General features: G+C 66.2%; 106 protein-coding genes (2 of these 106 running past the window's edge). 55 read left to right on the forward strand and 51 right to left on the reverse strand.

Features of this window, described 5'->3' with window-relative positions; all coding sequences use genetic code 11:
• Both TZ00_RS04825 and TZ00_RS04830 read left to right on the forward strand, forming a co-directional pair.
• On the forward strand, positions 1 to 66 hold the final stretch of the coding sequence (locus TZ00_RS04825) for an HSP90 family protein (RefSeq protein ID WP_044439711.1). The gene continues 1815 nt to the left of window position 1, outside the view; the window shows 66 of its 1881 coding nt (coding positions 1816–1881); its start codon lies off the left edge, out of view; it ends in the stop codon at positions 64 to 66.
• Complete coding sequence (locus TZ00_RS04830) at positions 67 to 2898, forward strand: hypothetical protein (protein WP_044439713.1); 2832 nt, start codon at positions 67 to 69, stop codon at positions 2896 to 2898.
• A gap of 2 nt (positions 2899 to 2900) precedes the next feature.
• On the opposite strand, the gene TZ00_RS04835 is transcribed toward TZ00_RS04830, so the two are convergent.
• Genes TZ00_RS04835 through TZ00_RS04845 form a run of 3 tightly spaced genes read right to left on the reverse strand, consistent with a single transcriptional unit; the run spans position 2901 to position 6366 of the window.
• Positions 2901 to 4907 (reverse strand): YhgE/Pip domain-containing protein, encoded by a 2007-nt coding sequence (locus tag TZ00_RS04835; protein ID WP_044439715.1) that lies wholly within the window; start codon positions 4905 to 4907, stop codon positions 2901 to 2903.
• Complete coding sequence (locus TZ00_RS04840) at positions 4904 to 5662, reverse strand: hypothetical protein (protein ID WP_052521292.1); 759 nt, start codon at positions 5660 to 5662, stop codon at positions 4904 to 4906. The genes TZ00_RS04835 and TZ00_RS04840 overlap by 4 nt, the downstream gene beginning before the upstream one ends.
• Positions 5659 to 6366 (reverse strand): TetR/AcrR family transcriptional regulator, encoded by a 708-nt coding sequence (locus TZ00_RS04845; RefSeq protein WP_044439717.1) that lies wholly within the window; start codon positions 6364 to 6366, stop codon positions 5659 to 5661. Before TZ00_RS04845 ends, TZ00_RS04840 begins: the two co-directional genes overlap by 4 nt.
• A gap of 192 nt (positions 6367 to 6558) precedes the next feature.
• On the opposite strand from TZ00_RS04845, the gene TZ00_RS04850 reads away from it, so the two are divergent.
• The gene (locus tag TZ00_RS04850) at positions 6559 to 6954 is read left to right on the forward strand and encodes a hypothetical protein (RefSeq protein WP_044439719.1); all 396 of its coding nucleotides are present in this window, start codon (positions 6559 to 6561) and stop codon (positions 6952 to 6954) included.
• Positions 6955 to 6983: 29 nt separating this feature from the next.
• A complete protein-coding gene (locus TZ00_RS04855) occupies positions 6984 to 7400 on the forward strand; it encodes a hypothetical protein (RefSeq protein ID WP_152631087.1) in 417 nt (138 codons plus the stop codon).
• Here the strand turns inward: TZ00_RS04855 and TZ00_RS04860 are convergent.
• The gene (locus TZ00_RS04860; protein WP_044439723.1) at positions 7397 to 7666 is read right to left on the reverse strand and encodes a thioredoxin domain-containing protein; all 270 of its coding nucleotides are present in this window, start codon (positions 7664 to 7666) and stop codon (positions 7397 to 7399) included. The genes TZ00_RS04855 and TZ00_RS04860 overlap by 4 nt on opposite strands.
• 60 nt (positions 7667 to 7726) lie before the next feature.
• Here TZ00_RS04860 and TZ00_RS04865 point away from each other — a divergent pair, with 60 nt between their 5' ends.
• Both TZ00_RS04865 and TZ00_RS04870 read left to right on the forward strand, forming a co-directional pair.
• Positions 7727 to 8212: a DUF3151 domain-containing protein gene (locus tag TZ00_RS04865; protein ID WP_044439725.1), complete on the forward strand. Its 486-nt coding sequence runs from the start codon at positions 7727 to 7729 to the stop codon at positions 8210 to 8212.
• A 1-nt stretch (position 8213) separates the two neighbouring features.
• Complete coding sequence (locus TZ00_RS04870) at positions 8214 to 8864, forward strand: hypothetical protein (protein WP_044439727.1); 651 nt, start codon at positions 8214 to 8216, stop codon at positions 8862 to 8864.
• Here TZ00_RS04870 and TZ00_RS04875 read toward each other — a convergent pair.
• Entirely contained in the window at positions 8861 to 9493 is a 633-nt protein-coding gene (locus TZ00_RS04875; protein WP_152631088.1) for a Pr6Pr family membrane protein, read from the reverse strand. The two genes, TZ00_RS04870 and TZ00_RS04875, sit on opposite strands and share 4 nt — an antisense overlap.
• A gap of 144 nt (positions 9494 to 9637) precedes the next feature.
• Here TZ00_RS04875 and TZ00_RS04880 point away from each other — a divergent pair, with 144 nt between their 5' ends.
• From TZ00_RS04880 to TZ00_RS04895, 4 genes are all read left to right on the forward strand, one after another.
• A complete protein-coding gene (locus TZ00_RS04880) occupies positions 9638 to 10924 on the forward strand; it encodes an adenylosuccinate synthase (protein WP_044439729.1) in 1287 nt (428 codons plus the stop codon).
• A 5-nt stretch (positions 10925 to 10929) separates the two neighbouring features.
• Complete coding sequence (locus TZ00_RS04885; RefSeq protein ID WP_044439731.1) at positions 10930 to 11577, forward strand: GNAT family N-acetyltransferase; 648 nt, start codon at positions 10930 to 10932, stop codon at positions 11575 to 11577.
• Positions 11578 to 11640: 63 nt separating this feature from the next.
• The gene (locus TZ00_RS04890) at positions 11641 to 12063 is read left to right on the forward strand and encodes an organic hydroperoxide resistance protein (RefSeq protein WP_044439733.1); all 423 of its coding nucleotides are present in this window, start codon (positions 11641 to 11643) and stop codon (positions 12061 to 12063) included.
• A gap of 87 nt (positions 12064 to 12150) precedes the next feature.
• A complete protein-coding gene (locus tag TZ00_RS04895; protein WP_044439734.1) occupies positions 12151 to 12465 on the forward strand; it encodes a chorismate mutase in 315 nt (104 codons plus the stop codon).
• 11 nt (positions 12466 to 12476) lie between these two features.
• Here TZ00_RS04895 and TZ00_RS19910 read toward each other — a convergent pair whose 3' ends face one another.
• The 7 genes from TZ00_RS19910 to TZ00_RS04925 form a co-directional block, all read right to left on the reverse strand.
• A complete protein-coding gene (locus TZ00_RS19910) occupies positions 12477 to 12614 on the reverse strand; it encodes a hypothetical protein (protein WP_161793730.1) in 138 nt (45 codons plus the stop codon).
• Positions 12615 to 12706: 92 nt separating this feature from the next.
• Positions 12707 to 13354 (reverse strand): hypothetical protein, encoded by a 648-nt coding sequence (locus TZ00_RS04900; protein ID WP_044439735.1) that lies wholly within the window; start codon positions 13352 to 13354, stop codon positions 12707 to 12709.
• Between the two features lie 29 nt (positions 13355 to 13383).
• Positions 13384 to 14400 carry a WXG100 family type VII secretion target gene (locus TZ00_RS04905; protein WP_044439737.1) on the reverse strand — a complete coding sequence of 339 codons (1017 nt, stop codon included), beginning with the start codon at positions 14398 to 14400 and terminating at the stop codon, positions 13384 to 13386.
• 108 nt (positions 14401 to 14508) lie between these two features.
• Positions 14509 to 16833 carry a phosphoribosylformylglycinamidine synthase subunit PurL gene (purL, locus tag TZ00_RS04910; RefSeq protein ID WP_044439738.1) on the reverse strand — a complete coding sequence of 775 codons (2325 nt, stop codon included), beginning with the start codon at positions 16831 to 16833 and terminating at the stop codon, positions 14509 to 14511.
• Between the two features lie 92 nt (positions 16834 to 16925).
• Positions 16926 to 18077, reverse strand: coding sequence for a hypothetical protein (locus TZ00_RS04915; RefSeq protein ID WP_044439740.1), 1152 nt, complete (start codon positions 18075 to 18077; stop codon positions 16926 to 16928).
• Positions 18074 to 18865 (reverse strand): IclR family transcriptional regulator, encoded by a 792-nt coding sequence (locus TZ00_RS04920; RefSeq protein WP_238579582.1) that lies wholly within the window; start codon positions 18863 to 18865, stop codon positions 18074 to 18076. The genes TZ00_RS04915 and TZ00_RS04920 overlap by 4 nt, the downstream gene beginning before the upstream one ends.
• Positions 18862 to 19653 (reverse strand): NAD-dependent epimerase/dehydratase family protein, encoded by a 792-nt coding sequence (locus tag TZ00_RS04925; RefSeq protein WP_152631089.1) that lies wholly within the window; start codon positions 19651 to 19653, stop codon positions 18862 to 18864. The genes TZ00_RS04920 and TZ00_RS04925 overlap by 4 nt, the downstream gene beginning before the upstream one ends.
• A 117-nt stretch (positions 19654 to 19770) precedes the next feature.
• On the opposite strand from TZ00_RS04925, the gene TZ00_RS04930 reads away from it, so the two are divergent.
• The 8 genes from TZ00_RS04930 (at position 19771) to sufU (ending at position 28588) form a co-directional block, all read left to right on the forward strand.
• The gene (locus tag TZ00_RS04930) at positions 19771 to 21108 is read left to right on the forward strand and encodes an ABC transporter substrate-binding protein (RefSeq protein ID WP_044439741.1); all 1338 of its coding nucleotides are present in this window, start codon (positions 19771 to 19773) and stop codon (positions 21106 to 21108) included.
• Entirely contained in the window at positions 21105 to 22067 is a 963-nt protein-coding gene (locus TZ00_RS04935) for a carbohydrate ABC transporter permease (RefSeq protein ID WP_238579583.1), read from the forward strand. The genes TZ00_RS04930 and TZ00_RS04935 overlap by 4 nt, the downstream gene beginning before the upstream one ends.
• Entirely contained in the window at positions 22064 to 22975 is a 912-nt protein-coding gene (locus TZ00_RS04940; protein ID WP_044439744.1) for a carbohydrate ABC transporter permease, read from the forward strand. The genes TZ00_RS04935 and TZ00_RS04940 overlap by 4 nt, the downstream gene beginning before the upstream one ends.
• Positions 22976 to 22982: 7 nt before the next feature.
• Positions 22983 to 24230 carry a glucarate dehydratase family protein gene (locus TZ00_RS04945; RefSeq protein WP_044439746.1) on the forward strand — a complete coding sequence of 416 codons (1248 nt, stop codon included), beginning with the start codon at positions 22983 to 22985 and terminating at the stop codon, positions 24228 to 24230.
• A gap of 2 nt (positions 24231 to 24232) precedes the next feature.
• A complete protein-coding gene (locus tag TZ00_RS04950) occupies positions 24233 to 25192 on the forward strand; it encodes a 5-dehydro-4-deoxyglucarate dehydratase (RefSeq protein WP_078713733.1) in 960 nt (319 codons plus the stop codon).
• Positions 25189 to 26652 carry an aldehyde dehydrogenase (NADP(+)) gene (locus TZ00_RS04955; protein ID WP_084605924.1) on the forward strand — a complete coding sequence of 488 codons (1464 nt, stop codon included), beginning with the start codon at positions 25189 to 25191 and terminating at the stop codon, positions 26650 to 26652. Before TZ00_RS04950 ends, TZ00_RS04955 begins: the two co-directional genes overlap by 4 nt.
• 149 nt (positions 26653 to 26801) lie before the next feature.
• Positions 26802 to 28148, forward strand: a complete 1347-nt coding sequence (locus TZ00_RS04960) for an aminotransferase class V-fold PLP-dependent enzyme (protein WP_044439747.1) — start codon at positions 26802 to 26804, stop codon at positions 28146 to 28148.
• Positions 28145 to 28588: a Fe-S cluster assembly sulfur transfer protein SufU gene (gene sufU / locus TZ00_RS04965; RefSeq protein ID WP_202965821.1), complete on the forward strand. Its 444-nt coding sequence runs from the start codon at positions 28145 to 28147 to the stop codon at positions 28586 to 28588. Before TZ00_RS04960 ends, sufU begins: the two co-directional genes overlap by 4 nt.
• Before the next feature lie 238 nt (positions 28589 to 28826).
• On the opposite strand, the gene purQ is transcribed toward sufU, so the two are convergent.
• On the reverse strand, positions 28827 to 29525 hold the full coding sequence (gene purQ, locus TZ00_RS04970) for a phosphoribosylformylglycinamidine synthase subunit PurQ (RefSeq protein ID WP_044439749.1): 699 nt from the start codon (positions 29523 to 29525) through the stop codon (positions 28827 to 28829).
• Positions 29525 to 29797 carry a phosphoribosylformylglycinamidine synthase subunit PurS gene (purS, locus tag TZ00_RS04975; protein ID WP_044439751.1) on the reverse strand — a complete coding sequence of 91 codons (273 nt, stop codon included), beginning with the start codon at positions 29795 to 29797 and terminating at the stop codon, positions 29525 to 29527. The genes purQ and purS overlap by 1 nt, the downstream gene beginning before the upstream one ends.
• 146 nt (positions 29798 to 29943) lie before the next feature.
• Here purS and TZ00_RS04980 point away from each other — a divergent pair, with 146 nt between their 5' ends.
• Positions 29944 to 31542: a long-chain-fatty-acid--CoA ligase gene (locus TZ00_RS04980; RefSeq protein WP_044439752.1), complete on the forward strand. Its 1599-nt coding sequence runs from the start codon at positions 29944 to 29946 to the stop codon at positions 31540 to 31542.
• Positions 31543 to 31606: 64 nt separating this feature from the next.
• On the opposite strand, the gene TZ00_RS04985 is transcribed toward TZ00_RS04980, so the two are convergent.
• Entirely contained in the window at positions 31607 to 32479 is an 873-nt protein-coding gene (locus TZ00_RS04985) for a VOC family protein (RefSeq protein WP_044439753.1), read from the reverse strand.
• A gap of 190 nt (positions 32480 to 32669) precedes the next feature.
• Here TZ00_RS04985 and TZ00_RS04990 point away from each other — a divergent pair, with 190 nt between their 5' ends.
• Positions 32670 to 34868: a bifunctional metallophosphatase/5'-nucleotidase gene (locus tag TZ00_RS04990; RefSeq protein ID WP_044439754.1), complete on the forward strand. Its 2199-nt coding sequence runs from the start codon at positions 32670 to 32672 to the stop codon at positions 34866 to 34868.
• Between the two features lie 211 nt (positions 34869 to 35079).
• Here the strand turns inward: TZ00_RS04990 and purF are convergent, their stop codons facing one another.
• From purF to TZ00_RS05010, 4 genes are read right to left on the reverse strand one after another with little or no spacing between them, the layout of a single operon-like run.
• Complete coding sequence (gene purF / locus TZ00_RS04995) at positions 35080 to 36552, reverse strand: amidophosphoribosyltransferase (protein WP_044440333.1); 1473 nt, start codon at positions 36550 to 36552, stop codon at positions 35080 to 35082.
• Between the two features lie 46 nt (positions 36553 to 36598).
• Positions 36599 to 37543: a sucrase ferredoxin gene (locus tag TZ00_RS05000; protein ID WP_202965822.1), complete on the reverse strand. Its 945-nt coding sequence runs from the start codon at positions 37541 to 37543 to the stop codon at positions 36599 to 36601.
• The gene (locus tag TZ00_RS05005) at positions 37540 to 38799 is read right to left on the reverse strand and encodes a cupin domain-containing protein (RefSeq protein ID WP_044439755.1); all 1260 of its coding nucleotides are present in this window, start codon (positions 38797 to 38799) and stop codon (positions 37540 to 37542) included. Before TZ00_RS05005 ends, TZ00_RS05000 begins: the two co-directional genes overlap by 4 nt.
• On the reverse strand, positions 38799 to 38984 hold the full coding sequence (locus TZ00_RS05010; RefSeq protein WP_044440337.1) for a hypothetical protein: 186 nt from the start codon (positions 38982 to 38984) through the stop codon (positions 38799 to 38801). Before TZ00_RS05010 ends, TZ00_RS05005 begins: the two co-directional genes overlap by 1 nt.
• Positions 38985 to 39117: 133 nt before the next feature.
• Between TZ00_RS05010 and purM the strand changes: the two genes are divergently transcribed.
• Together purM and TZ00_RS05020 are read left to right on the forward strand one after the other, a co-directional pair.
• A complete protein-coding gene (gene purM / locus TZ00_RS05015; protein ID WP_420796225.1) occupies positions 39118 to 40218 on the forward strand; it encodes a phosphoribosylformylglycinamidine cyclo-ligase in 1101 nt (366 codons plus the stop codon).
• Between the two features lie 272 nt (positions 40219 to 40490).
• Positions 40491 to 40862: a hypothetical protein gene (locus tag TZ00_RS05020; RefSeq protein WP_044439757.1), complete on the forward strand. Its 372-nt coding sequence runs from the start codon at positions 40491 to 40493 to the stop codon at positions 40860 to 40862.
• 72 nt (positions 40863 to 40934) lie between these two features.
• Here TZ00_RS05020 and TZ00_RS05025 read toward each other — a convergent pair whose 3' ends face one another.
• Positions 40935 to 41813, reverse strand: a complete 879-nt coding sequence (locus TZ00_RS05025; protein WP_044439758.1) for a phosphoribosylaminoimidazolesuccinocarboxamide synthase — start codon at positions 41811 to 41813, stop codon at positions 40935 to 40937.
• Complete coding sequence (gene purD, locus TZ00_RS05030) at positions 41810 to 43081, reverse strand: phosphoribosylamine--glycine ligase (protein WP_044440339.1); 1272 nt, start codon at positions 43079 to 43081, stop codon at positions 41810 to 41812. The genes TZ00_RS05025 and purD overlap by 4 nt, the downstream gene beginning before the upstream one ends.
• Positions 43082 to 43321: 240 nt before the next feature.
• Here purD and TZ00_RS05035 point away from each other — a divergent pair, with 240 nt between their 5' ends.
• On the forward strand, positions 43322 to 43687 hold the full coding sequence (locus TZ00_RS05035) for a sterol carrier family protein (RefSeq protein ID WP_044439760.1): 366 nt from the start codon (positions 43322 to 43324) through the stop codon (positions 43685 to 43687).
• A gap of 2 nt (positions 43688 to 43689) precedes the next feature.
• Here TZ00_RS05035 and TZ00_RS05040 read toward each other — a convergent pair whose 3' ends face one another.
• Both TZ00_RS05040 and TZ00_RS05045 read right to left on the reverse strand, forming a co-directional pair.
• Complete coding sequence (locus TZ00_RS05040; protein ID WP_044439762.1) at positions 43690 to 44094, reverse strand: RidA family protein; 405 nt, start codon at positions 44092 to 44094, stop codon at positions 43690 to 43692.
• A 34-nt stretch (positions 44095 to 44128) separates the two neighbouring features.
• Positions 44129 to 44758: a LysE/ArgO family amino acid transporter gene (locus TZ00_RS05045; protein ID WP_044439764.1), complete on the reverse strand. Its 630-nt coding sequence runs from the start codon at positions 44756 to 44758 to the stop codon at positions 44129 to 44131.
• Positions 44759 to 44826: 68 nt separating this feature from the next.
• On the opposite strand from TZ00_RS05045, the gene TZ00_RS05050 reads away from it, so the two are divergent.
• Positions 44827 to 45738, forward strand: coding sequence for a LysR family transcriptional regulator ArgP (locus tag TZ00_RS05050; RefSeq protein ID WP_044439766.1), 912 nt, complete (start codon positions 44827 to 44829; stop codon positions 45736 to 45738).
• Between the two features lie 22 nt (positions 45739 to 45760).
• Here TZ00_RS05050 and TZ00_RS05055 read toward each other — a convergent pair whose 3' ends face one another.
• Positions 45761 to 46579 (reverse strand): putative protein N(5)-glutamine methyltransferase, encoded by an 819-nt coding sequence (locus tag TZ00_RS05055; RefSeq protein ID WP_152631090.1) that lies wholly within the window; start codon positions 46577 to 46579, stop codon positions 45761 to 45763.
• Positions 46580 to 46637: 58 nt separating this feature from the next.
• Here TZ00_RS05055 and TZ00_RS05060 point away from each other — a divergent pair, with 58 nt between their 5' ends.
• Entirely contained in the window at positions 46638 to 47000 is a 363-nt protein-coding gene (locus TZ00_RS05060) for a hypothetical protein (RefSeq protein WP_044439768.1), read from the forward strand.
• Here TZ00_RS05060 and TZ00_RS05065 read toward each other — a convergent pair.
• From TZ00_RS05065 to TZ00_RS05075, 3 genes are all read right to left on the reverse strand, one after another.
• A complete protein-coding gene (locus TZ00_RS05065) occupies positions 46997 to 47230 on the reverse strand; it encodes a DUF3073 domain-containing protein (RefSeq protein ID WP_044439770.1) in 234 nt (77 codons plus the stop codon). The two genes, TZ00_RS05060 and TZ00_RS05065, sit on opposite strands and share 4 nt — an antisense overlap.
• Positions 47231 to 47318: 88 nt before the next feature.
• A complete protein-coding gene (locus TZ00_RS05070) occupies positions 47319 to 49346 on the reverse strand; it encodes an APC family permease (protein WP_238579584.1) in 2028 nt (675 codons plus the stop codon).
• 112 nt (positions 49347 to 49458) lie between these two features.
• A complete protein-coding gene (locus TZ00_RS05075; protein ID WP_044439773.1) occupies positions 49459 to 50535 on the reverse strand; it encodes a hypothetical protein in 1077 nt (358 codons plus the stop codon).
• Positions 50536 to 50606: 71 nt separating this feature from the next.
• Between TZ00_RS05075 and TZ00_RS05080 the strand changes: the two genes are divergently transcribed.
• Positions 50607 to 51989 (forward strand): glycine--tRNA ligase, encoded by a 1383-nt coding sequence (locus TZ00_RS05080; RefSeq protein WP_044439774.1) that lies wholly within the window; start codon positions 50607 to 50609, stop codon positions 51987 to 51989.
• A 129-nt stretch (positions 51990 to 52118) separates the two neighbouring features.
• On the forward strand, positions 52119 to 54191 hold the full coding sequence (gene glgX, locus TZ00_RS05085) for a glycogen debranching protein GlgX (RefSeq protein ID WP_044439775.1): 2073 nt from the start codon (positions 52119 to 52121) through the stop codon (positions 54189 to 54191).
• 25 nt (positions 54192 to 54216) lie between these two features.
• Here glgX and TZ00_RS05090 read toward each other — a convergent pair whose 3' ends face one another.
• Together TZ00_RS05090 and yczE are read right to left on the reverse strand one after the other, a co-directional pair.
• Positions 54217 to 55044: a peptidylprolyl isomerase gene (locus tag TZ00_RS05090; protein WP_174436061.1), complete on the reverse strand. Its 828-nt coding sequence runs from the start codon at positions 55042 to 55044 to the stop codon at positions 54217 to 54219.
• Positions 55019 to 55678 carry a membrane protein YczE gene (gene yczE / locus TZ00_RS05095; protein WP_044439776.1) on the reverse strand — a complete coding sequence of 220 codons (660 nt, stop codon included), beginning with the start codon at positions 55676 to 55678 and terminating at the stop codon, positions 55019 to 55021. Before yczE ends, TZ00_RS05090 begins: the two co-directional genes overlap by 26 nt.
• Positions 55679 to 55739: 61 nt before the next feature.
• Between yczE and yczR the strand changes: the two genes are divergently transcribed.
• Entirely contained in the window at positions 55740 to 57176 is a 1437-nt protein-coding gene (yczR, locus tag TZ00_RS05100) for a MocR-like transcription factor YczR (protein ID WP_044439778.1), read from the forward strand.
• A gap of 20 nt (positions 57177 to 57196) precedes the next feature.
• Here the strand turns inward: yczR and TZ00_RS05105 are convergent, their stop codons facing one another.
• Positions 57197 to 57553: a hypothetical protein gene (locus TZ00_RS05105; protein WP_078713753.1), complete on the reverse strand. Its 357-nt coding sequence runs from the start codon at positions 57551 to 57553 to the stop codon at positions 57197 to 57199.
• Between the two features lie 160 nt (positions 57554 to 57713).
• Between TZ00_RS05105 and TZ00_RS05110 the strand changes: the two genes are divergently transcribed.
• Entirely contained in the window at positions 57714 to 60941 is a 3228-nt protein-coding gene (locus tag TZ00_RS05110; protein WP_052521303.1) for an efflux RND transporter permease subunit, read from the forward strand.
• 256 nt (positions 60942 to 61197) lie between these two features.
• Positions 61198 to 63279, forward strand: coding sequence for a DEAD/DEAH box helicase (locus tag TZ00_RS05115; RefSeq protein WP_044439780.1), 2082 nt, complete (start codon positions 61198 to 61200; stop codon positions 63277 to 63279).
• A gap of 187 nt (positions 63280 to 63466) precedes the next feature.
• Here TZ00_RS05115 and TZ00_RS05120 read toward each other — a convergent pair whose 3' ends face one another.
• The 9 genes from TZ00_RS05120 to TZ00_RS05155 form a co-directional block, all read right to left on the reverse strand.
• Positions 63467 to 63871: a VOC family protein gene (locus tag TZ00_RS05120; RefSeq protein WP_044439781.1), complete on the reverse strand. Its 405-nt coding sequence runs from the start codon at positions 63869 to 63871 to the stop codon at positions 63467 to 63469.
• 9 nt (positions 63872 to 63880) lie between these two features.
• On the reverse strand, positions 63881 to 65944 hold the full coding sequence (locus tag TZ00_RS05125) for an ABC transporter ATP-binding protein (RefSeq protein WP_044439783.1): 2064 nt from the start codon (positions 65942 to 65944) through the stop codon (positions 63881 to 63883).
• Complete coding sequence (locus tag TZ00_RS05130) at positions 65944 to 67680, reverse strand: ABC transporter ATP-binding protein (protein ID WP_044439784.1); 1737 nt, start codon at positions 67678 to 67680, stop codon at positions 65944 to 65946. Before TZ00_RS05130 ends, TZ00_RS05125 begins: the two co-directional genes overlap by 1 nt.
• A 119-nt stretch (positions 67681 to 67799) precedes the next feature.
• Positions 67800 to 68225, reverse strand: a complete 426-nt coding sequence (locus tag TZ00_RS19605) for a hypothetical protein (protein ID WP_139368622.1) — start codon at positions 68223 to 68225, stop codon at positions 67800 to 67802.
• 181 nt (positions 68226 to 68406) lie between these two features.
• Positions 68407 to 70761, reverse strand: coding sequence for an Ig-like domain-containing protein (locus TZ00_RS05135; protein WP_044439785.1), 2355 nt, complete (start codon positions 70759 to 70761; stop codon positions 68407 to 68409).
• A gap of 251 nt (positions 70762 to 71012) precedes the next feature.
• The gene (locus tag TZ00_RS05140) at positions 71013 to 71855 is read right to left on the reverse strand and encodes an energy-coupling factor transporter transmembrane component T (protein ID WP_420796226.1); all 843 of its coding nucleotides are present in this window, start codon (positions 71853 to 71855) and stop codon (positions 71013 to 71015) included.
• A complete protein-coding gene (locus TZ00_RS05145; protein ID WP_052521305.1) occupies positions 71852 to 73630 on the reverse strand; it encodes an ABC transporter ATP-binding protein in 1779 nt (592 codons plus the stop codon). Before TZ00_RS05145 ends, TZ00_RS05140 begins: the two co-directional genes overlap by 4 nt.
• Positions 73627 to 74193 carry an ECF transporter S component gene (locus TZ00_RS05150; protein ID WP_078713758.1) on the reverse strand — a complete coding sequence of 189 codons (567 nt, stop codon included), beginning with the start codon at positions 74191 to 74193 and terminating at the stop codon, positions 73627 to 73629. The genes TZ00_RS05145 and TZ00_RS05150 overlap by 4 nt, the downstream gene beginning before the upstream one ends.
• Before the next feature lie 59 nt (positions 74194 to 74252).
• Positions 74253 to 75146, reverse strand: coding sequence for an EamA family transporter (locus TZ00_RS05155; protein WP_044439786.1), 894 nt, complete (start codon positions 75144 to 75146; stop codon positions 74253 to 74255).
• Between the two features lie 243 nt (positions 75147 to 75389).
• On the opposite strand from TZ00_RS05155, the gene TZ00_RS18695 reads away from it, so the two are divergent.
• The 12 genes from TZ00_RS18695 (at position 75390) to pip (ending at position 89960) form a co-directional block, all read left to right on the forward strand.
• A complete protein-coding gene (locus TZ00_RS18695; RefSeq protein ID WP_152631091.1) occupies positions 75390 to 76367 on the forward strand; it encodes a hypothetical protein in 978 nt (325 codons plus the stop codon).
• A gap of 233 nt (positions 76368 to 76600) precedes the next feature.
• Positions 76601 to 78484: a DNA helicase RecQ gene (recQ, locus tag TZ00_RS05165; protein WP_161793740.1), complete on the forward strand. Its 1884-nt coding sequence runs from the start codon at positions 76601 to 76603 to the stop codon at positions 78482 to 78484.
• Positions 78485 to 78555: 71 nt separating this feature from the next.
• Positions 78556 to 79266 (forward strand): lysophospholipid acyltransferase family protein, encoded by a 711-nt coding sequence (locus tag TZ00_RS05170; RefSeq protein WP_044439788.1) that lies wholly within the window; start codon positions 78556 to 78558, stop codon positions 79264 to 79266.
• Positions 79267 to 79307: 41 nt separating this feature from the next.
• On the forward strand, positions 79308 to 80435 hold the full coding sequence (locus TZ00_RS05175) for an AI-2E family transporter (RefSeq protein ID WP_084605926.1): 1128 nt from the start codon (positions 79308 to 79310) through the stop codon (positions 80433 to 80435).
• 293 nt (positions 80436 to 80728) lie between these two features.
• The gene (locus tag TZ00_RS05180; protein ID WP_044440355.1) at positions 80729 to 82768 is read left to right on the forward strand and encodes an acyl-CoA dehydrogenase family protein; all 2040 of its coding nucleotides are present in this window, start codon (positions 80729 to 80731) and stop codon (positions 82766 to 82768) included.
• A gap of 45 nt (positions 82769 to 82813) precedes the next feature.
• Positions 82814 to 83761 carry a GlxA family transcriptional regulator gene (locus TZ00_RS05185; RefSeq protein ID WP_044439790.1) on the forward strand — a complete coding sequence of 316 codons (948 nt, stop codon included), beginning with the start codon at positions 82814 to 82816 and terminating at the stop codon, positions 83759 to 83761.
• 107 nt (positions 83762 to 83868) lie between these two features.
• The gene (gap, locus tag TZ00_RS05190; RefSeq protein WP_044439792.1) at positions 83869 to 84870 is read left to right on the forward strand and encodes a type I glyceraldehyde-3-phosphate dehydrogenase; all 1002 of its coding nucleotides are present in this window, start codon (positions 83869 to 83871) and stop codon (positions 84868 to 84870) included.
• A gap of 177 nt (positions 84871 to 85047) precedes the next feature.
• Positions 85048 to 85974: an ABC transporter ATP-binding protein gene (locus tag TZ00_RS05195; RefSeq protein ID WP_044439794.1), complete on the forward strand. Its 927-nt coding sequence runs from the start codon at positions 85048 to 85050 to the stop codon at positions 85972 to 85974.
• Positions 85971 to 86795, forward strand: a complete 825-nt coding sequence (locus TZ00_RS05200) for an ABC transporter permease subunit (protein WP_044439796.1) — start codon at positions 85971 to 85973, stop codon at positions 86793 to 86795. The genes TZ00_RS05195 and TZ00_RS05200 overlap by 4 nt, the downstream gene beginning before the upstream one ends.
• Before the next feature lie 5 nt (positions 86796 to 86800).
• Complete coding sequence (locus TZ00_RS05205) at positions 86801 to 88168, forward strand: histidine kinase (protein WP_052521308.1); 1368 nt, start codon at positions 86801 to 86803, stop codon at positions 88166 to 88168.
• Positions 88165 to 88875: a response regulator gene (locus TZ00_RS05210; protein WP_044439797.1), complete on the forward strand. Its 711-nt coding sequence runs from the start codon at positions 88165 to 88167 to the stop codon at positions 88873 to 88875. The genes TZ00_RS05205 and TZ00_RS05210 overlap by 4 nt, the downstream gene beginning before the upstream one ends.
• A gap of 125 nt (positions 88876 to 89000) precedes the next feature.
• Complete coding sequence (gene pip / locus TZ00_RS05215) at positions 89001 to 89960, forward strand: prolyl aminopeptidase (RefSeq protein WP_044439799.1); 960 nt, start codon at positions 89001 to 89003, stop codon at positions 89958 to 89960.
• A gap of 43 nt (positions 89961 to 90003) precedes the next feature.
• Here pip and TZ00_RS05220 read toward each other — a convergent pair whose 3' ends face one another.
• Both TZ00_RS05220 and TZ00_RS05225 read right to left on the reverse strand, forming a co-directional pair.
• Entirely contained in the window at positions 90004 to 91281 is a 1278-nt protein-coding gene (locus TZ00_RS05220; RefSeq protein WP_044439800.1) for a hypothetical protein, read from the reverse strand.
• Between the two features lie 75 nt (positions 91282 to 91356).
• Entirely contained in the window at positions 91357 to 91683 is a 327-nt protein-coding gene (locus tag TZ00_RS05225; RefSeq protein ID WP_152631092.1) for a hypothetical protein, read from the reverse strand.
• A gap of 262 nt (positions 91684 to 91945) precedes the next feature.
• Between TZ00_RS05225 and TZ00_RS05230 the strand changes: the two genes are divergently transcribed.
• On the forward strand, positions 91946 to 92413 hold the full coding sequence (locus tag TZ00_RS05230) for a hypothetical protein (RefSeq protein WP_044439801.1): 468 nt from the start codon (positions 91946 to 91948) through the stop codon (positions 92411 to 92413).
• A 68-nt stretch (positions 92414 to 92481) separates the two neighbouring features.
• On the opposite strand, the gene TZ00_RS05235 is transcribed toward TZ00_RS05230, so the two are convergent.
• Positions 92482 to 93975, reverse strand: coding sequence for an HNH endonuclease signature motif containing protein (locus TZ00_RS05235; RefSeq protein WP_044439802.1), 1494 nt, complete (start codon positions 93973 to 93975; stop codon positions 92482 to 92484).
• A 247-nt stretch (positions 93976 to 94222) separates the two neighbouring features.
• Between TZ00_RS05235 and TZ00_RS05240 the strand changes: the two genes are divergently transcribed.
• Genes TZ00_RS05240 through mtnB form a run of 4 tightly spaced genes read left to right on the forward strand, consistent with a single transcriptional unit; the run spans position 94223 to position 97909 of the window.
• Complete coding sequence (locus TZ00_RS05240; protein WP_202965823.1) at positions 94223 to 95311, forward strand: translation initiation factor eIF-2B alpha/beta/delta subunit family protein; 1089 nt, start codon at positions 94223 to 94225, stop codon at positions 95309 to 95311.
• Entirely contained in the window at positions 95308 to 96534 is a 1227-nt protein-coding gene (locus tag TZ00_RS05245) for a phosphotransferase (RefSeq protein WP_052521310.1), read from the forward strand. Before TZ00_RS05240 ends, TZ00_RS05245 begins: the two co-directional genes overlap by 4 nt.
• Complete coding sequence (gene mtnC, locus TZ00_RS05250; protein ID WP_044439803.1) at positions 96531 to 97259, forward strand: acireductone synthase; 729 nt, start codon at positions 96531 to 96533, stop codon at positions 97257 to 97259. Before TZ00_RS05245 ends, mtnC begins: the two co-directional genes overlap by 4 nt.
• Positions 97256 to 97909, forward strand: a complete 654-nt coding sequence (gene mtnB, locus TZ00_RS05255) for a methylthioribulose 1-phosphate dehydratase (RefSeq protein ID WP_238579585.1) — start codon at positions 97256 to 97258, stop codon at positions 97907 to 97909. The genes mtnC and mtnB overlap by 4 nt, the downstream gene beginning before the upstream one ends.
• A gap of 19 nt (positions 97910 to 97928) precedes the next feature.
• On the opposite strand, the gene TZ00_RS05260 is transcribed toward mtnB, so the two are convergent.
• The 5 genes from TZ00_RS05260 to TZ00_RS05280 all read right to left on the reverse strand — a co-directional run bounded on the left by TZ00_RS05260 (position 97929) and on the right by TZ00_RS05280 (position 103848).
• Positions 97929 to 98657, reverse strand: a complete 729-nt coding sequence (locus TZ00_RS05260; protein WP_044439804.1) for a M50 family metallopeptidase — start codon at positions 98655 to 98657, stop codon at positions 97929 to 97931.
• Positions 98658 to 98883: 226 nt separating this feature from the next.
• The gene (mtnK, locus tag TZ00_RS05265; protein WP_052521311.1) at positions 98884 to 100113 is read right to left on the reverse strand and encodes an S-methyl-5-thioribose kinase; all 1230 of its coding nucleotides are present in this window, start codon (positions 100111 to 100113) and stop codon (positions 98884 to 98886) included.
• Between the two features lie 11 nt (positions 100114 to 100124).
• Positions 100125 to 101174: an ABC transporter permease gene (locus TZ00_RS05270; RefSeq protein ID WP_044439805.1), complete on the reverse strand. Its 1050-nt coding sequence runs from the start codon at positions 101172 to 101174 to the stop codon at positions 100125 to 100127.
• Complete coding sequence (locus TZ00_RS05275; protein WP_238579586.1) at positions 101171 to 102763, reverse strand: sugar ABC transporter ATP-binding protein; 1593 nt, start codon at positions 102761 to 102763, stop codon at positions 101171 to 101173. Before TZ00_RS05275 ends, TZ00_RS05270 begins: the two co-directional genes overlap by 4 nt.
• The gene (locus tag TZ00_RS05280) at positions 102760 to 103848 is read right to left on the reverse strand and encodes a substrate-binding domain-containing protein (RefSeq protein ID WP_202965824.1); all 1089 of its coding nucleotides are present in this window, start codon (positions 103846 to 103848) and stop codon (positions 102760 to 102762) included. The genes TZ00_RS05275 and TZ00_RS05280 overlap by 4 nt, the downstream gene beginning before the upstream one ends.
• A gap of 178 nt (positions 103849 to 104026) precedes the next feature.
• On the opposite strand from TZ00_RS05280, the gene TZ00_RS05285 reads away from it, so the two are divergent.
• Complete coding sequence (locus TZ00_RS05285; RefSeq protein ID WP_044439806.1) at positions 104027 to 104602, forward strand: 1,2-dihydroxy-3-keto-5-methylthiopentene dioxygenase; 576 nt, start codon at positions 104027 to 104029, stop codon at positions 104600 to 104602.
• 1 nt (position 104603) lies between these two features.
• On the opposite strand, the gene TZ00_RS05290 is transcribed toward TZ00_RS05285, so the two are convergent.
• Positions 104604 to 105785 (reverse strand): acyl-CoA dehydrogenase family protein, encoded by a 1182-nt coding sequence (locus TZ00_RS05290; protein ID WP_238579587.1) that lies wholly within the window; start codon positions 105783 to 105785, stop codon positions 104604 to 104606.
• A 130-nt stretch (positions 105786 to 105915) separates the two neighbouring features.
• Between TZ00_RS05290 and ypfJ the strand changes: the two genes are divergently transcribed.
• Positions 105916 to 106797 carry a KPN_02809 family neutral zinc metallopeptidase gene (gene ypfJ, locus TZ00_RS05295; protein ID WP_044439808.1) on the forward strand — a complete coding sequence of 294 codons (882 nt, stop codon included), beginning with the start codon at positions 105916 to 105918 and terminating at the stop codon, positions 106795 to 106797.
• A gap of 2 nt (positions 106798 to 106799) precedes the next feature.
• On the forward strand, positions 106800 to 107285 hold the full coding sequence (locus TZ00_RS05300) for a GNAT family N-acetyltransferase (RefSeq protein WP_044439809.1): 486 nt from the start codon (positions 106800 to 106802) through the stop codon (positions 107283 to 107285).
• Here the strand turns inward: TZ00_RS05300 and TZ00_RS05305 are convergent.
• Positions 107267 to 108088 carry a tryptophan-rich sensory protein gene (locus TZ00_RS05305; protein WP_044439811.1) on the reverse strand — a complete coding sequence of 274 codons (822 nt, stop codon included), beginning with the start codon at positions 108086 to 108088 and terminating at the stop codon, positions 107267 to 107269. The two genes, TZ00_RS05300 and TZ00_RS05305, sit on opposite strands and share 19 nt — an antisense overlap.
• A gap of 58 nt (positions 108089 to 108146) precedes the next feature.
• Between TZ00_RS05305 and TZ00_RS05310 the strand changes: the two genes are divergently transcribed.
• From TZ00_RS05310 to TZ00_RS19915, 4 genes are all read left to right on the forward strand, one after another.
• Positions 108147 to 108620 (forward strand): MarR family winged helix-turn-helix transcriptional regulator, encoded by a 474-nt coding sequence (locus TZ00_RS05310; RefSeq protein ID WP_238579588.1) that lies wholly within the window; start codon positions 108147 to 108149, stop codon positions 108618 to 108620.
• An 81-nt stretch (positions 108621 to 108701) separates the two neighbouring features.
• Entirely contained in the window at positions 108702 to 108986 is a 285-nt protein-coding gene (locus TZ00_RS05315; RefSeq protein ID WP_044439813.1) for a hypothetical protein, read from the forward strand.
• A complete protein-coding gene (locus TZ00_RS05320) occupies positions 108987 to 109175 on the forward strand; it encodes a hypothetical protein (protein ID WP_044439815.1) in 189 nt (62 codons plus the stop codon). It abuts the gene before it with no gap.
• A gap of 9 nt (positions 109176 to 109184) precedes the next feature.
• The gene (locus TZ00_RS19915; protein WP_161793731.1) at positions 109185 to 109346 is read left to right on the forward strand and encodes a hypothetical protein; all 162 of its coding nucleotides are present in this window, start codon (positions 109185 to 109187) and stop codon (positions 109344 to 109346) included.
• A 7-nt stretch (positions 109347 to 109353) separates the two neighbouring features.
• Here TZ00_RS19915 and TZ00_RS19225 read toward each other — a convergent pair whose 3' ends face one another.
• Together TZ00_RS19225 and TZ00_RS05330 are read right to left on the reverse strand one after the other, a co-directional pair.
• Positions 109354 to 110682, reverse strand: a complete 1329-nt coding sequence (locus TZ00_RS19225; protein ID WP_161793732.1) for a reverse transcriptase family protein — start codon at positions 110680 to 110682, stop codon at positions 109354 to 109356.
• 295 nt (positions 110683 to 110977) lie between these two features.
• Positions 110978 to 111883 carry a hypothetical protein gene (locus TZ00_RS05330; protein ID WP_044439819.1) on the reverse strand — a complete coding sequence of 302 codons (906 nt, stop codon included), beginning with the start codon at positions 111881 to 111883 and terminating at the stop codon, positions 110978 to 110980.
• Positions 111884 to 112080: 197 nt separating this feature from the next.
• Here TZ00_RS05330 and TZ00_RS05335 point away from each other — a divergent pair, with 197 nt between their 5' ends.
• Positions 112081 to 113786, forward strand: the 5' portion of a protein-coding gene (locus TZ00_RS05335) for an ATP-dependent Clp protease ATP-binding subunit (protein WP_044439821.1). 874 nt of this gene lie beyond the right edge of the window; 1706 of the gene's 2580 nt are visible here — the first part of the coding sequence; the start codon lies at positions 112081 to 112083; its stop codon lies off the right edge, out of view.

The raw sequence follows: 113786 nt of genomic DNA on the forward strand, positions 1-113786 counted from the left end.
TCAGACCTGGTGCACCTGAGCGTCGGCCTGCCCGATCACCCCTCCCGAGAAAGCGACGAGTCGTAGATGTCAAGCAGCACGATCCTGGAGTTGTTCACGCAGATAGACGCACTGCCGTTCGGTGCTGCCGAGCGGTCGCTCATCGACCAGGCGATCGCCTTGGCCGACGAGGCGGGCGAAGACACGCTCGCCTATGAGGCGCGACTCAGGCTCACCGCGTCGGCCAAGATGACGGGTGACACCGACGCGATGCTGGCCTCGTTCGGCTGGTGCCTCGGCAAGCACGACAGCGACCCGGCCCGCTTTCCCTTGAAGGTCGGCGAGCTCGATCTGCTGTGGCAGTTCAAGTGGATGGCGGGCACGCTCGGTGCGTCACCCCTGTTTCCGCGTGCCGAGATCGAGGCCGTGCTCGACGAGATGGAGACGCGATACCGCAGAGCCGGAGTCGGCATGAGCGGTGTGCTCCAGGCACGCTTCGACGACGCGGTCGACAACCTGAGCGACGTAGAGGCGGAGAACGCCCGGGCTGCGCTTCGCCGCGAACCGCGCGACGACTACAGCCACTGCGACGCCTGCGTGCGAAGCGAAGACGCCGCCTACCTCGCATCGGTCGGCCGCGACGCGGAGGCGATCGAGCGCTTCGACGAGATCGTCGAACAGAATCTGAGCTGCGGAGAAGAGCCGGAGACGGCCTTGAGCCGGGGGCTTCTCTCGTGGCTTCGGGCCGGAGAGCTCGAGACGGCGAAGGCGGCGCATCTGCGCAGCTACAGGCTGGCGCGGTCGAACTCGGACAACATCGGCATCATCGCAAACCATCTCGTCTTCTGTGCGGTGACCGGCAATGCTGCTCGCGGCCTCACCCTGCTCGAGCGCCACATCGGCTGGCTCGCCCACGACTCGCTCAATGCCCGCGCGCACTTCGCTGCGCTGCGCGCGTTCGGTGTTCTGCTCGATGCGGTCGTTCGAAGCGGCCACGGCGACGCCGCGGTGCGCGGTGCGGGGGCCGCGGCGCTCGAGCCGTTCTTCGGGCCTCACGAGGGAGAGTGGAGCGCTGCGGAGCTCGCCGAAGCCTCCTGGCGTGCCGCCGAAAGTCTGGCCCGCGCCTTCGACGAGCGCAACGGCAACGACCGGCACAGCAGTCTCGTCGAGCAGTCTCGTGCCCTCGCCGACGAGCACTTCGACCTGCCGATGCAGGGCGAGGGCTTCCTTCCCAGCATCCCGACGGCGACCGAGGCCGACCCGGTGGATGCCGCGGGCTGGCTCGTGCGCGCCCGGGAGCTGATGGGCACGGGCGCCTACGGCGACTCCTTGGCCGCCGCCAGGCGAGGTCTTGAGGCCGGCCGCCTCGAGGCCGAGCCCCTCGACCGGAGCCCGGCCGGACGCATCCGGTCGTTGCTCTACGCCGTGCTGATTCAGGCTCTCATTGCGGCGGGAGACCTCGACGAGGCAGCGGCTCGGCAGATCGATCGCATCGCAGTGCTGCGAGACATGGGCTGCGACGACCAGGCCGACATCGAGGTCGTGCTCGGGCTCATCATGCTCGGCACGGCCGTCGACGACGACGTGCACGTTCTCGAGATGACCCTGCAGGCGGCGGATGCGCGGGGTGCCGACAGCGAGACCCGCGCCGACCTCGCGCTCACGCTCGGCTCGGTGCACCTGCAGGAGGGGCGCGCCGAAGATGCTCTGGTGCTCTTTCGTCGGGCGGTGGAGCTGCTCGAGGAGACGCCCGACAGCCCGATGTGGATCTCGGCTCTGATGTTCCTGGCACACGCGCTCGCGCGAACCGACGAGCTCGCCGAAGCGGTGTCGACCCTGGATCGTCTTCTCGAGTTCGACCTCGATCGAGCGTTCCGCGCCACCGCGCATCATCTTCTGGCTCAGCTCGCCGGCGCGGAGGGCGAAGTCGAGCCAGGTCTGGCGGCTGCTGACGCGGCGCTGGCACTGTGGACCCGGCTCGGCCACCGCTCCGGCATGGTCGACTCGGCCGTGCTCAGCGCGTCGCTGCTGCGCGACGCGGGCCGCCTCGACGAGGCCGTGACCCGGTGGCGCCTTGCCGTTCGTGAGGCCGAGCTGGCCGAGAGGCCGGATGTCGACGGGCTGCGGTACGGCCTGGGTCGGCTGCTCGTTCAGGCCGGCCAGCCAGAGGCCGCGGCCGAGGTTCTCGACGACGTCTACGCCTCCGAAGTCTCGTCGGATGCGACGGCGGGCGCCCGAGCCGAGACACTGTTCTGGCTGGGTCAGGCGCACAGGCAGTCCGGCGACGGGTCGTCGGCCTACGGCGCCTGGAGCCGGGCGATCGAGCTCTACGCCGAAGCGGAGGACCCCAGTGGTGCGACGCACGCAGGTATCGCGCTCGGCGGACTCCTGCTGGCATACGAAGACGAGCAGTCCGTCTCGGTGCTCGAGGAGGCTCTGGCCTCGGCCCGCGGCGCCGACGAGCTGCAGCTGCTCGTCGAGGCCTTGCACACGCTGGGCCGCGCTCGCTGCAGCTTCGGAGACGCAGCCGGGCTCGCCGAACTCGATGAAGTACTGACCATCGCGCGAGCGGAGGAGGCGGAGTGGCTCATCGCCGATGTCACCGACTCCAAGGCTCGAGCGCTGCAGCAGCTCGACCGTCTCGCCGAGGCGGTGCCCGTGGCGCTCTCGGCGGCCGACGGCTACGCGGCATCCGGCGATGAGGTCGCTGCGGGGCTCGCCGAATTGCTCGCCGCCCGCATGCTCGTCGCGCAGCAGAACGCGGAGGCGGCAGTCACGATCTACCGAGGCGCCCTCGAGCGCCTCGGCGACGTTCCGCAGGCTCACGTCGCCGCAACGCTCGAGTTGGGAGACGCTCTCGAACAGCTGGGCCGGCACGCTGAAGCAGCGGAGGCTCGCGCCTCGATCGACGCGAGCTGACCTCAGCCGATCAGCGAGGGGCGCAGGTCTCGCAGCGTGCGCGTTCTCGTCATGCGACGTGCGCCCAGCCACGAGAGGGCGAGCGCACCGAGAAGGAACGCGAGCAGCACGGCCACATCGGCCCATGCCAGCGCGAGGTTGCCGCCGTACATGAGCTGCCGGATGCCGTCGACCGCGTATCCCATCGGCAGCGCGTGGTGCAGCGCGGCGAGCGGGCCGGGCAGCGTCTGCCAGGGGAACGTGCCGCCGGCGGTCACGAGCTGCAGCACCATCAGCACCAGTCCGAGGAACTGCCCGACGCTGCCCAACCAGACGTTGAGCGCCAAGATGATCGCGGCGTACGTCACCGAGGTCACGATCATGAATCCGAGCATGCCCAGTGGATTCGCCACGGAGTAGCCGAGGGCGAGGGTCACGATGCCGAACACGGCGATCATCTGCACGGCGCCGAGGATGCCCGGGGTCATCAGGCCCGCCGCCGTCACCCGCACGGGCTTGCGGAGAGCGGTGAGCGCCCGCTTCGACAGCGGCTTGATGATGAGGAACAGGGCGTAGATGCCGATCCACGCGGCGAGGCTGATGAAGAACGGCGCCATTCCTGCACCGTAGGCGCTGGCTTTGGTCACGGCGCTCGTGTCGATGGCCGCCGGGTCCGAGATGATCGACGCGCTCTTCTCGCGCTGCGCGGCCGTCTCGATGGGCAGCTTGCCGAGCCCGTCGCTGAGTCCGGTCGCCAGCTTGTGCGCTCCGTCGTCGAGCTTCAGGATGCCGGTCTGCAGATCGGCGGCGCCGGATGCGAGCGCAGGCGTGCCCGCGGCGAGCGTGGCGCTGCCGTCAGCCAGCTGCTGGGTGCCCGCGGCCAGGGCGGAGGCACCGGTTGACGCGTCGGAGATGCCTCCGGCCAGGGTCGGGGCCGAGGCGGCAAGGGCTGCTGTGCCGTCGGCGACCTGCTGGCTGCCGGAGGCGAGGGCCGCGAGCTTGCCGTTGAGATCTTGGATCTTGGTGTTGGCGTCGACGACCTGCTGACCCAGGGGGTTGAGGGCGGTGAGGATCTTGTCGGCCTGCTCCTGAGTGATGACCTTGTTCATCAGGAGTTCGTTCACCTGCGCGGTGATGTCCGTTTGAGCCTGTGGAACATCTGTCGCGATGGTGTTTGCCTTGGCCGCGAGTTCGGCCCCCGACGTTGCGAGCTCGGCGTTACCCGCCGCGACCTTCTGCGCTCCCGTGTTCAGCGCCGCCGTGTCCGAGGGCAGGGTCGACGTCGCATTGGCGAGCTGCTGCAGCCCCGAACTGAGGTCGTAGGCCCCTGTGTTCGCCTGCGACGCTCCAGTCGCCAGCTGTTGTGCTCCGTCGTTGGCGGAGGCGGCGCCTGCCGCGAGCTGGGCTGAGCCGTTCGCCGCGGTTGTTGTGCCGTCGGCCAGCTGGTTCGCTCCGTCGATGGCGGTCTCGAGGCTCGTGCCCACGTCGGCGAAGCCGTCGAGAAACTGCAGTGCCGCCTCTTTTCCGACCTTCTCGGCGATCGAGGAGCGCACCTTCTCGGCCACGTTCCCCGCGATCGTGGTGGCCAGGAAGCTATTCGTGTCGTTTGTGGTGAGCTCGACCGACGCCTGCTTCGGCGACGCGGTGGTCGGCGAAGTGAGGTCTGTCGAGAAGTCCTTCCCGAGGGTGAGCACGAAGTCGAAGGTGCCGTCGCTGACGCCCGTCTTCGCCTCGGCCGCGGTGGCCTCGATCCACTTGACGCTGTTGTCTTTCAGCAGCTCGTCGCGCACCTCGTCGCCGTAGTTCACGGTCGAGGTCGTGCCGTCGGAGTCGGTCTGCGTGGCTCCCGTGTCTTCGACGACGAGGCCCACGGGCACGTCTTTGAGGTTGCCGTAGGGGTCGTTGTTTCCCCACAGGTAGAGCCCCGCGTAGATGATGGGAACGCACATGAGCGCGACGAGCGCCAGGATCCCCATCCTCGATGAGGTGAGTCGGCGAAGTTCGGTGCGGACGAGCGTGACGATGGTCATTTCGTGTCTTCTTCTACGATCTCGGGTTCTTCTACGACGATGGGTTCTTCGCTGACTTCGGCTTCTTCTACGATGTTGGGCCGAACGGCATCGGGCTGGGTGTCTTCCTCAGCAGCCACTTCGGGCAGCACGTGCTTCGGCGCCACCGTGGGCACGGGCTCGGCGAGCGCCGCATCGAGCAGTGCGGCGGATGCTGCTCCCGCGATCACAAGAACGGCGTAGCCGCGCTCGGCCAGGCCCTCGGCGACGGGGTACCACTCGAGCGGGTCGCCGCCGTGCCGGTCGGGCGAAGTGAGCACGATCGCATCGACGTCTTCGCGCAGGGCCGCCAGCTCGGCGAGCACGTGCAGCCGCACGGTCGCCGGCACATGTTCGATGGGGGTGCGGGCGAACTCGCGTGCGCCCAGCGTGTCGAGCGTCTCGAGAACAGCCTTCGACGACGAGGGCAGCTCGGCGAACATCAGCTCCTCCTGCACGATGCCGTCGAGCCGCAGTCCGGCCGCCGGCTCCGAGATATCGGGTGCATCGACCACGGCCACGGATGCGCGCAGCTCGTCGCCGCTCACCTCGGGGTCGCGGGTCACCGAGCCATGCTCGGGGATCATGCGCCCGCTCGCGATCAGCGCGAGGAGCGTCGGCCGCTGGGCTGTTTCTGTCGCCACGAGGGTGACGGCGCCGCTTTCGAAGCCGACCGTCGTGGGGCGCAGCGCATCCGCGCCCTCGCCCGCGGTCACGTCGATGAGGTCGATTCTCATGCTTGGGCTCCCGATGAATGTGCCGAAAGGCTGGTGGATGCCTCGGGCTGGGCCTCGAGCGCAAGCTCGGGCGAGGCGTCGATGAGTTCTGCAGCCTCTCGCCACGACAGACCCGCCGTGCTGAGTGCAACGAGCATGACGAGTCGGTGGCCCTCCTCGTAGGAGATGTCGTCGCGAACGGCCTCGTCGAGCACCGAGACGGCGGCGCCCTCGATGAGTCGGGCCAGTGTGCGGGGTTCGATGTCAGTGCGCAGCTGGCCCGCGGCGACACCCTGTCGAACAATGGCGAGCAGGCCGCGGCGAACGGGTTCGAGACCCTCTGCCACGATCTCGCGGCGGGGGCCGCGGATCGCCAGTTGGGCGGTCACGCGCACGTCTTCGACCTCGCTCCAGAGTCGGGCGCCGACCAATGCGAGGGCGACACGGGCATCCGCATGCTGGATGGGCGCGAGCGCGGCGGTCACCCGAGCGATGCCGCGGTCGTTCAGCTCGGCGATGAGCTCGTCGCGTGTGCTGAAGTGGCCGTAGATCGAGCGGCGCGACAGACCGGCGGCCGATGCGATCGTCTCGAGCGACGCATCCGGGTTGTGGTTCAGCTCGGAGATCGCGGCGTCGAGGATGGCGAGCCTGTTCTCGGCGGCATCGCGCCGGCGCGCGCGTGGAGGCCGGGATGCTCGGCGTGGGGAGGTGCTGGTGTCGGTCACCGGTCGATTCTAATAACTTGCACACTCGTGTGCAAGTTATTCAGTGATTGCTCAGCTACTCATTCTGGGTAGCCGTCTGAACTGCAGTGAGTAGTTGCTGCTCAGTCGCCGCAGCGCACGTCAGACGAGAGTTGTCTCATCGCCGAATCCCGGCACCACACCACAGACACACCAACACGAATCGAGACGACAATGAACATCATCAAAGGCTTCCGCGACATGGGCGCGATGTTGAACGCAGCTCCCGGCCTGATCGAGTCGGCCAATGAAATGTCAGCTCAGGCGAAGGCCATGCAGGCGCCCGCAGCGGGGTTCTCCGCCGGTGCCTACGGGTTCGGCGCGCCCGTGCAGATCGAGCCGAACCCCGCCAACCTCGTGCCGATCGCCGGAGTCGACATCGAACTCTGGGCGCGCATCGCCAAGGGCATCGCTCCCTACGGGTACGACGTGTCGAAGCTGCCGGCAGTAGCCGCATCGTTCGGCGTCGCTCCGGCCGACTGGGCCGTCGCCGTCGAGGGCTGGAACACCCGTCTCTCCGCCGACCCCGGCGTCGCCCAGCGCTTCAACGCCATCTACCGGGCCGCCTGATCATGGGCCTGATATCGAACTATTTCAAGGTGATGAAACTCACCGAGGAGATGGAGAAGAAGAGCGATGTGAAGGGTGACCTCGCTCGCATGCAGGCCGGCATGAACGGCGCCAACCAGACCTTGGCCACCATGGCGGCCCAGCGTCAGTCCGCGGAGCAGTCGCTCGCTGCCGGTCCGATTGACGGCGAGGTTGGTCGCGTCGACGCGGCGGCCACCATCACCCAGTTCGCGCCCACCGGCGTGATGATCTCGGGCCGCACCGTGATCGAGCTGCAGCTGCTCGTGAGCCTTCCCGGCGGCATCCCGTTGCCGGTCGCGCACAGCGCGGCCCTCGACATGGGTCAGATTCCTCGCCTGGTGCCGGGCGCGCGCATCGCCGTCACGCTCAATCCGGCAGACCCCGCATCCCTGCGCATCGACTGGAGCAAGCCGGCACCTGTCTAGAGGTGACGGGCGAGCAGGGTCAACACCTGGTCGGCCGTCGGCACACCGGATGCGCGGGCGAGCTCCGCGCCCGATTCGTCGCGAACCACGACGGTCGGCGTCGCGATGATGTTCGCCCGCTCGGCGTCATCGGGGTTCGACGCAACGTTCGACTCACTGAAGGCGACTCGATCGCGCACGAATGGCCGCACCTGCTCGAGAACGCTACGGGTCTGGGTGCACGCCCCGCAGAAGCTCGAACTGTAGAGGTGCACGGAGAGGGGCATACAGAGTGCAACGCGATCGCGGCCCCGGGATTCCCGACGGCGCTGGCGTACCATCGAGATATGAGCGGCGACAACCTTCTCGGCCTGCCCGAGACACTCCTTCCCGAAGACACAGCTGTTATGGAGGCGCTCGCGGAGCGCTCCCCGGCAACGGCGGCCGATCTTGGCGAGCTGGTCAAGCAGTTCCCGACATCGTCGCTGCTGTGGGCGCTGCTGTCTGAAGAGCTGTGGGCGGTCGGAGCGGTGCTCCCGTCGTACGCCTATGCCCGGGTTGGCTACCACCGTGGCCTCGACGCCCTGCGCAAGGGCGGCTGGCGCGGGCAGGGGCCCGTTCCCTGGTCGCACGAGCCCAACCGCGGCGTGCTCCTGTCGCTCTACACGCTGCGCCGCGCCGCCGAGGCATTCGGTGAGGTCGACGAGGTCAAGCGACTCGGCGACTTCCTGCAGATGTCAGATCCCCGTGCGATCGACGCCATCGAGGCGACCATCCGTCCCGTCACCGACCAGCCGGTGACCGAGGCCATCATCATCAGGGGTCAAGACTGAGGTGAACATCGTCGCCGACGCCACGGCGTTCGCCACTGTCGCAGACATCGTTCGAGGGCGAACGCCCGTGTCGCCTCAGGATCGCGAGCTGATGGACTGGATCGCGAAGAGGTATGGCGTCTCCGTGGTGGCTGTTCTGGCCGACCGTGGGCGCTTGCCTCGTGAACCCAACCGTCTGCGTGTTGCGGTGTGGCTCGAGACGGATGCCGAGGCGGCGCGGTTTGACAGTAAGGGCGGCAACTACGACTCGAAAAAGCAGCGCGTCATCGGTACTCGTGTGCTCGCTGATCTGTCCGAAGACGAGCCGATGCCTTTCGTCGTCCCCCAATCCTTCGCGGGCGAGGCCCGCTCAGACATCTATCTCCACTTCACGCCGCAAGACATCGAACGGATCAAGGCGGAGTTGGCGCATCCGCTCATCAGGGCCGTGCGAATCTGGACCGGGGCTGTCGTGTTCCTCGAGACCGATGCTCAGGTGGCGCAATTCGCCGAGAGTGCGGAACGCGAGCGGTGGACGGATGTCATCTGGCGGGCGATACATAAGAAGGACGAGTTCGGTGCGATACCGCGTGAGACCTTCAACATTAGAGTCGACAGCGAACAGACCTTTCAAGAGAAGTTCGAGGGCAACAGGTACTACTACTTTCTCTAAGTTCCTGCTGCGGCCCGGACACGGCGTCGGCTGAACAGCACCGCCAGCGATCCCAGACCCACCAAGACGCAGCTCAACGCCACGATGTAGATGATCACGCTGCCCCATCCGGCGGTCGCCGGGTCGAGGAACGGGTAGGGGTAGATGCCGTTCGACACGGCGCCGCGCATCAGGGAGTATGCGAGCCAGGCGACGGGGTAGATCATCACGACCCTCAGCGCACGCCAGCTGAGCGCGGGGCGGCCGGGCGAGATGAGCCAGTCGAGAACGATGAGCAGCGGTATCCAGACGTGGATGACCTCGTTGGGCCAGCTGAGCCCCTGGAACCCGTCGTAGGGCACGTTTCGGAGCAGCAGGTTGTAGACGCCGGCGGTCACGATCGCGTAGCTGAGCGTCGCCATCCGAACGGTGGTGAAGAGGGTGGTGTCGCGAGGCAGGCGCAGAGCGAGAACGCCGCCCACCACGAACACGACGATGTTCATCATGCTCGTCTCGATGGTGAAGTAGCTGAAGTACTCCCACGGGTCGAAGGCGTTGTTCACGACCCTGTCGGCGATCTGGATGACGAGGGTCACCAATAGCCCGACGCCCGCCACGAGGCGCACCACGCCCACAACTCTTCTGCTCATGACGTTGATTCGTAGCGGACCGCGTTGCCGGTTGGCCCTCCGCGCGAGGTGCCGGGTAGCGTCCTCCGTTACTATGGGGTGGAATCTCTTAGCGGGTTCCGGCCACTCCTCGATACCGAGGCTTCTGACCGATAGGACACATTCATGCCAGCGATCGTTCTCATCGGCGCCCAGTGGGGCGACGAGGGCAAGGGCAAGGCCACCGACCTCCTGGGCGACCGGGTCGACTACGTCGTCAAGTTCAACGGCGGCAACAACGCCGGCCACACCGTGGTCGTCGGCGATAAGAAGTACGCTCTGCACCTGCTGCCGTCAGGCATCCTGAGCCCCGGCGTCACGCCGGTCATCTCCAACGGCGTCGTCGTTGACATCGAAGTGCTGTTCCACGAGCTCGAGGCGCTCGCGGCCCGCGGTGTCGACGTGTCGAAGCTGCTCGTCTCTGCCAACGCCCACGTCATTACGGCCTATCACCGCACCCTCGACAAGGTCACCGAGCGCTTTCTCGGCAAGAAGCAGATCGGCACCACCGGGCGTGGCATCGGCCCGAGCTACGCCGACAAGATCAACCGCGTCGGTATCCGCATCCAAGACCTGTTCGACGAGGGAATCCTGCGCCAGAAGGTCGAGGGCGCACTCGACCTCAAGAACCACATTCTGGTCAAGGTCTACAACCGCCGCGCCATCACGGCCGACGAGGTCATCGACGATCTGCTGAGCTACACCGAGCGGTTGCGCCCGATGGTCGCCGACACCTCGCTCGTGCTCAACCGAGCGCTCGATGAGGGCAAGACGGTGCTGTTCGAGGGCGGCCAGGCGACGATGCTGGATGTCGACCACGGCACGTACCCGTTCGTCACCTCGTCGAACGCCACGTCGGGCGGCGCGGCCACCGGTTCCGGCGTCGCACCCAACCGCATCGACCGCGTGATCGCTGTGGTCAAGGCCTACACGACGCGCGTCGGCGCGGGACCGTTCCCCACCGAGCTCTTCGATGAGTCGGGCGAGTTCCTGCGTTCGCAGGGCTTCGAGTTCGGCACCACCACCGGGCGGCCTCGCCGCTGTGGCTGGTACGACGCGCCGATCGCCCGCTACAGCGCCCGCATCAACGGCGTCACCGACTTCGTGCTCACCAAGCTCGACGTGCTCACCGGGCTCGAGAAGATCCCGGTCTGCGTGGCATACGACGTCGAGGGAGTGCGCGTCGACGAGGTTCCCGTGTCGCAGTCCGACTTTCACCACGCCGTGCCCATCTACGAAGAGTTCCCCGGCTGGAGCGAGGACATCACGGGTGCCCGCGAATTCTCTGATCTGCCGATCAACGCGCAGAACTACGTGCTCGCCATCGAGAAGATGAGCAAGGCGCGCATCTCCGCCATCGGCGTCGGCCCTGGTCGCGACGAGATCGTTGTGCGTCACGACCTGCTCGAGTAGCAGCGGTGCCGTGCACACGGCCGCCCTACGGTGACGTTATCGAAGGGCGCTTCATCTCGCTCGAGCCGTTGACCCGGCAACTCGTGCCGGAGCTGTTCGCGGTCATCGGGCATCCGGAGGTCTTCGCGGGCGGTTACGGCGGCGGGCCCGCCGCCTACCGCGACACGCTCGAGGGCTTCGCCGAATTCGCCGAGTCGTACTACGCGTGGGATGCCGCCAATGTGCACGCGGTGCGCCTCGTCGGCGGGCAGCACGACGGACTGTTGGTCGGCACCTCGACGCTCGGCGACTTCGACCTGTCGCTCGGCTACGCGCACCTCGGCTGGACCGCCTACGACCCGAGGGTCTGGGGCACAGCGGTCAACGCCGAAGCGAAGCTGCTCATTCTCGGTTCCGCCTTCGACAACGGATTCGAGCGGGTCAAGATTCAGGCCGACGTGCTCAACACGCGGTCACGATCAGCCATCGCCAAGCTCGGAGCGACGTTCGAGGGCGTGGCCCGCCACGACATGCGCCGTGCCGATGGAGAATGGCGCGACTCGGCGATCTTCTCGATTCTCAGCGACGAGTGGCCGACCGTCAGGCAGGGCCTCGAGCGGCGCATCGAGAGGCAGGGCGAGCAACCGGTCGAGCTGGTGTCGGCGACACAATAGTTCGTCAGAACGACACATTCTATGGCGCTGCATTCGACGCCGTTTCGTGGTGGACTTGTCTTTATGGACGCTCTCTACACTGCAATTGCCCACGCATCTGGCGGTGGCCGCGATGGCCACGTTCGAAGCGAAGACGACAGGCTCGACTTCGACACCAGGCCCCCCGTCGAGATGGGCGGAAGCGGCGAGGGTACGAACCCTGAGCAGCTCTTCGCCGCCGGATACTCGGCCTGCTTCCTCGGCGCTGTGCACGCCGTGGGTCGCGAGCTGAAGCTCGACACGAAGGATGCCGCGGTGTCGGCCAGCGTGTCGATCGGCCCGAGCGCAGACACCGGCTTCGAGATCGCCGCCGAACTCGACATCTACATCCCGAACGTGACCGCCGACGAGGCGCGCACGATCGCGGAGACCGCTCACCGTGACATCTGCCCCTACTCGAAGGCGATCAACGGCAACGTGCCTGTGGTCCTCAACATCGTCGAATAGCATCCCCTGCGTTCCCTGAGCCTGCTGGATGGCATCCCTTCCACAGGCTCAGGGAACGCACTTGCTTAAGTCGCTAGAGTTTTCGATATGTCTGACACCGCCGCCGCATCCGACGATGCACTCCGCAAACTCGAAGCCATTCGGCAGAGCATCGACAACATCGATGCAGCCCTGATCCATCTTCTGGCCGAGCGGTTCAAGTTCACCCAGGGTGTGGGCGAACTCAAGGCAGCCAATGGGTTGCCGCCCGCCGACCTTGAGCGCGAGGCCCGTCAGATCAAGCGCCTGCGCGCGTTGGCCGAGGAATCGCACCTCGACCCCGACCTGGCCGAGAAGTTTCTGAACTTCATCGTGGCCGAGGTCATTCACCATCACCGCCGCATCGCCGGCGAAGGCGAGTAGCGGCACGCAGCTTAGAGCTGGTTGTTCTTGTTGTGGCGGCGCAGAGCGCGGGCCACGATGAAGAGTGCTGCTCCGACGAGCAGCACCACGAGACCGAGCACGATGTAGGTCGAGACGGTCAATCCGGTCTGGGCAAGTTCAATGGGCATGGAGGCACCTTTCCTCTCGATACTCTCTCACGTTCAGGCGGCCGCGGAGAGACGCGCGTAATAGCACCGGCGCCTGCGTGGCTGTTCGCCGGTCACGGCAAGGAGGTCACAGTGGTGCGGAGCTCGGCGATCGCGTCACGCAGCTCGTGGTCGGTGAGGCCGGTGCGTTCGACCACATCTGGTTCGCCCTCGACGACCGTGCCGACGGCCCACTTCGTTCCATCCGGTCGCACCAGCAGAAGGGACTCGGCCCCATCCACGCGGGCACGCAGCATGGCCGTGCCGCCCGGATGCTGCCGAACGTGTTCCTGAACGATCTCGAGTTCGGCGTCCGGGCCGGATACGTCGGGATCTTGAGCAAAGACGAACCAGGTGAGCAGGGTTCTGGGCTGCATCAGCAGTGAGACCGGATCCGACTCGACGTGCACAACGGTGTCGGCGATCTCATCGTGGATGAGAGTGATCTCCGTCCACAGCGTGGCGCGTCCGAGGGCGTACGCGACGGGCAGCGCCGCCTCGCCAACCTCGATCTCTTCGTCGACGACCGTGGCGAAGCCCCGGCCCAGGAGGGAGGACGCGCCGGCAACGGGAAGGACGTCGGATTGCATCTCTTCTGTGAGGCGCAGCACTCGTGCGCTCATCTCGGCTTCGGGGGTCGACATGCGCTTGAGCAGGTAGGCGATCTCGGCGTAGCCGAAACCGATGGCGTCCGCGGTCGTCTCGGTGGTCTGGTCAGTCATCAGGTGGAGTCCTTTCGGGAGATTCGCGCTTACAAGCCGAGGAAGTTCTTCACGCCTTCCCCCGCATCCTTCAGATTGTTTCCGACATCGGTCGCGAATTTGCCGGGGTCTTTCACGGCATTCGAGATCGTGTCGGCCACTGCTTTGGCCCCGTTGTCGACGAACTCTTTCACACCCGGGAGCTCATAGACGGCAATTCCGAGGCTTACCACCCCGGCTACGGTGCCCGCGGGAGGAGGAAGGAATGACGCTACCCCTAGGGCAGCTTTGGTCGCAGACCAGGCGGCGTCGCCGTATTCGCCCTTGGCGGCGCTGGTGACGGCGTCATATGCATCGAGGCCGACGCCCAGCGCTCCGAGGCCCTTCCCCAGGCCGCCCTCGCCCACGAAGTTGAGGACGCCGTTCTTCACTCCCATCAGCCCCGTGCTGGAGTTCAAGACATCGTCCGAAATATTGAGGGCGGGGATGTACTTGTTGAGGTTGTCCAATTTGATGACGTCGGCCATCGAGTCCAGCAGCCGGTAGGGAGGAGCGGCGTTTCCGGCGATCAGCGGCAACCCGGGGAAGCCCCATTCGGTGGTTCCACGGGCGACTTTCCAGAGATCCGCGTAGGTCGTCAGGTTGCCGTACTTGCCCCAAGCGTCGCGGAACGATGATCCCGGTTCGAAGAATCCGGGATCGTCCGGCGACTTCGGTGTGCCGGTGCCTGGACCTGCTTTTGCGCCCGGCCCACCATTTCCGCCCGGACCTCCGTTGCCACCGGCCCCGCCGTCGACCTGGCTCGTGGCCGTCTGCTCGTCTGCGTTCTTGATGAGCGTCGTTGAACCGAGCTCGAGCGCGTGCACGACCGTGTTGCCCAGCTGCTTGACCTGCGAGTTCCAGCGCTGCTGAAAGGCGCTCGCGTCTGGTCCCTGCCAGCTCTGAGTCGAGTTGACGAGAGACGACACCGTCTCGAGCGACGAACGGATCTGGTTCGAGCCCGACGAGAACTGCTTCGCCAGGGCCCGGAGTTGTTCGGGATCGGCGCCGTAGAACCCTTGTGCCATCGTGATCCTCCGTGCTGGTGTCGAGCCTGTCGTTGTCAGTTCAGGCTAGCGGCGGGGCCCGTCGAGTTCGATGGGGAGAACTCCCCATGCCATCGACCGGCCCGCGCCTCAGTAGCCGACGACGTCGCCGAAGTGCTGCTGCAGCGTGGCCCGATGGGTGCCGCGCAGCTCGTCGAGCGACACGTCGAACTGGCCCTGGATGCTGATGCCCGGCTCGGTCGAGTCGGTCACGCCGACCCGGATCACGGGGTAACCGCGGCCTTCACACAGACCGATGAACTTCACGTCGTCTTCGCGCGGAACGCTGACGAGCACGCGCCCTGTGGTCTCGGAGAAGAGAGCGGTCGTGATGTCGACGCCGTCGCGAAGCATCAGCTCGTCGAGGAACACCCGGGCGCCCACGCCGAAGCGCATCACGCTCTCGACCAGCGCGGTGGCGAGGCCGCCGTCTGACAGGTCGTGAGCCGAGGCGATGATCGACTGCTGCGCGCCCGCAGCGAGAAGGCCTGCGAGGGTTGCCTCGTTCGCCAGCGACACGGCCGGCGGGCGACCGCCGAGGTGGTCGTGGATGACGCCGGCCCAGGCAGAGCCGTCGAACTCCTCCGTTGTGGTACCCAGCAGGTAGATGTTGTTGCCCTCGTCCTGCCATCCGCTCGGGATGCGCTTGGCCACGTCGTCGATCACGCCGAGAATGGCGACCACAGGGGTCGGGTGGATCGGCTTGGTGCCGGTCTGGTTGTAGAACGACACGTTGCCGCCGGTGACGGGGATCTCGAGCTCGAGGCAGCCGTCTGCGAGGCCCTCGACGGCCTTCGAGAACTGCCACATGACCTCGGGGTCTTCGGGCGAACCGAAGTTGAGGCAGTCGGAGACGGCCACCGGGGTTGCGCCTGTAGCGGCGACGTTGCGGTACGCCTCGGCGAGGGCCAGCTGCGCGCCCTGGTACGGGTCGAGCTGGCAGTACCGGCCATTGGCATCCGTCGCGATGGCGAAGCCGAGCCCTGACTCCTCGTCGACGCGGATCATGCCGCCGTCGTCGGGGAAGCTGAGCGCCGTATTGCCGAGCACGTAGCGGTCGTACTGGTTGGTGATCCAGCTGGAGTCTGCGAGGTTGGGCGAGCCCAGCAACTGCACGAGCTGCGAGCGCAGCTCATCCGGTGTCGTCGCGCGGGGGAGCGTCGCTGCGGTGTCGGCCTGAAGAGCATCGATCCAACTCGGGTAGGCGACCGGGCGCGTGTAGACCGGGCCATCGACGGCGACCGTGCGCGGCTCGACGTTGACGATCTCCTCGCCGTGCCAGTTGATGATGAGGCGGCCGGTGTCGGTGACCTCGCCGAGAACGCTGGTCTCGACATCCCATTTCTCGACGACCTTCAAGAAGCCCTCGAGCTTCTCGGGGGTCACGACGGCCATCATACGCTCCTGGCTCTCTGACGTCAGAATCTCTTCTGCGGTGAGAGAGGGGTCGCGCAGCAGTACCTTCTCGAGCTCGATGAACATGCCGCCGTCGCCGTTGGAGGCGAGCTCGCTGGTCGCACACGAGATTCCCGCGGCTCCGAGGTCTTGGATGCCCTCGACCAGCTTCTCGCGGAACAGCTCGAGGCAGCACTCGATGAGCACCTTCTCGGCGAAGGGGTCGCCGACCTGCACGGCCGGGCGCTTGGTGGGGCCACCGGCCGAGAACGTGTCAGAGGCGAGAATGGATGCTCCGCCGATGCCGTCGCCACCGGTGCGAGCACCGAAGAGCACAACCTTGTTGCCGACCCCGCGGGCGTTGGCCAGGTGCAGGTCTTCGTGGCGCAGCACACCCACGCTCAGCGCGTTGACGAGCGGGTTGCCCTGATATACCGGGTCGAACCAGGTCTCTCCGCCGATGTTCGGCAGGCCCAGGCAGTTGCCGTAGAACGAGATGCCCGAGACCACGCCGTGCACGACGCGGGCCGTGTCGGGGTCTGAGATGTCGCCGAAGCGCAACGCATCCATCACGGCCACCGGCCGCGCACCCATCGAGATGATGTCGCGCACGATGCCGCCGACGCCGGTCGCGGCGCCCTGGAACGGCTCGATGTAGCTGGGGTGGTTGTGGCTCTCGATCTTGAAGGTGACGGCCCAGCCCTCGCCCACGTCGACGACACCGGCGTTCTCGCCCATGCCGACCATGAGGTTCTGCTTCATCTTGGGCGACACCTTCTCGCCGAACTGCCGCAGGTAGATCTTGGAGCTTTTGTACGAGCAGTGCTCGCTCCACATGACGGAGTACATGGCGAGCTCGCCAGAGGTAGGGCGGCGGCCGAGGATCTCGCGCACTTTGGCGTATTCATCGGGCTTCATGCCGAGAGCCGCGTACGGCTGCTCCCGGTCTGGGGTGTCGATCGCGTTCTGCACGGTATCGGCGGCGGCGCGGGCGGAGGTGACGGCAGCGGATTCAGACACGCGGAAATGGCTCCTTAGTGGGGCAGGCGGTGAGCGCCTCCAATCTTACGGGGAACCACACTGATGAGATCCGGCCGGGCGCTCGTGCTCGCTCAGCCGACGCGCGCGGACCGCGTCGCCGAGCCGACGGCGGACAGGCGTTGGGCAGAGAGGAGACCCAGGTGGTAGAGGTAGGCCCGGTCGACGCTGGCGATCGCGGCGGGCCAGCGTTCGGAGATCGTCGCAGGGGTTTCCGGGGGCAGGGCGGCGAAGTAACCGGCCAGCGGGGTGCCGCCGGCTAGCGCGCGCAGCTCGGCGAGCCGCTCCGCGCTGGCGCCGAGCAGCTCATTGCCGGGGAGTACGAGCGCATCGACCGACCCAGCCTCGTCAAACAGCGCCGAAAAGGGGCCGGTCGCCCACGGGTCGGGTGACGCGTGCACCGTGATCTGCCGGATGCCCGCACGGCGGGCCGCCGCGACCGTCGCCCCGAGCAGCTCGTGACGCGCACTCGTGCGCACGGCGAGCACGGCCGCGGCGTCGCTCAATACGTCCTCCACGCGGGTCTTGCTCGCGTGCTGGACGCCTATGGCCGCACGGATCTGCGCTCGCAACCTGTCGACATCCGCACCGATTCGACCTAGCTCATCAACGCACGCCAGGCAGAAGCACACGGACAGTAGTGCGGAGTCGAGGGCGCTCCAGTCGGCGCCCTGAGTCTTCTCATGATGCCCAAGATGATCGACGCCGAGGCTGCCGCAGGCCTCGAGCATAACGCCGTCGAGCGGCGCGGCCGCGATGACCTCCTCGACGAGTCTCGTGGCGTACGCGCGAACCTCGGGTGAGCTCGGACACAACGCATACGGGTACGTCTCGTCGTATGCGCTCGTCACGCAGAGATCCGGCGCGCCGGAGCCAACGATGCTCGAATGGGTGAGCACGATCCATGCCTCGACACTGAGCCCGCCCTCGCGGGCGATCGAGGCCGCCCGCGCGAACGCATCGTCGCCGGCCCAGGCCGCCCCGCTCACCGGGCGCAGGCGCATCCCGGCCCACGCCGACTCGCGTACGGGGGCGTAGAGGGCGGCGTGGGCCGCGTCGACGATTCGATGAGTGGGATGCAGCGGCGTGGCCGCGCGCACGGAATGGTAAGCGGCGGCAATAGCCACCCCCGACGCGCCGGAATCTGTGACCCGCTCGACGACGGATGGATCGCCCAGCAGATCCCAGGGATACGCGCACCAGAGTGCGTCGATCTTCTCCCTCATCGCACACCCGCCGTTCGCAACTGCTCGGCGAGGTCTGAGGCGCACCGGCGAACGATCGCGGCGACCCGGGCCATCTCGGTGGGATCGGCGCGATCGAGAGGAATCGAGCAGCTGATCGCGTCGGTCGCCGGAATTCGATACGGAACGGCCGCCGCGACGCAGCTCACGCCAAGTGTGTTCTCTTCTCGCTCGATCGCGAAGCCGGCCGAGCGAGCGGTCTCGAGATCGAGGCCGAGCTTGATCGGGTCGGTGATCGTGTGCGCGGTGAGGAGGGGCATCGCCTCTCGGCCCATCACCGCCTCGCGTTCTGCGTCGCTGAGTTCGGCAAGCAGCGCTTTGCCCAGTGCCGTCGCGTTCGCGGGAAGCAGGCGCCCGACTCGCGATGCGGCTCGATGAGATTCCGAGGTCTCGCGAGTGGCCAGATAGAGCACATTGTCGCGGTCGCGTCGTGCGTAGTGAGCGGTGTAGCCGCTCTCGCTGCGCACCCGCTCGAGCATTGCTGCAGCCAGTGGCAGCGCCGCGTCGCGGTCGAGGTACGAGGTTCCGACGACGAGCGCCCGAGTGCCGATGGCGACCAGAGATTTATCGCTGCTGAACTGCACCCACTGCGCCGCTGCCATGGTGTGCAGGAGTTGATGCAGGCTCGAGCGCGGAAATCCGGTGCGGCTGTGCAGCTCCGTGACGGGCATCGGCTCCCCAGCCGAGGCGATCGTCTCGAGCAGCTGAAGCGTGCGTTCCGCCGATTTGACCGGCTTCGCTGTCGTTGTTTCCTCCGGTGTCAGTGTCACCAGGGCACCCCCAATTCGTGTTCTGGATCGGCGAATTCTGCGCCGATGAGCCCGTTGCCGGGTGCGCCCGGCTCGAAGATCTCGGCGGCTGCAAACTCCGCGTCGTCTTCAGGGTAGTAATCGATGCCCTGACCGTTCGAGATGTCGAACCATCGCCGGGTGTTGGCGGAGATCGCCCACACGGTGTGCGAGCCCGGCAAGTCGAGCGCGGTAGTGGCCTCGATGAGTCGCACGAGGTCGGAATACGACAGCCACGTAGACAGCGAACGCAGGTTCCGGGGGCGATCCTCGACCGTGCCGATGCGGGCGCTGACGACGGTCATGTCGTAGCGGTCGGCGTAGACGGCGCCGAGTGCCTCCATGGCCACTTTGGCGACCCCGTACAGGCTGTCGGGGCGAGGCGGGAGGTCGTGCACGGGTATCGACGGGATCGGATGGTAGCCGACCGCGTGGGTCGAGCTCGCGAGCAAAACGTGCCGCACACCAGCCCGGCGTGCGGCATCGAGCACCGCGTTCGTGCCGGAGATATTGATGTCGAGAAGGTTGCTCCAGAGGTGTTCGCGGCTGTAGCCACCGAAGTGGACGACGGCATCGACGCCATTCAGTGCATCGGAGAGCGTCGCCTCATCGGTAAACGATCCTGTGATCGCCCGCTCGCCAGGTTGAGCATCGATGGGGGTGAGGTCGAGCAGCACAAGCTCGTGGCCCCGTGCTCTGAGCAGTGGCCTGACGCCGGTGCCGGCCTTGCCTGCGGCCCCCGTGATCAGGATGCGGTGTGGAGCGTGCACGAAATTGGCCTCTCTGATCCGGTCATTCCGACCTTTGACATCGCGGTCGAATAGTGATTAGCATAGCGAAAGTATTCACATAAGAGCAATACATTCATATATGTAAATGGAGATTCAATGTTGAAGACCCGAACAATTCGATCCGGTTTGGCGCTGGCGATCACTGTCGCACTCGTCGGCACGCTTGCCGCCTGCTCCTCCGGAGACAGTTCTGGAGGTGATGACAAGAGCCTCGAAGTCTGGACCCGAAGCGGGCCCGAAGCGGCAGCCAGCTACCAGCCGGTTTTCGACGCCTTCACCAAGAAGACCGGCATCAAGATCGACTACAAGCCCATATTGGAGTTCGATACTCAGCTCCAGGCTCGCGCCGGGCAGAAGGATCTCCCCGACGTGCTTATCAACGACGCCGGCTCGCTCGGCAACTACGTGTCGCAGGGCTTCCTGCTCCCCATCGATAAGAGCTCGATCGAGGGAAGCGACCAGATCGCCGACAAAACGTGGGACGAAAACCGCGGCACCGACGGCAAGTATTACGGTGTTCCGTGGTCGCGTCAGGCCGCCGTGACGATTATTCGTAAGGACTGGCGCGAGAAGCTCGGACTGCCCGTTCCGAAGACCTGGGACGACCTCTCCGCCCTCGGAGAGGCCTTCGCCACCCAGGATCCTGACGGCGACGGCGTCGCCGATACGTACGGAATGGTCGTTGCCGGAAGCGCTCAGAGCGGCTACGCCCTGCGGTGGGCCGCGTCCTACCTCTTTCAGGCTGGTGGGGGTCTTCTGAAATACAACGGGGACGGCACCTACAAGTCCGTTGTGAACTCGCCCGAGGCGGCCACGGCGGTTGAGTGGATGCGCAAGCAGTTCTGCACCCCGGGAGTCGTCGTGCCTGGTTCGATCAACCTGACAACGGCGGATACCCCGTTCTTCGGGCAGGGAACCGCCGGAATCTCACTTACCGGTCCGTACAACATCAGCACCTTCGAGGCCAACGTCGGAGCAGACAACGTGGAGGTCATCCCGATGCCGGCCGGGCCCGGCGGCGGAGTGACCAGCCTCGCCGAGGGAGAGAACATTTACTTCGGCGCTAGTTCGAAGAAGACCGATCTGCAGAAGCAGCTGGCTGAGTTCCTCATCACCCCGGAGGCGCAGGAGCTTGCGATGAAGGTCACGACCAATGAAGCGGGAGTCGTCAGCCAGCCCGTCGTTCGCATCCCCGTGAATAAGACCGTAGATGTCGCGGCCGTCACGGGAGACCCGCGGTGGACAGTCGCGGCCGACGCCTATAACGACTCGGAGAACTTCCCCTATGCGATCGACTTCCTCCCGTTCCGACAGATCGCGGCCGACGAATTGAACGCGATGCTGTCGGACTGCAACAGTGATATCCCAGCCGGTCTGAAGAAGATCGACGACGGATTCGTCGCTGAACTCAAGAATCAGAACCTGTCTCAGTGACCACCCTCAGCAACGGTCCTGCCGTCTCGGTGGAGCGCCCTCGGCCCTCCACCGGGATGGCAGAACGCCCACCGCAGCGTCGCCGCCGCTTCACGCGTCGTTCGCTGATCCCCTGGCTGTTCCTCGTGCCCGGCCTGCTTCTGGGTGTCATCTTCAAGTTCGGTCCCATGATCGAGGGCATCCGGATGAGCTTCGTGAAGGTGCAGCCGTTCCTTGGGGACGAATTCATCGGACTCGACAACTACGTCAAGGTGCTCAGCGACCAGCGATTCCTCGACGCGCTGGCCCACACCGTTGTGCTCGGGGGAGGGCAGGCCATCGGCGCTCTCATCCTCGGTACCGGTCTCGCCCTTCTGCTGGAGGGCAGCTCTCGCCGACTCTGGTTCGTGCGCACCGCCGTGTTCCTTCCCGTGGTCACCGCCGTCGCGGTCGTCGGCGAGATCTGGCGCATCCTGCTGTTCCCGACCGAATCCGGCTTCATCAACAGCATTCTCGGCATGGTCGGTATCCAGGCGCAGGGATTCCTCAGCGATCCAAACACGTCGCTCGGCTACGTGATGGCCGTCGGTATCTGGATCTCCGCTCCTTACAACATGGTGATCATCCTCGCCGGGCTTGCCGGCATCGACCGAGCCCTCTATGAGTCAGCGGCGGTCGACGGAGTCACCACGTGGCAACGCTTGCGCTACATCGTTTTCCCGGCCTTACGCCCGGCGCTCAGCGTCGTCCTGACACTCGCAGCTATCCGCAGCCTGCGTATCTTCACAGAGGTATTCGTATTAACGGGCGGAGGCCCGGCGGGCTCCACCGAGGTCTGGATGACCCGCGTGTTCTCGCTCGGATTCAAGGGCAATGACCTCGGGGTCGCCTCGGCTGCGTCTGTGTTGCTGCTCGTCGCCACGCTCGTGCTCACCGTCTCGGTGCGTATGGTCTCCAACCGGAAGGAGCGTGCGCGATGAGCGCCATCCACGAACAGCCGCTGAAGGCAGCCAAACGACTCCGCACCGACGGGCAATTCGACAGCGCCCTCGGCTGGAAGCCCGGGTGGAGGGCATCCAACCTTCTGAGGCTCGTGCTCTGCATCGTCGTCTTCTTTATCTTCGCGGCGCCGTTCGTGCTCATCGCCTCCGGCGCATTCGATGCCGCCGCCGACTCGACAGCGCTGCACCTCTTTCCGAGCCAACCGTCGCTTGAGCCGATGAACGTCGCCACGGGCCGCGGTGTCTGGGGCTATTTCCTCAACTCGCTCGTCATCGTTGGCGGCGGCCTCGTTCTGCAGATCAGCATCGCGATCCTCACGTCGTATGCGCTCGCCCGACACCGTTTCCGCGGCCAGAGCTTCGTGCTGCTGCTCTTCCTGCTCACGATGATGCTGCCGGAGGAGATCATTGCCATCCCGCTGTCCCAGGTACTCGGTGACGTGGGCGGGCTCGGAATCAACCTTCGAGGCACCCCGTGGGGAGTGATCCTTCCTATTGCCGTGTGGGGCTTCTCCATCTTGCTTATGACCGAGTTCATGAAGGAGATCCCGCTTGAGATCGAAGAAGCCGCCCGCCTCGACGGCGTGGGCGAGCTGCGCATGCTCTGGACGATCATCCTGCCGCTGTGCAAGCCCGTGCTCGGCGTCGTGACGATTTTCGGCTTCATGATGATCTGGGATCAATATCTGCTTCCCCTCATTGCGGCCAACGATCCGAGCGACTACACGCTCACTGTCGCGCTCAGTGTGCTGCGCGCCGACGCCCAGGTCGGCTCCGGCGTGCTCTTGTTCGGCGCGCTGCTCGCGCTCCTGCCCAGCCTGCTCATCTACCTGCTTATGCAGAAGTCGCTCATCCGAGGCATCACCTCGGGCGCGACGAAGGGATAACAACCACATGATCATCCGCGACCTCATCGTCACCCCCATCGCCTTTCGCGACCCACCGCTGCTCAACGCTGACGGCGTGCACGAGCGCCTCGCGTTGCGAAACATCGTGCAACTCGTCGTGGACGGCAACGTCATCGGCCTCGGCGAGGGCTCGGGGGGCATAGCCGTCACCGAGAGCGTGCTCGCCGTGCGCGAAGCCATCATCGGTCTCAGCGTCTTCGACCTGCACGGCATCGAGGCGGCCGTCAGCGCGGTGTTCGGCGGCGACGAGGGCTCGCTCAGCCGTCGCGAGCGCCGCGTCATCTACGCCATGCTCGACGTCGCGGCGCACGACGCCCAGGGCAAGATCGTGGGGGTGCCCGTGAGCGACCTCCTCGGCGGTGCCGTACGCGAATCCGTGCCGTACAGCGCCTACCTCTTCTACAAGTGGGCGGAGCATCCAGCCTTCGATGGCATCCCGGCGACGGGCGACGAGTGGGGGGCCGCGCTCGACCCCGAGGGAATCGTGCGCCAGGCGAGCGCACTCATCGACCGCTACGGGTTTCGCTCAATCAAACTCAAGGGCGGCGTGTTTCCACCCGATGAGGAAATCGCTGCGGTGCGGGCTCTCGCCGAGGCCTTCCCCGGTTATCCACTACGGATCGATCCCAACGGCGCCTGGACCCAAGAAACGGCCGTTCGCGTCGCTCGAGAGCTCGAGCCGGTGCTCGAATACCTCGAAGACCCGGTTCTCGGAATCGATGGGATGGCGGCCGTCTCCCGCGAGACCCCGCTGCCGCTCGCGACCAACATGTGCGTTGTCACTTTCGAGCAGCTCAAGGAGGGTTTCGCGAAGGACGCCGTGCAGATCGTGCTCTCCGATCACCACTATTGGGGTGGTCTCGCTCACACCAGAGAACTCGCGGCTATCTGCTCAGCATGGGGAGTCGGACTATCGATGCACTCCAACTCGCACCTGGGCATTTCTCTCGCGGCGATGACGCACGTCGCTGCGGCAAGCCCAGAACTCTCCTACGCCTGCGACACGCACTATCCCTGGAACAGGGGCGACGACATCGTCAAGGCCGGTGTGCTCGAGATCGTTGACGGCTCGATCGCCGTTCCCCGCGCCCCGGGTCTCGGGGTCGAGCTCGATCTCGACGCACTCGAGCGACAGCACCAGGTATACCTGGAGTCCGGCCGAACCGTGCGAGACGACACCGGATACATGCGTCGCATTCAGCCCCACTATTCACCGACTCTGCCGAGGTTCTGATCATGACCACCACCCACGCCACTCAGCCCGTCGCCGAGGCGCTCAGTCGACGACGCTTTCGCGATATCGGCGGGATTCTCTTTTTTCCGGTGACGCCGTTCGACGCGCAAGACAGGGTCGACAGCGAGCTGCTAGTCGCGCACGTGGCCGAGGGCTTCGCGCAGGGTGCAGGGGCCGCTTTCGTGGCCTGCGGCACCGGTGAGTACCACGCGCTCTCCCTCGACGAATACCGCGTGGCCGTGCACGCGGCCGTCGAAGCTGCGGGCGGCACTGGCGTCGTTCTCGCCGGGGTTGGCGGGCCGCTCGGCCACGCCCGCGACTGCGCCCGCATCGCCGAGGAGGCCGGCGTGGACGGATTGCTCGTACTGCCGTCGTACCTCGTGAGGGCGCCCCAGGAGGGTGTCGCACTGTACGTCGAGGCGATCGCCGAAAGTACCTCGCTGCCGATCATTGCGTATCATCGAGGCTCCGCGAAGTTCACCGAGGCGACCGTGCAGCGTCTGCTCGCTCTTCCCACGCTCGCGGGAATCAAGGATGGCGTCGGCGACATCGCGCTGATGCAGCAGTTCGTTCTCGCCGCGCGCCGCGCGGGACGCGACGACGTGCAGTTCTTCAACGGGATGCTGACCGCTGAGGCGAGTCAGGCCGCCTACCGTGCGATCGGTGTTCCTCTGTATTCGTCGGCCGTCTTCGCGATGGCGCCCCGCATCGCGAACGCGTTCTACGCGGCCTACGAAGCAGAGGACGCGGTCGAGCAGGATCGCCTCCTCGATGGCTTCTTCACGCCCCTCGTCAGACTGCGCAACCAGGTGCCCGGTTTCGCTGTGTCGCTCATCAAGGCCGGGCTGCGCCTGCGTGGGCTGGAGGTGGGCTCCGTGCGAGCGCCGCTTGTCGACCCGTCGGAAGAACAAACCGAGCAGCTGCGCGTCATTCTTGCGCGTGGCGAGGAGCTGGTCCGATGAGCGCCGCAGATCAGACGACTGGGGCCGAGGGGGCCGTGCCCGAGACCACCCCGGTCGAGTTCGACCGGATGCTCGATGCCGCCGTCGCCGCGCGCCGTCCTGCCTCGGCCTCGACGAGCGGCGATCGTGCCGGATGGCTCCGCGAGATCGCCGCCCGGCTCGACGCGGCCCGAGACGAACTCGTCTCCCTCGCTCTGGGGGAGACCCACCTGCCGCAGGCCCGGCTCGAGGGCGAGGTCGGGCGCACCACGGGACAATTGCGAATGTTCGCCGACGCGCTCGACGAGGGCTCCTACCTCGACATCGTCATCGATCACGCCGACCCGCAGGCAACGCCGCCGAAGCCCGAGCTGAGGCGCATCCTGATCCCCATCGGGGTTGTCGGCGTCTACGCCGCATCTAATTTTCCCTTCGCATTCTCTGTGGCGGGAGGCGATACCGCTTCTGCGCTCGCGGTGGGCTGCCCCGTGGTGGTCAAGGCGCATCCAGGGCATGGGCGCACCTCTGCTCGCACCGCCGAACTGGTCATCGAGGCGCTCGCCTCGGCCGGCGCTCCTGACGGGATCTTCGCGCTCGTTCACGGGTTCGACGCGGGCGTTTCTCTGATCGAAGACGAGCGGCTGCAGGCCGCTGCCTTCACCGGCTCGGTTCCCGGGGGCCGGGCGCTCGCGGATCTCGCCGCGGCTCGCTCGCGACCGATCCCGTTCTACGGTGAGCTCGGAAGCATCAATCCCGTTGTCGTCACCCGAGGCGCCGATGCATCCAGGGGCGAGGAACTCGCGGCCGGTCTTGCCGGCTCGTTCACCCTGGGACTCGGTCAGTTCTGCACAAAGCCGGGCATCGTGTTCGTTCCCGCTTCATCCGCGCTCGAAGCGGCCCTCGTGCCCCTTGTGCCCACGACGGGTGGAACCATGCTCACGGATGCGATCGCCGAAGGGTACCTGCGGGGCGCGGGTCGGCTCGCGGTGCTCCAGGGCGTACGGCAGGTCGTCGCTCCGAGCGGCGCCGGTTCCGCGTCGCTGTACTCGGTGAGTGCGGCCGATTTCCAATCGAACGCGGAGGAGATTTCCGAGGAGGTTTTCGGGCCCACGACCGTTCTGGTGCGTTACTCGTCCGAAGCGGAACTGTCGGACGCCCTCGACGTTCTTCCTGGAACGCTGACCGCCACCGTGCACGCGGAGCCCGGAGAACACGTCGAGGATATTGTCGCCGTGCTCGGCGAAAAGGCCGGCCGCGTGCTCTTTGGGGGCTGGCCAACGGGCGTCGCGGTGACTTGGGCGCAGCATCATGGTGGCCCGTGGCCTGCGACGAATACCCAGCACACCTCGGTGGGTGTCACGGCCGTGCGGCGGTTCCAGCGGCCGCTCGTTTTTCAGGATGCGCCGGAGGCGCTCCTTCCGGAGGCGCTTCGCGACGGCGCAACGGGCCCGAGGAGGGTCGACGGTGTCCTCGTGCTGTGATGCGCCTGAGAGCGCGGCATGTAGGGATGCTGAATCGGCGTGATCTGGCGGCGCACGGAATTTGTTCCGCGCGGGCAGCGTTCAAGGCAACGAAGTAGCCTTAATCGTTCTCTCCAACCCAGACTCGCTCGAAAGTTGACCCGCACCCCATGACCGTTCCCGACGCATCCACTCTGAGTGACGGGCCGCTGACGCTCGCCGAGGTCGAACGGCTGCGGGCAGACTTTCCCATTTTGGGCGAGACCGTCAACGGCCATCCCCTCAGCTATCTCGACTCGGGGGCGACCGCGCAGCGACCCACCCACGTCCTTGAGGCAGAGCACGACTACCTGACGCGCCGAAACTCGGCCGTGCACCGCGGAGCCCACACCCTCGCCGCGGAGGCTACAGAGGTCTTCGAAAACGCTCGCGCCCGTGTTGCAGCCTTTGTGGGCGTGCGCGAGAACGAGATCGTGTGGACCTCGAATGCGACCGAGGGCATCAACCTGGTCGCCTACGCGTTCTCGAACGCGAGCCTGGGTCGCGGAGCCCCCGCGTCGTCGCGATTCGCGCTGGGCGAGGGCGACGAGATCGTCACGACCGAGATGGAGCATCACGCCAACCTCATCCCGTGGCAAGAACTCGCCGCTCGCACGGGAGCCACGCTGCGGGTCATCCCCATCGACGACGATGGCCAGCTGCAAATGGCAGCGGCCGAAGAGATCATCGGCTCGCGCACGCGCGTTCTCGCCTTCACGCACGTGTCGAACGTCACGGGAGTCATCAATCCCGTCGAGCGGCTCGTGGCTCTGGCGCACGCCGTCGGCGCGCTCGTGGTTCTGGATGCCTGCCAATCGGCCCCGCATCGCCCGCTCGACCTGGGTGCGCTGGGCGTCGACTTCGCCGTGTTCTCCGGCCACAAGATGCTCGGACCCACGGGCGTGGGAGTGCTGTACGGCCGTGCTGAGCTGCTCGATGCCATGCCTCCCTTTCTCACGGGCGGATCGATGATCACCACGGTCACGCTCGAGAAGGCCGAGTACCTTCCGGCGCCGCAGCGATTCGAGGCTGGCACGCAGCGTGTGTCGCAGGCCATCGCGCTGGGCGCCGCCGTCGACTATCTGTCTGAGGTCGGCATGCAGCGCATCCACGACTGGGAGGCCGCCCTCGGCCAGCGCCTCGTGTCGGGCCTGTCCGCGATCCCCGGAATCACCGTGCTGGGCCCGCCGCCTGGTGTGGAGCGGGCGGGGCTCGCCAGCTTCGTTGTCGAAGGTGTGCATGCCCACGACGTCGGCCAGTACCTCGACGACCTGGGCATAGCGGTGCGCGTGGGGCACCACTGCGCCCAGCCACTGCACCGCCGCTTCGGCGTGACCGCTTCGACCCGCGCGAGCGCCTACCTCTACAACACGCCGGCCGAGGTCGACGCCTTCCTCGAGGGCGTGCGTGAGGTCACGGCGTTCTTCGGTGTGGTGCCGACCCTCTACCCGCAGTCTTCCGAAAGGACATCCCTGTGAGCTCGTCGCTCGAGAGCCTCTACCAGGAGGTCATCATGGATCACTCGCGCACCCCGCACAATCATGGGCTGCGCGAGGGCGGATCGGCCGAGTCGCACCAGCTCAACCCGACGTGCGGCGACGAGGTGACCCTGCGCATCCATTCGCAGGGCGACACCATCACGTCGCTCAGCTGGGAGGGGCACGGCTGCGCCATCTCGCAGGCGTCTGCCTCTTTGTTGTCAGATGTGATCGTTGATCTCGACCGGGCCGCAGTTCAGGAGCGCATCGACGCGTTTCGCGAGCTGATGCGCTCGAAGGGCACGCTCGAGGGCGACGAAGAGCTGCTCGGCGACGCGGTCGTGCTCGGCGGCGTCTCCCGCTACATCGCACGCGTCAAGTGCGCGATGCTCGCGTGGGTCGCCCTAGAAGATGCGATGGCGAAGACCTCCGCAGCCTGATGCTGCCCGCGCCCTGAACTGCCCGCGCGTCGCCTGAGCCTCCCGGGTTCCACGGGGTTGCCCGCTCCCTGAGCCTGTCGAAGGGCATCCACTCGTCGCAGAAGCACCCAAGAATGCCCTTTTGGATGCGTCTTCGCCTAGTCAATCCTGGCCGCGTCATCCAGTCGGCGAACATGCACCTATCCGGGCGGATTTGCGTGCTTCTGCGCCGAGCCGATGTAGCGGGCCGGGGCAGACACTACGCGCGGGCGAGCAGGCCCTCGAGCGCCGACGTGAAGATCGTGAGGCCGTCTACTCCCGAGCGCATCGCATCCGGGGTATCGGGGCCGAAGCCGGGCTCGACCGCGTGCTCGGGGTGCGGCATGAGGCCCACGACATTGCCGCGAGCGTTCGTGATGCCCGCGATGTCGTTGAGCGAACCGTTCGGGTTCACGTCGAGGTAGCGGAAGACCACGTGGTTCTCGCCCTCGAGCCGCTCGAGCTCGGCGGTCGAGGCAATGAATCCGCCCTCGCCGTTCTTGAGCGGGATCGTGATCTCTTGGCGATCGGTGAAGCCGTTGGTCCAGTCGGTCGAGGTGTTCTCGACGCGCAGGCGCTGGTCGCGGCAGATGAACGAGCCGTGGTCGTTGCGGATGAGTCCGCCGGGCAGGAGGTGTGCCTCGGTGAGCATTTGGAAGCCGTTGCAGATGCCGAGCACGGGTACGCCTCGATCGGCAGCCTGAATGACCTCGGCCATGATCGGCGAGTGGCTCGCGATGGCGCCTGCGCGCAGGTAGTCGCCGTAGCTGAAGCCACCGGGAAGCACGATGGCGTCGACGCCATCGAGGTCGTGCGTGCCGTGCCAGAGGGCGACGGGCTCGGCGCCGGCGATGCGAACCGCGCGCTGGGCGTCGCGGTCGTCGAGCGAGCCGGGGAAGGTGACGACGCCGATGCGCATCAGACGGATGCTCCGGCGGGCTCGGTCGAGACGACGTGGATGCCAACGACGTCTTCGATGACTGAGTTCGACAGCATCTCGTCCGCGAGGGTCTTGACCTCGGCGAGCACGGCGTCGGTGACCTCGCCGTCGACGGTGAGCTCGAAGCGCTTGCCGACTCGAACGGAGCTGAACTGCGACTGTCCGAGACGGGTGAGGGCGCCGAGCACGGCCTTGCCCTGGGGATCGAGAAGTTCGGCCTTGGGCATGACCTCGACGACGATTGTGGGCACCGGAGAACTCTTTTCGAGAAGTGACGGGTGGATTCGACCCCAGTCTAAACGCTGGGCATCAGCTTCACACCCGTGCGGCGGTCTTGGCTCGAGAGCCGTCCGACCGTAATCTCGGAGTCTGAGGTCAAAGACGACTGGAGAACGTGATGAATGCACCTGCGGGCCCCGCCGCATCCGAATCGCAGACGGGACATGCCACGGTCTCCGTGGCCGGCATCCTCGCTGAGACTGCGGCACGGCGGCCAGACAAGACGGCCCTGATTGTGGGAGATCAGAGCATCAGCTACTCCACCCTCTGGGAGGAGACACTCGGATACGCGGGCGCGCTGCGCGAACGAGGCGTCGGCCGGGGCGACCCCGTCGCCATCCTGATACCCAATGTGCCCGATTTTCCCCGTGTCTACTACGCGATCCTGGCGCTGGGCGGCATCGTCGTTCCCATCCACGCATTGCTCAAGGCCGAGGAGATCGCTTTTGTGCTGCGTGACAGCGGGGCCACCCTGCTCGTCTGCGCGGCGCCCCTACTCGCCGAGGGCGCAAAAGGGGCGGCGCTCGCGGGTGTCGATGTGGTGTCGCTGATGATGCCGCCGCACTCGGGCGACGAGCCATTGGATGCCGTGGGTTTCGATCGCCTCGAAGACTTGGCTGAGCAGGCGGTTCCGCCTGAGACCTACGTGTCGTGCGCGCCGAGCGATACGGCGACGATTCTCTACACGAGCGGCACCACGGGCTCTCCGAAGGGCGCCGAGGGCAGCCACTTCTCGCTCGTGGAACAGACGAGCACGCTGCTGCTCGACACGTTCGACATGACGAGCGACGACGTGCTGCTCGGATGCCTGCCGCTGTTCCACACCTTCGGGCAGACGTGTGTTCTGAACACGGGTTTTCGCGCGGGCGCCACGATCGTGCTGATGCCGAAGTTCGACGGTGCCGGAGCGATCGAGCTCATCAAGCGGCACGGCTGCACGATCTTCTTCGGTGTGCCGACGATGTACATGGTGATTCTGGCCGCGGCCGGCACGGAGCCCGTCGAGACGAAGCTGCGATACGGCATCTCGGGTGGTGCGGCCATACCTGTGGCGATCATCGACAAGTTCACACGGGTGTTCGGCGCCGACATCCACGAGGGCTACGGGCTGACCGAGACGTCGCCCGTCGCGAGCTTCAACCAGCGCGGTGTGCCGCCGCGGCCCGGCACGATCGGCAAGCCGATCTGGGGCGTGGATGTCGAGATCGCCCGGGCAGACAACGACGATGCGATCGAGTTGCTTCCTCGAGGGGAGCTCGGCGAACTCGTTATCAGGGGTCACAACCTGATGAAGGGATACCTTCACCGGCAGGAGGACACGGCTCGCGCGGTGGTCGACGGATGGTTCCGCACGGGCGACCTCGGTACGAAGGATGACGACGGGTACCTGCGCATTCTCGATCGCAAGAAAGACATGATTCTGCGCAACGGCTACAACGTCTACCCACGCGAGGTCGAAGAGGTGCTCGCGGGGCATCCGGATGTCTCGATGGCGGCTGTGTACGGCATCCCCCACGAGGTGCATGGTCAGGAGGTGGTCGCGGCCGTGGTGCTGGTTGCCGGTGCGACCGCGACCGATGCGGAGCTGGTGGCTTTCACCGAGGAGCACGTCGCCGCCTACAAATACCCGCGCCAGATCACGATCGTGGATGCCCTGCCGATGGGGCCGAGCGGAAAGGTTCTGAAGAGAGAACTCGTGGCGCGTCACGGGGAGTAGGCGCCCGTTCCCTGAGCCTGTCGAAGGGCGCGTCTTTACAGGCTCGACGAACGGCGGTGTTTCGCTACTCCGCCGCCGCCACGATCTTAATCTGGTTGTCCCACGGGTCGGACACCATGAGCGAGTGTCCATCGTCGCGTGTCTGCAGCCCGAAATGACCGAGACGCTCGCCCACCTGGCCGACCTCGTCTGACGTTGGCACAACGATCTCGACGAGTCCCAGACCGAGAGCCAGCGGGCGTCGGCCTGCACCTTTCGACTCCCAGACGTTCATCGCCATGTGGTGGTGGTACCCGCCCGCCGACACGAAAAGGGCCGAACTGGCCATAGCGATGGTGGTCTCGAAGCCGAGCCTGTCGACGTAGAACTCCTTCGCCGTGGCCACGTCGCCCACCGAGAGGTGCACGTGCCCGACCGTTGTGCCGCCGAGCCTCGGGTTCTCCACTAACTCGGGCGTCACATGCTGCTGCAGAAACTCGTTCGGGTCGAGGTAGACGGTGCCCATCTCGATCTGGCCGTGCGCCCAGCTCCACTCCGTGCGTGCGCGGTCCCAGTAAAGTTCGACTCCATTGCCCTCGGGGTCGGTGAAGTAGAAGGCCTTCGACACGAGATGGTCGGCGCTTCCAGTAAACGTTCCAGGGGCGTGCCGCGCTACCGAATACAGTGCAGCGGCGAGGGCGGGCTCCGATTCGAACAGGATGGCCGTGTGGTACAGCCCCGCCGACCGCGGCGCCGCGTGCTTCAGCTCGGGGGCGCGCTGCAGGATGACGACAGGCACCTCGCCCCGGCCGAGCACGGCCACATCGCCCTCCTGGCTCTGCACGTCGAGCGTGACCGCGTCGCGGTAGTAGGCGATCATGGCGTCGAGGTCTCCGACGCGGAGGGTCACGGAACCCATTCCGGTCTGGGCTGAGAGGAGATCCTGGTTTGCAGTCATAGTCAATAGAACTACCCCATCACGGCCAATATTCCTTGTAGCTACAACTGTTCTCAATTATCCCCTCCCCCCCCGAACAAGGGGCGCGTGTGAACATCAGGTTTCGTTGCGGAGATTCGGTTGACCCCAAGCGAAGCTTCGGATTGAGTGGGAATTGTCCCCGAATTTACCCCTGGAGAACAACCTTCCTATGCAGTCATCCTTCTTCCGCCGCGGCTCCGTGCGCGTGGCCGCCCTTGTCGTCTCCACGACGGTCGCCCTTGTTGGATTCGGAGCGCTTCCCGCATCCGCAGCCCCCGGCGATGTCGTCATCGACGTGTACACGATGAACGACTTTCACGGCCACCTCGAGCAGAACCTCGGCAGCGGTGAGGCCGGCGCGGCGAGTATCGCCACCGCGTTCGACACCTTCAAGACCGCGAACCCCAACAGCACCCTCGTGTCGGCGGGTGACAACATCAGCGGCTCGCCGTTCATCTCGCAGGCGCAGCAGGACGAGCCCACGATCGATGCCCTCAACCAGATCGGCCTAAGCGTCTCGGCCATCGGAAACCACGAGCTCGACCACGGACGCGCCGACCTCGAGGGCCGCGTCTCTGACCTGGCCGACTTCGACTTGATCTCGGCCAACCTCTTCAACAAGGGCACGACGGACCACGCGTTCGCGCCGTATGACATCCAGACCTTCGACGGTGTCAAGGTGGGCTTCATCGGGGCCGTCACTGAAGACCTGCCCTCTCTCGTCAGCCCGACGGGCATCGACACCCTGGCCGTCGGCGGAATCGTCGACAGCGTCAACGCCGTCGCGCAGGAACTGACCGACGGCATCGACGACGGCACGAACGCCGAGGCCGACGTGCTCGTTCTCCTCATCCATGAGGGCGCCGCGAGCCCGACCGCGAACATGACCGACGTCGGCACCGTCTTCGGCAAGATCGTCACCGGCACCGCTCCGTACGTCGACGCCATCGCATCCGGTCACACGCACAACCTCTACTCCCAGACCGTCACGGTCGGAGGCAAGTCGCTGCCCGTGCTGCAGACCGGCAGCTACGGCTCGAACCTGGGTCACTTCAACTTCCAGGTGAACCCCACCACGAAGGAGATCTCGTCGGCCACTGGTGAGACCATCCGGCTCGTGACGCCCGCCGTACCAGGTGGCGCCCCGGCGTCCGCGGTGTACGCGCAGGACCCCGAGGTCGCGGCGCTCGTGGCCACCGCCAAGGCGGAGTCGAGCATCATCGGGCGAGTCTCCATCGGCACCATCACCGCGTCGTTCACGCGTGCCCTTCAGAGTGACGGCACGACGGAGAACCGCGGCGGCGAGTCTGACCTCGGCAACGAGGTGGCCGACGGCCAGCTGTGGGCGACGAGGGATCTCGGAACCCAGCTCGCGTTCATGAACCCGGGCGGACTCCGCACGAACATCGACTTCGCGGCCAACGCGTCCAATCCGGAAGACAGCGACGGCAACGTCACCTACGAGGAGGCCGCGACCGTGCAGCCCTTCGCGAACACGCTGATCACGCAGACCATCACGGGTGCGCAGGTAAAGACCGTGCTCGAGCAGCAGTGGCAGACCGGTCAGACGCGGCCATTCCTCAAGCTCGGCATCAACTCTGACCTCGCCTACACCTACGACGCGGCGGCTGCCGACGGATCGCACGTCACCGAAATCTTCTACAAGGGTGCGCCCATCGCTGCAGAGGACACGTACAAGATCGTCACGAACAGCTTCCTCGCCGGCGGCGGAGACGGCTTCCTCGAGCTCGCGAACGGCCAGGGCAAGAGCGACACCGGGCGGGTCGACCTCGACGCATTCGTGAATTACATCGGCGAGAACAAGCCCTTGGCGCCCGACTACTCGACCCGCTCGGTCGGCATCGCGAACCTGGCAGACCCGGCCGGAACGCCCGTCGATTTCGGCACCACGGAGCCCGGAACGTCGTACGAGTTCGCCCTCAGCTCGCTGCTGCTGAGTGGCATCCCGAACCCCGACACCGAGCTGAACGTGCTCTTCGACGGTGAGCAGATCGCATCCGCCGCGATCGACCCGACCGTTGTCGACAAGTACGACGAGCAGGGCCGCGCGACCGTAGCCTTCACCCTGCCGGCATCGCTGCGCAACGGCGACCACACGGTGTCGTTCAAGGTCGGCGAAGCAGGACTGCGGATCACCTTCCCGCTCGTCATCACCGGAGGATTCGGCGACCCGATCGTCGATCCCACGACGCCGGCGGTGGGCGCAGGTACCACCACGCCAGTCAGCCCGGCGCTCGCCGCCACAGGTCTGGATGCGACGGTTCCGCTTCTCGGGGCCGGCCTGCTTCTCGCCCTGGGTGCGCTGCTCGTCGTGCGCCGTCGCCGCGGAGCACTGACCCGCCCGTAGGACTGCTGAAGGAAGACGGCTGGCCCGGGGTGGAAGCCCCGGGCCAGTCCTTTGTGCCCTGGGGGGCTCTGATGGCCATGCCCAAGGGGCGTTTCTGTAGGCAACGAGATGCGGCCGATCCATCCGGCGCACAAGCACCTTCCCCGGGGAGTAAAAGTGCGTTCACGACGAGTCGATGCGGCAGCCCTTCGACGGGCTCAGGGAACGGGCGCTAGGAGCGCTGCGTCGCCTCGACCCAAGAGAGGTACTCGGGGCTCACCGTGCCGGTGACGTACTCGCCGGTGAAGCAGCTCATCTCGAGGTTCTTCACCTCGCTGCCCTCGAGGATTGCGCTCTCCATGTCGGAGATCTCCTGGTAGATCAGGTGGTCGGCGCCGAGCTCCCTGGCGATCTCGGGAAAACTGCGGCCGTGGGCGATGAGTTCTTCGCGCGACGGCATGTTGATGCCGTAGACGTGAGGGAAGCGCACCGGCGGAGCGGCCGACGTGAACGTGACCTTGTTGGCACCGGCGGCGCGGGCCATCTCGACGATCTCCTTCGAGGTCGTGCCGCGCACGATCGAGTCGTCGACGATCAGGATGTTCTTGCCCTTGAACTCGGTCGACATCGCGTTGAGTTTCTGCCTCACGCTCTTCTTGCGCTCGGCCTGGCCGGGCATGATGAAGGTGCGGCCCACGTAGCGGTTCTTGTAGAACCCCTCGCGGTACTCGACTCCGAGCTTCTGCGCGACCTGCATAGCGGCGGGGCGCGATGAGTCGGGGATGGGCATGACCACATCGATGTCGCCCATCGGGGTGAGATCGGCGATGGTAGTGGCCAGACGATTGCCGAGTCGGAGGCGGGCCTCGTAGACCGAAATGCCGTTCATCACGCTGTCGGGGCGGGCGAGGTAGACGTACTCGAACGAGCAGGGCACGAGAACCGGGTTCTTCGCGCACTGGCGTGAGTACATCTCGCCGTTCTGCGTAATGAAGATGGCCTCGCCGGGTGCGACCTCGCGCACGACCTCGTAGCCGGATGCCTCGAGCACAAGCGATTCGCTGGCCACGATCCACTCGTCGCGCTGCACACCCGGGAGGGCGTTGGAATCGCTTCGCTTGCCGAGAACGAGGGGCCGGATGCCGAACGGGTCGCGGAACGCCAGCAGGCCGTGGCCGGCGATCAGCGCGATCACCGCGTAAGAGCCCTCGATGCGCTCGTGCACGTTGGCGACGGCATCGAAGACCTGGTCGGGTTCGAGATCGAGCCCGGAGACCTGGCCCTGCAGCTCGGTGGCCAACACGTTGAGCAGCAACTCGGTGTCGCTCGAGGTGTTCAGATGCCGACGGTCGATGTGGAAGAGCTCCTGGTTGAGCTCGCGGGTGTTCGTGAGGTTGCCGTTGTGGATCAGCACGATGCCGTAGGGCGCGTTCACGTAGAACGGCTGCGCCTCCTGCTCGTTGCCTGCGGCGCCCTTCGTCGCGTAGCGCACGTGGCCGAGGCCGACGTTGCCGAGCAGCGACCGCATGTCGCGGGTGCGGAACGCCTCGCGAACCTGGCCTTTGGCCTTGACGATGTGGAACCTCGAGCCGTCGGCGGTGGCGATACCGGTCGAGTCCTGCCCGCGGTGCTGAAGCAGGAGGAGGCTGTCGTAAACCTGTTGATTGACCGGACCGGACGAGACGATACCGACGATGCCGCACATACCGGGCGGGCTCCAGACGCTGTAGAGAAATAGGCCGTGCTCCATTCTACGGGAGCGTTGACGACACCTGTCCCTCGGCCGATGCGGCGTCTGCGATCTCGACCGACAGCAAGCGGTATTCCCGGCTGCGCCCGGGACGTGTGGCCGAGCAGGTCGACAGCAGCGGTTCAGACAGCGTCTCTGCGAGCATCACCTTGATCGTCGCCGCCGGATACTCGAGCTCTATGCGCCAGACGCCGTCGGCGAAGCGGGCCGACGTCGGGCCGAGGATGTCGATGCGCTCGTCGTCGAGGGTGGCTCGTGCGTGGTGTTGGGCCGCCTGAACGGCATTCGGTAGCGAGCTGCGGCCGCGGAAGAAGCGCTCGTCGACGCGGCCCTCGAGGTACCGGGTGACGAGGCCGACCGCATCCGCCCCATCTGCCCGGCCGTAGTAGAGGCCGTGCGGCAGGAGCACCAGCGTGCCCGCGAAGCGGTCGCCGCCGAGGTGCGAGCACTCCCACGTCTCTTGGGGAAAAGCCTCGGCGAGCGTCTTCACGACCTGCCGGCCGCGCACGGCGCAGCACTGATCGTGCCTCGCGTGGGCGCAGACCGCGACGATCGGCTTGTGGGAGACGACCCCCGTCGACCCGTCGAGTGGAACGTCGAGCAGCTCCTCGGCCGTCTCCACCCATCCCCAGCGCACACCCTCGGAGCCGGGCCGGGAATCGACATAGGCCCAGCGGTAGCCGTCTTGCGGCGCCCGCTTGCCCGTTCTGCGAATCGCGAGCGGTCGCATGCCCGCACCCTCGACCTTCTTGACGAGCGCCCGACCCACCTCGACGGGCAGAGTCGATTCGAGAAACGCGTGCTGGCCCCAGGCGCCCGAGATCTCGACGAGAAACCACTCGGTGCCCCGCGAACCGGTGCCCGGCAGGGGATCTCCGCGCTCGCGGGAGCGATCGCTGCAGGGGCGCCAGTCGGGCACCACCTGCCGCGCGCTGAGCTCGGTCACGCCTCGAGCACCAGAACGCCCTCGCGCACCAGGCGCCGGCACACCACGATGGCGTCTTCGTCGTCGAGGCCGGGAAGGGAGCCCACGGGCGTCGACTCACCGAGCAGAAGGTGCTCGAGTGCGGCGTGAGCCACGACGGGCAACGAGAGCGTGCGACTGCCGGCCGCGAGGCACACCGTGTCGCCTCGGGCCTCTACGCGGCCTGAGAGCCCGAGACGCCAGCGAACGACGGATGCGACGTCGAGACGAGCGAGGCCGGCCACAGTCGCGAGGGGGCGCACCGGCTCGGGTCGGGTGACGTTTGTGAGTCGCCGGGCGAGGGATGCGGCGGCGGCGGCGGGCGTGACCGGATCGCGTTGGATGGCGGCCACGAGATCGGCCACCGTCTCGGCGAGCACGTCGGCCAGCGCATCCGGGTCGCCGAGGTCGAGGCCGAGCGGCAATGACGAGCGCAGGGATGCGTCGGCGCGGGTTCTCGCAGATACCAGTGCCACGAGATCGGCACGGGTGAAGGCGCTCATGCCGATCGTGAGGTGAACCGACGTGTCACCGAGGGCCTCGGCCGAGTGGATCCATCCCCGCGGAAGATAGAGTGCGTCGCCGGGCCGCAGAACCTCGTCGATGACGGGTGCGTTCTTCGCCTCGTCGGCGACGGCCTTGGAATACTGCGACCACGGCTGGTCGGCGAGCGGATCGGGATGCACGGGGGAGTGGATCCTCCAGCGCTTCTCTCCGGCGATCTGCAGCACGAACACGTCGTGCACGTCGTAGTGGGGATCGAAGCCGCGCGACGACGCCGGCGTGACGTACGCATTGACCTGCACCGGATGCCCGAGGTCGGACACCAGCCGGGTCGTGAAGTCGATGATCGGCGGCCAGGTGCGGTGCAGCCCCTGCAGAACGATGGTCGCGCCGGCAGCGAACTCGGCGAGCACCTTCTCGCTCGAGACCTGATCGGCGATCTCCGCTCCGAAACCGCCCGGAGCGGTGAAGCGGTCTTTGGCGAGCACCTGGCCCTCGACGGCCATGCGCATAAAGGGTGTGCGGAGGCCCCGCTCGGACACGAGCTCGTCGACCGCATCACTCGAGAACAGATCTGAGAAGTCGCGCTCGAGGCTGTCTGCCCGAGAGAGCAAAGGGCCTCGGCCCCAGTAATCGGCCGCGAATTCATCGGCGCCGATGTTGATGCAGCGAGAAAGCGCGGGCCGGTTTCCCGACCCGCGCTCGGCCCTCGCTTCGTGAGGGCTAGGGTTCATCACGCCGATCCGTCGGCTCCGCCGTCGTGGCCATCGGGGTTCGCGCCGCCGTCTGCCGGGCCTTCGCCCGCAGATGCCGCGCCGTCCGCGCCACCGTCGTGTCCGCCTACGTTGGCTCCGCCATCGGCGGGGCCTTCGCCTGCGTTATCGGTTCCTGATGTGATGTCCTCGTCGTTGATACCCATCGGTTCTCCTCCCACGGTGGATGTCTGGCCACCTTCGAGCCTCACGCTACTCCGGTCGACCGACAGCGCGGGAGGGGTTTACAGATGTTGCCACGACCGTCGTAGGGGGCGCATATAGGGAAGAATGAACAGCATGAGCAACAGCTATGCCCAGGCCGGCGTCGACACCCACGCCGGAGACCTCGCCGTCGAGCTGATGAAGGCCGCGGTCTCGAACACGCACGGCCCTCAGGTCGTCGGCGGATTCGGCGGTTTCGCCGGACTCTTCGACGTGTCTGCTCTCAAGCAGTTCGATCGCCCCCTGCTGGCCACGTCGACCGACGGCGTGGGCACGAAGGTGGCCATCGCACAGGCCATCGACAAGCACGACACCATCGGGCAAGACCTGGTGGGTATGGTCGTCGATGACATCATCGTCGTCGGCGCCACACCTCTCTTCATGACCGACTACATCGCCTGCGGCAAGGTCGTTCCCGAGCGCATCGCCGACATCGTCGCCGGCATCGCGCGTGCGTGCTCCGACACGGGCACGGCGCTCGTCGGCGGCGAGACTGCGGAGCACCCAGGCCTGCTCGGCCCCGACGACTACGACGTAGCGGGTGCGGCGGTCGGCGCTGTCGAGGCCGATGAGCTTCTCGGGGCACACCTCGTCGAAGACGGCGACGTCGTGCTCGCGCTCGCATCGTCAGGGCTGCACTCCAACGGATTCTCGCTCGTGCGGCACATCCTCTCGTCTCGCGGAATCGGTTACACCGATTCGTCGTCCGAACTCGGGGGCGTTGTCGGAGAGATTCTGCTCGAGCCCACTCGCCTCTACACCTCGCCCCTGCTGCGCGTGCTCGGCGACCCCGCGCTCGCCGGCGCCATCCACTCTTTGTCGCATGTCACCGGCGGCGGCATCGCCGCGAATCTGGCACGAGTGCTTCCGCGTGGGTCGTGGGTCGAGCTGGAGCGGTCGACGTGGTCGCCCGCGCCCGTGTTCCGAGTGCTCTCAGCCCTCGCGGGCTCGACCCTCGAGAGTTCGGAGGGCACCTGGAACCTGGGCATCGGAATGTTCGCGGTGGTGAAGGCCGATGCTTCCGACGCGGTTGCGGCCGCCCTGACCGCCGATGGCATTCCTACCTGGCAGGCGGGTGTCGTGTCGCTGGGCCAGCACGATCTCAACGGATTCGAGCAGGGAGCCAAGGGCGTCGATGGGGGAGCTGTGCGACTCGTTGGGCAGTTCGCCAGCTGATATCGGGGCCGTTCGGCCTTTATATGCGAACAGAAGAATATAACGGAACTGTAACGAGAGCTTGAGATCGGCCGAGATCAAGCGCTACTGTCGGTGAGCACGCCAACCCGGGCGTCCACGATTGAGGAAGGGAGTTGATGGCAATGGACAAGAACGATGCGATCGCGCGATGCGATTCCCGCACCCACCCCCTTATCCCGGCGCTCCTCCCTTCGGCTGTCATCGACTGAATCAAGCGAGCAGCGCCTCCACTTCTCTCGGAGGACACTCTCGTGTTTCGTTCAACCACCGGCGCCGACCTCGGCGCCGTTCTCTCCTTCTCGTCCCCCGGCCCCGGCCCGTGGGTAGACGCCCTGCAGTTCCTCGCTGGCCAAGATGCCGGCAACTATCGTGACGAGTGGACCTGGCTCGCCTTCCTCGACGGACGCCCGCTCGCCCGCGGCATCTGGTGGGGGCCGGCATCCTCGTCACACCCGACCCGGCTCGACTGCCTGCTGGTCGACCCGAGTGTGCCGCATCCGGAGGTGTGGAGCGGGGCCCTCGTGCGGTCGGCGACCCGCGCCTTCATCGAGGCGGGTTCGCCTCTGCTGCCGGAGGAGGCTCCCGTTCCGCGCCCCGCGGTGGTGTCGACGAGGCGACTGTGACCCACAGCGACGGATGTTGCCGGTCGACCGGCAACATCCGTCGCGACCGGCAACAGACGTGGCTTGGGCCGGTTACGCCGTGAGTCTGCTGAGTAACTCTCGGTAGCGCGCGGCCGTCTGCTCCACGATCGCCGTGGGAAGCTCTGGGGGCGGACCGGCATTCGGATCCGTCGTGTTCCAGTTGGCAGAGAGCCAGTTGCGCACGATCTGCTTGTCGAAGCTGGCGAGACGATCACCGGCGGCGTACGCCTCCGCGTCCCAGTAGCGGCTCGAATCGCTCGTGAGCACCTCATCGGCCAGGGTGATCTCGCCCGAGACGCGGTCGGCGCCGAACTCGAACTTGGTATCGGCGAGGATCACCCCGCGGGCCTCGGCGATGGCGGATGCCCGCGAATAGATCTCGAGCGAAAGCGCGCGCAGGCGCTCGGCCACGTCGGCGCCGACGAGTTCGATCGTTCGCTCGAACGTGATGTTCTCGTCGTGATCGCCCAGCTCGGCCTTGAATGCAGGGGTGTAGATGGGTTCGGGCAGACGATCGCCGTTCTCGAGACCGGAAGGCAGGGCGACGCCGCACACGGACTGGGACTCGAGATACTCCTTCCAGCCTGAGCCGGAGAGGTAGCCGCGCACCACGCACTCGATGGGGAACATGTCGAGGGGTTTAACCAGCATGGCGCGCCCCGCGACCTCGACCGGCACATCGGCCTGGTCTCCGACGAGATGATTCGGGATGCCCGACAGCTGGTCGAACCACCAGAGGCTCAGGGTGGTGAGCAACTCGCCCTTGCCCGGGATGCCGGGCTCGAGCACGTGGTCGTAGGCGCTGACCCTGTCGCTGGCGACGACCAGCAGGGTCTCGGCGTCGTCGATGCTCACTGCGTCGGTGGGGATGTAGAGGTCGCGCACCTTGCCGCTGTAGACGTCGGTGAAGCCCTCGATCTCGATCGTCATGCCGTGGCCACCTTCGCGGCGATGTCGCTGCGGTGCTGCGAGCCTTCGAGCCCGATCAGATCGACAGCCTCGTACACCCGGCGTCTGGCCTCGGCGAAATCGGATGCGGTGGAGACGACACTCAGCACGCGTCCTCCCGTGGCGACGAGCTCGCCGTTCTTCACGGCTGTGGCCGCGTGGGCGATGTGTGTTCCCGCCACAGCCTCCGCCTCGGAAAGGCCCGCGAGCACGCGCCCCGTGACGGGCGTGCCCGGGTAGTTCTCGCTCGCTACCACGACGGTGACTGCGACGTCGCTCGAGAATGACGGGCGGGGCTGATCAACGAGGGTGCCGCTCGCCGCGGCGAAGAGCAGTTCGCTGAGCGGCGTCTCGAGCCGCGGCAGCACGACCTGGGTCTCAGGGTCGCCGAAGCGAGCGTTGAACTCGATGACGCGAATCCCGTCGCGGGTAAGGATCAGCCCGCAGTACAGCAGACCGATGAACGGCTTCTCCTCGGCCGCGAGCTGTCTGATCGTGGGCAGCGCGATCGTGTCGATGACCTCATCGACGAAGGCGGCTTCACTGCCGAATTGCTCGTCGAGCCAGGGCAGGGGCGAGTACGCACCCATGCCGCCCGTGTTCGGGCCGGCATCGCCGTCTGCAAGTCGCTTGTAATCCTGTGCGGGAGACAGAGGGCGAACCGTGTGCCCGTCGCTGACCAGGAAAAGCGAGACCTCTTCTCCGTCGAGGAACTCCTCTATGAGCACCTCGCCGTGGCCCAGCCAGTGCCGGGCGTGCTCAAGGGCGGCGTCGCGACTCTCGGTGACCAGAACGCCCTTGCCCGCGGCCAGTCCGTCGGCCTTGACCACGTAGGGCGCGCCGAATTCATCGAGGATGCGCTCCGCGTCGGAGAGAGTGCCTGCGCGTTCGGCGCGGCCGGTCGGTACTCCGGCCTCCGCCATGATGTGCTTCGCGAACGTCTTGCTGCCTTCGAGGGCAGCGGCCTCGCGGCTCGGTCCGAAGACGGGGATTCCCCGTTTGCGCAGCGCGTCGGCGACCCCGGCCACCAACGGCGCCTCCGGCCCGACGACGACGAGATCGATGTCGCCGTCCTGCGCGAAATCGACCACGGCATCCGGGTCTTCCGCGTCGATGCCGACGACGGGAACGACGAGCGCGATGCCCGCGTTACCCGGCGCCGCAACGATGTCGTGTTGACCGGGCTCATTCAGGAGCGCGGTGACGATGGCATGCTCGCGCGCGCCGGATCCGAGAACAAGAATCTTCACAGCCACAGCTTAGCTTCGAAGAATTTTTCAGATCGCCGTCATGAACACGTACCTGCCGACTCTCTATCTATGAAGGCGGTGGGAGACACAGCCGGAACAACTCCACAGAACTTCGTACGGCGACGCGATTTCCCCCCATCTCACGTCGCCGTACGAACCACACTCGTGCGGCAGATCACTGACCTCCCCCCAAGTCGATCTGCCGCACGACACCTCTCGGCACGTCATACGCTGAGAGCTATGGCAAAGACACGCATTCGACCTCTCGATGGAGAAGCGGCCATCGCGGCCACGACGGCAGAGGGCGTTGCGGCCTCGCGTGACGCGACTGCCACGGCCACGCGCTATCTGCTTCAGTGCCTCGCAGACGCGGCCCAGGGCAACACGGTTGAGGTTCGGGTTCCGCCGTTCGGCGCGGTGCAGTGCATCGAGGGTCCCGGCCACACCCGCGGCACTCCGCCCAACGTCGTCGAGATGGATGCCGCCACCTGGCTCGAGTTGGCGACCGGCCGCCTCTCGTGGGCCGACGGCGTGGCTGCCGCGCGCATCCACGCTTCTGGACAAAGGGCGGATCTCACCGGCTACGTGCCGGTCGAGCGCCCCTAAGATCAGTCGCGTACTGCCGCGACGGCCTCGACTTCGACCAGCTGATTCGGGTAGCCGAGCACGGTCACGCCGAGCAGCGTGCTCGGCACGTCGTGGTCGCCGAAGGCGTCGCGCACGACATTCCACGCGGTCACGAGATCAGGCTGCTGCGTCGTCGCGACAAGAACACGGGTCGATAGAACGTCGTGCAGCGTCGCTCCGGCCGCTTCGAGGGCCGTTTCGAGGTTCTGCATGCAGAGTCGGGCCTGGGCGGCGATGTCGCCCCGACCCGTGACCTCGCCGTCTGGATCGAGTGGGCAGGCGCCCGCGAGAAAGACGAGCCGCGCGTGGGCGGGAGCCGTCGAAGCATACGCGTAGGGGGCCGACTGGGCGAGGGAGTCCGAGCGGATGAGCGTGACAGCGGTCATGCATCCAGCCTAGCGACGCGGGTTTTTTGCGAGCTCAGAACCCGACGGCCATCCGGATGCCGAGGGCCAGCATGACCACGGCGATCACGGCATCCAGAATGCGCCACGAATTCGGCCGGGCGAAGAACGGGCGGAGTAACCGCGCGCCGAAGCCGAGGGCACTGAACCAGAGGAGGCTGCCGAGCATGGCCCCGCCAGCCCACCACCAGCGCTCTGCCGGCCCCTGTTGATTGGCGACCGAGCCGAGGAAGACGATGGTGTCGAGGTAGACGTGAGGGTTGAGCCAGGTCAGCGCCAGCGTGGTCAGGGCAGCGGTCTTCACCGAGATCGACCCGTGCTGGGCCGCCGGCTCGAGCGTCTGCGGGCGCACAACGCGACGCGCGGCCAGGAGTCCGTAGACGATGAGAAAGGCAGAGCCGACAATGCGGATGATCACCAGCGCTACGGGCGCTCTCTCGATCACCACGCCGATTCCGAGTACTCCTGCGGCGATGAGCACGGCGTCGGAGATGGCGCAGATCGCGACGATCGCGACGACGATACGCAGCCTGCCTGCGATCCCAAGCCGGAGAACATAGGCGTTTTGCGCACCGATGGCGATGATCAGCGCGAGCCCGGTGCCGAGGCCGAAAACAGCGGGAAGAAGCGTGGTCTCGAGGGGCATGTTCCGACGGTAGGAGATGGTGTTCGATTGGTACAGCTAATCTTTCTAACGACGGATTAGAGGAGCTAATGTCAGCGTTTCAACTCGATCATCTGCAGACGCTCCTTGCCGTCGTCGAAGAGGCGAGTTTCGACGCGGCCGCACGCCGACTGCGCGTGACTCCGTCGGCGGTGTCGCAACGGATCAAAGCTCTCGAACAGGCCTCGGGCCAGATTCTGCTGCAGCGCACGACCCCGGTGATGCCTACAGAGGCGGGGTCGATCGTGCTGCGGCTGGCGCGGCAGGTCTCCCTCCTCGAGGCTGATGCCCGATCGGCTCTGCACGCGGATAAGGGCGAGGGCTGGTTTCCCCTCGCGGTCGCGGTCAACGCCGACAGCCTGGCGACCTGGTTTCTCGAGGCCGTCTCACCCTTGGTCGAGGCGGGCGGCGTCGCCTTCGACATCCACCGCGAAGACCAGGAGCACACGACCTCGCTGCTGCGTTCTGGAACGGTGATGGCGGCGGTGACATCGACGTCCGACGCCGTGCAGGGATGCTCGGTCGAACCGCTCGGAGCGATGCGCTACCTGGCTGTGTGCTCGCCTCGATTCCGGTCGGATCACGCGATCGTGCCGGGAGACGGTTCGGCACTGGCTCGAGCGCCGAGAGTCGACTTCGACAGGCGTGACGAACTGCAGGCCGAGTTCGTTCGGCGCGCCGCCGGCCCGGCCTCTGTCGCATTGCAGCCTCGGCACTTCGTGCCCACGTCGAGCGACTTCGCCCGTGCCGTCGTGCTCGGCTTCGGGTGGGCCATGCTGCCCGAGCAGCAGTGCGCAGCCGAGATCGTGTCTGGACGCCTGATCGAGCTTGCGCCCGGCAGCTTCACCGAGGTTCGGCTGTTCTGGCAGCGATGGAATCTCGCGTCCACCATGCTCGACTCGGTCACCGACGCCGTTCGTCGCGGAGCGCGTGCGTCATTGCACCCATTCGATCAGTCCTAGCGCGTTCGACCGGCGACCGGCCTTAGTGAGGCTTCGTCGAGACCACGATCGAGGTGTCGTAGTCGTCGGAGTACTCGATGCGGCTCCGCAGTCCGGCCCGCTCGAACAACTCGACCGATCGCGGCGCCTGCCGCTCGCTCGCCTCGACCAGTACGTGGCCGCCGGGAGCGAGCCACGCGCGGCATTCAGCGGCCACGCGACGCTGTACGTCGAGGCCGTCGTCGCCGCCGTCGAGTGCAAGGGCCGCCTCGAAGAGCCGGGCCTCTGGCGGCATCGAGCCGATCGCATCCGTTGGCACATAGGGGGTGTTGCAGACGAGCACATCGACGTGCCCGCGCAGCCCGTTGGGCAGCGGCTCGAACAGGTCGCCGCAGACGACGACGGCCGGATGCGGGAGGTTGCGTCGGGCGGTAGCCACTGCGCGGGGATCGATGTCGGCCGCGTAGATTTCTGCCGCAGGCGCGGACGGCCCCCGCGATTCGCGCATCGCCACAGCGATCGCGCCCGATCCGCAGCAGAGATCGAGAACAATCGGATGCTCATGCCCGGGTACAAGCTCGGTCTCGCGCACAAGCTCGGCGGCGCGGGTCGCAAGAAACTCGGTTCGTCGACGCGGAACGAAGACACCCTCGTCGACCAGAACCCGGATGCCGGCGAACTCGGCCCAGCCGAGGAGATGCTCGAGAGGAACCCCTGAGACGCGCCGAGCCACAAGGGCATCGAGTGCATCGCGATCGATCGTCGAACCGTCGCTCGTCGCTTCGATGAGCAGCCGTGCCTCGTCTTCGGCGAACACACACCCCGCGGCGCGCAGGGTGAGCACGGTTCGGTCGAGATCCATCAGACGATTATGCTCTCGGGGCACGGCGACCGCCCGGCAATGTGCGAGACAATGGGGTGTGGCTCATCCCGACGACTCGACTTCTTCTGCCCCTGCCAGCGCAACGCACGAGGTGGTGGTGCGGCGATCGCCGCGCTTCGTGCGATTTATTGCCGTGGGAATCGCGCTCGCCATTCTCGTCACGCTGATTCTGACCTTCGTGTTTCCCGAGCAGCCGAACTATTCGAGGGCTCAGGTCTTCGGCTTCGTCGGAATCATTCTGGTGACCGTGTTCATCGGCCTGTCGGCCGCCGTCGCTATCGGAGTCGACCGAGCCTCGAGCCGACGCGCACGAACCGTCGTGATGACGACGAGCGAGCGGGTCGAAGGCGATGCTGAGATCAGCGCCGACGTGAAGCCAGGCGACGGCTCGGCGAACTAGGCGCGCTTCTGGCGCGGCTCGTCGGAGTCGAGCAGCTCTGGGTTCACAACGGTGACACCATCGAGTTCGGACTCGTCGTCGTCTTCGTCGATCCACTTGGAGTAATCGGGCTCACCGTCGGAAGGGTGGCTCAATTCGCGCTCGAGCGCGGAGTAGTTGGTGTCGGGACTGAAATACTTCAGCTCGCGAGCAACCTTGGTGTGCTTAGCTTTTTGACGGCCGCGCCCCATGCGAGACCCCCTCACCTCTCGGGCCGGGGGATGAGAACGCCACCCGGGAGTCGAATAACTTACAAAACTTGCGCCAGTTTAGCACCTACTACTGCTGCGACCTCGCGTGCCGTCGTTCCTGGCGAGGCGTACGAGCAACCGGGCGCATGGGTTCTCCCCGGCGTTCCGCTCCGGGCAGCGGGCGCGACCTGCGGCCGTAGATGACCTCGGAGGAGTCGAGAAGCCAGGGCACCAGGGCGATAGTGACGCCGTGCACCAGCATCAGGCGCTTGCGGATGCGACGCGCCTTGTGGTTATGCAGGAGGGTCTCCCACCAGTGGCCGACGATGTAGATGGGCGTGTAGACGGTCACCACTTCGGAGCCGTGGGTCGTGCGCCGCTTCGCTATGTACTCACAGAGCGGCTCAGCCACCTCTCTGTAGGGAGAGACGATGATCTTGAGAGGCACTGAGATGTTCATCTCTCTCCAGGCCTTCTCGAGAGCGTTCGTCGAATCCTCGTCGATCGAGAGGTGTACGGCCTCGATGCTGTCGTGCTGGGCTGCGATCGCGTAGTCGAGGGCCTTGAGAACGGGCTTCTGCATGCGCCCGACGAGCACGATCGCGTGATCGCCGTCAGCGCCGAAGGTCGTGGTGGCGTCGACCTCGATCTCCTTGTTCACGTCGCGGTAGTAGCGGTTGACTCCCAGCATCAGCACGTAGAGCACGGGCATGATCGCGAAGACCAGCCAGGCGCCGTGGGTGAACTTGGTGATGGTGACCACAAGGAGCACGACGGCGGTGAGCAGGGCGCCGAAGGCGTTGATCGCCAGGCCGCGCCATACGGCTCCGCGGTTCGAGCATCCGCCCTTCAGCATTCCCCACCAGTGCTTGACCATTCCGGTCTGCCCCAGGGTGAACGACACGAAGACGCCGATGATGTAGAGCTGGATCAGGTGGGTGAGGCTGGCCTGGTACACCACGATGATGAGCGTGGCGAACAGCCCGAGGATGAGCACACCGTTCGAGAAGACGAGGCGGTCACCGCGGGTGAGCAGCGACTTCGGGGCATAAGAGTCTTTGGCCAGAACGGAGCCGAGCAGTGGGAATCCGTTGAAGGCCGTGTTCGCGGCGAGCAGCAGAACAGCAGCGGTGGCCGCCTGGATCACGTAGAACAGCACGGAGTTGTTGCCGAAGACGCTCGAAGCGATCTGCGCGATCAGGCTGCGCTGCGGTTCGGTCTGGCAGTTCTGGAATCCGATGAGGTGGCAGGCGTCTTCTGCGTAGTGCACGCGGGAGATGAGCGCGAGGGTGACAAGCCCGGCGAAGAGCGCGATGGCGATGCTTCCCATCAGCACCAGGGTGCGCTGCGCGTTCTTCACCTTGGGGGTGCGGAACGCCGGCACGCCGTTCGAGATGGCCTCGACGCCGGTGAGGGCGCTGCAGCCGCTCGAGAAGGCGCGCAGAAGAAGCAGGATGACGGCGGCCTGGCCGAGATTCTCGGCTTTGACGCCGTAGTCGGCCGACTCGGCCACGGGCGCATGGCCGAACGCCGCCTGGCCGAGCCCGACGATGATCATCAGCGCCACGCTGCCGACGAAGAGGTAGGTGGGGATGGCGAAGGCCTTGCTCGACTCGGCGACGCCGCGCAGGTTGACGGCGGCGAGCACGATCACGAAGAAGACGGCGATTTCGACGCGGTAGCTGTTGAGAAAAGGCAGGGCCGAGATGATGTTGTCGACGCCGGAAGCCACGGACACGGCAACGGTCAGAACGTAGTCGACGAGCAGCGCCGATGCCACGACGAGTCCGGCCTTCTCGCCGAGGTTCTTGTGGGCGACCTCGTAGTCTCCGCCGCCCGAGGGATACGCCTTGACCAGCTGGCGATACGACGCCACGACCACCACCAGCAGCAGCACGACCGCTGCGGCGACCCAGGGCGCGAAGCTCAAGAAGGCGAGACCGCCGATGAGCAGAATCATCAGCAGCTCCTGCGGCGCGTATGCCACAGAGGAGAGCGGGTCGCTGGCGAAGATGGGCAGTGCGAGCCGCTTCGGAAGAAGCTGCCCTTCGAGTTTGTCGGTCGGGAGCGGTTCGCCGATAAACCAGCGTTTTGCCGACTTGACTTCGTTAGTCACGAGTGAGAACACTACTCCGCGCGAACCTCATGTCAATGTGGCTCGGGCTGAGCGCGGTCACGATTGACTACGTCGATACGGCCGGTGCGGATGTCGAGGGCGAGCAGCCGCGTCATCGCTCGGCTCGGTAGGCCGCGCGAACGCTGAGTGCCTCGCGTGCCTCGTCGAGCAGAGGCTGATAAAAGGACGCCCTGTACGCGGGGGCGGTCGACACGGAGACCAGAAAGTTGAGCGACGAGACGCAGCTGAGAAAGACGGCGGTCTTCAGCATCGCCGTTCGCACCGGCAGTTCGATGCCCAGAAGTTGCGCGTTTGCGCCATAGCCGCCGAGCCAGCTGTTCAGCACCTCGTCGCTGAACGCGAGCATGCCGAGAACGACGAGGAAGACGCAGACGAGAGCGGCGAAGAGCGCCACCTGAAAGGCCTGCGCCATCACCACGACGATGCCGAGGTTGAACCGCTCGAGCGACGTCAGAGGCGGCCCCTCGGTCTCAGGTGCCAGGTGGAGGGCGGACAGCTCTGTGCGCATGATCGGAACGGTGAACAGGAGGCCGAGCACGAGGAAGAACAGTGCGACGCCGACAAGTCGCGGCGCGGTTATGCTTGCCGTCACCTCCCACAGGGCACGCGCGAAATAGGCGAAGACCACCACGAGCATCAGGATGGGCAGCGCCCGCGTGGCGAGCTGACCCAAGGCCCCGAACTGCCGCACCGCAGCGCGCAGCGCCCAGGAGAGCAACGCTCCTATTCCGAGCCAGGTGAGGCCGATGGCGGCGACGGCGACGGCGGTGTTCTGAACGAGAGACTCGACGGGGTCGCCGAATCCGATGATGCCGAAGACCAGAGGATCGACCACCAGATAGAGAATGAGCGTGACGAGGGCGACCGGCCCCTTCGCGCGTGCCCGGGAACGCAGAAGATGGGCTGTCCATACCCCGAGCAGGGCGGGAACCACCGGAACGGCAGCAACGAGGAGCAAGGCCACGAGCGCCAGTGCCAGCTCGCTTGCCGAGGCGGTGTCGAGATCGACAGCGACCTCGAGAACCACTGAACTCAGCACATCGAAGGCCAGAGCGAACACCAGAAAGGGGGCGGTGCGCGCCAGCAGCGCTCTCGATCGAGCACGCGGTGCCACGAAATACGGCAGCCCGTGCAGGCGAAGCCAGCGCTCGGTGTCGCGGTCCCCCATGGCCCCTCCCATAAGATTGTGGCTTATCCACCCGCTGGCAGCCGGCCGGTGGGCGACTTACGGAAGCCGTTATGCCCACATCTCCTCTTGATTCTGTCATTGCCCTCGCCAAGCGCCGAGGATTCGTCTTTCCGACCGGAGAGATCTATGGCGGCACTCGCAGTGCCTGGGATTACGGGCCCCTCGGCGTGGAGCTCAAAGAGAACATCAAGCGGCAGTGGTGGAAGTTCATGGTTCAGAGCCGTGACAACGTCGTCGGCCTCGACTCGGCGGTCATTCTTCCGCGCCAGGTATGGGAGGCCTCCGGCCACGTCGAGGTATTCAACGACCCGATGGTCGAGTCGCTCGCGACCAACAAGCGCTACCGCGCCGATCACCTGCTCGAGGCCTACGAGGCCAAGCACGGGCATCCGCCGGTCAACGGCCTCGCCGACGTGCGCGACCCCGATACCGGCAATGTCGGCCAGTGGTCGGAGGTCAAGAAGTTCTCGGGAATGCTGAAGACCACTCTCGGCGTGCTCGAAGACGAGTCGGGCATGGCGTATCTGCGGCCCGAGACCGCCCAGGGAATCTTCGTGGACTTCGCCACGGTGCTCAACACCTCGAGGCAGAAGCCGCCGTTCGGCATCGCCCAGGTCGGCAAGGCGTTCCGCAACGAGATCACCCCCGGAAACTTCATCTTCCGCACCCGCGAGTTCGAGCAGATGGAGATGGAGTACTTCGTGCAGCCCGGCACCGATGAAGAGGCGCACCAGTACTGGATCGACCAGAGCTGGGAGTGGTTTGTCGGCCTCGGAATCAACCCGGAGAACATCCGCCAGTTCGAGCACCCTCAAGAGAAGCTGTCGCACTACTCGAAGCGCACCGTCGACATCGAGTACCGCTTCCAGTTCCCGGGCAGCCAGTGGGGCGAGCTCATGGGTGTCGCCAACCGCACCGACTTCGACCTCAAGACGCACTCCGAGGCGTCGGGAACCGACCTGTCGTACTTCGACCAGACGTCGAACGAGCGCTGGATTCCCTACGTGATCGAGCCGTCATTCGGTCTGACCCGGGCGCTTATGGCCTTCCTGGTCGACTCGTACCACGAAGACGAGGCCCCGAACTCGAAGGGCGGTGTCGACAAGCGCACGGTGCTGAAGCTCGACCCGCGCATCGCGCCCGTCAAGGCCGCCGTGCTGCCGCTGTCGCGCAACGAGGCGCTTTCGCCTCTGGCTCGCAAGGTGGCGCAGGACCTGCGCCAGAGCTGGAACGTCGACTTCGACGACGCCGGCGCCATCGGTCGCCGCTACCGTCGCCAAGACGAGATCGGCACACCGTTCGCGATCACGGTCGACTTCGAGTCTCTTGAAGACAACGCCGTGACGGTGCGCGAGCGCGACTCGATGGCGCAGGAGCGCGTGTCGCTCGACCGCCTGCACGGATACCTGGCCGAGAGGCTCATCGGCGCCTAGTCGGTAGCGGGCTCCGCCGCATCACAAAGTGCGGCGGAGCGCTAGCCCCCACGGCAGATCCGGCGAGTAGAGCCGCTCGCTTCTATTCTGCGAGAGCGATAGTTTCGCTCTCTTCAGACAGGATCACCGATGGCCTCCGCCCGTTCTCTTCCCTACCCGCTCGGGTTCTCCACGATCGACGGGCGGTGGAACTTCGCCCTCTACTCGGAGACGGCCGACGCCGTGTTCGTGTGCGTTTTCGATGACAACGGCGACGAGAGTCGCATCGCCCTGTCCGAGCGCACCGGACACGTCTTCCATGGCTTCGTCGACGGCGTCGGCATCGGTACCCGATACGGCATTCGAGTCGACGGCGAATGGAACCCCGATGCCGGGCTGCGGCACAACGTGAACAAGCTGCTGCTCGACCCCCACGCCACTGCCATCGAGGGCGGCTACGACTGGGAGTCAGACAACCAGTCGTTCTTCGGTCACGACATGAACGAGCCGCAGACACGGAACGACACGGATTCGGCGCCGCACAGCCCACGCTGCGTCATCACCGATTCCGATTTCGACTGGGGGGACGACCGGGCTCCGCGCACCCCGCTCGCGGAGTCTGTCATCTACGAGACCCATGTGAAGGGCTTCACCAAGTTGCACCCCGAGGTGCCCGAGGAGATCCGCGGCACCTACGTGGGCCTGGCACATCCGGCCGCCTTGAAGCACCTCACCGATCTCGGCGTGACCGCCGTCGAGCTGATGCCCGTGCACCAGTTCGTGCAGGACAGCCACCTCATCGAGAAGGGCCTCCGCAACTACTGGGGCTACAACTCGATCGGGTTCTTCGCACCGCACAACGAGTATGTTTCGGATGCTGCGGGCCAGGCGGGCGGTCAGGTCACCGAGTTCAAGCAGATGGTCAAGGCGATTCACGCCGCCGGTCTCGAGGTGATCCTCGACGTGGTCTACAACCACACCGCGGAGGGCAATGACCTCGGCCCGACGCTGAGTTTCAAGGGCATCGACAACGCGTCGTACTACCGCTTGGTCGAGGGCGACGAGGTGCACTACTTCGACACGACCGGCACCGGCAACAGCCTGAATGTCTCGCATCCGGCGGCCCTGGGTCTGATCATGGACAGCCTGCGCTACTGGGTCACCGAGATGCACGTCGACGGCTTCCGCTTCGACCTTGCCACGACGCTCACCCGGCAGGGCGGCGATGCCGAGATCCACAGCGCCTTCCTCACCCTGATCGCGCAGGATCCGGTGCTGGCTCCCGTGAAGATGATCGCAGAGCCGTGGGATACGGCCGGCTACCAGGTCGGCGGCTTCCCCGCCGACTGGTCGGAGTGGAACGGCAAGTTCCGCGACGACGTGCGCGACTTCTGGAACGGTACCGACTCGGTGCTCGGCACTGTCTCGCAGCGCATCCTCGGGTCTCCCGACGTCTACGAGTCGTCGCGCCGCTCGCCCCTCTCGAGCGTCAACTTCGTCACCGCCCACGACGGATTCACCCTGCACGATCTCACCTCGTACAACGACAAGCACAACGCGGCGAACGGCGAGGACAACAATGACGGCGAGAGCGACAACAAGTCGTCGAACGGGGGAGCCGAGGGCACGACCGATGACGAATCGGTGAACGCCCGCCGCGACCGCAAGAGGCGCAACCTGTTGGCGACCCTCCTGCTCTCCGCGGGCGTTCCGATGCTGCTGGGTGGCGACGAGATGGGACGAACCCAGGGTGGCAACAACAACGCCTACTGCCAGGACGACGAGATCTCGTGGTTCGACTGGGCAGCAGCAGACACCGACCTGCTCTCCTTCACTCGGCAGCTCATCGCGTTGCGGCGGGAGAACCCGGCGCTGCGGCCTGCCTGGTTTCGACAGGCGCCAGAGATGCTGTCCGAGGTGCCGGACACGATCGCCGCCGACGCGGTGGAGATCGTGCGCAGCGACGGCGAGAGCTTCGACGACCACGACTGGGACAACCCGAACGCACGCACCGAGACACTCGTGTTCACCCACGAGGGCGCCGACTCCTTCGCGCTTCTGCTGAACGCCGCCGAGAACGGCGTCGAGTTCCAGGTGCCGTCGGCGCCGGGAGCGGAATGGGAGCTGGCCGTGTCGAGCGACCCCGGTCAGGTCGTCGAGGGGCCGGTCACGACACTGATCGCCTCCGGAGGATCGTTCACTCTTCTGCGCTCGCGGGCCTGACGCCCGAACTGCCCGAAGCTGATGCCTACCTGAAGCTGACCCCGTCGATCACGGCGGGGTCAGCCGGGGTGCCGTCGCTGGCGCCGCTTGTGGTGCCCGCGTCTGCGATGCCGGTGACCACGTCGAGCCCACTCGTGATGGTGCCGAGCACCGTGTAGCCGCCCGCGGCATCCGACGGGATCGTCGAGTCGTCGTAGACGATGAAGAACTGGCTGCCCATGCTGTCGCCGTCTCCGCCGATGCGGGCCATGGCGAGGGTGCCGGCCGGGTAGACATCGTCTTTCGGCGCGTTCTCGATGGGGCCGTAGGAATAGCCGGGGCCGCCCGTTCCGGTGCCCGTGGGGTCGCCGCACTGCAGCACGTAGATGCCCGCCGTCACCAGGCGGTGGCATGAGGTGCCGTCGAAGAATCCGTCGTCGCCGAGCGCGAGGAATGAAGAGACCGCCTGCGGAGCCGCCGCTCCGTCGAGCGTGACGCCGACATCCTGCCCGTTGATCGTGATGGTGCCCGTCCAGTCGCGGTTCTCGGCGAGCGATGGCGGCGGCAGTTCCCGTGCCTCGATCGTCGAAGGCGCCATGAGGCCGTTGTCGTTCCGCTGCACCTCCTCGGTCAAGGCGGTCACGCTCGCGGTGATGAAGATCACGATGGCTATCGTGCCCGCGACCAGCCCTGCATAGCCGATGGTCACACCGGCGATGGCGAGACCTCGCCCGCCTTCTCCCGTGCGCTTGATCTGACGGAGGGCGAGATGACCGGTGATGACGGCGACGAGCGAGAGCGCGAATGCCGAGATCAGCGAGACGATCGCCAGAGGATTCGTGCGAGTGCTACCTGGCCGGTACGGGTTGGTCATCGGGGCTCCTCGGTGATGGAACGGGCGTGGCTGCCGCGGCCAGTCTGCCAGAGCGCACGCCCATCAAGGGGAGGGTGATGTTGCAGAGCGGCCCGATCAGCAGGGCGAACGCGAGCGTGCCCAGCCCGACATTGCCGCCCAGCAGCCAGCCGATGAGCAGCACCGTGGCCTCTACCCCGAAGCGGCCGACCCAGATCGGCGATCCGAAGCGATTGTGGATGCCGGTCATCAGCCCGTCACGCGGGCCCGGTCCCATCTGGGCTCCGATGTAGATGCCGCTCGCAACCGCGAGCAGCACGAGTCCTGCGGAGAACATGCCGGCCTGTGCCCAGACATTCGGCATGGGCGGAAGGATCCAGAGGCTCAGCTCGATGAAGGGCCCGATGAGCAGTACGTTCAGCACGGTGCCGAGCCCGGGCCTCTGCCGCAGGGGAATCCACAGCAGAAGCACGAGTCCGCCGATGATGTTCGTGAGCAGACCGAAGCCAAGACCGGTCTGCGCCACGATGCCCTGCGCGAAGACGGTCCACGGGTCGACGCCGAGTGCGGCTCGGATCATCAGTGCATCGGCGAAGGCATACAGTGCGAGGCCGGAGATGAGGCGAACGAGGCGACGGGCGAACGAGAAGGTCATGAATGCATCCAATTGCAGAATTGGCTCTTGATCAAGAAGCCAATTTGGCTAAAGTGGTTGCATGTCTGACGCACTTCTCGGCACCCGCGCACTTCGTTCCCTTCTTGGCGACTGGAAAGACGGCGGCGGGCCGCTGTATCAGGCGCTGTTCGACCGCATCCGACTTCTCGTTCTCGACGGCCGCATACCGGCCGGCACGAGGCTCCCCGCCGAGCGCGAGCTGGCGCAGGCGCTCGAGGTGAGTCGCACCCTGGTCACCAGCGCGTATCGCGAGCTGCGCGAGGGCGGGTATACCACGAGTGTCAGAGGCTCGGGCAGCGTGACCCGCGTGCCCGGCCGGGCGAGCCTGGCCGTCGACGCCGGGGGAGCGTTCCTCGACTTCACCAAGGCCGTGATGCCCGCGTGCCCTGGTATCGCCCTCGCAACGCAGCAGTCGCTGGAGGATTTCGGCCGCTACCTGCAGGGCCCGGGCTACAACTTCGAGGGAATTCCTGAGCTGCGCGACGCCGTGGCGGAGCGGTATACGGCGCGCGGTCTGCCGACGACCAGCGATCAGATACTCGTCACCACGGGTGCGCAGGCCGCAATTGCCCTGCTGTCGAGGGTGCTGCTCAGTCGCGGCGACCGTGCCCTCGTCGAGCTGCCGAGCTATCCGCACGCGTATGAGGCTCTCGCCCTGGCGGGGGCGAGGCTCGTGCCGGTGAGCGTCACGCCAGGCGAAGGGTGGGACGAGTCGGCGCTCGAGCAGCTCATGCGTCGCACGACTCCCGCCGTGGGATACCTCATGCCCGACTTTCACAACCCCACGGGCGAGTCGATGTCTGCCGAGCTGCGCGAGCGCACCATCGACCAGGCGATGCGAGCGGGAACGACGTTGCTCATCGACGAGACCTCCGGCGAGCTCGACATCGACCGCGAGGGCAGCTTTCTGCCGTTTGCCTCATACGCGACACCGGGAGACGAACGCAGCGTGGTCACGATCGGTTCCGTCGGCAAGACCATCTGGGACGGCCTGCGTGTCGGCTGGATTCGCGCGGAACCCGGGCTCATCCGCACCCTCGCCGCGGCACGGCCCGCGAGTGACCTCGGCACGCCCGTTCTCGAACAGCTCATCGTCACGCGCATGCTCGCCGACATGCCGGCCATTCTCGAGGGTCGTCGCGAGCAGCTCCGAGCCGGGCGCGATCGACTGCAGCAACTCGTCGCCGGCAGTTTTCCGTCGTGGAGCGCGCCCCCGGTGGCCGGCGGCATCGCCAGTTGGGTGGGACTCGGATCGCCCGTGTCATCGCAGCTCGCGCTCGCCGCGCGCGCCGAGGGGCTTCTCATCACCGCCGGGCCGCGCTTCGGGCTCGACGGCGCCCTCGAACGGTTTCTGCGCATCCCGCTCGGCTACCCGACGGCGCAACTCGAACAGGGCATGGATGCGCTGGGCCGGGCCTGGCAGGCGATCATGCGCAATCCCGTGCCCGGGGCGCAGGCGTTCGGCGACGTCGCCTGAGCCCTCAATCCGGTAGCTGACTAGGCAAGTGGGGGATCGGGAACTTCGGTCGGTTCGTCGAGATCGGGGTAGTCGGACGTGCTGCTCGAGGCGACCGGACGAGGCGCCTGAAGGTGGCCCGTCTTCTCGCGGATCTTCTCCACGAGCTCAAGATCCACCGGGTCTTCGGTCGAGGTCTCGACCTCTTCGACGATGAACTGGCTGGCGGGGCCGAGCAGCAACTGCGTGTGAACCAGCACGCCGGCGTCGTTGATGCTGGGCACCTGAAGGGTGTCGCTGGATTCCTGTCGGGCGAGTTCGCTCGCGTATTCGAGGATGGCATCCGCCACTTGGTCACCGGTCACGACGGTGCCGCCGCTGTAGAGGATACGTTTCATGCTCTGATCCTTGCGGGGATCGTTGCGAGCCACAACACCTTGCGCTGCTGGGTTGTTCGCCGTAAGCGTGGCCTCGTGAATGCGGCGTGAACGAGGCCGGATGTCATAGTTGACACAGATCGCGAAACGGTCGCCGCACCGCTCGACAGAAGGTAGCCCTGTGCATTTTCTCGCCATTCTCAGCATGAAGAACCGTGCGTTGATCGCCCTCGTCACGATTGTGGCGGCCGTGTTCGGCGGCCTTGCGCTGACGAGTTTGAAGCAGGAGCTCATTCCGTCGATCGAGTTTCCGCAGCTCGCCGTGCTGACCAACTACCCCGGAGCATCGCCGGAGGTCGTCAACGACGACGTCTCCGTTCCGATCGAGACCGCCATCCAGGGCGTCGCCGGAATCGAGACCACCACGGCCACGTCGAGCACGAATCTCTCGATCATCAGCGCCACCTTCACATACGGCACCAACCTCGCGACCGCCGAGCAGAAGATCAACCAGGCGATCAACCGCATCAAGTCGACCCTGCCCGAAGACCTCGACCCTCAGGTGCTCTCGGGTGGCATCGATGACTTTCCTGTTGTGCAGATCGCCGTGACTCCGGCGGATGGAGTCACCGACACGAAAGCGCTTGCGGCCCTTCTTCGCGCCAACACCCTGCCCGACATCACCGACGTGGCCGGCGTGCGCGATGCCCAGCTGGTGGGCGACATCGGTCAGCGAGTGACGATCACGCCAAACTCCGAGGCGCTTGCCCGGGCGGGTCTGTCGACGCAGGCGATTCGGGATGCCGTCAAGAACAATGGACTGCTGATTCCCGCGGGCTCGCTCACCGAGAATGACAAGACACTCTCTGTGCAGGCCGGAACGAAGCTCACGAGCGTGGCCGACATCCAGGGTCTGCCTCTCGGGGGAGCGCTGAAGCCCGAGGGCGGTGCCTACACGATCGCCGACGTGGCGTCGGTCGCACTGACCGATAACCCGGTCACGTCGATCTCGCGCGTCGACGGCAAGCCCGCTCTCACCATCGCCATCACGAAGCTGCCGGCGGCGAACACCGTAGAGGTGTCGAACGCCGTTCAAGATCTGCTGCCGAAGCTCAAGACCGCTCTCGACGGTGCCACCTTCACGGTGGTGTTCGATCAGGCGCCCTACATTCAGCAGTCGATTCAGTCGCTCACCGAAGAAGGGCTGCTCGGTCTCTTCTTCGCGGTCGTCGTGATCCTCGTGTTCCTGCTGTCGATCCGGTCGACGCTCGTGACCGCGATCTCGATCCCCACCTCGTTGCTCATCACGTTCATCGGCCTGCAGACCGCGGGGTACTCGCTCAACATCCTCACCCTCGGCGCACTGACGATCGCCATCGGCCGGGTGGTCGACGACTCCATTGTGGTTATCGAGAACATCCGAAGGCATCTGGCCTCGCCCGATGGGGTCGCCCGCATGCAGGGCGGCACCGACCGGGCAGGGGCCGCGAGAGCCGCCATCATCGTCGAGGCCGTTCGAGAGGTGGCCGGCGCCATCACTGCATCGACGATCACGACGGTCGCCGTCTTCCTGCCGATCTCGTTCGTCGAGGGAACCACCGGCGAACTCTTCCGGCCGTTCGCGCTGACGGTCACCATCGCGTTGCTCGCCTCCCTCATCGTGGCGCTCACGATCGTGCCCGTGCTCGCATACTGGTTCCTCCGTTCGCGCAAGCCGAAGAGCCACGCGCACGACATCGCATCCGCCCCCACCGCGCCGGTCGACCCGGTCACCGGGCTCGAGTCGCGCCGTGCCCGAAGGCAGGAGCAGCTGGTCGTCGAGGAGGAGAAGCCGTCGGCGCTGCAGAAGCGTTATCTGCCTGTTCTTGAGGCGACTCTGAAGCGGCCGGTGATCACTCTCGTATCGGCGGCGCTCCTGCTGCTGCTCACTCTTGGGCTGACCCCGTTCATGAAGACGAACTTCTTGGGCTCGAGCGGCCAGAACACTCTGACGGTCACGCAGACGGTACCCGTCGGCACGAGCCTGGATGCGCAGAACACGGCCGCGCAGTCGGTCGAGAAGGCGCTGCTCGGCATCAAGGGCATCAAGGCGGTGCAGCTCAGCATCGGCTCGAGCGGCTCCGCACTGCGCGACGCCTTCGTGGGCGGTGGTGCAGGGGCGATCACCTACTCGATCACAACCGACGAGAGCGCAGATCAGGATGCGCTCGCCGATACCGTGCGCAAGACGCTGGAGAAGACCAGCGACGCCGGCGACATCCAGGTGGCAGCCTCGGCCGGTTTCGGAACGTCGAGCGATATCGCCATCGACGTGACCGCGACCAGCGCGGCCGACCTGCAGACGGCATCCGATGCCATTCTGGCCAAGGTCTCGAAGCTTGACGCGATCACGCAGAGCGAGAGCAACCTCAGCAACTCGAGGCCCTATATCGCCGTCACGGTCGACCGGGTCAAGGCGACGGAGGCCGGGCTCAGCGAGACTATCGTGGGCGGCATCGTGTCGCAGGCGATGCAGCCGCAGACCCTCGGCACGATTTTCATCGACGACACGAGCTACTCGATCTACATTCAGTCGCAGACTTCGCCGGCAACCGTCGCAGACCTCGCTGCGCTGCAGATTCCCACCGTTGCAGGCCCGGTTCGACTCGACTCGCTGGCGGCGGTCGCGACGGTCGATGGGCCGGCGTCGATCACGACGGTCAAGGGAGTTCGCACCGCCACGATCACGGCGACGCCGGCGAGCGACAATCTCGGTACGGCCAGCGCCGAGGTGCAGGCGGCTGTCAATGACACCAAGCTACCCGCCGGGGCGACAGCGTCTCTGGGCGGCGTGACCAGCGACCAGGGCGATGCCTTCAGCCAGCTCGGAATCGCACTGCTTGTGGCGATCCTGATCGTTTACGTGGTCATGGTGGCCACGTTCCGCAGCTTGCTGCAGCCGCTGCTGCTGCTCGTCTCGGTGCCCTTCGCGGCGACCGGCGCGATCATTCTGCAGCTCGTGTCGGGCATCCCGCTCGGTGTGCCCTCGATCATCGGCGTGCTGATGCTCATTGGAATCGTGGTGACGAACGCCATCGTTCTCATCGACCTCGTGAACCAGTATCGCGACAAGGGGCGCTCGGTGCGCGAGGCGCTGACCGAGGGGGCTAGTCGACGTCTCCGGCCCATTCTCATGACGGCACTCGCCACGATCTTTGCCCTGCTGCCCATGGCGGTCGGCCTCACCGGTCACGGCGGTTTCATCTCGCAGCCGCTCGCACTCGTTGTCATCGGCGGCCTCATCTCCTCGACCGTGCTGACGCTGCTTGTGCTTCCGGTGCTGTACTCGGTGGTCTATGGCGCGCTCGAGCGGCGTGCTGAGCGCCGTGTCGAGCGAGAAGAGGGTGACAAAAAGCCCGCCGACGTGTAACGTTTACAGGTCGGCTCTAGACACCGCGATTTCGTCGCGGAAGGGTTTGTAAGTCTGGTGGGCCGGTTTTCCTTTGTCAGTGTATGGACGCACTGGCCAGCGGTCATTCGTGATGTATACGAATATCCCCGTTGATCACAAGGAATTGTCAACGTATGACACGGCCCCGGACTGAAGATATTCCGGGTTCTAGCGAAGTTACAACCAATTCCGGTTGTCGTTTTGCCATGCAATCTAATAAAACCCGGAAAGTACCATGCCTAAATCCAATAAATCCGGCGGCTTCAAGCCCGCTAAGAACTACGTGCCGAACGGCTCGAAGTCGGGCAGCAAGTCGCCCGGTCACCGCGGCTACCAGGCCGCTCCCGCATCCGGCGCCCCGAAGAAGGCCCGCTGGAACGCCGACGAGCGCGCCGCGCGCTCCTCCGAGCGTCCCGCCTACAGCAACGAGCGCCCGTCTTATGGCGATCGTCCACAGCGTTCTGAGCGTCCCTCTTATGGTGACCGTCCTGCACGCACCGAGCGTCCGTCGTACGGTGACCGTCCGCAGCGCAGCAACGACCGTCCTTCGTATGGTGATCGTTCGGCTCGCACGGAGCGCCCCGCCTACGGTGATCGGCCGCAGCGTTCCGAGCGCCCCTCCTACGGCGACCGCACCGAACGCCCGTCTTATGGTGACCGTCCGCAGCGTTCAGAGCGTCCCTCTTATGGTGACCGTCCTGCACGCACCGAGCGCCCTTCGTACGGTGACCGTCCGCAGCGCAGCAACGACCGTCCTTCGTATGGAGATCGTTCGGCGCGCACGGAGCGTCCGTCGTACAGTGACCGCCCGGCACGCACCGAGCGCCCTTCGTACGGTGACCGTCCGCAGCGTTCCGAGCGCCCTTCCTATGGAGACCGCACCGAGCGCCCGTCGTATGGCGATCGTCCCCAGCGCAGCAACGACCGTCCGTCGTACGGTGATCGTCCGGCACGCACGGAGCGTCCTTCCTACGGTGATCGCCCCGCGCGCACGGAGCGCCCCTCCTACGGTGACCGCCCGCAGCGCAGCAACGACCGCGGCTCGGACTTCTACCCGAAGCGCGACGACCGCCCCTCCGCCGGACACGCGCCGGTAGACGACGTTGTGCTCGAGCGCCTCGAGGCTCAGGCCACGACGGCTATCGAGGTCGAGGGCGTTTCGTTCAAGGACCTCGGTCTTGGCGACAACATCGAGCGCCAGCTGCAGTCGATGGGAGCCCTCAGCCCGTTCCCGATCCAGGCTGCCACCATTCCCGACGTGCTCGCCGGAAAAGACGTGCTCGGACGCGGCAAGACCGGATCAGGCAAGACCATCGCCTTCGGCGCCCCGGTCGTCGAGCGTCTTATGGAGAACGGCGGAGCAAAGGGCCGCAAGCCCGGTCGTCTTCCCCGCGCCCTCATTCTCGCCCCGACCCGCGAACTCGCCATGCAGATCGACCGCACGGTGCAGCCCATCGCTCGCGCCGTCGGCCTGAACACCACCACGGTGTTCGGCGGCGTGCCGCAGTTCAAGCAGGTCTCCGCGCTCCAGCGTGGAACCGACATCATCATCGCGACCCCTGGCCGCCTTGAAGACCTCGTGGAGCAGGGTCGCCTCGACCTCTCCAAGGTCACCATCACGGTGCTCGACGAGGCCGACCACATGTGCGACCTGGGCTTCCTCGAGCCGGTGCAGCGCATCCTGCGTCTGGTCGCCGACGGCGGACAGCGTCTGCTGTTCTCGGCAACGCTCGACAAGGGCGTGGCCCAGCTGGTCAACGAGTTCCTCGTGAACCCGTCGGTGCACGAGGTCGCCGGTGAAGACCAGGCCTCCTCCACGATCGACCACCGTGTGCTGCTGATCGAGCAGCGCGACAAGCGCGAGATCATCCAGCAGCTTGCCTCGGGCCCCGGCAAGACCCTGGTCTTCGCCCGCACCCGCGCCTTCGCCGAAGAGCTGGCCGACCAGCTCGACGACGCCGGCATCCCGGCAACCAGCCTGCACGGAGACCTCAACCAGTCGCGCCGCACGCGCAACCTGCAGCTGCTCACCAGCGGCCGGGTCAACGTGCTGGTCGCGACCGATGTCGCCGCCCGCGGCATTCACGTCGACGACATCAACCTGGTCATCCAGGCCGATGCGCCCGACGAGTACAAGACCTACCTGCACCGTTCCGGCCGCACCGGCCGCGCGGGCAAGAAGGGCATGGTCATCACGCTCATCAACCGCTCACGCCAGCGTCGTATGGACGAGCTGCTCGGCCGCGCCGAGATTCGCGCGAACACCGTGAACGCCCGCCCGGGTGACCAGCTGCTCGACGACCTGCGCAGCGTGTAGTCACACCTGCACTTCCTGCCACAGCGGCAACGCGAAGCGCCCCCATCCGTTCTGGATGGGGGCGCTTCGTCGTTCTCGCGGAGGTTGTTCGGCCTATTCGCTTGGCGCAAATCGACCCACTATCGCGAAATTGGGTCGATTCTCGTCAAATGGATGATGTCGAGGGGCGCGGATGTTGCGAAGGGGCTCAGCGGGCGTCGAGGGGGATGAGTGGCTTATCGGCTCGCACCTTCATCTGCTGCACAGCCCAGCTGTTTTCGTCGGGGTCGTCGAAGAAGAAGAATGTGCCTCCATCGCGCTCGGAGTCGAAGATGCTGAGCTCGCTTACCTCGACACCCCGCGACAGAAGCTGCTCTCGTGCGGCCGTGGCGTCGGAGACCACGAGCTGCAGTCCCTTCATCGAGCCGGGCTGCATCTGCGACATGCCCAGAACGATCGAGCATCCCGACCCTGGCGGGGTGAGCTGCACCACGCGCATCTGCTCTGTCTGCACGTCATGATCGAGTGCGAAGCCGAGCTGATCGCGGTAGAACGCGATCGAGCGGTCGATGTCGGCAACGGGAAGAACGATGACTTCGAGGGTCCAGTCCATGGTGGCTACTCACTCACTTTCGGTTGATACGTCGGCTGACGCGTCGGTGGGCGCGTCAGTAGGTGTGTCGGCGAGGGCGCTTGCCTCGTCTTCGCCCCGGAACTGAGTCATGTACAGCGTGTAATACGCGCCCTGCGCGGCGAGGAGCTCATCGTGACTGCCCTGTTCGACGATGCGACCGCTCTGCATGACCAGAATCGTGTCGGCGTCGCGGATGGTCGAGAGACGGTGCGCGATCACGAACGAGGTGCGGTCGGTGCGCAGTGCGGCCATGGCGTGCTGCACGAGAAGCTCGGTGCGAGTATCGACCGACGAGGTGGCCTCGTCGAGAATGAGCAGCGACGGATTGGCGATGAACGCGCGGGCGATCGTGATGAGCTGTCGCTCGCCGGCCGATACGCTGCCGCCGTCGGCATCGAGAACGGTGTCATAGCCGAGGGGCAACTGCCGCACAAAACGGTCGACCATGGTGGCCTTGGCTGCCTCGACCACCTCGTCGTCGGTGGCGTCGAGACGCCCGTAACGGATGTTCTCGCGGATTGTTCCCTCGAACAGCCACGCGTCTTGAAGCACCATTCCCACCCGAGATCGCAGAGTGCCACGAGAGAGCTGGGTAATGTCGACGCCGTCGAGCAGGATGCGCCCGCCCGTCAGCTCGTAGAAGCGCATCACCAGATTGACCAGAGTTGTCTTGCCCGCTCCGGTCGGACCGACGATCGCAACCGTGTGCCCCGGCTTCGCTTCGAGAGATAGCGACTCGATGAGCGGGTTCTCGGGGTCGTAGCTGAATGACACGTCGTCGAATCGAACGTGGCCGTCGGTGCGAGCGGGCAGTTCTGCGGAGACCTCGTCGGGCTGCTGCTCGTCGGCGTCGAGCAGCTCGAAGGTGCGCTCGGCCGATGCGACACCCGACTGCAGCATGTTGGCCATGCCGGCGATCTGCCCCAGCGGCTGCGAGAACTCGCGCGAGTACTGGATGAACGCGGTCGCGTCACCGAGGGTCATCTGCCCGGATGCGACGCGCAGCCCTCCGACCACGGCGATGAGAACATACGACAGATACGAGACGAAGGTCATGGCGGGCATGATCATTCCCGACACGAACTGCGCGCCGAACGACGCGTTGTAGAGCTTCTCGTTGCGCTCGTCGAACTCCGCGACCATCTCTTTGTCGCGGCCGAACACGCGCACCAACTCGAGACCGGAGAACGACTCCTCGATGTGCCCGTTCAGCGAGCCGGTGTTCTTCCACTGGGCGGCGAAGAGCTTCTGTGAGCGCGCGCCGATGACGCCTGCGATCACGGCTGACAGCGGCAGGGCGATCAATGCGATCAGCGCGAGCTGCCACGAAACAATGAACATAACGACGACGATGCCGATGACGGTGAGCGCCGATTGCACGAGTTGCGAGAATGCCTGCTGCAATGCGGCCTGGATGTTGTCGACGTCGTTCGTGACCCGCGACATGGTGTCGCCGCGCTGCCGGGAGTCGAAGTAGCTCAGTGGAAGCTTGTTGAGCTTCACCTCGATGTCTTGGCGCAGTCGGAAGACCACGCGCATGACCAGTCCGTTGAGCACGTAGCCCTGGGCCCAGTTGAGTGCCGAGGCGACGATGTACATCAGCAGAACGATGATGATCAAGCGCCCCAAGACGACGAAATCGATACCCTGACCCGGAACGATGGTGGACTTTTCGAGCAGATCTGCGAAGTCGTTGTTGCCCGATGCTCTGGTCTCGGCGACGATCTGAGCGAGCGGAACGCCGGCAGGCAGCTGGGAGCCGATGACGCCGTTGAAGATGGTGTCGACCGCTTGGCCGAGGATCTTCGGTGCAATGACGGTGAGTACGACGGAGATGACCACGAGCGCGACGACGATGCTCATCTTGACCCGCTCGGGCCCGAGCAGGCCCATGAGCCGCTTGGCCGACGGCCAGAACTGCTGAGCCTTCTTCGCTGGCGCGCCGCCGAACATGTCGCCGTCGGCCTCTGTGGGAAGGTATTCGACTTCGAGCTCGTCGATGACGGTGGGTGTCTCGTCGGTAGATGAGCTCTTCTTCGTGTTGCGGGCCATCAGGCCACCCCCTCGATGCTCATCTGCGATCCGACGATTTCGCGGTATGTCTCGCTCTCATCGAGCAGTTCGTCGTGTGTGCCCCGTGCGACGATCACGCCGTCGTTGACGACGAGGATCTGGTCTGCCGATCTGATGGTCGAGATGCGCTGGGCGACAATGATCACGGTCGCGCCCCGCGTGGCGTCGAACAAGGCCTCCCGCAGTCGCGCATCCGTTGCCACGTCGAGCGCCGAGAACGAGTCGTCGAACAGATACACCTGCGGGTCGGCCACCAACGCCCTGGCGATGCAGAGGCGCTGCCGCTGGCCACCGGACACATTCGTGCCGCCCTGCGATATGGGCTCGTCGAGCCCCTTTTCTTTGGCCTTCACGAAGTCTTCGCCCTGCGCCACCCGCAGGGCCCGCCACAGCTCGTCGTCGCTGGCATCGGGCCGACCGAATCGCAGATTGGATGCGATGGTTCCCGAGAACAGATATGGCTTCTGCGGCACCAGCCCGACGAGATGGGCGATCTGGCGACGGTCGAGGTCGGCGACGGGAACGCCGTCGATTGTGATGCTGCCGCCCTGTGCGTCGTACAGACGCGGAATCAGGTTGAGCATGGTGGTCTTGCCTGCTCCTGTCGATCCGACGATCGCCGTGGTCTTGCCCGGCTCGGCCACGAACGAGACGCGGTCGAGAACAGGGCGCTCGGCGCCCGGGTAGCCGAACGTGACATCGGCGAACTCCACGCGCCCGGCTGCGGGAACTCGCGGTGCAGGCTGTGCCGGCACGGCCATGCTCGGATCGGTGGAGAGCACCTCGGTGATGCGCTCGGCGCACACCACAGCCCTGGGGATCATCATGACCATGAAGACCCCCATCATGACGGCGGTGAGAATCTGCAGCAGGTACTGCAGAAACGCGGTGAGCGAGCCCACTTGAATCTCGCCGGCGTCAACCCTCTGCCCGCCGAACCACAGCACGGCGGCGGTGGCGAGGTGCAGGATCATCATGATGACGGGGAACATCAGCACGAAGATGTTGCCGACCTTGATCGAGACGACGGTGATGGCCTCGTTGGCGCGCTGGTAGCGCTCGGATTCGAAGGGCTCGCGCACGAAGGCCCGTACTACCCGGATGCCCATGATCTGCTCGCGCAGCACGCTGTTGATGCCGTCGATGCGGTCTTGCATGAGGCGGAACAGGGGGAGCAGGAGGAAGACGAGGAACCCGACGATGATGAACAGCAGCGGCACCGAGACCCAGACGAGCCACGAGAGGCCCGCATCTTCACGCACGGCGAAAACGATGCCTCCGATGCACATGATGGGCGTCGAGACCATGAAGTTGAGCATCATCAGAACCAGCATCTGCACCTGCTGCACGTCATTGGTGCCGCGGGTGATGAGCGTCGCCGTGCCGAACTTCGCCACGTCGATGGCGCCGAGGGAGTCGACCTTGCGGTAGATCTCACGCCGAAGGTCGCGGCCGACGGCCATGGCCGTGCGAGCACCGAAATAGATGCCCGCTATGGCCGTGACCACCTGAACCAGACAGGCGATGATCATGGTCATGCCCGTCGACCAGATGAAGTCGGTATCGCCGGTCGAGACGCCCTTATCGATGATCTGAGCGTTGAGGCTGGGCAGATAGAGGGCCGCGAGCGTGGAGATGAATTGAAAGACGATGACCGCCACGACCCAGCCCGTGTAGGGCTTGAGGTGGCGGAGGATGAGGCGGATGAGTTCCACGGTTGTTCCTCACGATGACGGAAAGGCCTGGGCGCGATGTGCAAGCTGACTCTATGTGCCGCCACCGACGCTCGGTGATGACGTTATTCCTCTTTGGAATACTTCGCAATGACCGAGGTCTACGGCTTCTTGCCACCGAAGTCATCGCGGAAGAAGATGTCTCCGGAGGTCGATACGTGCACGGTTGCGTCGCGCAGCAGCAAATCCTTGAGCTCGTCGACGGTCTTGCCGTTGCGTTGTGCGACGTACTCGATCTTGTCACCGAGCGCGTCGATGGCTTCCTGACCGCTCATCGGACTGGGAAGAACTGTTGTCGAAAAGGGAGTCGGCGTGTTCACGGTGCCTTCATTCTCTGAGCTGTCGGAATCCGATGGAGCGGTCGAAGGTGTGGAAGAAGGCGTCATCGTGAGGTCAGGTGTGGGTGATATCTCTCCCTGGCCTCTGAATGCGAACACTCCAACAACGATGAGTGCCGCCACCGCCACGGCGATAACAATGAGCAGGGATCTTGTTCTTGCGCCTGAATCTTTAGTGTTTTCTGGCATTACGCCCCACAATCTCTTCGACGATCAAACGTCTAGATACAAATACAGTACGTGGAGTCTGTGAACTCCGTCTTTGGCATTCAGTGCAACCGGTGCAGACAAGGCGAGACGGGGCGGGATTCGTTTGTGCGAATCCCGCCCCGTCTCGGTTCAAGCCATGGCTATGGCCTCACCATGATTGTCAGCTCTGCTGCGCGAATGCGCGACGGCGACTGATCGCGAACGATGTCGTCACGACGCCGCCCAGGAGCAGTCCGGCAGCCAGGAGAACGAAAGGCGACCCGAAGAGGTCGTTGCCGGTCGCTGCGAGGGTGCCGCCGACGTTGGCCGGGTCGGTTCCGTTGCCAGTCGTCACCGTCAGATCGATCGAGAAGGAGACGGGAGCCGTGAGGCCGGAGGTCACCCCGTTGATCGTCTGAACAGCGGTGATCGTGTACGCGCCGGTCGGCAACGGCGTGGCCAGGACGAGCTCCCACGCGCCGTTGCCATCTACCTGTGCTTGGCCGGTGGTGACGTTGCCGCTCGCGTCAGTGACGGTGACGGTGACGGTCGCCCCCGCAATGCCGGTACCCGAAATCGACGGTGTGGCGCTGCCGGTCGTCGTTCCGTTGGCCGGGTTTGTGATCACTGGAGCGCTGACCGGAGCGGTAACCGTGACCGAGTCGGTTCCGGGAACGGCGAGGTTGGCGAACCCCTGTGAGGCGACGATCTCGGTGTTGCCGAAGGCATTGGCGGTGACAGACGAGGCCCACTTGCCGTCGGCGTCAGCCACGGTGGTCACGTTGCTTCCACCGGCGGCGAGTGTGACAGTCACGTTCGGGGTAGCCGTGCCGGTGACGTCGACCGTCGAGCCTCCGACGACCTTGGCGCCCTCGACCGGCGTCTCGATGACGAGCTCCTCGGCGACGAACTGCACAGCCGTGCCTGACAGGGTGTAGTTGCCGAGGCTGCCGTAGTCGGTGTATCCATTCGAGTTGTCCGGAGTGGCCGTGGTCGGGTCGCCCGCGCCGACGCCGTCAACCGTGAGGTAGTAAGCGCCAGTCTCGACGGTCGTTGTGATCGTCGCGCCCAGTCCTGCAGCGGTGTCAGCGGAGACTCGCGTCGTCGCCGGCGAGCTCTCAGCAATCACGTTGCCCTGTGAATCGGTGAGCGTCAGCTTCGAATCGAGGTTCGGAGCGATGTCTGCCACGTCGACCGTTGCGGTGAAAGGGCCAGCCGCGGCGATCACGCCGTACACGTCGACATCATCGGGGGTGCCGATGACACTCTCGGTGGAGAAGGTGCCGTCGTTCTCGAGCGTCGTCGACTCTGCTGCGCTGTCGCCGACCTCATCGGTCGCGTAGTCGGCTCGGTCGGTGTAGGAGAAGTTGAGCGTCAGCGGCGTGAGGTCACCCTCGCATGTGTCGTTGTTGGGCACAAAGAACTGATCTCCGGGCTGCGGGTTATTCGCGTTTGCGTCGCCCGCGACGCAGACAGGACCTTCGTAGGGCTGGCCGTCCGGTGTCGTCGCGTTCACGAATATGGCGCTGGCCGACGATCGATCAGTGATGACATCCAAGTCGGGTTCGGTGTTAGTGGCACCCGCGTACCCGCCGTTGGACCACTGGCTGAGCGGAACGTCGAAGGATGCGCCCATCGTGGGAGCCCATAGGCCCTCAGTCGGGTAGTAGTACTCACCCGTGGTCGATCCGTCGATGCCGTCGTGCAGAAGGCCGAAGTTGTGACCCGACTCGTGCGATGCGGTGTTGCCCACGTTCTTCGTGGTCGCCGCCGCGCCTCCCAGGCCCTCTGTAAAGACGAACGCGCCAGACAGGAAGTCGGAGCCGGTTCCACCGCCCCAGGCGATACCTGAGCTGTCGGCTGCATCGGGCAGCACCTCGGTGTAGGAGTCCGTGATGATGACATGCGAGCCGTAGACATTGTCATCTGCTGACGACTTGACCAGTGCGTCGGTGCCCGGATTCGCGGTGGTGACGTTGACGTTGAAGGGAGCGTAGTCCTCGGCAACCACGGCCCAGACGGCGTCGCGGAAGGCGGTATCAGCGCCGGCAGCAGCCGCCGAGAAGGTCAGCGATTCTGAATTCGCCTGAATGTTCCATTGCGTGCCTTCGAGAACCTCACCGTCGAAGTCGAGGTAGATGGTTACCGGGGCGCCTGGACGTGATCCGCCGGTTGCGGAGCCGGGAATGGGGGCTGCCAGCAACTCTGATGCTTGCCTATCCATGTTCAGTGTGTCCGAGGAGCCGCTCGTCGTGGCGTCGTCGATGTGGAGAATGAACCCGTTGTCTGAGACCTTGATGGCACCGGACTGCTCCAGGCTGCGCACCTCGTCGGCCGTGAGGCCCGAGTACTCCGCGGCAAGCTCATACTTATCGGCTCCCGCGTTGAGCGGTGCCGGTGCGGTGGAGGTCGCTACGGCAGGCGCCGCAACATCTGCGGTCTCCGCCGAAGCGGACGGGACGGCGCCGGCGAGAGCCAGCGAAAGTCCGAGGGTGGCCGTACCGATCGTTGCGGTGCGTCTTAGTGAAGGCGTCATCGTATCTCTCTGTGTATGTCTGCAAGGGAGGTTGAATGCAGGGGATCGCAAGAGCGTGCTCGAAATGCGAACGCTCTGCGCTTTTGCCCTGCGCCCCGTCCCAACCTAACTGTGAAAAACCTGGAGGCCAAGCCCCAACTCAGCTTAATCTCAGTATTTTCCTGTTCTGTTACGGCGTGTCACGTTTGGCTTTGGGGTAAATTACTTTGCTTTTTGCGCGTTCTGCGCCGCCCCGTGCCGGATTCGCCGCTTCAGCCGATCGCGTGCAGTCCAGCCGCCGTGGTGAAGACGCCTGCGGTCAGCGCCCAGAAGGAGACGATGAAGACCCAGTCCCGAACCCGGAAGGCGATGAGATACCTCTCGGTGCGGGTGGGGTGCGCACCGAACGCGCGCGAGTCCATGGCGAGCGCAACCCGCTCCGCGTGCCTGATGGCCCCCGCCAGCAGCGGAACGACGTAGCCGGCCGTGCGGGCGACCGCGGCGATCGGGCCCCGCCCATCCGACATGCCCCGAACCCGGTGTGCCTGCCTGATCACGTCGAGCTCGTGGCCGAAGCGCGGCACGAAACGAAACGCTGCGAGAGCCGTGTATCCCAGCCTGTACGGCACACGAAGCTGTTGCACGAGGGAGCGCACCAGATCGGGCCCCGTCGAGGTGAGCCCGCCGATGAGTGCAAGCAGAACGATGGCGGTGAGTCGCAGCGCGGTGGCCAGGCCGATGAGCCAGGCGCCGACTGTGAAGCGCACGGGCCCGGCCTCGACGAGAACGGGGGAGTCTCCGACCAGAGCGGCATCCGCCCAGATGCCGAAGCTCACCGACATGACGGCGACGACGAGGGGGAGGACTACGAGCAGCACAACGAGTGTGCGGGCGCGCAGATGCGCACCGATCACGAGCATAAGAAGGACGAAGAGGCAGAAGATCAGCGGAGTCGCGATGTCTCGAGCGAAGAGAAGCAGGGCCATGGCGGGCAGTGGGGCCACGATCTTCGACAGAGGATTGAGGCGATGAAGAAAGCGAACGGGGCCGAAGTCGCGCGGTGCCGCATACGGGTCGATGGCCTGATGCGTTGCGGATGCGCCGGTCTGGCTCACGACGTCGCCCCAGCGGGCAGGTCACTGAGCCGGGTCACGGCTCGCCAGGCAGGATGGCGCTCGACCTCGCGAAATGCGCGCGCGAGCGGCGGCGTGCGCAGCCCGGCCGATTCAAGGGCGTCTGAGGCGAGCACCGGCGCTGTGGGGCCGAAAGCTGCGACTCTGCCCGAGTCGAGAACCAGAATATGGCTGCAGTGCTCGGCGACCAGTTGAAGATCGTGCGTCACGACCAGCACCGTCGTGCCCTCGGCGTTGAGTTCGTCGAGCAGCGACAGAAGCTCGGATGCGCGTGCTCTGTCTTGGCCGAACGTGGGCTCGTCGAGGGCGAGCAGCGGGGCGCCGTCGATCAATGCTGTGCCGACCGAGAGCCGCCTCTTCTGCCCGCCTGACAGTAGAAAGGGATGCTCGTCGCGCAGCTCCTGCAGTCCGAAGCGGTCGAGCATGTTCGACACGCGTGTCTCGATGGCGTCGACCGGTATTTGCTGCAGCTGCGGCCCGTGCGCGAGCTCTTCGGCCACGGTTGCCTTGATGAATTGGTGCTCGGGGTTCTGAAAGACGAAGCCGATCGTGCGCGCGAGGGTGCGGGCGTTGGCCTTGGCGGGGTCGACTCCCAGAACCTGGATGCGCCCGGCCGGAGCGCGGATCACGCCGGCGATCGCCTGCAGCAGCGTGGTTTTTCCTGCCCCGTTCGTGCCGACGATCGCCACGAACGAGCCGCGTTCGATCGCGAGGTCGATGCCATTCAGGATGCGGGTGCGCCCGCGATCGAGATCGAGCGCGGTCACACGCACGGCCAGGTTCGGGTCACCCGTGGTGTCAGCAGGGTGTGCGGGGCTGACGCCGGAATCCGGGGCGGACGAGGCCAACGTGGGGAGGGCATCCTGCGCGTCGAGCGAGGTCGTCAGTTCGCGCGGGGTCAGGGGCAGCGGATCGAGTGTGATGCCAGCGTCGCGGAGGCGCAGTGCCGCGAGCAGGGCCACGGGCAACCAGACGCCGAGGCGGAGGAGCTCGTCGACCCGATTGATGAGTATCTGCCTCGTGGGGCCCTCCATGGCCAATCGCCCCTGCGCGTCGAGCACGATCACGCGATCGACGAGGTCGATCGCGGCGTCGAGATTGTGCTCGACGAGCACGATCGCATGATCTCCGGTGTCGACCAGGCGGCGCAGGACCTCGTAGACCTCCTCGATCCCGGCCGGGTCGAGATTAGCGGTCGGTTCGTCGAGAACGAGAATCGGCGTCTTCATTGCGAGAGCGCACGCGATCGCGAGCCGCTGTCGACCGCCGCCCGAGAGGAGGTCGGGATTGTCGCCCCGGCGCTCCCACAGCCCCACCTGGCGCAGGCTCTCCTCGGCCCGCGCAAGAACCTCGGCGCGGTCGACGAGCAGATTCTCGGGGCCGAACGCCACCTCGTCGAGCAGTGTTCCCGTGACCATCTGCGAATCGGGGTCTTGAAAGACCATCGCGACCCGCTCACTGAGCCGCGCAACCGTCTCATCGGCCGTGCGCATGCCGCCCACGGTCACGGTGCCCGTGAGTTCGGCGGGAACCGCGTGGGGTACGAGCCCGTTCAGTGCCAATGCGAGTGTCGACTTGCCGCATCCCGACGGCCCGAGGATCAGCACGACCTCTCCGGGCGCGACGTCGAAGGTCACGTCAGACGGGGTGGATGCCGCGCGATCGTCGTGCCGGATCGACACGGACTGCACGCGCACGATCGGAGCGGGAGCGTTCTCTGTCACCGACCCCGGGTCGACGACGCGGTCGTCGGTCACGCCGCAGGAGTGGCGCGGGCGCGCTCGGCTCGCAGGCCGCGCGCCACACCTGTGCGGACGAGGGCCGCCCCGAGGAGCACCGCGATCGCCGTGAAGACGATCGGTGCAACGAAGTACCCGGTCATGAGAATCGCTCCCGATGCGGCGTCGAGGGAATCTTTCGCGAGTGTGCGGTACATGCCGGCGGCGCACACGATGCCTGCCACGATGCCACCCACGATGAAGAGCCAGGTGTTCCAGCGGCGGTACTTCGCGACGAGGAAAGGCAGCTCTTGGAACGCGCCGATGGCAATGGCGATGAGAGTCGCCCAGAAACCGAGTGGCTGCAGAGGCGCGGTGACGAGCCCGGCGATGGCCGCCGTGAGAATCGCGACCCCGCCGCGCCTGATCACGTACTGGGCCACGACGCCGGGAAGGAAATAAACGCCGATGGTGAACCCGTAGAACAGGGGAGCGAGGGCCGCGACGGTGCCGCCGACCCAGGCGTTGAGTGCAAAGACGAGGCCGCCGGCAACGCCGATCGCGGCGCACGTCAGGAGCAGGCGCGTGCTCACGTTTCTCATCGGACCTCCGCCATCAGCTTAGGGCAGGATAACCAAACTAACCGGTGACCTTAGGTGGCTCAGGCGAGCGAGAGCATGCCTGCCGCCGCGACCGCCAGAACGAGTCCGACGACCTGCACGAGAGCAATGCGTTCCTTGAGCACGATCGCGGCCAGCACGATGGTTCCTGCGGGGTAGAGCGCGACGAGTACCGACATCACCGAGAGTTCCCCGAGTCGGAGCCCGGTGAGAATCAGGCCGTTGGCTGCCGCGTCGGCGACGCCGCACGCGAGGGCCAGCAGCAGGGCGGTGCGCAGGCCGGCGCGTGCGGGCCCGTCGGATGCGGCGGGCGGTCGGGCCGCGGCATCCGATCGCCGGCGCGCGATCGCGACGGCCATGAGCACGATCGTGACCATGATGACGCCGTTGACGGCTCGGTTGAAGACGAGGGGCACGAGCCCGGAGTCGGCGGGTGCGATGTCGATGGCGATCAGGAAGACGCCGATCGTGGCGCCCGACCCTACGGCCATAAGAACGCCGCGGAGGCTCGGGCGGACGGCTCCTTTCTCTGGAATGAATCCCACCAGCACAACCGCGACCAGTGCGAGAGCGAGGGCGACGTATCCGACGGGCTGAAGCCCGTCACCGCGGGCCAGCCCGACGGCCAGGGGGACGACGGCCGACACGACCGCGGTCAGGGGCGAGAGGATGCTCATGGGCCCGATCGCGAGGCAGGCGTAGAGCAGCGAGATGCCAATGGCTCCGGAGACTCCCGAGATGCTTCCCCAGAGCGCCGCCTCAGCCGACCACGCTCCGCCCACGAGCGGATAGACGGCGAGCAGTACGGCGAGCCCGGAGAACGCCGCGATGCCGGTGACCGCGAACGGCGAGAGGCGCTTGGAGGCTAGGCCGCCGAGGAAGTCGGCGGAGCCGTAGACGAACGCGCCGACCAGTCCGAAAGCGATGACGAGCATGGGCACTGAGCCTACGCGGGGCGTTGTTGCGCGCTCGCGGCAGCAAGCGCTGGCTCGGGATCGCCGAACGCGGGAGTTCGCGCCCGGCGCGGTGGTTGCGCCGCCGCGTTCGGCGGGAACACCCGCGTTCGAGAGGACGATCTTCGGGTGGCTCCTGTCCATCACACGTGACCCACGGAGAAGGGCTTCCACAGTTCAGCCTCGTCCGCTCTTGCGGATGCTGGTGTCCGTCAGCGTTGTGTCATGACCGCGCCAATGATGCATCTCGAAGATGCGCTTCTTCTGACCCGAGACCGCAACGTGCTGATGGGTGGCGACTCCCGGCTCAATCGACTTGCGGCTCGAGGGGAGCTTCTGCAGATCCGTCGGGGCGCCTACATTCCGGTATCGACCTGGAGATCGATGAACTACGACGCGAGATACCGCATGCACGTCTTCGCCGTCGCGCGTACACGACGCATCGAGCCCGTGTTCTCCAGCTACTCGGCGGCTGTGCTCTGGGGACTTCCAATTGTCGGGCCCTGGCCCCGAGACGTGCACGTTCTCGCCGAGCGCTCGTCCGGAGGTCGCTCGGATCCGGGTATTCGCCGCCACGCGGTGGGGATGCCGTCGACGCTCGTCAGAACCGCAGAGGGCCTCGTCGTCACCGATGTTGCTCGAACGATCGTCGACATCGCCGCGCAGTCCACTTTCGTCTCCGGCGTAGCTGCCGCTGATTTCGCGCTGCATCGCGGCTTGGTGACGCGAGAGGAGCTGAGATCCGTATGGAGCGAGCTCCTGCCCTTTCGTGGTTCTCGACAGGCTTCTGGTGTCATCGAGTTCGCGACGCCCCTCAGCGGTTCGGTCGCCGAATCGGTGAGTCTCGTCAACATGGCGAGGCACCGATTTCCTCGGCCGATTCTCCAGCAGGAGTTCGTGCATCCATCGGGCCACTCGTATTTCGTCGACTTCTGGTTCAAGCGGTGCAGGCGCATCGGTGAGGTCGACGGACGCATTAAATACAGTGACCCTGCCTATCTTCGAGGGCGCACACCGGCGCAGGCTCTGTGGGACGAGAAGCAGAGAGAGGACTGGCTGCGAACTCAGTGCGATGGGTTTGGACGCTGGCCATGGGAGGTGGCGAACAGCGCCGGCGCTCTGTGTCGTCGGCTTCTCGAGCTCGGCGTTCCTCAACTTCCTTTCGGCCACCCCGACGGTTTCCTCGTTATGCCACCGCGGTGAATGGTCGAACGCGGGAGTTCGCGCCCGGCGCGGTGGTTGCGCCGCCGCGTTCGGCGGGAACACCCGCGCTCGCGGGAGCGTGGTCAGAGGACGACGGTAAACTTCGGAGCGTGACGTGGAACGCTGAAATCCCCTGGGACCCGCAAGCGGAACCACCGCCCTTCGACGAAGAGCCGCCGTACGACCCGTACTACGACGAAGGTCCGGCGCCAGCCCTTCGACAGGCCCAGGGAATGCAGGCTCAGGGAACGCAGTCTGCGCCAGCGGTCGACGTGGCCGTCGCCACTCCCGAGACCGCGGTCGAGGCCCTGCAGCGGGTCTTCGGATACGAGACCTTCCGCGGAGACCAGGCTGCGATCATCCAGAACGTCATCGACGGCGGCGACACGGTCGTGCTTATGCCGACTGGCGGCGGCAAGTCGCTCTGCTACCAGATCCCGTCGCTGGTGCGCCGAGGCACCGGCATCGTCATCTCGCCCCTGATCGCGCTGATGCAAGATCAGGTCGACGCCTTGACGGCGGTCGGTGTGCGCGCAGCTTTTCTCAATTCCACCCAGGATGCCGCGGAGCGGGCACGCGTCGAGAATGCTTACCTCGGGGGGCAGCTCGACCTCCTCTACGTTGCTCCGGAGCGCCTGTCGAACGAGGCGACCAAACGCTTTCTCGCGCGGGGCGAGATCGCGCTCTTCGCCATCGACGAGGCTCACTGCGTGTCGCAGTGGGGGCACGACTTCAGACCTGACTACCTGGCCCTTTCCGAGCTGGCCGAGCGTTGGCCCGATGCGCCTCGCATCGCGCTCACCGCTACGGCGACCGAGGCCACGCACGCTGAGATCACTGAACGCCTGGGCATGCAGCAGGCCAAGCACTTCGTCGCCAGCTTCGACCGCCCGAACATTCGCTATCGCATCGAGAACAAGGGCGAGGTGCGCAAGCAGCTGCTCTCGCTGATCAAGGGTGAGCACCCCACCGACTCGGGCATCGTCTATGCCCTCTCGCGCAACACCGTCGAGAAGACCGCCCAGTTTCTGGCCGATAACGGTCTGAAAGCACTGCCGTATCACGCGGGTCTCGACTCGCGACTGCGCGCGGCCACCCAGTCGCGCTTCTTGCGCGAAGACGGCATCATCATCGTCGCCACCATCGCGTTCGGCATGGGCATCGACAAACCCGATGTGCGCTTCGTCGCCCATGTTGACCTGCCCAAGTCGGTGGAGGGCTACTACCAAGAGACGGGTCGCGCCGGCCGCGACGGTCTGCCGTCGACGGCGTGGCTCGCCTACGGTCTTCAAGACGTCGTGCAGCAGCGCCGAATGATCGACGAGTCTCCCGGCGATCTCGCCCATCGCAGGCGGCTCTCCGCGCACCTCGATGCCATGCTGGCGCTCTGCGAGACCGTGCACTGCCGTCGAGTGAACCTCCTGGGCTACTTCGGTCAAGAATCCACACCGTGCGGCAACTGCGACACGTGTCTCGAGCCGCCCGAATCGTGGGATGGCACCGTCGCGGCCCAGAAGCTGCTGTCGACCGTGGTGCGGCTGCAGCGCGAGCGCAATCAGCGCTTCGGCGCCGGGCAGCTCATCGACATCCTCCGGGGCAAGGTCACTGACCGGGTCACCCAGCTGAATCACCAGAGTCTCTCCACCTGGGGCATCGGACAAGACCTCAGCGACCAGCAGTGGCGGGGAGTGGTGCGCCAGCTTCTGGCTCAGGGACTGCTCGCGGTGAACGACGACGGCTACGGAACCCTGGTGATCACCGAGGCGAGCGGCGAGGTGCTCGCGGGGCGGCATCCGGTGTCGATGCGGCGAGAAGCCGAACGGGCGGCGCGCAGCGTGCGATCGTCGGGCTCGTCGAAGTCGAAAGCGGCCACGGCCGAGCTGGCACCGGCAGATCAGGAGTTGTTCGAGAAGCTGCGGGCCTGGCGTGCCGGCGAAGCGCGCGAGCAGGGGGTGCCCGCATACATCGTCTTCGGAGACGCTACGTTGCGAGCCATCGCCACCGAGCGTCCCACGTCGCTCGATCAAGCCGGAGGCATCAGTGGAATAGGTGAGGCGAAGCTGCAGAAGTACGGCGAGGCGATTCTCGAGGTCGTCGCGAGCGACGCTATATCCTGATCCGAGCATAAATACAGGTCGTATCGCAGAGCATGCCGCGGGGGCTATGAGCGCTCTGCGAGACTGGGCGCATGCTCACCCTCCTCAGCCGCGCCTTTCTCGCACCCGTGGCCAGAGCCGTCTACCGCCCGAAGGTCATAGGCCGAGAGAACGTGCCGCGCACGGGGCGCGTGCTGCTCGCGAGCAACCACCTGAGTTTCATCGACAGCGTTGTTCTCACCCTCGTGGCCCCGCGCAATGTCTCGTTCCTCGCGAAGTCCGAGTACTTCACCGGCGACGGCGCAAAAGGGTGGCTGTCGAGATCGTTCTTCTCGGCCATCGGAGCGGTGCCCGTCGATCGCGGAGCCGGGCAGGCAGCGCAAGACGCTCTGGACGCGGGACTCGCGATCCTCGAGCGTGACGAGGCCTTCGCCATCTATCCCGAAGGAACCCGGTCTCGAGACGGACGAATCTACAAAGGGCGCACGGGCGCGGCGTGGCTCGCCATGAGCTCGAACAGTCTCATCGTGCCCGTGGCCCTGATCGGTACCGAGAAGTTGCAGCCGGTGGGGTCGACCATTCCCCGGCTGCACCGGGTGTCTGTCGAGTTCGGCCGTCCCATCGACGCGTCGGAGTACGGGCAGGCGAATTCGGCGCGCGCGAGACGCAAACTGACCGACGTGCTGATGGAAGACATTCAGCGCATGTCGGGCCAGGATGCGGCCGGTGTGTACAACGAGGTTCCAGCCGCGTCGGCGATCGAGAAAGTCAAGCGCGCTCTCGGTCGCAACAGACCCTCCTAAGGTGGGGTGAGCACGCCGAGACGACAAGACTGGGGACCCGAATGTTCAGCAAGAAGAGACGCCGCACCGCAGCCGTGCAGCAACCCCAGTCCGACATCGTCGTTCCCGGGAGTGCGGCGCTTCCGCCCGTGCGGGTCAACGCGTTCCGCATCGGACTCGTCGGCGGGCTCGGAGTGCTCGTCTCGATTCTCATCGGCGGGATCATCGGGCAGCTCACCACGGTTCTGATCTATGTGGGCGTGGCCCTCTTTCTCGCGCTGGGGCTCGACCCGCTCGTGTCGTGGCTCGAAAGGAAACTCCCTCGGTGGGCGGCGATCCTCGTGGTCTTTGCAGGGGTCATTCTCGCCTTTGCCGGGCTGCTTCTCACGATCATTCCCGTGATCGTTGAGCAGGTGTCGAATCTCATCGCCAACTTTCCCGACATCGTCAACCGCGTCGTCGACAGTGACTTCGTGAAGACGACGGAGCGGCAGCTCTCCGGCGTCGTCGACTTCGACTCCGTTGCCAAGAGCGTGACCGATTTCGTCAGCGACCCGAACAACTTCGTGAACCTGGGTGGCGGCATCCTGGCCGTGGGTGCAGGGGTGGCGAGCGGCGTCACGGGCGCGGTTGTCGTGCTGATTCTGACCCTGTACTTTCTCGCGTCGCTGCGTTCGATCAAGCGCGTCACCTACCGCTTCGTTCCGGCCAGCAAGCGTGCGGGCTTCATCGATGTGTCTGAAGACATCACCTCGGCTGTCGGTCGCTATGTCGTCGGGCAGGTGTCGCTGGCTGCGGTCAATGGTGTGCTGAGCGCGATCTTCCTGTGGAGCATCGGCGCCCCACAGTTCGTGCTTCTCGCCTTCATCGCATTTCTGTTCTCGCTGGTTCCTCTCGTCGGAACGCTCACCGGCTCGATCATCATCGTTCTGACCTGCCTGTTCGCGTCGCCGTTGACGGCGCTCGTGGCCCTGATCTGGTACCTCGTCTACATGCAGATCGAGGCGTACTTCCTGAGCCCGCGCATCATGAACCGCGCCGTCTCGGTACCAGGTGCGGTAGTCGTCATCGCGGCCGTCGCCGGCGGAACCCTGGGCGGAATTCTGGGCGCCCTCGTGGCGATTCCGGTCGCCGCCTCGACAATCATCATCATTCAGAAGATCGTGTTTCCGAGGCAGGATCTGAAATAGCAGCCGGGTCGGCTCGCATCCGGCCCAGTTGTGGGGGAACGCCTGCGTTCTCCATGTTCGTCTGTAGACATCATCAACGCCGCGGCTCGGTCGACAACGGGTCGTTGTAGGGCACGGACGGTGAATTTTCATGGCCGCCCGGCCGCTCGTAGCGTGGACGCAGATTTGCTGACAGCGCACGGAAGAGGCCAATGATGGTGGACGCGGTGAAGAACGAGACAAACGGCGACAGCTCTACACAGCTCGCAGACCGGATCGAAGACAGCGAGAAGCTCGACGAGACTTCGGGTGGCATGGCGGTCGACAAGGTGGATGCGCGCATCGACACGGCCGAGCTCGGCCAGTACCTGCTGGGCACCTGGGCGGATGCGCGCATCGCCGCCCGCAAGCTCACTGGCCGCCCCGAAATGCAGCGCGTCGACGGCCAGACGCTCTCGGAGCACCGCGACACCGTCTTCCATCAGCTCGAGCTGCTGGTCGAGCACGGGGGAGTGCACAAGGCCTTTCCGAAGAGCCTCGGCGGCGAAGACGACCACGGCGGCAACATCGCCGGGTTCGAAGAGCTCGTCACCGCTGACCCGTCGCTGCAGATCAAGTCGGGCGTGCAGTGGGGCCTCTTCGGCGCCGCCGTGCTGCATCTCGGCACGCAGTATCACCACGAGACATTCCTGCCCGCGATCATGAGCCTCGAGGTTCCCGGCGCCTTCGCCATGACCGAGACCGGTCACGGCTCCGATGTCGCTGCCATCGCCACGACGGCGACCTTCGATGTGGGTAGCCAGGAGTTCGTGATCGACACTCCGTTCCGCGGCGCCTGGAAGGACTACCTCGGCAACGCCGCCATTCACGGCACCGCGGCCGTGCTGTTCGCCCAGCTCATCACCGAGGGCATCAACCACGGGGTGCACGCCTTCTATGTGCCGCTTCGCGATGCCGACGGGCAGTTCCTCCCCGGTGTCGGCGGCGAAGACGACGGGCTCAAGGGCGGCCTGAATGGCATCGACAACGGCCGGTTGCACTTCACCAACGTGCGCATCCCGCGCGAGAACCTGCTCAACCGATACGGCGATGTGGATGTCGACGGCACGTATTCGTCGCCCATCCAGAGTCCCGGACGCCGCTTCTTCACGATGCTCGGCACCCTGGTGCAGGGCCGCGTCTCGCTCGATGGGGCATCGGTCGCCGCGGCCAAGGTCGCGCTCGCGATCGCCGTTCGTTACGGCAACGAACGCCGACAGTTCACGGCTGGAAGCGACACCGACGAAGAGGTGATCCTCGACTACCAGGTGCACCAGCGCCGGCTGATTCCCCTGCTTGCAACCACCTATGCGGCGAGCTTCGCGCACGAGCAGCTGCTCACCAAATTCGACGGCGTCTTCTCGGGCGCTACTGACACGGATGCCGACCGGCAAGACCTTGAGACCCTCGCTGCTGCGCTCAAACCGCTGTCGACCTGGCACGCGCTCGACACGCTGCAGGAGGCCCGCGAGGCCTGCGGCGGCGCCGGATTCCTTGCCGAGAACCGCCTCGTAGGGCTGCGCGCCGACCTCGATGTCTACGCCACGTTCGAGGGCGACAATCACGTGCTCCTGCAGCTCGTGGCCAAGCGCCTGCTCACCGACTACAGCCACCGTTTCGCCAAGGCCGACGTGGGTGTGCTCGCTCGCTACGTCGTCGAGCAGGCCGCCGATCGTACGGTCAGCGGCACGGGACTGCGCACGCTCGCGCAGAACCTGTCAGACAGGGGTTCTGTCGCTCGCAGCGTCGAGCAGCTGCGCGAGACGGGCGCGCAGCGCGCCCTGCTGACCGACCGGGTCGAGACGATGGTGGCCGAGGTCGCCGGAAGGCTGCGCCCGGGAACGAAATCCTCGAAGCAGGCCGCTGCAGACCTGTTCAACGCCAATCAGAGCGCCGTCATCGATGCGGCCAGGGCCCACGCCGAACTGCTGCAGTGGGAGGCGTTCACCGATGCCCTCGACCAGATCGACGACGAGGGCACCCGGGTCGTGCTCACCTGGGTGCGCGACCTCTTCGGCCTCGGCCTCGTAGAGAAGCACCTGGCGTGGTACCTCATCAACGGCCGCCTCTCGCCGAAGCGCGCGCAGGCCGTCACGGCGTACATCGACCGGTTGATCGCGCGACTGCGGCCGCACGCCCAAGATCTGGTGGATGCGTTCGGCTACGGCCCCGAGCACATCCGCGCGTCGATCGCGACGGGCGCTGAGGCGACTCGTCAGAAGGAGGCGCGCGGCTACTACGCCGAGCAGCGTGCGTCGGGCGAGGCTCCCATCGACGAGAAGACCCTCTCGAAGAAGCAGAAGGAGCGCATCTAGCCCCTCGCCGCCCCCTGAGCCTGTCGAAGGGGGCAAGCTGGGAACATGGCCAGCAGCAACCACCGTGTCGCCGTGCTCGTGCTCGAAGGGGCGAAGCCCCTCGATGTCGGTATCCCCGCGCAAGTCTTCTCGAACCGCCCGAGTATGCCTTACGACGTTCGAGTGTGCGGCGCGGCTCCGGGCCCGGTGACAGGAGGAGACGGTCTTTCGTATCACGTGGCGGATGGCCTGACGGCTCTCACGCAGGCGGACACGATCTTCATTCCCGGCTACCGGATGCCCGCACAGATCGATCCTCCGTCGAGCGTGGTCGACGCCCTGGTGGCAGCCCATGAGCGGGGTGCGCGGCTCGCTGCGATTTCGACCGGGGCGTTCGCGCTCGCGGCGACCGGCCTGCTCGATGGCAAGCGGGCGACCACCCACTGGCACTACACGCGGGCGCTTGCCGACAAGCATCCGCTCGTGCATGTCGACGAGGACGTGCTCTTCGTCGACGAGGGCGATGTGCTCACCTCGGCCGGTGCGGCGTCTGGCATCGACCTGTGCCTGCACCTCATACGCCGGGACCACGGCGTCGCGCTGTCGAATCACGTCGCGCGCCGTCTCGTCGCAGCGCCGTATCGGAGCGGTGGGCAGTCGCAATATGTGCCGCGTAGCGTGCCCGAGCCTCTCGGTGACCTCTTCGCAACCACTCGCGAGTGGGCGTTGGCCCACCTCGCGGATCCGCTCACCCTCGATATGCTCGCCCGCAACGCCCGCGTCTCCGCCCGCACCTTCTCGCGCCGTTTTGTCGAAGACACCGGCTACACGCCCATGCAGTGGATGCTGCGGGCACGGGTCGACGTCGCCCGTGAGCTTCTCGAGAGCACGGATCTCGGCGTGGAGCAGATCGCGGCCCGGGTGGGGCTGGGAACCGGAGCCAATCTGCGACTGCATTTTCGGCGCATCCTGGGCACATCGCCGACCGAATACCGTCATACCTTCTCCGCCTGAGGTCGCATCGCACATGTGGCGAGATCCTTTCGTATCGCGTCTTTCCAGCCACTGGTGAAGGCGCACAAGCCCGCCGAACATGGGAGGCGGAACGAAAGGAACCTTCCATGACTCGCATTGCCATCAACGGATTCGGTCGTATCGGGCGCAACACCCTGCGTGCTCTGCTCGATCGCGACAGCGCGCTCGAGGTCGTCGCTATCAACGATCTCACCGCCCCTGACTCGCTCGCCCACCTGCTCAAGTACGACAGCGCGCACGGTCGCTTCGACCGCACCGTCGAGGTGGACGGCACCGACCTGCTCGTCGACGGCCGTCGTATCCGGGTGCTTGCCGAGCGCGAGCCGGCCGACCTGCCCTGGGCAGAGCTGGGCGTCGACATCGTTCTGGAGGCCACGGGCCGATTCACCTCGGCCGATGCCGCCCGAGCGCACCTCGCCGCCGGCGCCGCACGGGTGCTGGTGAGCGCGCCATCGGAGGGTGCAGACGTGACGCTGGCATTCGGTGTCAACACCGGCGCCTATGATCCGGCGCGCCACGTGATCGTCTCCAACGCCTCCTGCACCACCAATGCGCTCGCGCCGCTCGCCGCGGTGCTGGACGATCTGGCGGGTATCGAGCACGGCTTTATGACGACGGTGCACGCCTACACACAGGAGCAGAACCTGCAGGACGGTCCGCATCGCGATCTGCGCCGCGCACGGGCTGCAGGCGTGAATATCGCACCCACCACGACCGGTGCTGCCAAGGCCATCGGGCTCGTGCTGCCGAAGCTCGAGGGAAAGCTCTCGGGTGACTCGATCCGTGTGCCCGTTCCGGTCGGCTCGATCGTGGAATTCAACACGACGGTGTCGCGCGATGTCACCCGCGACGAGGTTCTCGCCGCGTACCGCACGGCCGCATCCGGCACGCTTGCGGGCATCCTCGACTACTCCGAGGAGCCGCTCGTCTCGAGCGACATCGTCGACCAACAGGCGTCGGCGATCTTCGACTCCGCTCTCACCCGCGTCGACGGCAGGCACATCAAGGTGGTCGCCTGGTACGACAACGAGTGGGGCTTCTCGAATCGAGTGATCGACACGCTCGAGCTCATGGCTCGGGTGGCGTAGACGCCGCGGGGCTGCTCTAGTACCCCGGTACGACACGCATCGATCAAGACCGTCCTCTCGGGCGATTCGCCACACCTCGCCCACTTCTAGCCTCGAAGAAGTGGGGGAGGGTCGGCCTCCTCCACACCTGCCTGTAGACAGCACAGGCATACAGACGTGAATCGACAGGAGATCGACATGATCGAAGCACAGTCCCTCACCAAGCGCTACGGCCAACGAACAGCGGTGGATGCCGCCAGCTTCACGGTGCGGCCGGGCAAGGTCACGGGCCTCCTGGGCCCGAACGGCGCGGGCAAGTCCACCACGATGCGAATGATCGTGGGGCTTGACCGGCCCACGTCCGGCAGCGTTCGGGTGAACGGCCACTTCTACGCCGAGCACTCCGCCCCTCTTCACGAGGTCGGAGCCCTGCTTGACGCGAAAGCCATCCACTCGGGCCGCTCGGCCTACAACCACCTGCTCGCCCTCGGCGCCACCCACGGCATCGGCTCGGCCCGGGTGCGCGAGGTCATCGACCTCACGGGTCTGCAGGCCGTGGCAGGCAAACGCGTGGGCGGGTTCTCGCTCGGCATGGGGCAGCGGCTCGGCATCGCGGCGGCCCTCCTCGGAGACCCGCAGACCCTTATCCTCGACGAGCCCATCAACGGCCTCGATCCCGAGGGTGTTCTGTGGGTGCGCGGGCTGCTCAAGCACCTCGCCGCCGAGGGTCGCACCATTCTGCTCTCGAGTCACCTCATGAGCGAGATGGCCATGACCGCAGATCACATCATCGTGTTCGGACGGGGTCGCGTGATCGCAGACGCTCCTGTAGCCGACATCGTCGGGCAGGGCGCGGTCACCTCTGTGCGTGTCTCCAGCCCACAGGCGGCCGAGCTCGCCCGGCTGCTCGCCGCTCCGGATGTTCAGATCACCTCGGCGAGCGGCTCGACGCTCGACGTGGCCGGCGTTTCGGCCGCGACCATCGGCGGCGTCGCCGCATCCAACGGTCTGGTGCTGCACGAGCTGACCACCGTCACCGGCTCTCTCGAAGAGGCCTACCTTCGTCTCACCGCAGACGAAGTCGAATACCACACGCAGTCCGTCACCCCGGAGGTTGTCCGATGAGTACCCTTGCCCAACCCGCCCTCGCCCGCTCGAGCCACATCGACGCGTCGAGCCGTGGCCTCAGCGCCACAGGCATTCTGCGCAGCGAGTGGATCAAGCTGCGGAGCCTGCGTTCCACCTGGTGGTCGTTCGGAATCATCGTCGCCATTCAGATCGGCATGGCGGTGCTCTTCTCGCTGACCGCGACCGATCGTTTCGGGGAGATCTCCGGCGCCCAGGCGACGGACGCGGCCGTGAGCGTCACCTCGGTGGGGCTCATCTTCGGTCAGCTGGTGATTGCTGTACTGGGAGTGCTCGTGATCAGTGGTGAGTACGCGACCGGTCAGATCCGCTCGTCGTTCATGGCTGTTCCGAGCCGTCTGCCCGTGCTCGCCGCCAAGGCCATCGTTTTCTCCATCGCCACGTTCGTGGTGACTCTGGTCAGCATTGTTGTGGCCTACTTCGTCACGATGCCGATCCTTGCCGGAGCCGGCGTGCAGGCCAACCCCTTCGATGGCACGCTGTGGCTGCACTTCATCGGAGCAGCCACCTTCCTGGTGATGATCGGCCTGATCTCGCTCGGTATCGGTGCGACGCTGCGCTCGACACCGGGCGGTATCGCGGCCAGCCTTGGACTACTGCTCGTGGCTCCGACGATTCTCGTGGTGATTCCGGCGGCCTGGGCGAACACTCTGGCCGGATGGACCCCCAGTTCGGCCGGACAGGGCCTCTATTACTGGGGCGGAACCTTCGAACCATGGCAGGCGCTGCTCGTTATGCTCGGATGGGTCGCCGTGTTCATCGCCACCGCGGCAGTTCTGATGAAGCGAAGGGACGCGTAGCTCTCGTGTCGACCGATCCAGCCATGGTGCCCCAGGCCCAGGCTGGATCGTCGCGCGTTCTGCGGCCGAGGCGGATCGAGGACTACGATCCGCAGCGGCTCGGCCTGCCGAAGCCGCCCGGCTTCATCCGCACGTTCTTCCGCCGCAACCCGTGGATCATCGACTCGGTGCTGATGGGCCTGTTCTACTACGCGTCGATCGGGTCGGTGCTCGCGTCTGCGAACGGTTCTATGCCGATCGCCGGGGTTCTGATGTCGGCCATCCTTTCGCTCGGAACGACGGCAGCCATCTTGTTCCGCCGCTTCATTCCTCGCATTCTCGCGGGAATCTCGAGCGCACTCCTGCTTGCCGTGATCCCGGGAAGCACCGGCTCGTCGGTCGGGGTCATCGCGATGGTCATCGCACTGTATGCGCTCGCGGTCTACCGATCGGCGAGATCGGCGTGGCTCTGGACGATCATCGGAACCATCGTCGCAACCATCGGCGCGCTCTCCGCTGGCCTGCTCGACGTGGCAATAGCGCTTGTCGCGTTCTTCGGCTACGGCATGATGTTCGTGATCGCGACGCTGATCGGCATCAGCGTAGGCAATCGGGTGCGATACATGGATGCGCTGTTCGCCCGCGCGGCTCAGCTGGCCCGCGAGCGAGACCAGCAGGCGCAACTCGCCACGGCATCCGAACGGGCCCGCATCGCCCGCGAGATGCACGACATCGTCGCCCACAGCCTGACCGTGATGATCGCCCTTGCAGATGGCGCGACGCGCGCCGCGACCAGCGACCCGGGCCGGGCGATGGATGCCATGGCGCACGTCTCGGAGATCGGCCGCACGTCGCTCACCGACATGCGCCGAGTGCTCGGAGTTCTGACGGAGGCCTCCGGTGAAGGCCCCGGTGGCGCGCCCTCCGCGACCGGTGCCGTTCCCCTGGCTCCGCAGCCCACGTTCGACGAGCTGCGCCCCCTCATCGACTCGTACCGCGCCGCGGGCCTGCCGATCACGCTGACGGTCTCGGGCGCAGTGCCCGAGGAATCGGCCACGCAGCTCACGGTCTTCCGGGTCGTGCAGGAGGCTCTGACGAATGCCCTGCGCTACGCACGAACACCGTCACGAGTCGAGGTGGCCGTCGACTTCACGACCGCTGGCCTCACCGAGGTGATCGTGCGCGACGATGGACTCGGCACCGCAGCCGACTCCGCGACGGTCTCTGTCGGCTCGGGCCGCGGACTCATAGGCATGCGCGAACGCGTGGCGCTCTACGGCGGCACCGTCGACGCCGGACCGATCGAACCCCGCGGTTGGCGAGTGCACGCGAGAATTCCGACGGCAGCTCACCCCTCAGACCCTTCATCCAGACAAGAGAGCACCCCGCTATGAGTCTCGCCCCCGATCCCGCCGGCGCCACCGAAAACCCGGCCGTGCGCATCCTGCTCGTCGACGACCAGGCCCTGCTGCGGGTGGGCATGCGCATGGTGCTCGAGTCCGAGCCCGGCTTTGAGGTCGTGGGCGAGGCCGGCGACGGCCGCGACGCGGTGCGGCAGGCTCGGGCGCTGCGTCCCGATGTGATTCTCATGGATGTGCGCATGCCCGTTCTCGACGGCATCGAGGCGACGCGTGAGATCGTGCGCGAGCAGGCGGCGAGTCGCATCATCATTCTCACCACTTTCGACCTCGACGAGTACGCGTTCGCCGGCCTGCGCGCGGGAGCCAGCGGATTCCTGCTCAAGGACGCCAGACCGACCGAACTCGTCTCGGCGATCCGGGCCGTCGCATCCGGAGATGCGGCTGTGTCGGCGCGCATCACCCGCGAGTTGCTCACGATGTTCGGCGACAGTCTTCCGGATGCGTCGGGCGGGCCCTCGCAGACAGCCTCGGCCGCGCGGCTGGCCGTGCTCACAGAGCGCGAACTGGAAGTGCTGACTGCGATCGGCGAAGGGCTGTCGAACATGGAGATCGCGGCGCGCTTCGTGCTGTCGGAGTCGACGGTGAAGACCCACGTCGGCCGCATTCTGCAAAAGCTGGAGCTGCGCGACCGGGTTCAGGCCGTGATCCTCGCCTACGAGACGGGGCTCGTCGGGCGTTAGCGCTGCCTCGCGGTAGCTGAGTGTTGCCCGTGGCGACGAATGTGCCCGGGCGACCGGCAACATCCGTCGTCACGGGCAACAGGCACGGATGCCGAGGGCCGTGCGCGCTCCGTAAAATCGAGAGCATGCGCACCCTCTACCCTGAAATCGTTCCCTTCGACTCCGGACTCCTCGAGGTGGGCGATGGGCAGTCGATCTACTGGGAGACGTCGGGCAACCCAGAGGGAAAGCCCGTCGTGTTTCTGCACGGAGGGCCGGGCGGCGGCTCCAGCCCGGCTCATCGCCGCCTGTTCGACCCGAGCCGCTACCTCATCGTCGTTCTCGATCAGCGCGGCTGTGGTCGCAGCCTGCCGCACGTCAGCGAGTCTGGCTTCGACCTGACAACGAACACGACCTGGCACCTGGTCGCCGACCTCGAAAGGCTGCGCACGCACCTCGGCATCGACCGCTGGCAGGTGTTCGGCGGCTCGTGGGGCAGCACCCTCGCGCTCGCGTATGCCGAGACGCATCCCGACCGCGTGACCGAGCTGGTGCTGCGCGGGATCTTCACGCTCCGGCTCTCCGAGCTGGCCTGGTTCTACGAAGGAGCCGGGGCGAACGAGGTGCTGCCCGATCTGTGGCCCGGCTTCCTCGCGCCGGTTCCGGTCGACGAGCGCGGGTCACTCATCCAGGCCTACCATCGTCTGCTCAATGATCCCGACCCGGCCGTGCACGGGCCGGCGGCGGTCGCGTGGGCGACGTGGGAGGCATCCGCCATCACCCTGCTGCCGCGACCCGAACTAGTGGCGGCGTTCGCCGACCCCACCTATGCGCTTGCGTTCGCGCGCATCGAGAACCACTACTTCGTGAATGCGGGGTGGATGGAGGACGGCCAGCTCATCGCGAATGCGGCAGTGCTGCGCGACATTCCGACCGTGATCGTGCAGGGCCGCTACGACCTGTGCACCCCGGCGGTGACCGCCTGGGATCTGCATGAGGCGCTGCCCGACGCAGAGTTCCGTATCATTCCCGACGCGGGCCACGCCTTCGACGAACCGGGCATCCTCGATGCGCTGATCGAGGCGACAGACCGTTTCGCGGCTTAACCCGCGCTGTTCGTTGCGCCTGTCGAAACGCCCTTTGACAAGCTCAGGGAGCGGGGCTCTCGTCGTCGACGAAGCCTCCGACGGCCAACTGCAGCGCCCGAGAGAATGCGTGCGCCCGGTCTGGCTCGACGGCATAGCGGATGCCTCCGGCCGGCACAGGCGTCTCGGTCAACGCACCAGAGGCGGCAAGCTCTGCGAGCACGGCGATCGTTCGCTCGGAGGCGTACTCGTTCGACAAGCGGTGCACCTCGGCCGAGAGTTCTTCATCGTCGTCGCCGAACAGCCCCTCGTCGTCGGGGTCGTCGTGATCGGGCCGCGCGTCATCGAAGACGAGGTTGAGGGCGTCAACGGATGCGCCGGGCAGCAGATCGGGCGAGAGGGCCACGCAGAGCTGGCCGATGACCCGGATGGTGACCTCCGAACCCAATTCGGTGTCGGCATCCAGCTCTTTGGTGAGCCACCACGTGAGGTAGTGGCGCACGAACGCCACGCGCAGGTCGAGGGCCGCCTCGGCCTTCGAATCGTCGCCGGTCCACGCGTCGAAGCCTGAGCCCGCACGCAGGGACGCGCCGTCGATTGCGATGATGCGCGACTCGGTGAGGGCGTACCACCAGGCCGAGAGTGGCTGCGAATCCCACATGCTGCCGCCGGGAACCTGGCGCTGCGGCGCAAGCCCGAGCATGGTGGCGACGACCGGGATGTCCGCCGTTCGGAGGGCCCCGGTCGCGGTGAGGGTCTTCTTGTCGCCTATCCATGCGAGGAACTCGGGGATGGCGGCGATGACCGACCAGCGGTCGAGCGACGCGATCTGCGCCTCGACCGGAGCGGCCTGCACGGTCTCGAGGCTCTCTACCAGCAGCGTGAAGAAGCCTGAGGCGGCGCCACCCTCGTCTCCGGTCAGCTCGTGGATGATCTCCGAGCTCTCCTCGAGCTCTGCCGTTGTGCCGCGCCAGCGTTCGGTCTCGATGAGAAAGTCGAGCAGGTGATCGAGCACGTCGACGACCGATGCGCCCTCCCAGAGCGGGTCGTCGAGTTCGGCGTCGTCGGCCTCGTCGAAGTGATCGAGCAGCGCGTCGAGGGTGTCAGGCACCGGATGCGCGAGGGTGCGTTTTCCGGGAAGGCCTGCGGTGATCGTGGTGAGCCGCGAGAAGGAGGCCAGCATCGCCTCGGGAGTCGGGTGGTCGTCGAGACCCTCGACGTGCACGCGGTACCAGGTGCCGAACGCGAGGGTGAGAGCGGAGATCGCGGTGGGCGAGGTTGCAACGGAGCGGGACACCCCGGTGCGCTTCTTCGCTGAGGATCGCTTCTTACTCGTGGGCATGTGCTGCTCTCCGTCGGTGCGCTGGTGGTCAACCAATCGTAGGGCGCGGCCCGGCGGGTCGGGCGGATTAGGCGGTTAGGCAGTGACGAGGGCTGCGATCACGAGACCGAGCACGATGACGAAGAACGGCATGCTGAACGCGCACACCTGACGCCGGCGGCGAGGGCTGAATGACAGGGGAAGCGCGACTGCGAGAACGAGAGCGGCGATCGTCGAGAGTGCGCTGCCGAAGATCAGGCCATAGCCGTGCATGTCTGTCTGGGGCGGGCCGAATCGGCTCGATATCACGAGCCAGCCGCATAAGACGAAGACGATCCCTGCGCCGAGGCTGACGACGCCCGCGACGACTCGTCCCACGATCGAGGCCGCTGAGCGCCCCGGCCGTGGGGTGGAAACCGTCATGCTAGAAACTCTAGACGGGCCTCGCCTCCACCACTCGGGGTGCGCCGATATCGTGACGCGGGCCAGCCCAGGTACGGGCCCGCCGGCGGCCTCGATCGTCTTTGCCGTGAGTTCCGGTCGTTCTGCCGAAACTTGCCCTTCGTTTGGTCGGGAATCGCATCGGTCTTTCTGCTCGCCGCCGTCTTTCTGCCTTCCCTCGCGCGGCTGATCCGGGCATCGATATGCTCTGCGGAACGAAGCGAGGATTTTATTGGGGGAATCAATGGCTGGTCGCTATGACCGTGATGAGTGGACGGACACGGACCGGCCGTCCTCGTCTTTGCCTGCGCTCGGTTCTGCCGGTGCTTTTTTCATCGCGGCGAACGTGAACGCGGCTGTCTGGACATCAGGGAACTTGAGCTTCTGGGGGTTCGTGATCATCGGGGCGATAGCAGGAGCCACGGGCGTGTTCGTGAGCGTATTTCTTGTGTGCAAGGCCGTATTCCATGCTGTTCGGCGACTTCCCGTATCGATGCCGATGAGAACTCGACAGTGTATCGGAGGTGCTCTCGTCGGGGTTGTGACTTTGATCGCATGGACTGCGACGTTGGGTTTTTTCCAGGTGTTGGCGATCTGGCTCTATCTGCTGCCGTCGATGCTGGCCGCAGCGATCACCGCCGGTCTGGTGGCCGTTGTCGCCATGCGCGCTGCCGCTGAAGAGCCAAGACGCCCACGCCGAGCGAACATCTAAGGGAGCGGAGTCTCGACAAGCTCGACGAACGGATATGTCGTTCTATGAGCCTGTCGAACCGCCGTGCTTCACCATGGCCTGCCGATGCGTTGCTGGCCTACCGGGCGCGGTGTTCGCTGCCGGTCGAGCCAGGTGGGTGGCCTGACGTGCGGTTTGCCGTGAATCATCTCGAGTTGCCACGCAGACGAGTGAATCGTGGAGTGATGGAAAGAGCAGAGCAGTGCCAGATTGTCGATGTCTGTGCGCCCGGGCAGGAAGGTATGACTCACCCACGGAACAACATGATGTGCCTGACATCGCGACGGTGGAACCGTGCACCCTGGCATGACACAGCCGCCATCTCGCGCTGCCAGTGCTCTTCGTTGTCGTCGCGTCGCCAATCGTTGTGTTTTGCCGTGGTTCAGGATCTCGCCGTGGTTTCCGAAGAGGGTGGTGACGGTGTCGCCGTCGCACTGGAGTTGGTTGACGGCGCTGATCGGTATCGGCTCTGTGCTTCCATCGATCCACCCCGCTCCGCGACCTGATTGGAGATCTGCCAAGGTGACATGCACGTTCACCGTCGGGGCTGACCCGTTGAGACGGGATGCGGTAGGGGACGCTGCAGCCATGTCGATGAGGGTCATGACGGCATCGAGTAGCTTCTGCTCCGCAGTTCGCGGGTCTAAAACGACCTGGTCATCTGATGTAGAGATTTCGGTTTCGGCGCTCACGCCGCCGTCGGTCGAGTCGGCGTCTGCAACGTGCTCGGCGGGGTCGGGTGTGCGTGGGCTGAGGATAGAGTCGACTGCGGCCAGGAACACTCCCAGTTGCAGGGGCGGCAGGGCGTATCTGCCGCGAGCCATGCCGTCGACTCCGACTCTCGGGTAACTGAAGCCGCGAAGGGACTGCTTTATCGTGTCTCGGGGTTCTGCGCCGTCGGGGTCGAGATGCTCGCGTATACGGATCGCGAGCCGACCGATCTCCTCGACCGTGTACAGCATCGGAGGCCTCGCCATAGCGTCGGCCTCGGCGTCGGCGTCTGCATCTGGGTCACGATCGCTTCTCACGGTCGCGGTCGCCGCCGCGACCAGGTGCCGCTCTGCATGGTCGGTGGCATCTGACCGGCCGACGCGGTTCACCGCTTCGGAGAGGGTGCGGCAGATCATCGCCGCCGTGTCCACCCCGATGTCGCCCGCGAAGAATGCGGACTCGACCACAGGGAAGAAGCTCGGATTCGGGGTGCCTGAGATCGAGACCGAGGAGCGCACCCGTTGGCCGAGGCTGATGCGGGTGGCCGCCGTGCGTTCGGAGATGTTCGTCGTGGAAGCGAGGAGTTGCTTCGCCGACGGGAAGCCATGCCGGTAGGCGAGACCTGACGTATCGAGTTCGCGGCGGGACTCGTTCGCGATCTCCGCCGCGACCCAGGTGCGCGCTGCGTCGCCGGCGCGGCCGATTGCCTCCCAGTCGTGGGCGGCCTCGAGTAAAGCGTCACCGGAAGTGCCGGCAGCCGCGGCTCGGTCGAGATCGAGGAGCTCCCGAAGCCGCGCGGCGATATCGCCGAGGGAAGCGTCGAGGAGGTCCATACGAGAAGTAAAACAGTAGCCACCGACATTGGGTTCGCGAGAGCATTCGAGGTGTGATCAGCTACTTTAGCTGTGGATAGCTCTGGAAGAGGTGGGCCTGTGGAGGAGTGGACGAGGGCGGAACGAGTGCTCTTCGACAGGCTCAGGGCGCGGGGTGGGTGCGAGGCGCTACGCGACCCGCGCGGATAGTGCCCGCCAAAGCTCGGTATTCTCGATGGGGGCTTTGCCGACCTGACGAGGAGCACGTGTGACCCACATCGATGAGCCGGGGCGCGCCGGGGCGAGACAGCCGGCCGCGACTCTCGACGACTCCGTGAGGCTCGTCAGCGACGAGCGTTCGGGCGCCCACGCCGTGCTCATCCTCGATCGCCGCGTCTTTCCCGAGCACACCGAGTGGGTTCGGGCTGAGACCCCCCTCGAGGTCGCCGAGGCGATCCGAGCGATGGTCACGCAGAGCTCCGGCCCGCTCTATGCCGCGTACGCCGGGCTCGAACTCGCCGCCCTGCAGTCCCGCGGCCTCGCGGTCGACGCGGCACGCGCATCCCTGGCCGCCGCCGGCCACGCGCTCGCGACGGCGCGACCCACCAACGGACACCCCCGCGAGGCCGTCGACCTGGTGCTGCACGCGATCGAACAGGCCACCACCACGGCCGAACTCGTGGAGCGCGCCATCGCAGCCGTGCGCGAGGGCCTCGACGAATATCACGCGCGCAGCCGTCGCCTCGCCCGGCATACGGTCGAACTGCTGCCCGACGGCGCGAAGATCCTGACCCACTGCTGGATGGACTCCTATCTCATCGAACTCCTCGGCGCCGCGAACGAGGCGGGCAAGCACTACGACTGGGTCGCCACCGAGACGCGTCCCTACCTTCAGGGAGCCCGACTCACGGCGCACACCCTGCGGGAACTCGGCCAGAACGTCACGCTCATCACCGACGGAATGGGCGCGGCGGCCCTCGCCCCGGGATCGTCGATCGGCCCGATCGACGCCCTCGTCACCGCCGCCGACCGGGTGAGTCTCGACGGCAGCATCGCCAACAAAGTCGGCACCCTGGGCCTCGCGATCGCCGCGAACGCATTCGACGTTCCGTTCTATGCGCTGGTGCAGACACCGGATGCGACGCTCGCGTCGGGCGCGGACATCGTGATCGAAGACCGCGACCCGGCGGAGGTGCTGTCGACGCTCGGAACGCGCACCGCATCCGGCCTCGTGACCGACGCGTGGTATCCGGCCTTCGATGTGACCCCACCGCGCTTCGTCACCCGCATCGTGACCGACCGCGGAGACTTCGCCCCCGGCAACATCGCCGACTACTTCGCCGGAGAGAACTCGTGACCGTCGACTACGCCCTGCTCACGAATCGCGACGAGGTCGTGGGCTACCTCTCACACGTCGGCCTGCTCGGCTCACTCGCCGACAACCCTGCCGACGTGACCGTGCGCGAGGTGACTGCCGGCAACATGAACCGCGTGTTCATCGCGGCGGGCCCGCGGGGCAGTGTCGCCGTGAAGCAGGCGCCGCCGTTCGTGCAGGCTGCCGGCCCCGAGTGGCCCATCGATCCGGCGCGCATCGGCGCCGAGGCGAGAGCATACGAGCTGCTGGGCCGGCTGGTTCCGGATGCGGTGCCCTCGATCGTGCACGTCGACCTCGACCGCTTCGTGATGGTCATGGAAGACCTCTCAGCCCTCGAGGTTCTGCGCGACGAGCTGGTGCGCCAGGTTCAGGATGCGTCGGCCGGGCGGGCGGTGTCGTACATCGACTTCGGCGCGGTCGGCGACGTGGTGGGACGGTTCGTGGGCGAGCTCAGCCTTGCCACGAGCATCCAGGCGCTGGGCGAGCCGGCCCACGCCGAGCTCGTCGCCGCCTCTGCCAACGCCGAGCTGTGCCGGCTGACCACCGAGGTGGTGCTCGACGAGCCGTTTCGCGCACACGAGCACAACTGGTGGCATGCGTCGCTCGACGAGCGCATCGCCGCCCTCTATAAAGACCGCGAGGTGCAGGCCGGAGTCGCGTTCGTGCGCAAGCGCTTCGAGAACGCCGCGCAGGCGCTGCTGCACGGCGATCTGCACTCGGGATCCGTCATGATCGGATCGACTCCCGAGAAGACCCAGAAGGTCACCGTCTTCGACCCGGAGTTCAGCTTCGTGGGGCCGATCGGTCTCGATCTCGGGCTGTTCTGGTCGAATCTCGCCATCGCATCCATCGCCGCCCGGGCCGCGGGCCACGAGGGTCTCGCCGCCGCTCGTGAAGACGCGATCGCGGCGAGCTGGCAGGCCTTCGTCGACGTCTGGGACGACGACGACTCGGTCGACTTCGACGACGACTTTCTCGAGAGCGTGCGCTCGGATGCCTGGCGCTTCGCTGGCGTCGAGGCCATACGTCGGGTGGCGGGCTGGTCGCACGCCGCCGACCTCGAGAGCCTGCCATCCGACGCGGCACCGCGAGCACAGCGCGCCGTCTTCGACGCGGCCCGGCACTGGATCGTGACCGGAACTGCCGCACCCCTCACCCTGACCGACGACCCGACTTCGACCGACGCCCCTGGAGCAACACCGTGACCGACACCGCATCCCTCTCGCTGACCGCACGCACCCTCGTGGTCGATCTGGAGGGCACGACGAGCGCCGCCGGGTTCATTCTGGGAGACCTCTACGACTACGCACGTCCCCGCCTGCAGAGCTGGCTCGACGCCCACGCGAACGACGCCGCCGTGGCCGAGGCGCGGGCGCAGGCGATCGCCGATGCGGGGCTGCCGTCGGGCGCCGACACCGAGCAGGTCGTGGGCGTGCTGCACAACTGGATGGCGCAGGACGTGAAGGCCACGCCGCTCAAGACGCTGCAGGGCCAGATCTGGGCCGAGGGTTTCCGTCGCGGCGAGATCAACTCGCACTTCTTCGACGACGTCATTCCGCGACTGCGCGACTGGCACTCCAACGGTGTCGAGATCGCGGTCTTCTCCTCGGGCTCGGTCACCTCGCAGGTGCCGTGGTTCCGGCACTCGCCCGACGGCGACCTCACTCCGTTGATCACCGACTATTTCGACACGGTGAACGCCGGGCCCAAGAAGGTGGCGGCCTCGTACGACACCATCGCGGCGCGCCTCGGGGCTGAGCCCGCCGATCTCGTCTTCTTCACCGACAACCCCGATGAGGTGCGCGCCGCCCAGAACGCCGGATGGCAGGTGGTCGCGTTCTCGCGCGAGGGCGAGCCGTTCTTCGGCGCCGACTTCGGAACCGCCCCCGTGGTCTCGTCATTCGAGCACGTCGAGGTCACGGCGCCGTGAGCATCTTCGAAGACGGGCCCGTGACGGCAGAGGTGCTCGACCGTGCCGGCGCCTCGCTCGCCGCCGAGAGTGCGCGTTTCACCGCTCGCGGCTGGATGCCCGGAACGGCCGGCAATCTGTCGGTCACCGTGGGGCGCGACCCGCTTCGCCTGGCGGTCACGGCCTCCGGTCTCGACAAGGGCGAGCTGACGCCCGCCGACATCGTGGTCGTCGACGCTGACGGCGTCGGGGTGCTCGGCGAGGGCGGATCGGAGCAGCGCCCCTCGGCCGAGGCCGGCCTGCACGCACGCATCGCCGCGGTCACCGGTGCCGGAGCTGTTATCCATGTTCACGCGCTCGCGGCGGTGACCGCGGGGCACCACTGGCCCGAGGGCGTTGTGCTGCGCGATCTGGAGATGCTGAAGGGCATCGGGCACTCGGCGCACGGCGAGACAGTGACGATTCCCGTCATCGCCAACGGACAGGACATGACCGTGCTCGGCGACGCGTTCGAGGCGCTGTACGTGCGGCCCGCCTCGGGAGAGAACGATGTGCCCGCCCTGATCGTGGCCGACCACGGCATCTATGCGTGGGGCAGAGATCTGCGCCAGGCGCGCTGGCACCTCGAACTCACCGAGGCGCTGCTGCAGATTGTGCTCTCTCGGAGGTAGTCCTGCGAGTCGAACAGGCTCAGCCCGCGATGCTCGGAAGGGGCGTCAGGCCGAGGAAGGCGCCGGCCACCACGGCGCAGCCCACCGCGACGACCAGGAACACCCCCACCCAGACGATGCCCGGTATGTGGGTGAGGCGCGCGAGCTGGTCGGCATCCGAGTTTCGGGCCCGGCCGCCGCGTCTCACCCGCTGCAGCTCGATCGTGGCCCGAAGCGCTCCCAGCAGCACAAACGCCACGATGGCGGTGGCGACGAGTGCGCGCCAGCGCTCATCGAGCAGCCAGGTCGCGGCAAACACGAGGACGCCTGAGACGAGAACGCTCCACAGGCCGAACCAGTTGCGCACCTGCGCGAGCACCAGAACGAGGGCGGCGAGCAGCGCCCACAGCATGCCGGTCGCGTAGCCGGCCCCGAGCATCCAGGATGCGCCGAGCCCGAGAATCGCGGGAGCGGTGTAGCCCGCGAGAAGGGTCGCGATCATCGCGGGCCCGCGCGGCCTGCCGCGGCTGACGGTCACGCCCGACGTGTCCGAGTGCAGCCGGATGCCCGACAACTTTCGGCCGGTCAGCATCGCGACGAGCGCGTGGCCGGCCTCGTGCGCGATGGTGACGGCGTGGCGCGCGAGGCGCCAGCCGGGAGGGAAGAGCACGACGGCGGCCGCAACGGCGATGGCTATCCAGCTCTCCGCAGCGGGGAGGGCGGGCTGCTGGGAGGTCACGCGCTCCCAGAACGCGAGCAGTGCATCCACCCGACGAGCCTAGGCGACGGGGCTGTACGGGCCCTCGGCGTGCGGCGGGCTCCGCCGCGCATCGACTCGACGCACATGCACCCTCAATACCGACCTTCGATGCATACGCGCCGGGTCGATCACGCGTGCGGGATCCATCCGGCGGAAAAGCACAGTCATCGGTCGGGGAAGGTGCTTGTGTGCCGGGTCGATGTGCTGCCCTTCGACAGGGGTCAGGGGCGGGGTGTCAGAACTCGAAGCGAGTTGCTGCGGAGCGGAGGATCGCGGCGGTCTCTGCCGAGAGCGCTTCGACCGTGTCGAGGGCGCGGCGCTCCAGGACGAGCGCGCGACCGGCGCGCAGCACGCCGCGGGCCGCGCCCTCGCGCAGCACGGGGTCGAGGGTCTCGATGTCGCTGGCCTTGGCGAAGCCGACGATGCGCCGGATGGCCTTCGCCCCGGCGTAGACGGCGGCATCCTGCCTGAACTCGGCGAGCAGGGTGTCGAGCACATCGTCGCCCCAGACGCGCGGGTCACGACGCGACGGCCACAGTGACCGGAACTCGGCCTCGAACGCATTCCAGAGCGACGCGGGCAGCGAGAGGATCTCGGATGCCCGGTCGGGGCAGCCGAGCGCCACTGCCCGAGCCGCCGCGATCACGAAGTTGCCCCACAGCGCGCCGAGGTCGAATCCGGTGGGCCCGAAGAACCCGAACTCGCTGTCGAAGGCACGAACAGAAGACGGGATCCCGTCGGACGCATCGCGCACGAACACCGAGCCCGTGTGCAGATCACCGTGGATCAGTGACTGCGCGCTCGTCATGAACCGGTACTTCGCTATGCCGATCTCGGCCAGCAACGCGCGGTCGGCGCGCAGCGCGGCCACATCGGGCTCGTTCGCGGGCAGAACCGCATTGTGCGGGTGGTCGATGTAGGGCTCGGTGAACACCAGATCTTCGGTGATCTGGCACAGCTCGGGGTTGATCGAGGCCGCGGCCAGCCTCTTCTGCTCGAGCGGGTCGAGCCCGAAGACCGAGGTGTGAAAGGCGGTGCGCGCGATGTAGCGCCCGATTTCGGCCGCCGCGAAGCCGTGCACTCGCCCCTCGTTCAACTCGCCGCGCCAGACGGAATGGTCGCTGAGGTTCTCGATGGCGAGCACGTAAAAGTCGGAGTCGAAGTCGTAGAGCGCGGGCACGTGCTCGGCATCGGCCGATTCGTGGGTTCGCAGAACGAGCGCCTCTCGGGCGCTGCGCTCGCGCGTCATCGGCCAGCTCGGATCGGTGCGCACGTGCGGCAGCGATTGCTTGAGAACAAGCGATGCGCCGGTCTCGTCGTGCACGATGAACACTAGGTTCAGGTTTCCGTCGCCGACTTCGACCACGTCGAGTGGCCCATCCGTGCGGATGCGCGCGGCGAGCGCGGGTCGCTGGGCCAGATAGGCGGCTACGGTGTCGACGGTGAGCTGGCTGAAATCGGTCATAACCACGAGTTCTATGACGAGGTCGTGCTGCCGGCCGTGACGACCGTTCGGCGGCGCGAGAACGTGAAGCTGAAGAGCAGCGCGATGAGCAGCACGATTCCCTTGCCGAAGTCCTGCGCGTAGTAGGGCAGTCCTACCATGGTGAAACCGGTGACCATCACGGCGATCAGGATTGCGCCGAGAGCTGTTCCCCAGGCGTTGGGCCTGCCGATGCCGAGAACCGAGACGCCCACGAGGGCGACGGCCACGGCATCCAGAAGCAGCGAGTTGCCGGCCGATACGTCGCCCTGGCCGATGCGTGCACCGAGCAGCAGACCGGCGATCGACGCGAGAAGTCCACAACCCATGTAGGCGATGGTGCGGTAGAGCTGAACCCGGATGCCGGCAAGCCGGGCGGCTTCGGCGTTCGCGCCGACCGCGTAGAGGGCGCGGCCCCACCGCGTGCGCTCCAGGATGAACCACAGCAGCGCCGTGATCACCACGAAGATGATGACGGGCACGGGAACCGGCCCGAGGCTGCCCCTGTCGAGCCACAGGTAGTCGGCCGTGAACTTGCCCGGCGCGGTCGAGCCGTCAGCCAGTGACATCTGCGATGAGATCGACTTTCCGTCGACGATAAGCAGCTTGAGCCCGACGATCACGAACGAGGTCGCCAGGGTGGCGAGCAGGTCGGGGATGCGTGCAACGACGATGAGAAACGCGTTCAGTCCGCCAATGAGCAGGCCTCCGAGCAGAACGACGCCGATCGCGACGGCACCCACCTGATTGCCGATCACCATGGTCCAGGCGGCGATCGACACGGCGAATCCGGCGGAGGCTCCCACCGAGAGATCGATGCCGCCCACGGTGATCGCGAGCATCACACCCAAGCCCGCGATGGCTGTTGGCGCGATGAACTTGAGCATGCCGAAGACGTTGTCGACCGTGCGGAAGTTGGGCTCGGTGATCACGAAGAACGCGATGAGGGCGACGGTCACCCCGATGAATCCCCAGCGCACGACGAAGGCGGCTCCTCGCTCGGCGAACGAGGCGGTCTTAGGGGGGAGGGTGGCGCTGGTCATTTCGGGTGTCCTTCGGGCGGAACGGCGGAATGGTCTCGGGTGCGCGCGCCGAGGAAGGCCCCGACGATGCTCGCCCTGTCTGTCTCGTCGGCGTAGGCGTCGAGTTCGATCGCCCCGGCCACGAGCACGATCACGCGGTCGGCGACCTCAAGAATCTCATCGACGTCGCTCGAGAGTACAACGGCTGCCGCGTCGCCAGCCGCGACGAGGTCTTTCAGGCGATCGCCGATCTCGCGACGCGCAGAGATGTCGACGCCGCGGAACGGCTCGTCGAGAAGAGCGAGGCGCGGGCCGGCCGACAGCCACCGCCCGACGACGACCTTCTGCTGGTTGCCGCCGGAGAGGTCGTCGATCGACGCATTCGGCCCGGCTGTGACGACACCGAGCGAGTCGATCACCTTTTGGGCGCGCGAGGTCTCTCGGGCTGAGCGAAGAGTGCCGAGAGCCGACGAGATCTTGAGGAATGGGATAGAGATGTTGTGCGCGACAGACCAGCCGGGCAGCAGGGCCTGGCGCTGGCGGTCTTCGGGAACGAGCACGACGCCGCGGCGCAGCGCGTCGGAGGGCCGTTTCGGTGTGTACGGTTCACCGTCGAGCTCGAGGGTTCCGGATGCCGGCCGCGCGAGCCCTGCGAGAAGCTCGGCGAGCTCGGTCTTGCCGGCCCCGATGAGTCCGAGGATGCCGAGTACCTCGCCCGCGCGCACCTCGAGGTCGAGCGGGGGCGCTGCGGGAAGCAGTGGGACGCCGCTCACGCGGGCGACGACGTTCTGGCCGCGGCGGACATCCACCCGCGTCTGTTCGAGCTCGGTCGCGCGACCGAGCATGTCGTGCAGAATCTCGTGCCAGGCGAACGGCCGCTCGGAACTGTGCTGCACCAGCCCGTCGCGCAGCACAACCACGCGGTCGGCGAGCGCCTCGATCTCACCGAAGCGATGCGACACGTAGACGATCGAGAGGCCTGTGTCACGCAGGGCCCGGAGCACGGCGAAGAGCCGTTCGGCCTCGGCGGCTGTCAGGGCAGAGGTCGGCTCGTCGAGGATGAGGAGTCTCGGCGTGCCCCTGAGCGCCCGGGCGAGCACCAGCAGCTGGGCATCCGAGATGCTGAGCCGGGCCGCGTCCTGCGCGAGCAGGGAGTCGGGCCAATCGAGGCCCAGGGTGGCGAGGGCGGCGCGGGCGTCGAGAAGCGACTGCTTTGCGTTGCGAAGCGGATGCCGTGACGCGCTCGCCAGGTCGTCGAGCACCACGTTCTCGGCGATCGAGAGCCCGGGAACGATGCCGTCGGCGACCTTCTGATGAACGGTGGAGATGCCGTGGGCCTTGGCGAGCACGGGGGAGGAGAGGTGCAGCACGGTGCCGTCGACCGCGATGTCGCCGGAGTATCGGGGATTGGCGCCCGAGAGCGCCTTGATGAGGGTGGACTTGCCCGCGCCATTTGCGCCGAGCAGGGCCGTGATGCGGCCGGCGAAGAAGTCGAGCGTCACATCGGTGAGTACGACATTCGAGCCGTAGGCCACGGAGACGCCCGAAAGGGAGACGACCGGCGACAGTGTCGCCAGCTCGCCTCCCTCAGGGATGGACGATTCGATCACGAGTTGGCGGGAAGCCAGTCTGCCGTGACCTGGTCGGAGAGGTCGAGGCTCGGCTCCTTCTCGCGCAGCGAGGTGACGTTGTCGATCGAGTTGTCGGTGAGGAACGACTGCGTGATCGTTTTGGCCGGGAACTGCACGTCGTCTTCATCGAGCTGGCCGGCGAGCTTGAGTGCGAGCGAGCGCACCACGGCCGCGCCGACGGCGGAGGGGTCGGTCGCCGAGGTGGCGACCCAGGGGCTGCCGTCGGCCGTGATGACCTCGATATCGGCGTTCGAGATGTCGATGCCGTAGACCTTGACCTTCGAACCGAGGTTGTTCTGGTTCACAGCCTGAACGACGCCCTTCGTGATTTCGTCGTAGGGGGCGAAGATCGCCTTGACATCGGGGTTCTGCTTGAGGGCGGCGTCGACGAGCGGGATGTTGTCGGTCGCGGTCGACTCCGAGACCTTGCCGGTCGAGAACACCACGTCGAGCTTGTGGTCGGCGACGTACTTGTTCCAGACGACGGCGCGGCGGTCGAGGGCTGCGTAGCCGGTGGCCGAGACATAGCCGACCTTGGCGCCGTCTCCGACGTCGTCGATGAGCTGGTCGAGAACACCCGAAGCCATCGATTCGTCGGACTGCGAGGTGGTCACGACGCCGGTCGCGTCGGTGAGTGCGAGGTCGTAGACGACCACGGGGATCTTCTCCTCGACGGCTTTCGTGATGAGCGGCTGCAGAGTGTCTGTGTTGCCGTGGTCGACGATGATGGCGTCGGGCTTGGATGCGATGGCCTGCTCGAGGTCGCTGGCCTGCTTCGCGTTGTCGTTGCGTGCGTCGGTGACCGTGAGGTCGATGTTCGCGGACTTGGCCTGCTTTGCTGCCCCCGAGCCCCATGCCTCGAAGTAGTCGCCGGCCCCGGACTGCCGCACGAGGGCGACCTTGACCGGGTCGCCGTCGAAGGGGGCGGGCAGGGCAGCGGATGCGGTGGCCGGCGCGTCCGTCGACGCCTCCGACGTGGTGCCGTTCGACTGGGCGCAGGCCGACAACGCGAGCACTGTCGTCGCGGCGAGCACGAGTAGGGGGATGCGGCGCGAGATGGCCATGGTTTCTCCTGAAAGCTGTGGGTAGGGAAGCGTGGGTAGGGCAAGCGAATCGGGCCGCACTGCCGAAGGGGCGGAGTGCGATGATCAGATTCAACCAGCAGAGACCATCGCCTTGACGCCGTATGACCTCGTATTACTCGTGTGGCCGCGCCTGTGTCCTGATCGTTACGATTGGCGTATGACTCTTCTGACCGTGTGGGACGAGAACAACGCCTCCACCCCCGAACTCCAGACCCGCGACGCGCAGGTCATCACCGACGTGCTCTCGACGCTCGGCGCCCGGTTCAGCCGATGGGAGCTCAAGGAGCTCTCGGCCGAGCCGACGCAGGACGAGGTTCTCGAGGCATACCGCGACGAGATCGATGCCGTCAACGCCGCGCAGGGGTACACCCTCGTCGACGTGGTCTCGATCGTCGACGACAACTCGCCCGAGTATCTCGAGCAGGCTGCGACCGCCCGCCAGAAGTTTCTGAGCGAGCACCGCCACGACGACGATGAGGATCGCTTCTTCGCTCGGGGCAGCGGCGTCTTCTACCTGCGCGCCAACGGCAAGGTCAACGCTGTGTTCTGCGAGGCCGGAGACCTGATCTCCGTTCCCGCGAACACCACCCACTGGTTCGACATGGGCACGCGCCCGGAGTACGTGTCGGTGCGGTTCTTCCACGACGACGACGGCTGGATCGGAAACTTCACGGGCAGCGAGATCGCGAAGGACTTCGCGACCTACGACGAGCTCGCGAGCGTTCCCGCCTAGGTCAGCTGTAGGCGCTGGGGGTGGGCAACGCACCCGTGAGGGCGAAGTCGCCCACCTCCTGCGCCTTGTAGACGACGGGGTCGTGCAGTGTGATGGTGCGCGCATTGCGCCAGAACCTGTCCATGGCCGCCGACTCGCTGGTGGCGCGCGCGCCCATCAGTTCGAACGCGGTCGACGTGACGTGCAGCGCCGTGCGTGTCGTCACGACCTTTGCAGCGGCGATCTCCACAGCTGCTCTGCCGCGCTCCTCGTCGCTGAGTTCCCATCCCTTATTGGCGGCGTCGACGAACAGGTTCGTCGCGCTCCACGTCAGTGCATCCGCGGCTCGGGTCTGAGCGGTGAGTTCGCCGATCGTCTGCCGGATGTACGGGTCGTCGACCGCGTTCTCTACCCCTGACATCGCCCATGCGCGCGTCTTGGTGCGCGCGTAGTCAGCCGCCTCGGCAAGCGCGCCCTCGGCGAGCCCCACGTGGATGTGGTTCATCGCGAGCTGGAACGCCAGGATTGACAGCGATCCGTAGGGTCGGTACAGCTCGCCATCCTGTTCGTTCGGGCCGAGCACGTGCGCGTGCGGAACGGCAACGTCGGTGAATGACACCGATCCGGATGCGCTGAGGCGCTGGCCGATGTTGCTCCAGTCGTCGTGGTGCACGACTCCAGGGGCTTTCGCATCGATCACGATGGCCAGGCGCTCGCCCGTGTCGACCCTGGTTCCGCTCGCCGTCACCCGGTCTGCCACCTGCGCGCCGGTGGCGAAGAACTTGCGGCCTGACACCGTGAAGCCGTCGGCTGTCGGTGTCAGCTCGAGCCCGGCATCCCGCGGATTGCCTGCGCCGCCCCAGAACCAGGACGAGGCGGAGAGGCCACGATAAAGGTCGTCGATCACATGCTGGTTTTCGTTCAGCTGAATGCGCCACGAGTTCACGAAGTGGTATGCGATCACGTGGCCGAGCCCCGCATCGGCGCGAATGATCGGGCGGAGCGCCCGCAAGACGGTGTGCCAGTCGAGCCCGCCGCCGCCGAGTCGGGTCGGTACCAGCGCGGGTAGCAGGCCGGATGCGCGTAGCGCCGCGATCTGATCGAACGGCGCGCGGCCGTCGGTGTCGGCTCGGGCCGCGTCTGCGGCGAACCGCTCGGCCAGCGACTCGGCCGCGTCGAGGGCGGCCTCCTCAGAGGTGATCACGATAGGGGAGTGATGGTCTGACACGGTGGGCTCCGGTCGGGTGCGGTGGGTGAAAATCGTTCATTACCACTATGCCGTGCTCGGCCGACGGGGGCTGCCCGAGGCCTGGCCGAAGCGCTAGCTTCTTGCTATGACCTTCAACGACAACGCCAAGCTCGACACGAGTCGCGTGTCCAAACGCGGTCGAAACACCGGCATCGCGGTGGGCGGCGGTAGCGCTGTCGTGGTTATCGGGCTTTTTCTGCTTTCTCAGCTTCTGGGCGTCGACCTCACCGGCCTTGCGGGTGGCGCACAGCAGGGCACTCAGAACGAGGAGTCCCTCGAGAAATGCGACTTCGGATCCGACGCGAACGCCGACGTCGAATGCCTGATGGTGGGAGCGGAGAACTCGCTCTACGACTACTGGACAGATGAGGCCCCGGCTCTGGGAGTGGCGTTCACGCCAACGAACGACATCAATCTGTTCACTGACTCCATCGGCACGGGCTGCGGCCAGGCTTCCAGCGCCACCGGCCCGTTCTACTGCCCGCCCGACCAGTCCATCTACATCGACACCTCGTTCTTCGACGAGTTGCGCACGCAGTTCGGGGCCACCGGCGGAACCCTCTCGGAGATGTATGTGGTTGCGCACGAGTACGGCCATCACATCCAGAATCTTCTCGGTGTGATGGATCGCACCGATCGCACAGACACCGGGCCGACTTCCGACTCCGTTCGTACCGAGCTTCAGGCCGACTGCTTCGCCGGGGCGTGGGTGGCCGCGGCATCCACCACCGAAGACGTCGACGGCGTTACGTTCCTCAAGCCGGTGACGGATGCGCAGGTCGCCGATGCGTTGAACGCTGCGTCGGTCATTGGTGACGACCGCATCCAGGAGATGGGCTCGGGCCAGGTGAACCCCGAGACGTGGACTCACGGATCGAGCGAGCAGCGCGAGAAGTGGTTCCAGGCCGGGCTCAAGAACGGCGCCGGCAGCTGCGACACCTTCTCGATCAGCGGGTCAGAGCTGTAGCCATGAAGAGGGAGCGGGTCACGACGCACATCGACGATGTGCGCCGTGCCGACGCGAGCGACGCGCACGCGATCGCGGAGGTGATCCACTATTCGACCGAGGATTCGATGCCGTGGCTCGGCGGCCGCAACACGATCGAGGAAGACCGCTGGTGGACGTCGAATGTGCTGCTGCACAAGACGAAGGCGTGGGTCGCGACAGTCGACGGCAACATCGTGGGCGTCGTCGCGCTGCACGACGGATGGCTCAGCCAGCTCTTCGTGCGCACTACGGCGCAGGGATTCGGCGTCGGGCACCGGCTGATCGAAGTCGCCAAGCGGGAGAGCCCCGAGGGCCTGCGGCTCTGGGCGTTCCAGCGCAACGCGGTCGCCATCCGTTTTCTCGAGAGCGTGGGATTCTCGCTCGTTCGAGAGGCCTGGTCGACCGGCCGCCACGCGGCCGGTGACGCCGAGGGCGAGCCCGACAAGCTCTACCGCTGGGTTCCCTGAGCGCGCGTCGCGAATCGCGTCGTAATCCGGATGGCGATGGTCGTGATCACCACGACGGCCGCGGCCACGATGGCGGCGATCGTGGCGGGCTGAGACACGAGTGTGCCGATCGTGCGCGACACTGCGACCCAGGCGAGACCCCACGCGAGCGATGCTGCGGGGGTGAGCCGGCCCCGGCCCCGGATCGCGATCAGTACGCCGACGAGTGCGGCCACGGCGAGCACGATCACGGCCCAGGCATCCTGGCCCCAGCCGAAGCCGTCGAATCCGGAGACGGTCAGTCCCGCCGTCAGGTTGGCGGCCGTGGCGATCGAGACCCAGCCGAGGTAGAGGCCCATCGTTCCGTCGAGCACGATCGTCTCAACCAGCCCGGTCGGCCGTCCATCGACCAGAAGCAGGAAGGTGCGGGCGAGCACGGCCAGCAGCAGCACGATGACGACGCAGGAGAGGGCGAGCTGATCGAACTGCACGCTGAGGATCCAGGCGGCATTGAGCACGAGTGAGGCCGCCACCCAGTAGCCCACCAGACGCTGCCGCGGAGCGGACGCCCGGGCGGGCAGCAGCTGCCACACCGCGTAGGCGAGGAGTCCGAGGTAGATCACCGACCAGATGGAGAAAGCGGGGCCGGCGGGCGCGATGGGGGTCGAGTCGGCGCCGAGCGCACCGCCTGCGGCATTCTGGATGGGCGTTCCGCCCGCAGCTCCCGAGCCGATGAACGATCCGACCACGGCGATCACGGCGCTGACAGCCACGGTGATCTGGCGGGCGCGATCCGAGCGTGTTGCGGTGGATGTCGACGACATGGGGAGCCTTCCGATTGGTCAGCCAGCTTACTAATTGACGGTAGCTTACATTTGGACAATGAGCGAGGAGCCGACGACAGAAGCCCGGGGGGCTTCCGCTGCCGGCCCGAACATGCACGACTGGCCCACGGGGCGGCTGCTCGCCACCGCATCACGGCTCGTCGAGCACGCCTGGATCGAGACGCTCGATCGACTGGGTCTCACGCACGCCGGGCTCGTCGTTCTGCATCTGCTGCAGGAAAAACCTCGAAGCCAGACCGATCTGGCCCGCCTCGCACGCGTAGAGAACCAGACCATCTCCCGCACTCTCGAGCGGCTGCAGCGCGAGGGTTTCATCGAGCGAACCGCCGACCCCGCCGACCGTCGACGGCACATCGTGACGGTCACGCCCGCCGGCGTCGATGTCTGGAACTCGGCGCGCACGCTGGAGCGCGACATGATGCCGGAGGTCGACGCTCCGGAGGCCTTCCGTGCCGCACTACTGGCGATCATCGCCTCTTCCGCCGCGAAGCGCTGGGAGCCGGAGGCCTGAAGCGCAAGCCCCGCGGGGCATCCGATCGATCATGCCACGCTGGAGGAACCGCATCTCATTTCGGATAGAAGGAAGCTCATCATGGCAGCACGACTCATCTTCGGACTCGGCGTGGGCCTGGCCGCAGGCTACGTTCTCGGCACCAAGGCCGGACGCGCGAAGTACACCGAGCTGAAGGCCCGCGCGAGCGATGTCTGGCATGACCCCCACGTGCAGAAGGCTGTTTCGGACGCCGGCGATCTTGTGCGCGAGGCCGCACCGGTTGTTCAGGAGAAGCTGGTCGATGTGGCCAAGGCCGCGAAGGACAAGGTCACCGGGTCGCCGTCTGACGGCACGTCACCGGCAGACTCGTCGTCTGCAAGCTGAATGGCTGACAGCGCTGTGACTGCCGACGAGAAGCGCCACGATCAGCTGACCACGGCGCCGAAGTCGACCGAGGCCGACGCCGAGCCGCGTATCGAGGTGTCGAAGCATGACGGGGTGACGCGGGTCGACATTCGTGACGACGCTTCGTTCCGACCTGGGGCGGGCGCCGAGGGGCGATCCGATTCGTAGACTGAGGCCATGAAGGTCAACCCCTACTACTCGAAGAAGCCGCAAGACACGCACGTCTTTCACGACGATCGCAACTGCGAGGTGGGCAAGGCGATTCCTGTTGAGAACAAGAAGTTCGGCACCAACGGTTACCCGCACTGCCCGAAGTGCACCGCGCTGGCAGGCAAGTAGCTCCAGGCTACGACCAGTCGATCCGGTCGAACTCGCGTCGTAGTCGTACTCCTCGTGACGGGCTGACGCTCTCGACCCAGGCGAGTCGTCCTAACAGATGCGCTCGAAAGTCGGCGTGCTGGGCCCTGTTCTGGCCGTGGGGACCGTGCACCGCGCAATTGTGCAGGATCGCCTTCAGTTCGTCGAAGTAGGGCCGGTCGACGGCGACACCATCGTTGACGACGAGACCGGTCACGCTCTGCCGGGCCCCGCGGCCAGAGATTCGGGTCTTCGATTCGTTGAGCAGGTGCCCCTCGTCGAGCACGATCCTCGCGACACCCGCGATGAATGTGGCCGCCGCTCGACCGCGCAGCCCTTCGCCGCTGAAGGCGAGATCGTCGGCATAGCGGGTGTAGGCAGCACCGGATGCCGCCGCCCAGCCGTTCAGTCGGGTATCGAGGCGGCGAACGGAGAGATTCGATAGAGCCGGCGAGGTCGGCGATCCCTGCGGCAGGTGCGATCCTGAGATCGCCTGTTTCAGGGCCAAGCGATCCTCGAGCGAGCCGCCCACGGGCATCCGGGCGCCGACCCACGGCGGAACCGCGTGCGTGCAGAGACCGGTGAGCGCGTGGGCGACGGCCTCAGGGTATCCGGCCTGCCGAAAGACGGAGTAGACGCGTCGGGCGGCGACCCGCGCGAAGAAGTTCTGCAGGTCGAGAGTGATGACGGTCTCGGCTCCGGCATGGGCTGCGGCACCGGTCACGGCGGAACGGCCCGGAACGAATCCGTGCGCCGCGTCATTCAGAGGCAGCGCAGTGAGGATCTCGCCGAGCACGCGGCGTTGCACCCGGCGCATGCGCGGTGTCGGAACCTCGAGCAGGCGGGGAGTGCGCCCGGGTCGTGCGAGCCAGTCGTAACTGTAGTGATGGAGCCGCCCGCGGGGAGTCCGGCGGTTGAAGTGTGCGGTGTCGGTGAGCCAGTCGAGCTGCCCCGCCGACACCCCGAGAAAGTCGGCGAGCTCGCCGAGTCCGGCGATGGATGGCACGGTCAGCGGCGTTGGGCCCATGCTCGCCGGCACAGTCTCGAGATGCGCGAGAGCGATGGATCGCCCGGCCTCGCGGGCGGCCTCTATTGCGCCTCGAAACGCGGTGCTTGCCTCGATCCACCGTGCGAGTTCGCGGTGCGCGTCTCTGGGTGGTCGACGGTAGACGTCGAGGATTCCGTCGACCAGGGGCCAGAGCCAGCCCGGACGTGCCCCGAGTGCCCGGCCGCAGGCATCCATCAGCGGATCGAATGCCCACTCGGGGGCGGCGAGCATGGCGTGGGAGAGGCCCACTGCTATCGAGTGCTGTTTCACGCTGCCCTGGAATGGATGCGACGAACCGCGGGCGACCGATCGATCGGTGCGGGCCCGCGACCGCGCGAAGCGCGGTGTGGTGCCTGCGGTTGTGCGTTCAGGCTGAGAGTTGTACCCCGGGGTGACCTCGGAGAGGGTGTTCGTCTGTCGACTCCACCCGCCTCGTCCGCAGTCCGTCGCATTCCCCCACGCTAACGGCAGCCTCCGACGCCGTCGAGCGCCGTTGTTTTCTTCGGGCACTGAGGTGCGGGATATGGCCGCTTCCTCGCGAATCGAAGCGGCCATACTCCGAACCTCAGTGCGCGAGACGAGTGAGCATCACGCGAAGTTCCTCGAGGAACCTCGTCGGGTCATCGAGGTCTGACTGCGTGTACTGAAGCTCCGTCCATCCGTCGGTCTGCAACGCTCGCGTACGAGTGATGTCTTTGCGCCACTGCCTCTGATCGGTTCTGTGGTGATCGCCCTGGTACTCCAGAGAGAGCTTGAGGTGGGGATAGCAAAGGTCGACTCGAGCCAAGAACTTGCCTTTGGCCGAGAAGACTCGCATGTTGACGGTCGGCTCGGGCAGCCCCGCGAGAACGATCGCGACACGCAGCAGCGATTCTCTCGGAGACTCCGCCCGGTCGGAGAGCAGGCCGAGTGCGCGTCGAAGATTCCGGATGCCACGCCGCGACGGGTAGATGGACACGGCCCGTTCGAGAGCGGCTCGGGAACTCTGTGGAAGTCGTCGCGCAATCAACTTGTCGCCCGCTGCTACAAGTTCAGGCAGCGTGAGCAGCGAGGCCAGATCACACCAGGTGCGTTCCGGAGTCGTGACGGCAAACCCGAACCTGTTGTCCCAGTCGTCGCCACTGAGACTGGCCTTGTGGCCGACGATGCCTTTCGCATCGACCGCGCGCCGCGTTGCTGGAACAGACACGTGCAGCTCGCGTGAGGTGCTCAGCCGGAGTGGCAGGGGGATTCTGAACAGCGCGGCCGCCGTGACATGGCTGAAGACGGCGCCTTGCGGCATTCGAGGGAGAAATGCGCGGCAGAGATCGTCGAGAAAGGTCAGCTCTTGAGCTGCGACCCGGATGCCATGGAATGGCTTATCGAAATCGAGAGCCCGCAGCCGGCGTCGGGAGATGCCGTGGCCGCAGGCTTCACTCACTGTGAAGGCCCTGTCAGGATGCTGAAACGGCTTGGGCGCTCGCGGACTCATGCGCACATAGTGCCAACTTTCGAGTTGCGGCCGCGCCCGCTCTCCACAGGGAGCGTTGAGGTGCGGAGTGTGGCCGCTTCGTTTGGCATCGAAGCGGCCATACTCCGAACCTCAGTGTGCGAGGGGAGCGCGGGAATAGATCGCGGTCTGCTTTGTTGAGTTGAGTCGAAGGCACTCAAGTTTCACAGGAGGTTACTTTGCCCGATCGTTTCGACCCCAACTCTTCCCCGGAATCCGACGGATCCGGGAGCAACTCGTTCGACGAGTTCCTCGCCCGTTATCTGCAGGGTGAGCGCGCGGCCCAGGCGGGACGCTCGATCGACATCAGCCGGCTTATGAGTCGGCGCACCCACGAGGTTCTCGCATCTGCGGGTCGCTTCGCCATCGAGCACGGCCACCGTGAACTCGACGCCCTGCACATTCTTCGCGTGCTTGCCGAGACCGAGCCCGCGGCCGAGGTCATCGCCCGCCTGGGCGTTCGCCCCGCCGACATCTCCGAGGCCGCCGAGCAGCGTCTGCCCCAGGTACAGACCGGCCAGGCCGTTTCTGCTCCCGTATTCACGCAGTCGGCCCAGCGTGCCCTGTTCCACGCGTACCAGGTCGCCCGCGCTTCGGGTTCGACTTACATCGATCCCGAGCATCTCTTCTTCGCCCTCGTAATCAGCCAGGACTCTCCCGCGGGTCAGGTTCTGTCGGCCGCGGGCATCACGCCGGAGGCTCTGCAGTCCGGCATGCGCGAGACGATGGGCGAGCAGGCGCCGAGCGTGCAGGCCGACGCGCCCGAGGCATCCACGACCCCGATGCTCGACAAGTTCGGCACCGACCTCACCGCCATGGCCCGCGACGGCGGCCTCGACCCCGTGATCGGCCGCGCCGACGAGATCGAGCAGACCGTCGAGATCCTGTCGCGCCGCACCAAGAACAATCCTGTTCTGATCGGCGAGGCCGGCGTGGGCAAGACCGCTATCGTCGAGGGCCTGGCCCAGCGCATCGCATCCGGCGACGTGCCCGAGCAGCTGCGCGACAAGCGTGTGGTCTCGCTCGATTTTCCGGCGATGCTCGGAGGCACCCGCTACCGCGGCGACTTCGAGGAGCGCCTCACCACGCTGATGGACGAGATCAGCGCCCACAAGACCGAGCTCATCGTGTTCATCGACGAGCTGCACACGGTCGTGGGCGCCGGAGGTTCCGGCGAGGGCGGTATGGATGCCGGCAACATTCTGAAGCCCCGGCTTGCCCGCGGCGAGCTGCACGTGGTCGGCGCGACCACGCTCAAGGAGTACCGCTCGATCGAGAAGGACTCCGCGCTCGAGCGCCGTTTCCAGCCCGTGCACGTCGGCGAGCCTTCCATCGACGACGCCATCGCGATTCTGTCAGGACTGCGTGGCGCCTACGAGGAGCACCACGGCGTGCGCTACACCGACGAGGCCATTCGCGGCGCCGTCGAGCTGTCGGCGCGCTACGTCACCGACCGGTTCCTGCCTGACAAGGCGATCGACCTGATCGATCAGGCCGGCGCCCGTCTGCGGCTCAGCCTCGGATCCCGAATCGACACCTCCGCCCTGCTCGAAGAGCTGAGCGAACTCGAGGCATCGAAGAACGCGGCCGTCTCACTCGAGCACTACGAGGAGGCTTCGAAGCTGCGCGACCGCATCGAGGCCGTGCACGAGAAGCTTGCGGCTGCCAATCCGTCGGCATCCACCAGCAATGCCGTCACGGTTGACGCCGTCGTCGGCGAGGCCGAGATCGCGGCTGTGATCTCGCGGGCGACCGGCATCCCCGCCGCACGCCTGACCCAGGTAGACCGTGAGCGCCTCGCCGTGCTCGAAGACGAATTGCACGGTCGCGTCATCGGCCAGAACGACGCCGTGTCGGTCGTCGCCAAGGCGGTGCGACGCAACCG

The organism is Agreia bicolorata (genome assembly GCF_000938265.1).
GTDB classification, from domain to species: Bacteria; Actinomycetota; Actinomycetes; order Actinomycetales; family Microbacteriaceae; genus Agreia; species Agreia bicolorata.

Bases quoted from the DNA above. Each gene is read 5' to 3' on its own strand.
- TZ00_RS04830 (WP_044439713.1), top strand. From the start codon at position 67: ATGTCAAGCAGCACGATCCTGGAGTTGTTCACGCAGATAGACGCACTG.
- TZ00_RS04835 (WP_044439715.1), bottom strand. From the start codon at position 4,907: ATGACCATCGTCACGCTCGTCCGCACCGAACTTCGCCGACTCACCTCA.
- TZ00_RS04840 (WP_052521292.1), bottom strand. From the start codon at position 5,662: ATGAGAATCGACCTCATCGACGTGACCGCGGGCGAGGGCGCGGATGCG.
- TZ00_RS04850 (WP_044439719.1), top strand. From the start codon at position 6,559: ATGAACATCATCAAAGGCTTCCGCGACATGGGCGCGATGTTGAACGCA.
- TZ00_RS04860 (WP_044439723.1), bottom strand. From the start codon at position 7,666: ATGCCCCTCTCCGTGCACCTCTACAGTTCGAGCTTCTGCGGGGCGTGC.
- TZ00_RS04865 (WP_044439725.1), top strand. From the start codon at position 7,727: ATGAGCGGCGACAACCTTCTCGGCCTGCCCGAGACACTCCTTCCCGAA.
- TZ00_RS04875 (WP_152631088.1), bottom strand. From the start codon at position 9,493: ATGAGCAGAAGAGTTGTGGGCGTGGTGCGCCTCGTGGCGGGCGTCGGG.
- TZ00_RS04880 (WP_044439729.1), top strand. From the start codon at position 9,638: ATGCCAGCGATCGTTCTCATCGGCGCCCAGTGGGGCGACGAGGGCAAG.
- TZ00_RS04890 (WP_044439733.1), top strand. From the start codon at position 11,641: ATGGACGCTCTCTACACTGCAATTGCCCACGCATCTGGCGGTGGCCGC.
- TZ00_RS04895 (WP_044439734.1), top strand. From the start codon at position 12,151: ATGTCTGACACCGCCGCCGCATCCGACGATGCACTCCGCAAACTCGAA.
- TZ00_RS19910 (WP_161793730.1), bottom strand. From the start codon at position 12,614: ATGCCCATTGAACTTGCCCAGACCGGATTGACCGTCTCGACCTACATC.
- TZ00_RS04900 (WP_044439735.1), bottom strand. From the start codon at position 13,354: ATGACTGACCAGACCACCGAGACGACCGCGGACGCCATCGGTTTCGGC.
- TZ00_RS04905 (WP_044439737.1), bottom strand. From the start codon at position 14,400: ATGGCACAAGGGTTCTACGGCGCCGATCCCGAACAACTCCGGGCCCTG.
- TZ00_RS04915 (WP_044439740.1), bottom strand. From the start codon at position 18,077: ATGAGGGAGAAGATCGACGCACTCTGGTGCGCGTATCCCTGGGATCTG.
- TZ00_RS04930 (WP_044439741.1), top strand. From the start codon at position 19,771: ATGTTGAAGACCCGAACAATTCGATCCGGTTTGGCGCTGGCGATCACT.
- TZ00_RS04940 (WP_044439744.1), top strand. From the start codon at position 22,064: ATGAGCGCCATCCACGAACAGCCGCTGAAGGCAGCCAAACGACTCCGC.
- TZ00_RS04945 (WP_044439746.1), top strand. From the start codon at position 22,983: ATGATCATCCGCGACCTCATCGTCACCCCCATCGCCTTTCGCGACCCA.
- TZ00_RS04950 (WP_078713733.1), top strand. From the start codon at position 24,233: ATGACCACCACCCACGCCACTCAGCCCGTCGCCGAGGCGCTCAGTCGA.
- TZ00_RS04955 (WP_084605924.1), top strand. From the start codon at position 25,189: ATGAGCGCCGCAGATCAGACGACTGGGGCCGAGGGGGCCGTGCCCGAG.
- TZ00_RS04960 (WP_044439747.1), top strand. From the start codon at position 26,802: ATGACCGTTCCCGACGCATCCACTCTGAGTGACGGGCCGCTGACGCTC.
- purQ (WP_044439749.1), bottom strand. From the start codon at position 29,525: ATGCGCATCGGCGTCGTCACCTTCCCCGGCTCGCTCGACGACCGCGAC.
- TZ00_RS04980 (WP_044439752.1), top strand. From the start codon at position 29,944: ATGAATGCACCTGCGGGCCCCGCCGCATCCGAATCGCAGACGGGACAT.
- TZ00_RS04985 (WP_044439753.1), bottom strand. From the start codon at position 32,479: ATGACTGCAAACCAGGATCTCCTCTCAGCCCAGACCGGAATGGGTTCC.
- TZ00_RS04990 (WP_044439754.1), top strand. From the start codon at position 32,670: ATGCAGTCATCCTTCTTCCGCCGCGGCTCCGTGCGCGTGGCCGCCCTT.
- purF (WP_044440333.1), bottom strand. From the start codon at position 36,552: ATGTGCGGCATCGTCGGTATCGTCTCGTCCGGTCCGGTCAATCAACAG.
- TZ00_RS05005 (WP_044439755.1), bottom strand. From the start codon at position 38,799: ATGAACCCTAGCCCTCACGAAGCGAGGGCCGAGCGCGGGTCGGGAAAC.
- TZ00_RS05010 (WP_044440337.1), bottom strand. From the start codon at position 38,984: ATGGGTATCAACGACGAGGACATCACATCAGGAACCGATAACGCAGGC.
- purM (WP_420796225.1), top strand. From the start codon at position 39,118: ATGAGCAACAGCTATGCCCAGGCCGGCGTCGACACCCACGCCGGAGAC.
- TZ00_RS05025 (WP_044439758.1), bottom strand. From the start codon at position 41,813: ATGACGATCGAGATCGAGGGCTTCACCGACGTCTACAGCGGCAAGGTG.
- TZ00_RS05035 (WP_044439760.1), top strand. From the start codon at position 43,322: ATGGCAAAGACACGCATTCGACCTCTCGATGGAGAAGCGGCCATCGCG.
- TZ00_RS05040 (WP_044439762.1), bottom strand. From the start codon at position 44,094: ATGACCGCTGTCACGCTCATCCGCTCGGACTCCCTCGCCCAGTCGGCC.
- TZ00_RS05045 (WP_044439764.1), bottom strand. From the start codon at position 44,758: ATGCCCCTCGAGACCACGCTTCTTCCCGCTGTTTTCGGCCTCGGCACC.
- TZ00_RS05050 (WP_044439766.1), top strand. From the start codon at position 44,827: ATGTCAGCGTTTCAACTCGATCATCTGCAGACGCTCCTTGCCGTCGTC.
- TZ00_RS05055 (WP_152631090.1), bottom strand. From the start codon at position 46,579: ATGGATCTCGACCGAACCGTGCTCACCCTGCGCGCCGCGGGGTGTGTG.
- TZ00_RS05065 (WP_044439770.1), bottom strand. From the start codon at position 47,230: ATGGGGCGCGGCCGTCAAAAAGCTAAGCACACCAAGGTTGCTCGCGAG.
- TZ00_RS05075 (WP_044439773.1), bottom strand. From the start codon at position 50,535: ATGGGGGACCGCGACACCGAGCGCTGGCTTCGCCTGCACGGGCTGCCG.
- TZ00_RS05080 (WP_044439774.1), top strand. From the start codon at position 50,607: ATGCCCACATCTCCTCTTGATTCTGTCATTGCCCTCGCCAAGCGCCGA.
- glgX (WP_044439775.1), top strand. From the start codon at position 52,119: ATGGCCTCCGCCCGTTCTCTTCCCTACCCGCTCGGGTTCTCCACGATC.
- TZ00_RS05090 (WP_174436061.1), bottom strand. From the start codon at position 55,044: ATGACCAACCCGTACCGGCCAGGTAGCACTCGCACGAATCCTCTGGCG.
- yczE (WP_044439776.1), bottom strand. From the start codon at position 55,678: ATGACCTTCTCGTTCGCCCGTCGCCTCGTTCGCCTCATCTCCGGCCTC.
- yczR (WP_044439778.1), top strand. From the start codon at position 55,740: ATGTCTGACGCACTTCTCGGCACCCGCGCACTTCGTTCCCTTCTTGGC.
- TZ00_RS05105 (WP_078713753.1), bottom strand. From the start codon at position 57,553: ATGAAACGTATCCTCTACAGCGGCGGCACCGTCGTGACCGGTGACCAA.
- TZ00_RS05115 (WP_044439780.1), top strand. From the start codon at position 61,198: ATGCCTAAATCCAATAAATCCGGCGGCTTCAAGCCCGCTAAGAACTAC.
- TZ00_RS05120 (WP_044439781.1), bottom strand. From the start codon at position 63,871: ATGGACTGGACCCTCGAAGTCATCGTTCTTCCCGTTGCCGACATCGAC.
- TZ00_RS05125 (WP_044439783.1), bottom strand. From the start codon at position 65,944: ATGGCCCGCAACACGAAGAAGAGCTCATCTACCGACGAGACACCCACC.
- TZ00_RS19605 (WP_139368622.1), bottom strand. From the start codon at position 68,225: ATGCCAGAAAACACTAAAGATTCAGGCGCAAGAACAAGATCCCTGCTC.
- TZ00_RS05135 (WP_044439785.1), bottom strand. From the start codon at position 70,761: ATGACGCCTTCACTAAGACGCACCGCAACGATCGGTACGGCCACCCTC.
- TZ00_RS05150 (WP_078713758.1), bottom strand. From the start codon at position 74,193: ATGAGAAACGTGAGCACGCGCCTGCTCCTGACGTGCGCCGCGATCGGC.
- TZ00_RS05155 (WP_044439786.1), bottom strand. From the start codon at position 75,146: ATGCTCGTCATCGCTTTCGGACTGGTCGGCGCGTTCGTCTACGGCTCC.
- TZ00_RS18695 (WP_152631091.1), top strand. From the start codon at position 75,390: ATGACCGCGCCAATGATGCATCTCGAAGATGCGCTTCTTCTGACCCGA.
- recQ (WP_161793740.1), top strand. From the start codon at position 76,601: ATGCAGGCTCAGGGAACGCAGTCTGCGCCAGCGGTCGACGTGGCCGTC.
- TZ00_RS05170 (WP_044439788.1), top strand. From the start codon at position 78,556: ATGCTCACCCTCCTCAGCCGCGCCTTTCTCGCACCCGTGGCCAGAGCC.
- TZ00_RS05175 (WP_084605926.1), top strand. From the start codon at position 79,308: ATGTTCAGCAAGAAGAGACGCCGCACCGCAGCCGTGCAGCAACCCCAG.
- TZ00_RS05180 (WP_044440355.1), top strand. From the start codon at position 80,729: ATGGCGGTCGACAAGGTGGATGCGCGCATCGACACGGCCGAGCTCGGC.
- TZ00_RS05185 (WP_044439790.1), top strand. From the start codon at position 82,814: ATGGCCAGCAGCAACCACCGTGTCGCCGTGCTCGTGCTCGAAGGGGCG.
- gap (WP_044439792.1), top strand. From the start codon at position 83,869: ATGACTCGCATTGCCATCAACGGATTCGGTCGTATCGGGCGCAACACC.
- TZ00_RS05195 (WP_044439794.1), top strand. From the start codon at position 85,048: ATGATCGAAGCACAGTCCCTCACCAAGCGCTACGGCCAACGAACAGCG.
- TZ00_RS05200 (WP_044439796.1), top strand. From the start codon at position 85,971: ATGAGTACCCTTGCCCAACCCGCCCTCGCCCGCTCGAGCCACATCGAC.
- TZ00_RS05210 (WP_044439797.1), top strand. From the start codon at position 88,165: ATGAGTCTCGCCCCCGATCCCGCCGGCGCCACCGAAAACCCGGCCGTG.
- pip (WP_044439799.1), top strand. From the start codon at position 89,001: ATGCGCACCCTCTACCCTGAAATCGTTCCCTTCGACTCCGGACTCCTC.
- TZ00_RS05220 (WP_044439800.1), bottom strand. From the start codon at position 91,281: ATGCCCACGAGTAAGAAGCGATCCTCAGCGAAGAAGCGCACCGGGGTG.
- TZ00_RS05225 (WP_152631092.1), bottom strand. From the start codon at position 91,683: ATGACGGTTTCCACCCCACGGCCGGGGCGCTCAGCGGCCTCGATCGTG.
- TZ00_RS05230 (WP_044439801.1), top strand. From the start codon at position 91,946: ATGGCTGGTCGCTATGACCGTGATGAGTGGACGGACACGGACCGGCCG.
- TZ00_RS05235 (WP_044439802.1), bottom strand. From the start codon at position 93,975: ATGGACCTCCTCGACGCTTCCCTCGGCGATATCGCCGCGCGGCTTCGG.
- mtnK (WP_052521311.1), bottom strand. From the start codon at position 100,113: ATGACCGATTTCAGCCAGCTCACCGTCGACACCGTAGCCGCCTATCTG.
- TZ00_RS05270 (WP_044439805.1), bottom strand. From the start codon at position 101,174: ATGACCAGCGCCACCCTCCCCCCTAAGACCGCCTCGTTCGCCGAGCGA.
- TZ00_RS05280 (WP_202965824.1), bottom strand. From the start codon at position 103,848: ATGGCCATCTCGCGCCGCATCCCCCTACTCGTGCTCGCCGCGACGACA.
- TZ00_RS05285 (WP_044439806.1), top strand. From the start codon at position 104,027: ATGACTCTTCTGACCGTGTGGGACGAGAACAACGCCTCCACCCCCGAA.
- ypfJ (WP_044439808.1), top strand. From the start codon at position 105,916: ATGACCTTCAACGACAACGCCAAGCTCGACACGAGTCGCGTGTCCAAA.
- TZ00_RS05300 (WP_044439809.1), top strand. From the start codon at position 106,800: ATGAAGAGGGAGCGGGTCACGACGCACATCGACGATGTGCGCCGTGCC.
- TZ00_RS05305 (WP_044439811.1), bottom strand. From the start codon at position 108,088: ATGTCGTCGACATCCACCGCAACACGCTCGGATCGCGCCCGCCAGATC.
- TZ00_RS05310 (WP_238579588.1), top strand. From the start codon at position 108,147: ATGAGCGAGGAGCCGACGACAGAAGCCCGGGGGGCTTCCGCTGCCGGC.
- TZ00_RS05315 (WP_044439813.1), top strand. From the start codon at position 108,702: ATGGCAGCACGACTCATCTTCGGACTCGGCGTGGGCCTGGCCGCAGGC.
- TZ00_RS05320 (WP_044439815.1), top strand. From the start codon at position 108,987: ATGGCTGACAGCGCTGTGACTGCCGACGAGAAGCGCCACGATCAGCTG.
- TZ00_RS19915 (WP_161793731.1), top strand. From the start codon at position 109,185: ATGAAGGTCAACCCCTACTACTCGAAGAAGCCGCAAGACACGCACGTC.
- TZ00_RS05330 (WP_044439819.1), bottom strand. From the start codon at position 111,883: ATGAGTCCGCGAGCGCCCAAGCCGTTTCAGCATCCTGACAGGGCCTTC.